We start from the raw sequence: 114,302 nt of genomic DNA, 5'->3' as shown, positions 1-114,302 counted from the left end.
CGCCGCGCAATTGACGGGCCCGCTTATGCTTGCAGCGCTGGCGACACTCACCGGCGCGCTGGACCTGCACTTGCCGTTTTGGCTGATCGCCACAGCGCAATTGGTGATCGGCACCAGCCTCGGGATGCGTTTCCAGGGCATCGACGCGGCCTTGCTGCGCCGCTCGATCGCCCTGTCATTGGTGTCTGTGTCAGCGATGCTGCTGATTGGCGGCACGTTTGCGCTGATCTTGCACGCCGCGACCGGGATCGAGGCCCTGCACCTGCTGATCGCCTACGCCCCCGGCGGCGTGGCCGAGATGTCGCTGGTGGCCCTATCTCTCGCCGCCAGCCCGGCCTTGGTCAGCCTGCACCATGTGACGCGCATTCTCATCACTGTGGTGGAGATGCCGTTGGCGGCGCGACTCCTGAGGCTTCGCGCCGGCGACCAGTGATCAGGCCTCGTCTTTTTCCATCAACGCCATCCATTCCTCTTCGGCATCGGACAGCATGTTGTGGCGCTCCACCAACGCATCGGTCGCCTTCTGAAACTTCAGCGGCTCGGCGGTAAACAGATCCGGCGCGGCGAGGAACTCTTCCAGCTTGGTGATTTCCGCGTTCAGGCGGTCAATCTCCGCTGGCAGCGTTTCCAGGCGATGCCGTTCGGTAAAGGACAGCCCCTTGGAGGCACTGGCCGTCTCCGGCGCGGCCTTGCCGCCGGATTTCTTCGACCCGGACGACGCCTTGCCCTTTGCCGGGGCGGACCCGCCCTCGGCCTCGCGCTTTTGGGTCTGGTAGTCGGTCCAGCCACCGGCATAGACCACGGCGCTTCCGTGCCCTTCCATCGCGACGGTCGTCGTCGCCACGCGGTCGAGGAAGTCCCGGTCGTGCGAGATCAGCAGCACGGTGCCATCGTAGTCGTCCAAAAGCTCCTGCAACAGATCGAGCGTTTCGACGTCCAGATCGTTTGTCGGTTCGTCGAGCACCAGAAGGTTCGATTCCCGTGCCATGATCCGCGCCAACAGCAGACGCGCCTTCTCGCCGCCCGACAACGCCCGCACAGGCGCCCGCGCCTGCCGTTCGTCGAACAGGAATTCCTTGAGGTAGCCAATGACGTGCTTGGGTTCGCCCCGCACCATCACCTGATCGGACTGCCCGGACACCCGCATGTCCTTGTCCGTGGTCAGCGCATCCCAAAGCGTCATTTCGGGGTCAAGCTGCGCGCGCGTCTGGTCGAAAATCGCCGGAACAAGGTTCGTGCCCAGCTTCACCGTACCGGAATCAGGCGTGATTTCCCCCATCAGGATGCGGATCAGCGTGGTCTTGCCCACACCGTTCGGCCCGACAAAGGCCACGCGGTCGCCGCGCTGCACCTTCAGGTCAAGGTTGGTCACGATCGGCTTGTCGCCAAAGGCGTGGGTCAGCCCTTCGACCTCCACCACCTTGCGGCCCGATTTCGGCCCAGACGCCAGGTCCATCGCTGCCGTGCCCTGCCGCCGGATCTGACCGCCGCGCTCGGACTTCATGTCTTGCAGGCGGCGCACCCGGCCCTGGTTGCGCTTGCGTCGGGCACTGATGCCCTCGACGGCCCAACGCGCCTCCGCCTTGATCTTGCGATCCAGCTTGTGGCGGGCGGTGTCTTCTTCTTCCCAGATCTTGTCGCGCCAGGCCTCGAAGTGCTTGAACCCTTCCTCGGACCGGCGCACCTGCCCGCGATCCACCCAAAGGGTCGCGCGGGTCAGCACGTCAAGGAACCGCCGGTCGTGCGAGATCAGCACAAAGGCCGTGCGCGTGGTCTTCAGCTCATCCTCAAGCCATTGAATCGCTTCGATGTCGAGGTGGTTGGTCGGCTCGTCGAGCAGCATCAGCTCAGGCGCCTCAGCCATCAGCTTGGCCAGCGCCGCGCGCCGCCGTTCCCCACCAGACGCCGTCGCCACCGGACGGTCGGGGTCGAATTTCAACCCTTCCGAGGCGCGCTCCACCCGGTACATCTCGGACTCTTCCAGCCCGCTGGAGGCAAATTCGCCCAGCGTTTCAAAGCCGGACAAATCCGGGTCCTGTTCCATGTAGCCAACGGTGACACCCGTGGGCACGACGTGGTCGCCTTTGTCGGCCTCCACCAGCCCTGCCATGATTTTCATCAGGGTCGACTTGCCAGAGCCATTGCGTCCCACCAGCGCGATCCGGTCGCCGGGTTGGACGTTCATCGACAAGTTGTCGAACACGGGATCGCCGCCAAAGGTGAGCGAGATTTCGGAGAGTTGTAGAAGAGGTGCTGCCATATCTCGCCAGCTATGGGGCCGCGCCGCCAAGGTCAAGCACCATGCGCATCCACATCAGAGCGGTGATCAGCCCACCACAGCCCGCAGCAGCCGTTTGCGGGCCTCGGGGATCGAAGAAATCTCAACGCCGACAAAGACATGCAGGGTGTTCATCTCGTGATCCACAACTGCGTGATCGCTCACCCAGCCGCCCATCGTCAAATAGGTGCGCAGCAAAGGCGGCATCTGGCGCAGGGCCGCGCCGGGGTCCTTCGCGGACAGGGCGTCAAAGCGGTGGACCTCTGCCGCCTTCGGCCGTGGCGCGCGGTCCGCAGGCGCAAGATGTCTCTCCCTCAGGCGGTCAAACGCCGCCGCATAGCGGCCCGGATCGGTTCCCGCAAAAGAGGCACAGCCAAACAACAACGCCACGCCGCCCGCATCCACCAGGGTTGTCATCGCCGCCCAGGCAAGCCGCAGGATATCCGGGTCCCGATGATCGGGATGCAGGCAAAACCGCCCCAGTTCCAGCATCGGCCCGTCCATTTGCGCGACCAACGACAGATCATAGACCTGCGCCGCATAAGAGCGTCCGATGTCCGCGCCGCTTGCCAAAGGCAACAGCCGGCAGCAGCAGACGACACACTCCAGCGTCAGGTCCTCAACCAGCACATGCGTGCACAGGGCGTCAAAGGGCTCGGCGTCCACGTCCCGGCCAAAGGCACGCGCGCGCAATTCCAGCGCCGCGGCCATATCTTCGGCACTCACCGCATAGCGCGCCCGATACCGGCCACGCACCAATGGCAAAGCGGCCTGCTCTGTCCCGGAAAATCCGATGGTGCCCGGAACGCAGCCCGCTCCGGTCATGACTTACTCGCCCAGCAACTGGCCGACGTTCAGACCACCGATGTTGCCGAACAGCTTGCGAATAAAGGAAATGTCGCCGTCCGAGGTGCGCGTCACGCGGCGCGACAATGGCACGACCTTGCCGTCGTCCAACCCGTAGGATTCGATGTTCTCCACCACGCCCGCCGGATCAAAGGTGATCGCGACAATCTGGCGATCCGTCACCGTCGGCTTCTGCCAGGCGAAATGCTTCACCTCGGACTGTATATAATAGTAGCCGGAATTGTTCAGCACGCCCGACGCATTGGGCACGCCGATCACATCCTCCACCGTCGCACGGGTGTCGATTCCCGGCACGATCTGTTGCAGGTCTTCTTCCGGCGGAACGTATCCGTGGTTGCGATAGCTGGTCTCGCACCCGGCCAGCCCGACGCACGCAACAGCGACGAGGGTGTATTTCAGCGTGGTCTTCATGCCGATCATTCTCCGGCCCCTCTTGTCTTGACGTGCCTTGGCTCGTATCTCGATTACTGAACTTTATCGCCGCAAGCAAGAACAGGAAACCCTTCCCCACATGTCAGCCTCCGAGCCGTCCTCTTCCGCCCCGCAAGCCCGCCTGCGCGTGGCCTCGCTGCGCCAGACCGGCGAAACGCCCTTCTCTCTGGAACCCAAAGCCTCCGCACGCGACGATCTGGCCCGCGCGCTTGGCATCGAAGGCATTCGCAAACTGCGCTTTACCGGGACAGTCTCCCCGCGCGGTCGCGACAGCTGGGAGCTGAAGGGAAAACTGGGCGCCACCGTGGTGCAGGCCTGCATTGTAACGCTGGACCCGGTCAGCACGCGCCTCGATGTGGATGTGGAGCGGCGCTACATGCCCGGTCACCGTTTCGAATCCCCCGATGCCGGGACCGAAATCGAGATGCCCGAGGATGACAGCCTTGAACCTCTGGGCGAGGTGATCGACCTCGAAGCGCTGATGGCCGAAGAGCTGACCCTGTCGCTGCCGCCCTACCCGCGCAAGGACGGCGTCGGGCTGGAATCCGCTCAGTTTGCCGAAGACGGTGTGGCCCCCATGACAGATGAAGACGTCAAACCATTTGCAGGGCTTGCAGCGCTCAAGGAAAAAATGGACAAGGGCGACACTGAGAGCTGAGAAACCACTTGCGATTCCTCGCATCATGCGTATTTTCGCGCGCTCATGAACATGACTGGCCGACCGGGTCGGAACAGGTGCTTTGCACCGCCACCGTCGGGACCAGATCATAAAGAGACACAGGCAGGCTTCGACCCTGCAATTCGAGAAAGGTTGAGACATGGCTGTCCAACAGAACAAGGTTTCGAAGTCGCGCCGCAACAATCGCCGCGCCCATGACTCCCTCACGGCTGCAAACCCGAACGAGTGCGACAACTGCGGTGAGCTGAAGCGCCCGCACCACGTCTGCCCGTCTTGCGGCCATTACGCAGAGCGCGAAGTCATCGCACAGGCGAATGACGTCGATCTGGACGAAGACGCAGCATAATCGCTGAAGTGCGGGGCCCCGCGGCATGACTTCCGAACAGGATCGACAGCCTATGGGCACTGTACAACACGTGGTAATTTCGGTCGACGCCATGGGCGGAGACCGTGGGCCGGCGACTGTTGTCGCCGGCATTGCCGATTCCGCCCGCAAGAACCCCGAGATCGCCTTTATCCTGCACGGCCCCAAGGCCGAGCTGGAACCGCTGGTGGCGAAGCGCAAGGAACTCGCCGGGCGCGTGACGCTTCGCGATGCCACTGGCGTCGTCTCCATGGCGGACAAACCCAGCCAGGTCATGCGCAACGGCAAGGGCACCTCCATGTGGTCGGCGCTCGAATCGGTGCGCGACAAGGAGGCGACGGTTGCGGTCTCCTGCGGCAACACGGGTGCGCTCATGGCGCTCTCCATGATCCGGCTGCGCAAACTGCCCGGTGTCGACCGCCCCGCCATCGCGATCCTTTGGCCCTCCCGCAATCCGCAGGGCTTCAACGTGATGCTGGACGTGGGTGCGGACATCAAGGCCAACGCCCGCGACCTGCTGCAATACGCCCTCATGGGCTCCAGCTACGCGCGCAACGGTCTGGAACTGGAACGACCGCGCGTCGGTCTGCTGAATGTCGGCACCGAAGAACAAAAAGGCGGCGCCGAGCTGAAAGAAGCGCATGACCTGATGAAGGCGCAGGCCGATGCCGATGGCTATGACTTCGTTGGCTTTGTCGAAGGCGGCGACATCCCCGGCAAGCGCTGCGATGTGATCGTTACGGACGGGTTTACCGGCAACGTTGCCCTGAAGACCGGCGAAGGCACAGCCTCGCTGATCGGCGACCTGCTCAAAGAGGCTTTTGCCTATTCACCGCTGTCGCGCATCTCCTCTCTCTTGGCGCTGTCGTCCCTGACTCGCCTGAAAAAGCGCATAGATCCCCGTCGCGTGAACGGCGGTGTGTTCCTCGGGCTGAACGGCACCGTGGTCAAATCGCATGGATCTGCGGATGAAACCGGTGTCTCGGCGGCGGTGAAACTGGCATTTCAACTGGCCCGCTCGGGCTTCAGTGAGCGCCTTGCCGCGCGGGTCGCGGCTAGGCTGGAAGAATCCGACGCGTCAGCTGTTGCCACTGACGCCCCGTCACCGCAGGATGCGGCCGGGAAGAAGGACGCGAAATAAAATGACCACACGTGCCACCGTTATCGGAGTGGGCCACTATCTCCCCGACCGTGTTGTGGAGAACAGCGAATTCACCACCGGCCTCGAAGGGATGACCGACCACCCCATCGTGCTTGAAACGTCAGACGAGTGGATCAGGGCGCGCTCCGGCATTGAACGGCGCCACTTTGCGGCGCCCGGGCAGATGACCTCTGACCTTGCCACCCGGGCCGCCCGCGCCGCCCTCGCGGATGCGGGGATAGAGCCTGACGATCTGGACGCGATCGTGCTGGCGACCTCGACCGCCGATCTGACCTTCCCGTCTGCGGCCACCATGGTTCAGGCGGAACTGGGCATGACGCGCGGTTTCGCCTTTGATGTTCAAGCGGTCTGCGCGGGATTCGTCTACGCGCTCAGCAATGCCAACGCGCTGATCCTGTCGGGTCAGGCAAAGCGTGTGCTTGTCATCGGGGCCGAAACCTTCAGCCGGATCATGGACTGGACCGACCGCGGCACATGCGTGCTGTTCGGTGATGGCGCTGGCGCCCTGATCCTTGAGGCACGCGACGGCGACGGCACCGTTGATGACCGAGGGATCCTTTCGTGCGATTTGAATTCCGATGGTCGCTTCCGCGATATCCTTTACGTAGATGGCGGCACCTCGACCGGAGACACCGGTTTTCTGCGCATGGAGGGGAAGGAAGTCTTCCGCCACGCCGTGGAAAAGCTCGCCTCCACAGCCACCAAGTCGATGGAAAAGGCCGGAATCACCTCTGACCAGATCGACTGGGTCGTGCCGCATCAAGCCAACATCCGTATCATCGCCGGCACCGCTAAAAAGCTCGGCCTGCCGATGGACCGCGTGGTGACCACGGTTCAGGATCACGGAAACACCTCTGCCGCGTCGATTCCGCTCGCCTTGTCGGTGGGCAAGGCGCGTGGGCAGATCAAACCCGGCGATGTCGTCGTGACCGAGGCCATCGGCGGTGGCTTGGCCTGGGGCTCCGTTCTTCTGCGTTGGTGATCCGTCTTCATCGCTGGCCCGGCTCCGCTCTGGCCCGATAAGCTTGCACTGCAAAGCTTAACTTATTCTTAATGTGCATCATCCAAGCCATTGATATTGACTTGTGATTTGACGCGGGCATAAGCTGCGACCAAGCTGCTGGGAGGGAATGACTTATGGGCGACAAAACCCTGACGCGTATGGACCTGAGCGAGGCGGTTTTCCGCGAAGTCGGTCTGTCGCGCAACGAGAGTGCGGAACTGGTCGAAGCGGTGCTGACGCATATGTCTGACGCCCTCGTCGAAGGCGAGCAGGTCAAGATATCTTCGTTCGGAACGTTCTCTGTCCGGGACAAGGCGGCCCGCGTCGGCCGCAATCCCAAGACCGGCCAAGAGGTTCCAATTCAACCTCGTCGTGTGCTGACCTTCCGGCCATCGCACCTGATGAAGGACCGTGTGGCCGACGGCAACAAAGCCTGAGCTGCCTGACCGATGCCCAAATCACCTGACGCGTTTCGCACCATTTCGGAAGTGTCCGAATGGCTTGAGACCCCGGCGCATGTCCTGCGATTCTGGGAGAGTAAGTTCACGCAGGTGAAGCCGGTCAAACGCGCCGGTGGACGGCGGTACTACCGCCCGGGCGACATGGAATTGCTGGGCGGAATCAAGAAGTTGCTTCACGACGACGGGATGACCATCAAGGGCGTCCAAAAAGTCTTGCGCGAACAGGGTGTGCGCCACGTCGCGTCCCTGTCCTCCCCCGTCGACCCCGAGGAAGAGATCGCCGACGCGCCCTTCATCGAGGCCGTAGAAGACCCGCGTGATTCCGTGGTTGCCTTCCGCCGCGAACCCGACGTGGCGCCGCAGAACGATACCGATCTGTCCCCGGATGATGCCGAGGTGGCGGAGGATGACACCGCCCCAGATGATCAGCACAGCGCGCAGCCCGAGGTCGCAGCAGACGCAGATGTTCAGCCCATCGCGCCGGACATGTCTGATCCGTCGCCCAAAGCGTTCGACGCGGATGTCGCCCCTGCGCCCGTCGATGAGGATAAAGAAGCGATGGCTGACACTGACCAAACGATCTTTGCTTTCGACATGCCGGAAGCCGCCGCCAGCGACGACGACGCCGTTCTCGACGATATGACAGACTGGGACGACGGCGAATCGCATCCGGAAACGGTCGAGCCGCTCGGCGCGCTGGCCGACGATCCCGACGAGACGATTCTTGCGCCTCTTCCGGAAATTCTCGCACAGGATACCGGTGACACGCCAGAGATCGAAGACGTGGTGGTCCATGACAGCGATCCAGTTTCGGAACCTGACCCGGTCGAGACCCTGCACGACGACACGCCCGAGCCTGAACCACTGCTTGCCGACGCACCCGAGTCCGAGCCGCCGCATGTGGAAGACCCCGAACCTGCGCCACGGCTTGCGGACGCACCGGCGCCAGTCGACCTCGATGACGCGTCGGAGCAGGAGCCATTCGAAACCCTTGATGCTGCGGCCCCGGTCCAGCCGGAGCCTGCTCGGGCCACCGCATCACAAAGCCTGCACCTGCCTGATTTCTCCCGATCAGAGGAAGAAGGCCCCGAATCCGTCTTCCCCGGTTTGCTTGCCTACGCAGCCCGGATCACCTCTCTTACACCGGCGCAGGCGGAAGCCATCGCCGCACATCTCCCCAAATTGAAGGCCCGCGCGGACCGCCGCGACACCGACAGTCTTTAGGCCCTGACGCCCCGTCACGCCCCCGCGATTTTTTGTCGATTAATGGGTTGCGCGCGCCGGATAATCGGGTAAATACGCCGGACAAGTCGGGCTATGGCGCAGTCTGGTAGCGCGTCCGTCTGGGGGACGGAAGGTCGCAGGTTCGAGTCCTGCTAGCCCGACCAAAACTACCCCAATACGGTCTTCGGACCCACGCAACCCCGGCCTCGTGCCGGGGTTGCGCGTTTCTGGCCTCCAGCCCGTCAAAATCCCCTTTCCTTCCCGCTTGTCATTGGTATCACGGCGCAAACGGAGGACAGCCCATGACCGGCGTATTGGCCAGCCAGCAGATCGAAACCCTGATCTCCAGCGGTGCCCTGCACAGCGACACCCCTTTCGCCGATGGGCAGGTGCAACCTGCCAGTCTGGACCTGCGTCTGGGGACCACCGCCTATCGCGTGCGCGCGTCGTTCCTCGCCGGTCAGGGCCGCACGGTGAAATCCCGCATCGCGGAATTCGAAATGCATCGGGTCGATCTGTCCCAGGGCGCCGTGCTGGAAAAGGGCTGCGTCTACCTCGTGCCCTTGATGGAACAGCTGACGCTGCCCGGCGACATCACCGCCATCGCCAATGCCAAAAGCTCCACCGGGCGGCTCGATCTGCTGACCCGTGTCATCACCGATGGCGGCGTGGAGTTCGACAGGATCCCGCAAGGCTACGCAGGGCCGCTCTATGCCGAGATCTGCCCACGCAGCTTCTCCGTGCTTGTGCGCCCCGGCATGCGGCTGAACCAGATCCGATTTCGGCGCGGTCAGGCCGTGCTGAGCGACGCACAACTGCACGATCTGCACGACCGCGTGCAACTGGTGAACGGCGGCAAGGCGGTGATCGACAACGGCCTGGGCTTTTCCGTCGATCTGGAACCGGGTGACGCCGGCATCGTCGGCTACCGGGCAAAGCCACACACCGGCGTTATCGACCTCGACCGCATCGGGCAGTACGACCCGCTGGAATTCTGGGAACGCCTGCGGACCGACAAGAAGCAGCTGATCCTCGACCCCGGTGCGTTCTACATCCTCGTCAGCCGCGAGGCCGTGCACATCCCCCCCGGCTTCGCCGCAGAGATGGCCCCCTATCTCGCGATGGTCGGTGAGTTCCGCGTGCATTACGCCGGTTTTTTCGATCCCGGTTTCGGCCATGCCGAAGCAGGCGGCGCAGGTGCGCGCGGTGTGCTGGAGGTCCGCTGTCATGAGGCCCCCTTCGTGTTGGAGCATGGTCAAACCGTCGGACGTCTGGTCTACGAACACATGTCAGAGATCCCCGAACAACTTTACGGCCAGGGCATCGCTTCGAACTACCAGGGCCAGGGACTGAAGCTTTCAAAGCACTTTCGCACCTGACCTAGCGTGAGCCTGTGGAACGCGCGCTTTGTTGCGCATTCCGCCGTGGCAAAGGCGGAATTCCGCAAAGGTTTGCGGGCCATTTTCCCTTTGCATGGAACGACTTGGCGGCCTGTCTGGTTTGGTCTGTATCGGCAGCGGCTGAAAACACCGCTCGCCAAGACAGTCTAGAAAGGACAGCTGATGTACAAGAACTTGACCCTCGCCACCGCCCTGACCGCAGTTTCCGCCATGCCGCTCATGGCCGCTGTGACCGCCGCCACCACCACGGAACTGAACCTCCGCGCCGCTCCCGGCCCGCAGGCAGAAGTTGTCGCCGTGATGCCGCAGGACGCCACCGTCGATATCGCCGGCTGCACCAGCACCGATTGGTGTAAGGTCAGCTTTGACGGCACAGAGGGTTGGGCCTACAGCCCCTATCTGATCAACACCACCATGCCCGAGCCGACCGTGATCTATCAGAACACCGGCACCATGGAGATTGAGACGATCGAAGTGGACAACAACGCAGCTGACGCGACGGCCGGTGCTGCGATCGGCGCTGGCGCAGCCGCGCTGCTCGTCGGTGGGCCCGCTGCCGTCGCAGCAGGCGCGATTCTCGGTGCCGCCGGTGGTGCCGCTGCCCCCGCAGATGAGACCGTGACCTACGTCACCCAGAACCCGGTTGAGCCTGTCTACCTGAACGGTGAGGCGGTCGTCGGCGCAGGCCTGCCGCAGGAAGTGGAAATCTACACCGTGCCTGAGTCCGAGTATTCCTACGCCTACATCAACGACGCGCCGGTTCTGGTGAACCCAGAAGATCGCCGCATCGTGTACGTGGTGCGCTGACCTTCAGACCTAGACAAAAGGCCCCGCCATTCGGTGGGGCCTTTTTTCGTGGCTTTGTCAGCCCGCCAGAACCTTGGCCGTTTCCTGGATTCGGTCGATCATGGCCCGAAGCCCGTTGGACCGCTGCGCCGACAGGTGATCGTTCAGCCCCAGGCGCCCCAGCTCTGCTTTTGCATCCACGCCGGTAACCTCGTCCATGGGCATTCCGTCGTACAGACGATGCAGCAGCGCGATCAAACCCTTGACGATCATCGCATCGGAATCGCCCTGAAAGTGGAACGTCCCGGCCTCCGGCGCGATGTGCAGCCAGACCTGACTGGCGCAGCCTTCGACCTTGGTGGCGGGCACTTTCAGCGCCTCGTCCATCTCGGGCATGTCCTTGCCCATTTCGATCACCATGCGGTAGCGGTCTTCCCAGTCCTCGAGGAACTCGAAATCTTCCACCACCTCTTCGAATACCGCCTGTGCCATAAACGCCTCCTTGTTGCGGCAGAGGTAGGGGCGCAATGGCCAAAGGTCCAGCCCTACAGGCTTTTCAACTCCCGCTGTTTACGGTAATCCGGTGCCAATCAGGCAAGGGTCGTACAATGCTTAAACCGATTTCCGTTCTCGTTCTTTCGACTCTGGTCTTGACCAGCTGCGGCACAATTCGCGAGTCGCGGGTCAATCCGATAAACTGGTTTGGCAGCAGCACCTCCCAGCCAAGCACGGTGCGTTCCGACACGGGTGGCGCCAACTCTCTGATTCCGCCGCAACGCCGCAGCATCTTTCGCGCCAAGAAAGAGGCTTACGCAGGCACCGATGTGGATCAGATCACAGAGCTGCACGTGGAACGACGCCCCGGCGGCGCCATTGTCCGCGCCGTGGGTGTGACCCAATATCAGGGGCCCTACGACGTCAGACTGGTAAAGCTCGACGATCAAAGCACCGGCGGCGTTCTGACATATGCCCTGCGGGCGGAGCAATATCGCGCGGGGTCCGGTGCAGCCGCTTCGCGGTCCGTGCAGGCGGCTGTCTGGGTGACGGATAACGATCTCAACGGCGTGTCCGACATCCGTGTCGTGGGCCGCAGCAATCAACGCACGGCGCGCCGCTGACACAATCGCACAGGATGATCGGACAAGGGCCCCGGTTCAGACGGTGGGGCCCGTTGTCAGACTATGGCTAAGTCAAACTATGGCTATATCAGATCGCGTCTTTCAAAGCCTGTCAAAGATGCTCTGACCGAAGCGGTCAGAGCTCGATAACCTCGACGTTCTTGCCTTTCGCGGCGAGCGCAATCTGCCCGTCGCACAGCCGAAGCGCATCCAACCCGAACACTTCGCGCCGCCACCCCGACAACGCGGGCACATCGCGCATTCCGGCGGCAATGGCATCCAGATCGCTTGCGGGCGCAATCAGCTTGGACGCTACGCCGGATTTCTCGGTCTTGGCTTTCAACAAGACGCGCAGCAGGTCGGCCAGGGCCGGGTTCACCTGCAATTTGTCCCGCAGATCGTCTGCCTTGGGAAGCTGGTCTTTGGGCATGTTCAGCCCCTCCTGAACCGCAGCGAGGATACCGTCCGCAATCGGGCCCTTGCGCGCCTCGCGCAAAAGCAGCCGCGAACGTCCCAGATCTTGCGCATTGGCTGGCTTTGTAGAGGCCAGCTCCACCAGCGCGTCGTCCTTGAACACGCGGTTGCGCGGGATGTTGCGTTCTTGCGCATAGGATTCGCGGAAAGCGGCCAAACGGCTGACAATGGCCAGGAATCGCGGGCTGGCGGAGCGCGTCTTCACCCGTTTCCAAGCATCCTCGGGCTTGGTCACATAGGTTTCCGGTGCCGTCAGAACCGCCAGTTCCTCGTTCACCCAGCGCGCGCGCCCGGTCTCTTCGAGCTTCGCGGAAAGGTATTCGTAAATGTCGCGCAAGTGGGTCACATCCGCCAGGGCGTAGGTCTTTTGCGCATCGGTCAGCGGACGCCGCGACCAGTCGGTAAAACGGCTGGACTTGTCGAGCTGCTGCTTGGCGATTTTCTTCACCAGCGTCTCATAGCCAACCTGCTCGCCAAAGCCACAGACCATGGCCGCGACCTGCGTGTCGAACAGCGGCGTCGGAATCACCCCGTTGTCGATATAGAAGATCTCCAGATCCTGACGCGCGGCGTGGAACACCTTCACGATGCTCTCGTCGCGGAACAGATCCATCAAAGGGTCAAGCGACAGCCCGTCCACAAGCGGGTCCAGCAGAACCGCCTCGCCATCCGCGCCCGGCAGCGCCAGTTGCACGAGGCACAGCTTGGAATAATACGTGCGTTCCCGCAGAAACTCGGTGTCGACCGTGATATAAGGCTTGCCCTTGGCGCGTTCGCAAAACTGGGCGAGTTCGTCGGTGGTATAGAGTGTCTGCATTCGCGGGTTTTTCCGTTCTCATGTGCGTCGCGCGGCGGTCAGCCCGTCATAGCGCATTTGTGGCCGGAGGCAAACGGCCCACGCGTCACGGCAGGAAAACCGTGTCCCGCTTGCCCTCGATAAAGCGTCTCAACACAAGCGGATACAGCTGATGCTCCATGCCCAGCACGCGCGCGGCCAGCGTGTCCGGCGTATCATCGGGCGCAACCGTCACCCGCGCCTGCCCCAGGATCGGGCCGTCATCCAGGGCTGGCGTGACCTCGTGCACGGTGCATCCCGCCTCCCCGTCGCCCGCCTCCAAAGCGCGCGCATGGGTGTGCAACCCTTTGTATTTGGGCAACAAAGAGGGGTGAATGTTCAGCATCTTCCCCTGCCAGGGCGACACGAATCCGGCGGTCAGAACCCGCATGAACCCTGCCAGACAGATCATGTCCGGCTCGAACGGCACCAGCGCCGTCTGCAGCGCGTCCTCAAAACTCTGGCGATCCTTGCCAAAGGGGCGGTGATCCACGGCCAGCGTCGGCACGCCCATATCTGCGGCTTTTTTCAACCCTCCGGCGTCAGGCTGGTTCGACAGCACGACGCAGGCGCGGCCCGGATGGTCGCCGGTCATGCTTTCGACCAGCTTCACCATGTTCGAGCCTCCGCCCGAGACGAAAATTGCCACGCGTGTCATCGCTGGTCCTTTATCCTGTGCAGCGGGGCGCGAGCGCCCCTGCCCGGCTCAGAGCAGCGCGCCGGTGTAGCGCACGCCCTCACCAGCCGTGATCTTGCCGATCTCATGCACGTCATGGCCGGCCTCGGTCAGCGCAGCGCGGGCCTCGGCGGCCTTTTCCGGCGTGACCACGGCGATCATGCCGATGCCGCAGTTGAACGTCTTGAGCATTTCCGACGCGTCGATGTTCCCAGTCGCCGCCAGCCATTTGAAGATCGGCAGAAGCTCCCAGGCATCAAGGTCGATATCCGCGCCCATGCCTTCGGGCAGAACACGCGGCAGGTTTTCGGTCAGACCGCCACCGGTGATATGCGCCAGCGCGTGCACCGCCCCGGCCTTCACCGCCGCGAGGCTGCCTTTGACGTACAAGGTGGTCGGCGCCAGCAGTGCCTCGCCCAGCGTGCCCTCGCCCCACGGGCAGGCGCTGTCCCAGGTCAGGCCCGACACCTCCACCAGCTTGCGCACCAGCGAATAGCCGTTGGAGTGCACCCCGTTGGATGCCACGCCAAGCAGGATGTCGCCCTCGGCCACACCCTTTGGCAGATCCGCGCCGCGCTCCATCGCGCCCACGGCAAAGCCCGCAAGGTCGAAGTCACCCGCCGGATACATGCCCGGCATTTCCGCCGTCTCGCCGCCGATCAGCGCACAACCGGACCGCACGCAGCCCTCTGCGATGCCTTCGACCACGCGCGCCGCAGTGTCGGTGTCCAGCTTGCCGGTGGCGAAATAATCGAGAAAGAACAGCGGCTCCGCGCCTTGGCACACGAGGTCGTTCACGCACATGGCCACAAGGTCGATGCCCACGCCGTCCACCAGCCCGGTGTCGATGGCGATGCGCAGCTTGGTGCCCACGCCGTCGGTCGCGCCCACAAGGATCGGATCGCTATAGCCTGCGTCTTTCAGGTCGAACAGAGCGCCAAACCCGCCAAGGCCGGACATCACGCCGGAGCGGTTGGTGCGCTTTGCGGCGGGTTTGATCCGCTCCACCAGCGCGTTGCCCGCATCAATGTCCACGCCCGCCTGGGCATAAGTGAGACCGTTCTTACCGTCGCTCATGGTGTTCTCCGCAGGGCTGAGGGCGCTGTCACGCAAATGTTGCGCCGCGCTTACCGCAAAGGCACGCAGGCTGCAACGGGCTGGGACCGGGTTGACGCCAATGATCCGTTTACCATGATGGCGGTAGGAGAACGTGGGGTGACGGGTGAAAATGGACGAAATTCTTGAATGGCTGGCGCCACTCACACCGATCTTAGCCCTGTCGTCTTTGATGATTGCCATTTTGAGTCTGACTTGGAACATCAGATCAAAAGTCATCGGGGAACGAAGAACGGAACTTAAAGAGCGCATCGCCTCTCCCGCCTACCGTCACGCCGAGATCGCCGCCCACATCTGCACACGTTCGGAACGCTATCGCAACGGCCAGCGCCGTCTGTTGGGCTGGTTGGCGCGCCGGGTGGGCGGCATCTGGAGCGCCAAGAGTTTTGCCACCTGCATGACCCTCGCATACCTGTACCCTATCGCCGGCGCATTCCTTGGTTGGATCATCAGCGGTCAAACCACGCTGGGCGGACTGGAGCTTTTTCGAGACGTCGAGAGCTTCACGGGCCGATTGTCTCGGGCCGCTCTGGTACTTGCGGCAATGGCATTCTTCGCTTGGTTCTGGCCATTTTCGATAAAAACGTCGGAACATTGGGGCCTGCTCGCTGAACAACGACTTGACAGGCTTCCCCACCGGACCGGTTTTCTTTCGAAGGCGGTCCGGTGGGGAATTGGACTGTCAGGTGCCGTTGCCGTTGTCGTTGCCGTTGTCGGTGCCGTTGTCGGTGCCGTTGTCGTTGTCGGTGCCGGTTTCGGTTTCAGTGCCGTTGTCGTTGCCGTTGTAGTTGCCTTTGCCGGTGCCGGTTTCAGTGCCGTTGTCGGTGCCGGTGCCGGTTTCAGTGCCGTTGCCTTTGCCGGTGCCGTTGCCGTTGTCGTTGTCGTTGTGGGTGTCGGTTTCGGTTTCGGTGCCGTTGACGGTGATCTACAACAAGCCGCGCTCATCCCATTTGTCTGGCTCCTTCTTCCCCTCCTCAATGCTTTCGCGGACTACCTTTCATTCAACGTCACGCGCGGCTTCCTGACCGCCGCCAGCCGCCAGGTCCGCTCGGCTTGGTGGCTGGTGTCCCGCGTCGTCCTTGACCTGATCTTCGGCCTCATCTGCCTCGCTCTGCTTCTCTTCACCCTGCGTTACAGCCTTGACCTCTGGGCCAACCTCTCGCCCGAAACCCTGCCGCTCGACTGGCGCGCCTATTGGGCCGACGCCCGGCAGGATTGGTCCCAAGGCATGGCGCTCTGGATCATGTGCGCCACGACCCTCGTGCCGACCTTCGTTCATGTCATATGGGGCTTTGTGCATTGGCAGACCGCCGCCTCGCAGCACACGCAGGACGCGGTCGCCCTCATGGCGGCGCAGCCGACCGAGGCGCATATCACGGACAATGCCGTTCTCAGCCACATAGCCCGTGACCTGCGCCGTGGTCAGATCAACGCCGCCCTCCGGGTCACAGCTGGCGTCACGGCCTTTGTTTTCGTCAGTGCGGCACTTCTCCTCTCCGCACAGCGCATCTTCGGGTAAAGAATTCCTTTCCCCACCGTGCGACAGAAATTGTCAGCTGACAATTTCACGCCTTCTTCAACTCGCTGCCCTTCTTGAGCACCTCGTCCCCGTCCTCCTGCTCGATCCGGTAGGCGGGATTGTCGTCATCGGCGTCGCGCGTCACCTCACTGCCCTTGATCTTCAGCGTGATTTTCCGAGTGTATTTTTTCTGAATGGTTCCGGTACCTTCGCCGTCTCCCCAGTCCCACTTGACCTTGTCGCCCTCATCAAAGTCTTTCATCTTGTGCCTCCTGTTGATGAAAAGACAATGCGCGGACCGCTCAAGGCGTTCCCGATCTTGACGTCGCCGCCGCAGCGACTTAGTCAAAGCGGCACGGTGGGCCTGTAGCTCAACTGGTTAGAGCAGGGCGCTCATAACGCCTTGGTTGGGGGTTCGAGTCCCTCCGGGCCTACCAAAACCGCCGCATATCCCATGCCCAAGGTTCCCGCACGTCCGAAAGTGGCAACGCATTCCGCGTGCGCCCCAGCCTTTCCGCCGGAACCTCGACAATGTTGGCGGCGCTGCGCGAGATGGAAGAAATTCAAAGCGCATTCACGCCTAAGCGTCTTCTCGCTCTCGGTATTTTAATGCCGCAGAACGGCCAAAGAGGGATGATCGACCCGAGGGGTGACCGAGCCACCGGAAGGATACGCCGCGGCAAAGGGTTAAGACAAAGATCGGCTCTGGTGCACAAATCGGCTGATGGCTGTGCTACCTTTTTCCCGGACGGAATTTTCCTACTGGCGCGGTGACGGGAAGGCCGATCGCGGTACAGCCAGTCATGACGGCGATGCGGACGTGGCGTTCCGCGACCTGGCGGTCGACGTTTCATGCCATGCATTGTCCACCAGTGATGTGTCTTCAACCCTTGAGAGGGTTCGTCGCGACGCGGCTTCGGCAACGGTATCCGCGCCAGTTTCGCCAGATGGCACAACAGAGGTCTGTTTGCGCGCGTCTGCGCCTGCTGCGTCCGGGCCTTGGCGTTCCTGCGAGACGGGAGGATGCCGGCATGCGCACCGCGAACGGCCTCTTTCGTGCAAGTAACTATGCACTGCCGGCACGTGGTTGATATCGTGGCGGTGGCGCGTATCGCAGGCGCCGTCAACTGCCCGACAGGAGAGTGCGAAGCACCCTTCCACGAGGGCGTGGTGACGCTGCCGATCTGGTCATCCGGCGGGATCTGATCTGGCCGATCTGGCCACGCAGTTCGGCCAAGACGTGCGCGACGCGCCGGGACCGAATGCACTGCGTAACCCACCGTCGGTGATAGGGTTCCCGGTGATGCCCCTCCCGGTAGATTTAGAATGCAAATCGCGCGTAGGGAAATGAACGGCTCGGACTTCAAGTGTTTGATCGTTGATCGCGAGATGGATCTTGGACCGGGCTTGCCGCTTGCCGCCGTCATGCTTGCGGGCGTGCTACTCGCCGTCGGCCTCAACCTTGGTCCCGGGGCCCTCCGCTGCGCGGTCCCGATAGGGATCAGAACGTGCAGTGGCCTCTTGGAGCTGCGATACGGAACAGGCACCGCGAGGGTCTTTTGACGACGGGACAGCGTGCTGAAGTCCGGCACCTGCCAGTTCAGACAGAGCAGAGGCAGCAGACTCTCGACGAAATCGTTCGTTTGCCGCAAAGCCATGTCGCACGTACACGGAGGCAGCCATGCCGGGCGCTTGTGGCAAACCTCTTCGGCTCGGGAACCTGTAATATCAAATCATGGCCGCGCCACCATGCTGGCGTGGGTGCACAAAATTCCCAAAGGTCTGTTACCACTGCGGACCAACAGCGGCTTTCAAAGGTGTTCGAGACGTCGGGACTGTGTCGAACCCGCGAAGGGCGCAGGAAAGCACAGGGTCGCCTCTGCCTGTCTCAACAGGACAGGCAGCGCAGGAAACCGCGCCCACCGGATGCATAGTGTTTTCAGACACGCCATGTTTATCGGGAAGCTTGCGAAGGCGGATTTCGGGATCAAGGCGAAAAGCTGGCCCGGATCCGGGCGGCATGTGCGCGCAGAAACCCCTGATCGGACATGGTGAGAAACCCGGTGGCGCCCCGCGCGCGAAAATGCTCTGCTTCGGCGGGATCAGAGGCCATGATCAAGGCGGGCAGACCAGCATCGCGCGCTGCTTTCAGGATAACATCCACCGCGTGATCAAGCCCTCCCTCCCGGGCCGCCGCGCCCATGCTGGCAGCGAGGTCCGCGCGACCAACGAAAATCGCATCAAGCCCTTCGGTGAAAACGATATCTTCGATGTTGTCGACGGCCTCCGCGTCTTCGATCATAGCGATGACGGCGCTGCGGGCATCCTGCGTGGCCATGTGTTCGGCAACGCTCGTCGCGCCAAACTGCCCAGCGCGTGTCGTGGGCGACAGACCACGCACACCGCTGTAGCGCGCCAGAGAGACGATCTCGTGCGCAACGTCGGCAGAGGTGACATGCGGCACAAGCACGCCATCCGCACCACAGTCCAGCACCCGCAGGATATCGGCGGGCTGACGCACCCGCACCAGCCCGGCCATGGCATGCGCCCGACAGGCCAGCAGAATGGCATCCGTTGTCTCGGGGTTCAGGGGGGCGTGTTCCTCGTCGATCACCACGAAGTCGAAGCCCAGCGCCCCGAGGATCTCGGCGGGCTGGGTCGACGGGATCTTGAGGAAGGTGCCGAGCAGCGCCTTTGGGTGCCTGAGGCGTGCACGAAATTCCATTTTGTCCTGCGTCATCAAAAAGCCACCTCTTTCGCGCCCTTGGTCCCGAGCATCTCGCGCGCCTCGTCCGGCGTGGCAATCTCGTGGCCAAGCTCTTCGAGGATACGGCGCACCTTGGCGACCATTTGTGCGTTGCTTTCGGCCAACTGCCCCCTGGCAATGTAAAGGTTGTCCTCAAGCCCGACGCGCACGTGCCCGCCAAGGATCGCACCCATGGTGACCAGCGGGAACTGCGACCGCCCTGCCCCCAGCACCGACAACAGGTAATCGTCACCAAACAGCCGGTCAGCGGTGGCGCGCATATGCATGAGGTTCTCCGGGTCTGTGCCTTGCGCGCCCGTCACCCCGAAAATCGCCTGAACGAAAAACGGCGGCTTCACCAACCCCCGGTCCGCGAAATGCGCGAGGTTGTAAAGATGGCCGGTGTCGTAGCACTCGTACTCGAAACGGGTGCCCAGCGCGTTCAGCTCGGTCAGCACCGCTTCGATCTGGGTGAAGGTGTTCGACATGATCAGGTCGCGGGTGCTGCGCAGGTAATCGACCTCCCACGGTTGCGGATCGTGACAGCCCTTTTCCGCGGCGGAGATGTTGAAGTTGAACGACCCCATGTTGAGCGAGGCCAGCTCTGGCGCGGCCTGAAGCGCCGGGGCGATGCGCGCCTCCATCGACATGCCGAGGCCACCGCCGGTGGTGATGTTGACGATGGCGTCGGTCTCCTCGCGGATGCGCGGCAGGAAGGCAGCGTAATGGGCGGGGTCCTGACTGGGTGCGCCGGTCTCGGGCCTGCGGGCGTGCAGATGCAAAACGGCGGCCCCAGCCTCTGCTGCGCCAATCGCGCTTTCGGCGATCTGATCGGCGGTGACCGGCAAGTGAGGCGACATGGACGGCGTGTGGATGGAGCCAGTCACGGCGCAGGAGATGATGGTCTTCTTCGAGGGGCGCGGCACGGCGGGTCCTTTCAGGTCAGGTCCGGCCCGGAGATGCCCCCGGGCCGGCGTGGATCAGAACACCTTGACGAGGCGGATCTGGGTTACGCTATCGTATTCAAAGCCGCCTTCGACATTGAAATCCTTGCCGATCATGCCTTGGATCTGCGTTGTCGGGTTCAGGAAATGCGTGCCGTACAGGCGTACCTGGTCGCGGTGCGTTTTCAGGCCGGTCTTGACGCCGCCGACGCTTTGGTCGCCGCCGCGCTGTCCGGAATAGCCGATGGTCATGGACGTGCCCGGACCCCACTGCTTGCGCAGCATGGTCTGCAACTGCCACGACGGGTCGCGTTCGTGGGTCACGCCGTTCTCGTCGTGGTCCTGCTGAAACGCAACGTCCAGTGCTCCGTCGAAGTAAAAGCCATTGCCCAGCCCCTGGATCACGCCGACTTGCGGGGTGATGGTAAACGTCCCCTCGCCGATCCCAAGCCGTGCCGGATCATAGTCGCCGGTCGGCAAGGTCGCGAAAAGCGAAAAGCCAAGCGTGGTCCCGGTGTCGGGGGTGTCGGGCTGAACCGGCCAGAGCGTCAAGCCCAGCGTGGTATCCCCCAGCCCGTCGGTGGTCTTTTGGCCAAAGCCGCCGATGTCGGCGTCGATGCTGGCAAACGGCGCGACGACGTGAAACGCCGCAGGCATGTCGCCCAGCGTGAAGTAATTCAGGCTGCGCATAATCGCGACGTCGGCCTCGAAGCTGGAGCCGGGCACATCCGAGCCGTCCACGCGCAACGTGTCAGAGCTGAGATGCTGCCAATACAGCATCCCCAGCGTGGTCCCCCCCGGCAGGATCGTGTAATCTGCGGGGCCGACGTCAATGGCCTGCGCGGGTGCGGCGAGGCTTAACGCGACGGCTGTCGCGCCAAGGGTTTGGGTCATCTTCATTCAGGTCTCCTCCCTGTTTTGATGTCAGTTTCAGGATCAGCCGGCGGCGACCTGCGGATGTGGCCGGGCCATGGAATAGCCGCCCCGGTGATACAAAAGCGGCGCGTGCTCGGACGCGGCAAAGTCGGTAACCCGCCCGATCAGGATCCAGTGATCACCGCCATCGAGAATGTTCTCGCGGCTGCATTGGATCGTGGCGCAGGTGTCGGACAGCAGCAGGCAGCGGCCGTGTCCTTCGGCCACGTCGAGCCCGGCGAACTTGTCGTCACTGCGGCACGCGAACTGGTTCGACAGGTCGATTTGGTCATGAGCGAGGATGTTGACCGCGAAGTGGCTGGCCGCTGCAAACGTCGGGTAGCTCGACGACGTTTTCACAAGGCTCCACAGGATCAACGGGGGGTCGAGTGACAGGGAGTTGAAGCTGTTGGCGGTGACGCCGACGCGTTTGCCGTCTGCCTGCGCGGTGATGACGGTAACGCCGGTGGCAAAGCAGCCAAGCGCTGCCCGGAAGGCACGGGGATCGAACCCGTCGGCGGCGGGGAAATCTTCGGTCATCGGGACCTCTGCGGTTTGTGTGGACTTTGGGGATGTGGCCTGCCCCGGTGGGCGGGACAGGCCGGGGCGGGGTCAGAACAGGGAGGGATCCGGTTCCAGCCCCATCAATGCGCGCCCGAGGATCTGCGCGCAAATGTCATAGTCGGTATAAGCATGGGCAGCGGTCATATGGGCATCGCGGAACAGGCGCTGGCCTTCGGCATCGTCGAACCATGACGATCCGCCCGACGCCTCGAACAAGCGATCCACTGCCGCAACGAACATCTTGACCGCATAGGCCTGATTGGTGCGCCAGAAGGCCATCTTGGTCTCATCGGGGAAAACGCGGCGCTCGGCGTGATCGCGCATGTCTTCCCACGTCTTTTCAAGGAACGCCCGGCCCGCAGCCACCTGATGTGTGCTTTCGGCGAGGCGCATGCAGGCGGGGATCGATTGCCCGACCTTTGCCCCGGTATAGGCGCGCACACGGTTCTGCGTCCGCTCGATGTACAACTGGATCATGCGCTCTGCGACACCAAGCGAGACCGCCGAAAAGCAGCTGGCAAAGACGTAGATGAACGGCACGTGATAGGTCGTGCTGTCGGGGTAAAGGTCCCCTCCCGCCGAGGTCAGCGTCATCAGCGCAGGCACGCTTTCGATGCGGTGCTCGGGGACAAAGGCGTCCTTGACCACGATGGTCTTGGACCCGGTGCCGCGCATCCCGGCGGTGTACCAGGTATCCTTGATCTCGTAATCCGCGCGCGGAACGATGGCAAAGCTGTAGACCTTGCCCATCTCGGCGTCGTCGCGCAGGAAGCCGAGGATCGCCCATTGGCCATGATCACATCCCGACGACCAGCCGAACTCCCCCGAGAAACGGATGCCGCCTTCGACCTCTTGGGACTTGCCGTAGGGCGCGATGGAGGAGGAGACCACCGTATCGGGATCGTCGCCCCAGATCTCTTCCTGCATCTGCTTTGAATAAAGCGCGATCTGGTGCGCGTGTTCGGCCAGCAACGAGAAGGCCCATGCGGTGGACCCGCAGGCCGTGGCAATCAGCGCGATGCAGTTCTCGAAATCGGGCACCGCCATCTCGAGGCCGCCGTAGTCTTTGGGCTGAAACGCCCGGTGCAGGCCGGTGCCCTTGAGCAGGTCGATGTTCTCCTGCGGCACCTGCCGCATTTCCTCTGCCTTGGATGCATTCGCCGCGATCTGCGGCAGGACCGCGCGCACGCGCTCGATCATCGGGGTGGTATCGTCGAACATGGGTCTTCTCCTCCCTTGGTGTATCAATCAGTCAGGAATGCGATGGCCGCCTCGCAAAAGCGGGCATCGGATGTGAGCGCCACGTGGCCGGGGCCGTCGATCAGCTGGTGGCTGGCTTGCGGCAGCGCCGCGCGCAGCCGGTCATCGGGTTGCGCCACAGCGTCGTCGCGGCTGTTGAAGATCAGGATCGGCGCTTTGGCCGCGCTCAGTCGATCTTCGGTCAGGACCGGGTTGGCGGGCCGCTCCAGCACGGCGGCCAGACAGGCTGGGTCACTGCCGCTTTTCTCGGCGTAGGCCAGCAGGGCTGCGACCTGTGGCGGGTGATCGGTCGTCTCTGCGCGCAGGGCCGCGACGATGGCCGGGCCAGCGGCTTCCGGCGCAAAGAGGTTGTCGCCAATGCCGCCCAGAACAAGCCGGCCGTTGGCACCGGGGGTGCGGGCTTCGAGTTCCAGCATCAGCTTGGTGCCGAGGGAAAAGCCGATGGCGCCGTGCAGCCCCTTGGGCAGCTTCCCCGCCAGGTCGCTGGCAAGATCGGCGTAGTCGGTCGGCTCGTGCGATCCGCCCCCTGCCCCGTGACCGGCAATGTTCACGCCGACAGGCTCGAACCCTGCGCCGCGAAGAGCCTCGGCCCAGCCGTCTGCCTCCCAGGTCGCGGCATACGACCCGCCCCAGCCGTGGATCAAGGCCACCTGTTTCATGACGGGTCTCCCTTGGCTGCAGCGGCGGCTTTTTTCAGGTCTGGCGTGTCGCTGCCCGCAAAGACCAGGGCGCCGTACACCGCGCGAAAACGCCAACCGTCCGACGTTTCGACGCACTCAAAAGTGAAATCCGCGAGTGAGGACGGCGCTTCCAACGGCAACGGACGTGCGCCGGTGCCTGAAAAGACCGTCACGGTGGCCGCCATACGCACAGCTTCTCCGGGCAAGAACCGGAGGTTGCTGCACAGGTGCCGGGTGCCGCGCTGGCGTTCGACGGACAAGGCCCGGCGGGCGGTGAAGTAGCGGGTCAGCTCCTCCGTGCCGGTGGCGCGAAAGCTCTCGATGCCGAGCGTGCCGTCGGCGGTGAAAAGCGACGCCCCGGGCGTGTCATCCACCTCATCCACCACGGCCCAGAAGCGCAGGGCAAGATCCTGCACCTCCAGATATGTTTGTGCCGACAGGCTCATGAGCCGACCGTCATGAAGGTTTCGGCCATCTCGTATCCCCAACCGTTCATCACGTCGGTCAGCTGCTCCGGCGCGATGTTGCAATCGAGCGGTGCCGCATCGTCCGCGAACTGCTCCATGCCGGAGGAGAACTCGTTGCGGTTGCCGAACGGGTCAAAGACATATGCGTAATTGTTAGTGCCAAAGCCGGTGGATTTGCCAAGGCCCGCGTTGTGGCGGCCCGGACCGAATTCCCAGCGGTGGCCGGTTTCCATCAGGCGGTCCGAGAGGCGGAAGTAGTGGTTGCCGTCCTCGACCGCGAAGGCCACGTGGTGCAGGCGATCGGCTGGGCGCACGGCCTTCATGTAGGCGATATCGTGATCGTAGGCCGAGCCGCGCAGCCAGATCCCCGCGAGCTGACCGCCCACAGAGATGTTGAGCGAGGACTTGAAGCCGATCATCATCAGGAAGTCGCGCATCACCGCAGGATCGACTTCGCCCAGCAGGTTGATGTGGTCCATATCGGTCGGAATGTGCGACCCCTTCGCATCGAAGTCACAGATGCCCGCGCGGCGCTCCGCACCGCCGGTACACAGCCGCAGCTCGTGGCCTGACGGCAGGTGGAATTTCAGCGCCGCACCTTCGCCCGGACGGCTGTCACCGGTCAGACGCTCAGAGGCGACGCCTTCCTTGGTCAGGATGCTCTCGACGCGGTCAAGATCGTCCTGATCGTCCACGCCGAAAGTGAAGTTCTCCAGCGATTGCGTGCCCTTCACCAGCGTGATGTCCGCCGCCGTGCCACGGCAGGCAAGGTGAACGGTGGTGTCGTCACGGGACAGGACGGTCAGGCCCAGCACGTCTTCGTACCAGGTCAGCGCCTTGCCCAAGTCGCCGACTTGGATTGCGGCGTGGTCGATGCGGTTGATCCCCATGGTGTGATCCCTTTCTTCAGACAATGATGTTTCGGGCGGCGACCGACGCGGGTCGCCACAGGTGCACGCCCGCAGTTCCGGGCGACGGGTGTCGGACACGACCAGGCCGGTCGGACAAAGGTCCGCTGCCGGGTGGCGTCGCGACATTTGATGGGTCAGGTCAGGGCGCGCTCATGGCGGCGCCGCACCGGTCAAACCGGTGGTTGTCGTCTTGTCATTTTGCAATCCTCCCTGTGGGCTCTCCCAAGCCCGAATTGAAAGCAGCCCTCCTGCCGCCTTGACCAAACACTACGCCAAATTTCAATTTGAACAAATAGTCATTTTAGCAATTTCATTTGGTGGAATTCGCACAGCTACACGTTGTGGGGTGGCACTTGCTTCGCAGCTGCGGCATATTTTGAGCGTTCCGCACCCGAGGACACGATAGAAGGCCCCGCCCCGCTGATGGCAGACAATATAGAGAACGCAGACGACGCCATTGCACGGATGGGCTATCGCACCTCCCACTCTGGCAGGCGTGCGGAAATAGGCGCGGCGCGACGGGCGAAGTCGCGCAACACCATATTGACGGCTGCGTTTGAATGTTACGGGCGCGAAGACGGACGCATCGTGCGGATCGAAGATGTCTGCAAGGCAGCCGGTGTGGCGCGCGGCACCTTCTACAACCACTTCGACGACCTCGAACAGCTTCGATATCATTTGCTTGAAGAGATGACCGGGGAATTCGACCGCGCCGTTCACCACATGTTCAGCGCACTGGAAAACGCAGCCGAACAAAGCGCGGTCGCCATTCGCTACTACCTGCACGCTGCCGAAAAGAACCCCGCCTGGGGCTGGGCCATGATTCACTCAAGCGCGCCGGGGCACACCTTTGGCGAAATGGTCTGGCACAATTCACTAGTCACGATCCGGCGCGGCGTGGACGAGGGTCTGTTCACGATCCCCACCGCCGAGATCGGGCGCGACATCCTGATGGGGTCGGTCACCGCGGCGATGGTGTCGATCACGCGGGGCACCACGCCCGCAGACTACCCCGAGCTGATCTCGACGCATGTGTTGATGGGGTTCGGCATGTCGGCCCAGGCCGCACGAGAGTTGTCCTATCGGCCCCTGCCCGCCCTGCCCGCCATCGCCCATGACACCATCGTCATCGCCTCCATGCCTGCGCTGGGCGACATCGGCGATTGATCACTCGATAGAGGTCTGCGCGCGCGGATAGTCGGCGGCGTTCAGAACCCAGTCGTCCTTCAACGAAAAGTCCATGCGCGGCGGAGAGAAGATGTCCACGATCTGCGTCTCCTCCGACACCCAGAGCGTCGTGTGGATGGCCGGGGGCGGCAGCACGGCCATGGACGGGCTGGCGCAGCGCAGATGCATGTCCTCGCGCCAGTCAGACATGTTCGGCGTCCAGGGCCAGCGCAGGAAATGCTCAAAATCGCCGTCCAGCGTCAGGCTGATCTGTTCAAAGCTGGCGTGGTAATGCGGAGAGACTTTGGCCGTATCGCGCGGCTTCGTGAATCGCGGCAACACGTTCACCATCATCGTGGTGCAGCGGAAGATGCGGCCGAAACGTCCCGGCGTGTCCGGCACATCCAGATCGTAAACCCTCAATCTGTACCCGCCCACCGGGTCAGGCCATTGCTGAAACGGCGGAATCACAGGATTGATCGGAACCTCGGGATTGCTGCATCGCGCGACAAGATCCGCAGACCGGGTCGTGAACAGGAAGGTGACGGAACCCTTGCCGGAGATCCGGACGCGGCTGTCACCGGGCGGGATGATGAACAGATGGTTGCCGGGATGGTCCACGACCTCGCCCGCTTCGGTTTTAACAGAGAAACGCAGGTCCGGGTCGGACGAAAATACGACGTATTCATCCCGCTGACCGTGCCGCGCAAACTCTGCCACGCCATCCAGGGCGACCAGCCGCACGACAAGGTTCGTGGACCGCATCATCCAAGCGCGCCAGCCGTCCCCGCGTTCCTGGGGGTCAGTCTGCGAAAAATGGCCGACCTCGGGACCGCAAAATGGGCCGGAGAATGCCTCAGAGGCGCTCTGATCCGGTTTGCGGGAAAGGGACTTGCGCGGGTCACTGTCGTCGAACATTGGCCATCTCCTTCGTCATTGGTGCGTCGGACGTCGCACGCCGGGACCCGCCGCGCACGTGATACGCGCACCGATTTCGCACCGTGAAATTGGCAAATGCCTTGCTTGTGGCGCGGTCGAGGAATGCGTCACCTTTGCGCGCAGGAGGACATCATGACCAAAACCCTCGTCATTGCGGCGCATCCCGACATGGCCCACAGCCGGGTCAACGCACTTTGGAGCCAGACGGTGCGCGACAGCGGCACGATCACGCTTTGCGATCTCTATGCAACTTATCCGGACGGGCGTATCGACGGCGCCGCCGAACGCGCCCTGCTGGAGACGCATGACCGGATCATCCTGCAATTCCCGCTGACCTGGTATTCTTGCCCGCCGTTATTGTCACAGTGGCAGATCGCCATTCTGAAACGCGGTTGGGCCTACGGTCCGGGCGGGCGGGCGCTGCGGCTCAAGACCTTTGGCATCGCGTTCAGCACCGGGTCAAACGGGGCCGATTACCAGCCGGACGGCCGCTATGGGCGCACTCTCGAAGAGGTGACGATCCCCTTTGAGCTGTTGGCCAAACACACCGGGATGCACTACCTGCCACCATTCACGCTGACCGGCGTGCGCGCGCTGGACGACAGCGCCGTGGCGGCCTCTGCGCAGGACTATTTGCACCATCTCAGGCACGCGGAGCCGATCATCGTCGCGTCTGGCACCGACGACAATCGCGCCACGACCGTTTATCCCACAGGCTGATAGGCGCTGCCTGCCGCGCAGGCCTGTGCGGCGGCGCTGAGCTCTGTCTTGAGGGTGTTCACGTTGACCTGCGCTTTCGCGAAATAGGTTATCCCCAATGTGCCAACCAGTTTGGCGCCCATCCGCAGGGGCGCAGCTATGGAATGCGTTTCCGGCTGGATGTTGCCGGTGCGCTCCCCGAAGCCGCTTGCGCGTGTCAGGGCAACGACCGCCTCGGCGCGTTGCGCGATGGCGACAGCCTCTTCGTTGGTTTCCGCCGATTGCTGAAGCAAATTCACCAGATGTTGTCGCTCTTCCTCCGGGCAAAACCCGAGATACGCGCGGCCATGGGCGTAGTCCAGCAGCGTCATGCGCCGGTTGATTGTCGACTGGTAGTGCGACAGCGGGCTCATCGGGATCGTACTGAACCGAATGACCAGCGCATCCACGTCCAGCGTTGCCACCGCCGTCGGCCAGAGTGTGTGCGTGGTCAGCGCCTCGGCTGCCTGACGTGCCACGTCGAAGACCTGAGGCAAACCGTGATGCCCCGCGCCCAGCGATGCGACCTTTTCGGTCACGCAATAGCCCGCCTGCCGCCCAATCTTGCGCACGTAGCCAGCGGCCATCAGCGTCTCCAACAGGCGCACCACGGTGGGGGCCGGCAGATCGGTCTGAGCGGCGAGATACTGCACCCGAACGACTGGCGCCCGGTTCATCAACTCGAGGATTTGCAGCGTGCGCTCCACTGAACGAACGGTTTTGGGGAGGTTGGTCATGTGGCCTGTAAACATGGAAGCGTGATGGCCCATCTGACACTGGTGCACAGGCAGGATCAAGCCATCAAGCGTCCGAGGCCATCCCATGCGCGTTTTGTCCGATATTTCAGAAACCTGTCATCGGTTCATGTCTGTGGGGGCGAATAAGTCCGGCTTGCCGATCTAGCCGGTGTGAAGACATTGCTCCACGGCGTTTTATCAATCCGGGCTTCTCTGCGCGCGGCTTTGACATTGGCTGCGCACTCAAAGCGGACCCGCGCCATCGCGGACGCCACAGGTGCAGAGCGATGGACGCCCGAGGCGGCGGCCGGAGTGACTGAACGCCTGGCCGGTTTTGTTGGGAACGCTCTGACTTGGCGAGACAGGTCTTCATAAGACCTTCCGGCGAATGCGCTCCTTTGCACCTAAGGTCGACCATCTGGTCTGAAGCGCGAGCTGCGCAACCCAAGGTCCGAGGCGATTTCGTTCGAAGTACAGGCTCCAATACGCCAGCCTGACGTGTACCCACAGCCCGTTGTTAAGAGCTGTCAAACCGGGCCTTCGCCGCGCGAAGAATGCAGCTCTGCTCCGCGAGACCAGTCCAAGGGCTTTTCTGGGAGGCAGCTTCATCTGCTTGGCATGCGTGACCTGTGATCCCGATCAACCAGATGTCGTCAATAAACTCTTTGAGAGGGAGTTTTCGAAACAACGCGCAGGTTGCGGCCTGTTGTGCAAAGCCTTAGCCATCTCTGGATGTCAGGGGCGGCAGTGCTGCGCATGAATGCCCCCGCAGGGGAATCCAATACATTTGCAGGTGGCATTGTTTTTTCGTGCCGCTCTACGCGGCCGCACTTTCAGAAGCGTGATAAGTGTTGGCTCGGTCGTCATCTATCTTGAACCGTCGAATGAGCGCCGCCAGTTTCGCGGCCTCCTCTTCCAGCAGCTGCGTCGAGGCCGAGGTTTCTTCCATTACCGCGGCATTCTGCTGTGTATTTTTATCGAGTTGGTTCATCGCGACGTTCACCTCGCTTATGCTGTCAGCTTGCTCGACTGTTGCACTGGTCACCTCATCGACGACGGTTACCATCCGATCCATGCTGCCGACGATCTGTGCAAGCGCGGCCGAACTGCGACCAACCTGCTCAACGCCGCTGGAAACCTCTATTTCATTGTGTTTTATCAGCTCGTTGATGTCGACGGTGACGTCTGCGGACTGTTTGGCCAAGGTCCGAACCTCTGATGCCACCACGGCAAAGCCCGCGCCCGCCTCTCCGCTGCGAGCGGCCTCGACCCCGGCATTGAGCGCGAGCAGCTGGGTCTGGAAAGAAATATCCTCGATGACGCGCATTGCCTTGGCGATCTTGTCTGACACCACCTTGATACGCATGATGGAGCTGGTGGTTTCGTCGCCAACGGTGATTGCCGAACGACCGGTCGCTTGCGCGCTCTTGACCAGTGCATCGGCGCTCTTTGCGTTGGCAGAGGTTTGCTTGACCTGGTCGCTCAGCATCTGGAGCGCCGCTGTCGTCTCTTCGAGCGACGCGGCGTTAGACTCGCCGCGGCGGGACGCATCCATCGAGGCCGCGGCAATCTCGCGTGAGGTATTCTCGAGCATCGAGCTGCTTTCCGCGAGTTGGCGGATGATCCCTGCCAAGGTGTCGGCCAGTTCGTCGGCGGCCTGCGCGATGTCTGCAAAAACCCCCTTGTGGCCGCCGTTCATACGCTCGGTCAGGTCACCTGTTGCCAGCGCCGCCATTGTCAGGCGCACGTCGGACAGGCCCGTTTCCACGATTTCAGCGATTTGGTTGATCCCTTGTGTCATCTTCGCGGAATCGTTTTCTGTTTCGGACACATGGATGCGGCTCGAGAAATCGCCTTCGGCGAATGCGTCGATGACAACGGCCATCTCGGCATTCAGGCGCTCGCGCTCTTGCTGGCTTTGCCGTGAGACATCGACGGCCTGGCTGATTGCGGCCACCTCGCTGATGCGCGATTTCGGCAGGAGCGCGTCGAAACGACCATCGGCCATGTCCCTGAGCGCCGATCCGATTTGCCTCATGGGGCCTGAGATCAGGTGGCTTAGGTAAAAGGCGATGACCATAAAGGCGACAATACCTGTCGTGCTGGCCACGATCGAGCGGCGCTCGGTCAGGGCTTTTTGCTGTTCGCTCTCGGTTACGAAGGCGTCTGTAAACTCCCCCACCGAGGCGACCAGCGCTTCGAGGATCGGTTCTGCGGCAGCGAACCGGTCGGACAAATCGGTGGTCAGGTCATTCACTTGAAGCGTGCGCTCAACAAAGGCGGCGAAAGACGACTGGTAGGTCTCCATCAGAGCCTGAATTGTCGCGCGCTGCTCCTCGTCCCTGTACCAATAGGCCGGGAACGCCTCGAACTCCTCGACCCGCGCGTTCAGCCGATCGAGGTACTTGGTGTCCTCACGCATAATGAAATCCTTTTCATGTCTGCGCATCATCAGCATCTTCACTTGCATTTCCGGTCGCGCGAGTTCGTTGAGGGCTTCTTCGACCTCTTGCACGGCGCTGCGCAAAGTTCCTTCAAGGCCGAGTGTCTCATCGAGACCCAGATCAACCTTGGCCGCGACCAATTCGGCAAAAATGCCGGTGTAGGCGTCGATTTCACTCTCGATCCTGTCAATCTCGGAGCTGGCGGCTGCGAGGCCATCAACGGCCATCACCCGCCCGCGAAGTGTTTCGAGCAGAGCCGTCAGGTCGGTGCTGATGGCGGCGTGGCGTGCGATATATTTCTCGTCCTCGCGCAGCAGGAAATCCTTTTCCGCGCGCCGTGCGCGCAGAAATTGGTTCTCGACGTCTTTCAATGTGGCCTGCAGATCAGCCATTTCGGAAAGCGCGGCCTGATTGGCATCACGCACATCGCTTGTATAGACAGAAAGCCCGATCAGCGCGCCCATGCCGAGCGTGGCCAGAGCAACGAGCGATAGCACCGCAAAGCGAATGGAAATCTTAAATGGCATTGGCCTGCACTCCGAACCCCGCAATCTGTCCATCCGAGATCTGGCATGTGAGTATGAAAGAACCCCTAAATGCGTTGCTTGGTTTGGCGCGTTGCTTGCTTAAAAATGTAAGCGTCTACTGGGACGTCGCTGACGCGACGGTTTCGCACGCGGGCACTGCTGATCGTACGAAAGCCGAGTTTTGCCCGGTATCATGTGCGGGTTTGGAGTGGCAGCGTCGTAGAAAGTGTGGATTTCTCCAGAGCTTGCGACACCCGCTTTCACGCAGAGGCGCCGGCTGCATTCTGCGCAATCCGTCCAAAAGCGCCGTCGTGATCGATCACAAAGCCGAGGTGTGGAGCCGGCGCAGAAAACACTCGCCTTCGCCCCGGACTGTGGACTTGGCGCACGCAGATTTTCAGGAATGGCCTCTGTTGGCGCACAGGTTGGTCGAAGTCGGGGGAGCAGGGATGCGGGAGGACCGCACAGCAGGCCGGTCTGTGTCGGCCTGCTCAAAGTCGTGCAGCCCCGCCGAAACAGGGCTGCACCGTCCTGAAGGTCAGGACCAGGGCGTAACGAGGTATTTTTCGCCCGTTTTCATGGCGCTGTAATCCATCAAGGCGTCTTTGGTCAGCATCTCTTCGAGGTTCACCCGCTCTTTGTAATGGCTGGCGAAGGTCGTTGTGAGGTTGTCGCGAACGCGCTGACGCATCCGGCCCATGACGTCTTGTCCGACCGATTGCAGGAACGGAAACAGCAGCCAGCCCGACAGCGTCCACCCGAACCCGTAGCCGGGCGTCAGAATGGTCGCGCCGGTGTCCAGCCGACCGTAAATGAACATCCGCTTGGGCTGGTTGGAGCCATAGCGCGAATAGTCGGTCATTCGCGAGACGGCGACGCGCTCCATCGCCTGGAAGGCGGTGTCCACAAGCTTGCCACCGCCCACGGGATCATAGCCGTAAAACGCGCCCGTCGCGTCGATGGCGGAGGTCAACTGATCCATGAAGTCGTCATCGGAAGAGTTGACCACATGGGTCGCACCGATGTCTTTCAACAGGTCCACCTGATCGCTTTTGCGCACGATGTTGACGAGACCGATCCCGTCCTCTTGGCAGATGCGCGTCAGCATCTGACCGAGGTTGGAGGCGCCAACCGTGTGAAGGATCGCTTCCTGCCCGTCCATTTTCGCGTTTTCGACGAAGCCGAGCGCGGTCATCGGATTGACGAAGGCGCTGGCGCCCTCTTCGGCAGAGTGATCGCCGAGCGGCAGACACATGCCCGCATCGGCGATGCAGTACTGGCTGTAGGCATTGCCCGGAACGCAGGACACGCGCTGCCCCATCAAGGCCTGCGCCTCCGCGTCGTCCCCGGCGGCAATCACCGTGCCGGCGCCTTCGTTGCCGGCGGGCAGTTTCATGCCGTGACGCGCCTTGGACCCCTTGTTGACCTGCTCGGGCATCTTGGCCACGAACTTGCCCTCGGAGTATTCGGCGTTTTCCAGATCCGCTCCGCCCACGAGGATCGCCAGATCAGAGGGGTTGATCGGCGCGGCTTCCATCTTGACCAGCACCTGCTTGCCGGTGGGGTCCGGAAAGGACACCTCCTCGATTGCGACGGTCAGGGTGCCGTCCTCTTCCAATGTGGTGAAAAGCTGCTTGCCTGTGGTGGCCATGTCAGGTGGTCCTTTCTTGAAGATCATCTTGAGCCGTCAGGTAGGACGAAGTGCGCCGATGTCCCACCGCGAAAGCGACCGGGACGGGCGACGGGCGAACACGTCTCGGTGAACAGCGGTGGCAGCGGCCGCCGGGACAGGAACCCAATCGCATCGACCGTGTTGTTACCGGAATGCAAGGAGCGAATATGTCCACGATCACGACGACCAACCCGGCAACGGGTGAGACCATCAAAACCTATCCCATGATGACCCGCGACGAAGCCGAGACGAAACTGAAAGCGGCGCATGAAGCCTTTCTGGATTGGCGCAGCCTGAGCCACGCCCAGCGCGCGCCCTACCTGACAAAGATCGCCAAGACGCTGCGCGATCATACCGATGAGCTGGCCGAGCTGATGACCCGCGAAACCGGCAAACTGCTCAAGGACGGCAAGACCGAAGTCGAGCTTTGTGCAGCAATCTTTGAATACTCGGCGGAGCACGGACCCGACGTCCTGGCGGACGAGGAGCGCACCCACGGTCAAAAAGGGTCGCGCGGTGTCGTGAGCCACCAGCCGATCGGTGTGATCTACTCCATCCAGCCGTGGAACTTTCCACTGTATCAGCCGGTCCGCGTGCTGGCGGCCAACCTCATGGCGGGGAACGCCTGTGTTCTGAAACACGCCAGCATCTGCACCGGGTCGGGCCTGCGTCTGCGGGAGCTGTGCATCGAGGCTGGTCTGCCGGAGGATCTGTTCCAGGTTATCCTGATCGATCACGACACCAGCGATGCGCTGATCGAGCACCCCCTCGTGCGTGGCGTGACCATGACAGGCAGCGATGGCGCGGGTCGCCACATCGGCAGCGTGGCTGCCAAGGCGTTGAAGAAAACCGTGCTGGAGCTGGGGTCCAACGATGCCTACCTCGTGCTGGAAGACGCCGACATTGAAACGGCCGTAAAGTTTTCGGTCATGGGCCGGATCTACAACAACGGCGAGACCTGTGTATCTGCCAAGCGGTTCGTCGTGGCGGACAAGGTGTATGACGCCTTCGTCTCTGCCTTCACCGATCAGATGAAGGCGATCGAGATGGGTGATCCCATGGACAAGGCCACCAAGCTTGGTCCTCTGTCCAGCAACGATCAGTTCGAAACCGTCCGCGATCAGGTGAAGGACAGCGTTGCCAAGGGGGCCAAGGCGCTCTGCGGTGGCACGGTGCCGGACCGCACCGGCGCCTACTACCCCGCCACCGTCCTGGTGGACGTGACCCCCGGGATGCCGGCCTATGACGACGAAATCTTTGGCCCGGTCGCAGCGGTGATCCGCGCCAAGGACGACGAGGACGCCATGCGCATCGCCAACGACAGCCGGTATGGTCTGGGTGGCGGGATCTTTTGCAAGGACGAAGAGCGCGCTCTGAAACTTGCGCGGGACCATTTCGACACCGGGATGGTGCGCATCAACTCCTTTGGTGCGGCAGATCCGAACATGCCCTTCGGCGGCGTCAAGGACTCCGGATATGGCCGTGAACATGGCGGCTTTGGGATGAAAGAATTCACCAACGCAAAGGCGATCTTCCTGCCATGATTACATTGCATGCTCTGAAGTATTCCCGCGCGACCCGCGTGCTGTGGTTGCTGGCCGATCTCGGCCAGCCCTGCAACCGGGTGGATTACGACCGGACCGAAGCCTTTCGCGCGCCGGACGCGCTGGCGCAGGTTCACCCCTTGGGGAAATCCCCGGTGATCGAGGATGACGGTGAGCTGATCGCGGAATCTGCCACGATCCTGCGCTATCTCGCGGCCAAGTATGACGACACCAGCCATACACCGCCGAAAGGCACCCCCGCCTATTGGCAGCATGAGGCGCTGCTCGATTACGTCGAAGCGTCTTTCGCAGAGGTCGCGCTGCGGGTGATCATGCCCGCTTTTCGCGGCAAACCTGTGCCGGAGGATGCGCGCGACGCTTTGAACCGACACCTCGACTACATCGCGCAAGCCATCGGCGACGGGCCTTTGTTGTTCGGAGAGCGCGCGACGCTTGCAGACATCCAGCTGTCCTACATCATCGCCCTGTTGGCACGGCTCGACCTGCTGAGCGACCACCCCAAGGTTGCGGCCTATTGGAGCGCTCTGCAACAGCAGCCCGGCTACATCGCCGCCACGCAGGCCGCAGGCCCCATGGCCCCGCCAGCCTGAGATTTTAGGAAAGACGACGAATATGACCAAGACTATCCTCATCGCCGGTGCCACGGGCAAGACCGGCCGCATCCTGACGCAAAACCTGTTGGATCAGGGGCATAATGTGACGGCTCTGGTTCGCGATGGCTCGGACACCAGTGTCCTGCCCGAGGCGACGACGCTGCGAAATGGCGACCTGACCGACCTGCAACCGGGCGTCTGCGACGGCGCTGATGTCGTTGTCTTCGCCGCAGGCTCCGGCGGGTCGACCGGTCCGGAGATGACAGAGAAAGTTGACCGCGAGGGCGCAATGCGTCTGGTGGATCTGGCGAAAGACGCCGGGGCGGAGCGGTTTGTCATGCTCAGCTCCATCGGCGCGGATCAATCCGATCCCTCCGGTGATTTGGCGCATTACCTGAAGGCCAAGCATGACGCGGACGAGCACCTGAAGGCCTCCGGGCTGACCTATGCCATCCTGCGCCCCGTGGCGCTCACCGACGACGGCCAAAGCGCCGACGTTGTGCTCGGGGATGATGTGGACAAAACAGCCAAGGCAAGCCGTGCGGATGTCGCTGACGTGCTCGGCAAAGCTGCCACGACTGGACGTTTCGACGGCATGGCCCTGAACATGCAATCTGCCTGACGCGGGGCGCTTTGGCCTCCTCCCGTGTGGCGGGCGTATCTGCCACACGGACCCACGCGGGATGAGTTCGCATCGAGGTGCATCGCTAAGATAGTGCGTAGACGCACCCGCAGACGAAGACCGCGCCGGACGAGCTGCGATGACACGGCCCTGATGTCACTGCAACGGACATTGGCGGATCACACCAGCGGCGCAGGATACTGTTTCCCGATTTTCGCTGGGCGTTGACGCCTGCCGCCTCCGATTGCGTGAGGCGCCCCCCCCTAAGGGCCAGCGCGGGACCAAATGGCGGCTTGATGGACTTTAACATCATCGGACCACCCGCTGTCTGCGCCGATGTCATTTCCTTGAGTGTGCAGGATCCGGTCCCGCCATTCTATCGTTTGGACGCCTGCCCAAACAGCGGTCCACGCAGATTTGCAAGTTCAGTGGACTGGACGACTTTGGATGGCGCGAGACCTCGAAGAGGTTCCGCGCCACTTTCTCAATCACTGCGCGGTGGCGTTCTTTCCCCGGACCGAATGCCAGATCGGCGCGATGATCTTTGTCGCGATGGGGATCAGGATCAGGCCGATCACGAAACCAAGCACGAAGTCCACAGCTGCCGTCACGCTCCATTCCAGCGCGGCGTTTTCGCCCGCAACCGAGACCGCAAGATCATGGATGATGTGTTCCGGCGTATCCACGCCCATCTCCGCCAGGGAGTGCACGATGATCGACCCGCCGACCCAGAGCATGGCCGCCGTGCCGACCACGGTCAGCGCCTTCAACAGCCACGGCATGAAGCGCACGATCCCACGGCCGAAGGAGCGCGTTGCCCCGAGATTGGCGTTCTGTGACAGCCAAAGACCGATGTCGTCCATTTTCACGATCAGCGCGACGGAGCCGTAGACAGCCGCCGTGATCAAAACAGCCGCGATGGCCAGCGCGCCCGCCTGCATCCAGAAATTCGGCAGGTCACCGAGGTTGGACAGCAGGATCACCATGATTTCAGCGGACAGGATGAAGTCTGTCTTGATCGCACCCTTGATCTTCTTTTCCTCGAGGCGGGCGGGATCTTTGACATCGTGACTGCCGTCAGGCCCGCCACTGTGTTCGTCATGCGGCATCAGCACGTGCACGATCTTCTCTGCCCCCTCGAAGGCCAAGTAACACCCGCCGAGGATCAGCAGAGGCCAGACCATCCACGGCGCGAAGGCAGCCATCAGAAGCGCCGCTGGCATCAGGAACACCAGTTTGTTGATGACCGACCCCCGCGCAATGCGCCAGATGATCGGCAGTTCGCGTGCGGGCGCGAAGCCGTGCACATACTTGGGCGTCACTGCCGCGTCGTCGATCACGACGCCGGCGGTTTTCGATCCCGCCTTGATCGCCGCCACGCTTATGTCGTCGACAGAGGCCGCCGCCACCTTTGCAATGGCCGCCACGTCGTCGAGTAGCGCTAGAAGTCCGCTCATACCTGTTCCCCGTTCCTTGTTGGATTGGAGGTTAGCGCGCGGCTTTGAAACCTCAAGCGCCAAGGGCCGGCCCCGTGCACGGCAAGCATCAGACATCCGCCCGCGATGGCCCAGTTCTTGACGAAAATGGTCATCTGCCAAGGGTCATCGGGCAGCAAGTGAAAGAAGGAGGTGAGCGCACAGTAGCCCGCCAGCGACAGCGCCACGGGCCGCACCGCAACGCCGGCCACCAGCGCAAGCCCCGCGAGGAGGTTGTAGACCATGGCCCCCCAGATCAGAGCGCCGGGCAACCCCCACCCCATCAGCAAAGCTATCGCAGGCGCGGGGTCCGATAACTTTTGCACGGCTCCCCCGAGGAACAGGGCGGCAATCAGACAGCGCCCGGTGAGCGCGCAGAGGGCATCGAACGTGGCCAAGTGATTCCCCTTTCTGGAGGATGCAGAAAACCCATGCGGCAGCGCAGCATCATGTTTGCGCAAACCTTTGCAAAAGGTTAGCGCCACCATGCCCCAAAGCGAGATGTTTAACGCTAACACACTGATGAAATTGACCTTTTCTCCTAGCCGCGAAGGGGATGCCTTCGTATACGAAGGGCGAACATATATTTTCAGGAGAGTTTCAATGACCGTCACCGTGGGCATCAATGGCTTTGGGCGCATCGGCCGCTGTACTCTGGCACATATCGCGGAATCCGCGCGCAACGACGTGCAGGTGGTCAAGATCAACGCCCCCGGCCCGCTGGAAACTCACGCGCACCTGCTGCGCTACGACAGCGTGCATGGTCGCTTTCCCGGCAATGTGACGGTGAAGGACAACGCCATCGATCTGGGACGCGGCCCGATCGACGTCATGTCGTCCTACGAACTGAGCGCGCTGGACTGGGAGGGCTGCGACGTGGTCCTGGAGTGCACCGGCCAGTTCAACGACGGCGACAAGGCAAACGCTCATCTGGCGCGGGGTGCGAAGTCGGTGCTGATTTCTGCGCCCGCGAAAAACGTACAGCGCACCGTGGTCTACGGCGTGAACCACCGGGACCTTGTGCCCGGCGATGTGATGGTCTCCAACGGGTCGTGCACCACGAACTGCCTTGCGCCGCTGGCGAAGGTGCTGGACGAGGCATTCGGCATCGAAAGTGGCATCATGACCACGATCCACAGCTACACCGGCGACCAGCCGACACTGGACCGCCGTCACAAGGACCTCTACCGCGCACGCGCTGCGGCCATGGCGATGATCCCCACATCCACCGGCGCCGCCGCGGCCCTGGGGGAAGTGTTGCCAAGCATGAAAGGCAAGCTGGACGGGTCCTCCGTGCGGGTGCCGACGCCCAATGTCTCCGCCGTGGACCTGACGTTCTACGCCTCCAAGGACGTGACCGTAGACGACGTGAACGAAGCGATGGCAGAGGCTGCCGCCGGTCGCATGGGCGCCGTGCTGTCGTATGATCCGGAGCCCAAGGTCTCTGTCGATTTCAACCACACCACGCATTCGTCGATCTTCGCACCCGACCAGACCAAGGTCGTGGGCAAGCGCATGGTGCGCGTGATGGCGTGGTACGACAACGAATGGGGCTTCTCGGCGCGCATGGCCGATGTGGCCGGTGCCATGGGCCGTTTGCTGCACTGACCACCGGTTGAGCGGGACATGAAAGGCGCGGCGCAGCAATGCCCCGCGCCTTTTTCGTCAGAGGTCAGCAGCGACGGCTGCACAGGTTTTCGCAGGGAATACCGTCGTGGTCGCCATCCCGAACGCTTTGGCCGCATTGCAGCAGCTTGAAACAGGCCTCTTCGCAAGAGCGCAGGCGTTTACAGCTGACATTGCGACAGTCGAAGGCCTGCGCCGTGCGGTAGCTGTCCAGCGTATCGCGCAAGGAGGATGATGTTGGGTCCGCCGAGACAAAGCTCGCCTGAACAAGCAGGGCACAAACCAGGAAAACACGCATAATCGAGTCCGTTCATAATTATGAACAAACTCTTAACGTTCCTGCGCGTTACGGCAAGCGCATAGATTTTCAGCGTTTCTTGCGCTTGGCCGTGAATGTGCTTGTGGGCTTTGGCTTGACCGGGGCTTTGGCTGGCGCAGGCTTGTCGGGCTTCTTTTCCGGCGTCCGCTTCTTGATCGCGCCGGCCTGTTCCGCCAGATCGCGCGCAATGGCAAAGGCCCCCTGGATCTTGTCCTTGTCGCTGTTCCAGTCACGCAGCACGACGATCTTGTTGTCCTTGATCTTGGCCATGCCTTTCTGGTCGGCGATGAACTGCATCAGGCCCTCGGGCGAGGCAAACTTGTCGTTGTGGAACTGGATGGTGGCCCCCTTCGGCCCGCCATCGAGCTTGGAGATCCCGGCGCGTTTGCACATCGCCTTGATCCGCACCACCAACATCAGCGTGTTGACCTCGCGCGGCAGCTTGCCAAAGCGGTCGATCAGCTCGGCGGCAAAGCCTTCGAGCTCAACCTTGGTGGTCAGGCTGGACAGACGACGATAGAGGCCAAGGCGCACGTCGAGATCGGGCACGTAGTCCTCGGGGATCAGCACCGGCACGCCGAGGTTGATCTGCGGTGCCCATTGGCCGTCATCCTCGGTCAGACCTTCCATGTCGCCAGATCTGATCTTGGCGATCGCCTCTTCGAGCATGGATTGATACAACTCGTAGCCCACGTCGCGCATCTGGCCGGACTGTTCTTCGCCCAGCAGGTTGCCGGCGCCGCGAATGTCCAGGTCCTGGCTGGCCAGTGCAAAACCGGCGCCCAGCGTGTCGATGCTGCCCAAGACGCGCAGACGTTTTTCGGCGGTGGCGGTCAGCTTGGCACGTGGTTTGGTCGTCAGGTAGCAGTAAGCGCGGGTTTTGGACCGGCCCACCCTGCCCCGGATCTGGTAAAGCTGGCTCAGGCCGAACTGATCGGCGCGGTGCACGATCATGGTGTTGGCGGTGGGGATATCGAGACCGCTTTCCACGATGGTCGTCGCCAGAAGCACGTCGTATTTGCCGTCGTAGAACGCGTTCATGCGCTCATCCAGCTCGCCCGCTGCCATCTGACCGTGGGCCACGACATAGGTGCACTCCGGCATCTGTTCCTTCATGAACTCCTCGATCTCCGGCAGATCAGAGATCTTGGGCACCACGTAGAAGGATTGTCCGCCGCGATAGTGTTCGCGCAGCAGCGCCTCGCGGATGGTCACGGGATCGAATTCACTGACGTAAGTGCGGATCGACAGGCGGTCCACCGGCGGCGTGCCGATGATCGACAGGTCGCGCACCCCGGTGAGAGACAGTTGCAGCGTCCTCGGGATCGGCGTCGCCGTCAGGGTGAGCACGTGAATGTCGGAGCGCAGCTGTTTCAGGCGTTCCTTGTGCTGCACGCCAAAGCGCTGCTCCTCGTCGATGATGAGCAGGCCAAGGTTCTGGAAGCGAATGTTCTTGGCCAGCAGCGCGTGGGTGCCGACGGCAATGTCCACGGTGCCTTTGGTCAACCCCTCGCGGGTGAGCGCGGCCTGTTTGGTGCCAACGAACCGAGACAGCGGCGCGACGTTCAGCGGAAAGCCACGGAAGCGTTCGGCGAAACTGTTGTAGTGCTGGCGTGCGAGCAGCGTCGTCGGGGCGATCACTGCCACCTGCTGCCCCGACATGGCCGCCACAAAGGCCGCGCGCATGGCGACCTCGGTCTTGCCAAAGCCCACGTCGCCGCAGATCAGCCGGTCCATCGGCTGCCCGCTGTGCAGATCGTCCATCGTGTCATCGATGGCGCTGAGCTGGTCGTCGGTTTCTGTATAGGGAAAGCGCGCGGCGAAGCTGTCATAGGATCCGGGCGGCGGGTCCATGATGGGTGCCTTGCGCAGCGCCCGTTCCGCGGCAATGCGGATGAGCCGGTCGGCCATCTCGCGGATGCGTTCCTTGAGCTTGGCCTTCTTGGCCTGCCACGCGCCACCGCCCAGCTTGTCGAGCAAGCCTTCCTCATGGCCATATTTCGAGAGCAGTTCGATGTTCTCGACCGGCAGGTAGAGCTTTGCGTCCTCGGCATATTGCAGCGTCAGGCATTCGTGGGGCGAGCCTGCGGCGGTGATCACCTCCATCCCGAGGAAACGGCCGATGCCGAAATCCACGTGGACGACCAGATCGCCGGGGCTCAGCGATTGGTGTTCGGTCAGGAAATTCTCGGCCTTGCGGCGCTTGGCCGGTTTGCGGATCAGCCGGTCGCCCAGAACGTCCTGTTCGGAGATCACGGTCAGCTTCTGGTCGTTCCACGGCGCTTCGAAGCCCGCCTCCAGCGACCAGACGGCCAGATGCAGCCCGGATTTTCCGACCCGCGTGCCGTTCTGGATCGGGATGGCCTCGGCCACGCCCTCGTCTTCGATCAGGCCGGTGAGACGTTCGCGTGCGCCTTCGGAATAGGAGGCGATGACCACCGGACCTTCGGCCATGCGGGCCTTGATGTGGCTGGCGAGGCTGCCGAACAGGCTGATGCTTTCCTGCTGACGTTCAGGGGCAAAGCTGCGTCCGATGCGCCCGCCCGCATCCACCACACCCGGACCGGGAGCCTGCGACAGCGGGTGGAACTGGACGCGCCGACGGTCGCCGACGGCGGCTTCCCAATCGGTGTCGTCAAGGTAGAGAAGTTTGGGCGGGATCGGTTTGTACACCGAGCTGCCCAAGGTCTGTTTCTGGCTCAGCGCGTGTTTGCGCGTGCCGTATTGGTCGTCGATCTGCTCCCACCGCGACAGGCGCGAAGGTGTCAGCTGATCGTCCATCAAGACCGGGGCATCCGGCAGGTAATCGAACAGCGTTTCCAGAGTGTCATGAAAGAACGGCAGCCAATGTTCGATCCCGGCGTGTTTGCGGCCCGCGCTCACCGCCTCGTAGAGCGGGTCATCCGTCCCGGCCGCCCCGAATTCGATGCGGTAGTTCTGGCGGAACCGCAAAATGGCGGAGTCGTCCAGAATGACCTCGGACACAGGGGCCAGTTCGACAAGGTTGAGCTTTTCCGTGGTACGCTGAGTGGCCGCGTCAAAACGGCGCGCGCCGTCCAGCGTGTCGCCGAAGAAGTCGAGGCGCACCGGACCGCCATCGCCGGGCGGGAAAATGTCGATGATGCCGCCACGAATGGCGTAATCGCCGGGTTCCGTGACCGTGGGGGCCTGGCTGAAACCCATGCGCACAAGGAAATTGCGCAAGGCTTCCTCGTCGACGCGGTCGCCGACCTGGGCGCTGAAGGCCGCTTCGCGGAGCGTGCTGCGCGGCGGGATACGCTGCATGGAGGCGCTGAGCGTGGTCAGCAGAACGTAGCGTTCCGGCATTCCATGGACGAGGCCTGCCAGCGTCGCCATGCGCGCCGCAGAGATATCCGCATTCGGTGACACGCGGTCGTAGGGCACGCAGTCCCACGCCGGGAAAATGACGACCGGCATGTCCGGGGCAAAAAATGCCAGCGCCTCGCGCATGGCCGCCAGCCGCTTGTCGTCGCGGGCGATGTGCACCACCGGCCCTTTTGCGCGCGCCACTTCCCGCAGCACGAGTTGCGCGTCATACCCCTCTGGGGCGCCACCGATCGTTACTTTGTCCGCCATGGCTGCTCACATGGCGCGCGACGCGTCCGGCGTCAAGCGCAGGAGACGTCCGTCTGCCAGATCACAGGATCCCGGTGGAGAGGTTGTAGAACATGCCCCACAGCGCAGTGACAAAGATCGAGATCATCCCGATGACCTGCGTGGCCAGGCGATGATTGCGCAAGCGGCGCCACAACGGCTCCCCCGCGTTTTCGCCTGCTTGGACGCGGCGCGAGGTGTAGACCGTCAAAAGCGCCACAAGCGTCATGGGAAACGTCAGCAAAAACAACGCCTGAGCGGTTTCCACGTTGTAGACGAACCCCAACAGGCAAACGCAGGTCAGAAAGGCCGCAACCAGCCCGGACAAAAACAGCCCGGATTCGTCGACGATGAACAGCAAGCGGTTGGAGTTGATGCGGACCAGATCCTCCAGGTCCTGCTCTGCCTGACCGCCGTCGCGGCGGGCGCGGGCAACCATATCGAAGGGCACCCCCAGCACCCAGTGAGAGACCGAGGACCACAGGACCGCCAGCACGATCCAGAACCACAGGTTGGAGAAGGACCGCATGTCGATCACTTCGAAGACAGTTCCGTACCAGCCCAAATCCATGCTCTTTTCGATTGTTGCCTCTGCGCCTTATGACAAGGGCAAGCCGGGATGCGCAATGGGGGACTTGTGAAAGCGCTTCAATCCGTGCCACCCAAAGGTGAACGATTTTAGAGGCACGCCCATGCAACCGACCCTGGCACCCTACCCTTCGCTCCGCCTGCGCCGCCTGCGCCGCACCCCGGCCATCCGCGCGCTGGTGGCAGAAACCACCTTGTCGCCACAGGATTTCATCTGGCCGGTGTTCGTGCGCGACGGCGAAGGCGTGTCAGAGCCGATTGCCTCCATGCCCGGCGTCAACCGCCTGTCCGTGGACAAGGTGGTCGAGGCGGCCAAGGAGGCGCACGCGCTGGGGATCCCGTCGATCTGCCTGTTCCCCTACACGGATCCGTCGAAAAAGACCGAGGACTGCGCCGAGGCCTGGAACCCCGACAACCTGTCGAACCGCGCCACACGCGCCATCAAGGACGCGGTTCCCGATATGGCGGTGATGACGGATGTTGCGCTTGATCCCTACAATATCAACGGCCACGACGGCTTTGTCGAAGACGGCGTGATCGTCAATGACCGCACCGTCGAGGCGCTGGCCAAGCAGGCTTTGAGCCAAGCGCGCGCCGGCGCCGACATCATCGGACCGTCGGACATGATGGACGGGCGCATCGGCGCGCTGCGTAACACGTTGGAAAGCGAAGGTTTTCAGGACGTGCTGTTGCTGTCCTATGCGGCGAAATACGCCAGCGCCTTTTACGGGCCGTTCCGCGACGCGGTTGGCGCGTCGGGCGCCCTTCAGGGCGACAAGAAAACCTATCAGCAAGATCCCGGCAACTCTGACGAAGCGATGCGGCTGATTGCGCGCGACTTGTCCGAAGGCGCGGATATGGTGATGGTGAAACCGGGGATGCCCTACCTCGACATCTGTCACCGGGCCAAGGAGATGTTCGGCGCGCCGACCTTCGCCTACCAGGTGTCCGGCGAATACGCGATGCTCGCAGGCGCCGGAGAGCGCGGCTGGGTCGATGGCGACAAGGTCATGCTGGAAAGCCTGATGAGCTTCAAGCGGGCGGGCTGTGATGGGGTGCTGACCTATTTTGCGCCGGCCGCGGCCAAGATCCTCAACGGATGATTGCATTTCGGGAACGGCGGCGGGGTGCCTTGCGCGTCCATGTGATCGCCGTTTCCGCCGTCAGCCGCGCGCTGCATGCCTGAAAACATCGCTATCTGTCGCGATGACTTGCCTATTTGCCACAAGGGAAGGTGACAACTGTTTCTCTTGCGCGTATAAAAATGGCAACCGGCGGAACAGCCGGACGTACGAGGCAACCCCGATCACAAAAACCGATCGACAGAAAAGAGCAGTGATATGACATTTACCCGACGTGAGGCCCTGCTGGGCCTGGGCGCGACCTCCCTTACGGCCGCTTGCGCAAATGGTGTGGGTGGAGCCGGTCCGCAGACCATTGACGCCCGCGTGAACCAGACCCTGGCACGACTTTACGCGGATTATCCGGGCACTCAGACCCTGGCCGGAAAATCGGTGGGTATGCTGGTCATGCCGCTGGTCAGCGAAGTCGGTCTGGGTTTCGGCGGCGGCTACGGAAATGGCGCGCTGCGCATCGGCGGCGCAACCGTGGATTACTACTCGATGGTCAAAGCGTCCGGTGGTTTGCAAATCGGGGCGCAGCAATACAGCCACGTCCTGTTCTTCATGACCAACAACGCTCTGGAAAATTTCCGCCGGTCCGGCGGCTATGCGGCGGGCGCAAACATCCTGTACGCCACACCGGGCAAGGGCGAGACGCTGTCGGCTGAGACGACCACATCGCTCGCCCCGATCATCGCCGTGGTCTTTGGCCAGTCCGGCCTGCGCGTCGGTGCGACCCTGGAAGGCGTGAAATACACCCGCATCATTCCCTGACGCCAAGGTGGTCTGCCGGGGCCCAATTGCGCCGCGCAGCCGAGGTGACCAAGGACTATCGCTTGAAGGGCGAACCGCCGTCTATCACGGTGGCTCGCCCTTTTTAGTATCGACGCGGAATGGGGGCGTCTTGACATTCGGCGGGTTGGTGTCGGGTTGGCGCATCACGCGCTGCGTTCAGGACCAGCGTTCAAAGCGTTCTCATATTTGGTTTTATTTCAATAACTTATAGAAATAAGTTAACGTGTCACGCGAGCAGCGTCCTGTCGAAAGATCGGTGCTGCGTAGAAGCTGAATCCTACCGGCAAGAATTTTCAAAAACGTATGCCTAAACAACGTGACGTTTTTACGTTAGCGCCCCCCTTTCCTCAAAGCGGTTGGTGCGCTATATGCCAATCATGTCCTCGCACAGGGGACCTTGCCCCAGCAATTGGAACGGCCACAGGCACGACCAATCGGCGCTGGGGAACACCACTACAGATTGGAGACCTACCATGGCAGCTTTTGCAGGCGGCAATGCCGCACCGACAGTCGTCCCCAACAAACCGGCCAACACTGCTCTGAAGCCGAAAGACTCAGCGGCGTAACGCCACCCGTCGGAGCGCGCACCCAATCAGGGTGGCGCGCTTCGTTGCGATATCCTCCCCCCACCAAGGTCGGATTTGCGCGTTTCAACTACGGTTCTAACGTCGCGACATGGGAGTGTTTTTCTTGCGCACCGCGTGGCTTTGTCTCACGCTCGCGCTCACCGCATCATCATCGCTGGCAAAGACCATTTCGGACGCCGAGATGGGGGAGCGCATCCGTGCGCCCATGTCGCTGGGCGCGCAGATTTCAGACGACGGCGTCTTTGAGCTGTTGAACTCTGGCGGCGCGCAGGCCGGCTACGTGTTTCAAACCGAACCATTGGCCGCCCTGCCCGGCTTTTCCGGCGCACCGATCAACATGCTGGTGGTGCTCGACCTCGAAGGTCGCTTCATCGACGTGCAACTGCTCGATCATAACGAGCCGATCTTTGTCTCCGGCTTGGGTCAAGCGCCGTTCCACGCCTTCATGGAACAATATGGCGGCCTGAGCATTTCGGACAATATCGTCGTCGGTTCACCTTACGGCGGGTCCTCTGACGGCACCGGGCTGGTCTATCTTGACGGTGTGACCAAAGCGACGGCTTCTGTCCGGATTGCGCATGAATCGATCCTTGCGGCGACACTTCAGGTCGCGCGCGAGAAGATGGGCGGGATCAGTGCCGGGCCACCGGCCGCCCCAAATCCAGAGATCGACGAAAACCTGAGTTGGCAGGATTTGCTGGATCAAGGGTTGGTGACGCGGCTGCGCGTCAGCAACGCCGAGGTCGATGCGATGTTCGCCGGAACCCTCTGGGCCGATGACGATCCCGACGCCCAGGATGATCCGGAGGCGTCCTATCTGGATCTGTGGGTGGCGGACCTTGGTCCCGACAGCATCGCGAAGGCGTTGCTGTCCGCGGACACATTGGAGGAACTGGCGCGTTTCAAGGAGATCTCCACCTTCGACGAGCCTGTCTTGATGATCGAAACGGCACGGCACGGTTTGGTGTCCGATGATTTCGTCCGCAACACCACGCCGGATTGGATCGGGGCGGAACAGTCGGGGTTTCCAGTCGCCGTGCGCGACGCGGATTTGTTTGTCGAGCTGTCCGATCACGTTCCTGAGGCGCTTCACGATGGCACAGCCATGATTCTGCGCACGGATCGACGGCTGGGATTCGATCCCGCAAGCCCTTGGACGTTGAATATAAAAGCTGTTCGCAAACATGGGATGTTCCAGCCTGAAACGGGTTCGGTCACCTTGAGCACGGAAATCCGCACGGACGACCGGTTCTTTACCCGTCCCAGTCAGGTCACACGGATGTCGCCCTTCGAAGAGGCCATTCGCAACCGTCTTCCTGACCTAATCGTGCTTGCGGCGTTTCTTGCGCTGCTGATCCCGACGCTGCTGTTTGCGCAATCGCGGCTTGCAGGGCTGCGCGCCTATACGCCCGTCCGCCTGACGATCCTTGCCGTCGTCACAGGTTTTATCGGATGGTGGGGTCAGGGGCAGCTGTCCATTGTTACGCCGTTGGCCACAATGCAGGCGGCGTTGACCACACAGCATTTCGCCTTCCTGCTGTATGATCCGTTTTCACTGCTGATCTGGGCCGTGGTTCTTGTGGGGTTCGTGCTTTGGGGCCGCGGGCTGTTTTGCGGCTGGCTTTGCCCCTTTGGGGCTTTGCAAGAGTTTGCGCACCACATGGGGCGGCTGCTGCGCCTGCCGACGTGGGAGCCATCGCGCCCCTGGGATCAACGTCTGAAATGGGTGAAATACGTGGCGTTGGCCGGGCTGGTTCTGGTGACGCTCTTTGTGCCGTCCTACATGGACAAGGCCGCCGAAATCGAACCATTCAAAACCGCGATCACCACATTTTTCGTGCGGGAATGGTATTACGTCGCCTACGCGCTGTTCTGGCTGGGATTGGGACTGTTCACCTTCAAGGGGTTCTGCCGGTACGCCTGCCCGCTCGGGGCACTCATGGCGATTGGCGGGTTTCTTCGGTTGCGGCGCTGGATACCCCGGCGGGCAGAGTGCGGCACCCCGTGCCAGCTATGTGCGGTCAAGTGCAACTACGGCGCCATCCGAAAATCCGGAGAGATCCAATATGACGAGTGTTTCCAGTGTCTTGACTGCGTAACGATCCACGATGACGACGCGCAGTGCGTGCCACTGATCCTGAAGGCACGCGCTACGAAACGCGCGCCGCGTGCCACTGGGCACCCCAACATGACGGCCCCCGCAGAATGATGAAACGACGCCGCTTTTTGTGCCTCACTGCCGCTTTCGCAACGGCACCTGCCCTGGCCCATGCGGGCACGTGGCGCGGACGCGCTTTGGGGGCGGAGGCTTCCGTCACCCTGACCGGTCCGCGCAGCGCGGTCGATCGCGCTTTGACCGCCCTGCCAAAACGGCTGGAACAGATCGAGGCGGCCTTCAGCCTGTACCGCGCCGATAGCGCGCTGGTGCAGTTGAACACAAGGGGCAGGCTCCGCCCATCGTCGGACTTTCACGCCTTGATGACACTGGCCGCGCAGGCCCACGATCTGACGGATGGCCTGTTCGATCCGACGGTGCAGCCGCTCTGGCACGCACTGGCGCGAGGCACCGACATCGAAGCGGCCCGGCGCCTGATTGGGTTTGACCGTGTTCGGATCGCGCCAGACGTCATCACACTGGGCCGGGGTCAGGCCCTCACCTTGAACGGCATCGCCCAAGGCTACGCGACAGACCTGATCAAGGATGATCTGGCGCGGCAGGGCTTCACCAAGGCACTGGTGGATATGGGCGAAGCAGCCGCCCTTGGGGGGCCGTTCCGCCTGACGTTGAACGATCCGCAGCACGGCGCGCTGGGGCATGTAACGCTGGAGAACGCGGCGCGGGCCACTTCCAGCCCCGGTGCGCTGCGACTTGGAGCAGAGGCGCATATCCTCGGGCCGCGCGGACAGGAACCGCTTTGGTCCACTGTCAGCCTCGAAGGGCCGTCCGCAACATTGGCAGATGCGCTCTCGACCGCGGCGGTGTTCATGGATCACCCTGCCTTGAGACAGCTCAAGATCCGCGCGGGCCTGTCCAGCATCACCACCATTGACGCGGACGGCGCTCTCAGAACGCTCTAGCGGCGCGCAAACGAAAAAACCCCCGACCCTGTGGATCGGGGGCTTCTTTCCTTGGTGACGATGCGCTCAGCCGTTGGCTTTGGCCACGGCGCGTTTGGTCATCACCTTCACCAGATGGGCGCGGTAGTCGCCCGAGCCATGCAGATCAGAGATCATGTCAGCGCCCGACGGGGCCGACAGTGCCTCAACCGCGTCAGCGGCAAAGTTGCCGTTCAGCGCCTCCTCGGCCTCGGACCAGCGGAACACGCCGTCGTTCGAGGCCCCGGTCACCGCCACACGCACGCCGTCCGCGCCCTTTGAGACGAACACACCGACAAGCGCAAACCGAGACGCGGGTTGCTGGAACTTGATGTAGGCGGCTTTCTCCGGGATGGGGAATTTCACCGCGGTGACAATCTCGTTCTCCTCCAGAGCGGTGGCAAACATGCCCTGGAAGTAGTCGTCCGCAGCGACCTCACGGGTGTTGGTCACGATGGTCGCCCCAGAGCCAAGCGCCGCCGCCGGATAACATGCCGACGGGTCGTTGTTCGCCAGCGAGCCGCCAATGGTGCCACGGTTGCGCACCGCCGGATCACCGATCTGACCGGCCAGCGCGGCGAGCCCCGGATAGGCGCCAGCCTCGGCTGCGACTTCGGCATGGGTGGTGCCACCGCCGATGGTCAGCGTGTTGCCGTCGACAGACACGCCCTTCAGCTCGGCGATGGCCGAGAGGCTTACAAGCGTTGACGGCATGGCGAGGCGCTGCTTCAGCGTCGGGATCAGCGTCTGGCCACCGGACAGCGGCTGCGAATCCTCCTGCCCCAGCGCCGCGACCGCATCTTCCATGGATGTTGGACGCACTAGATCAAATGAATACATTCTCTTTCCTCCTCGAACAGGCGCAGACCTCTTGGTTTCTCCGCTGTTCAAATACCCTTGGGGGTCCGGGGGGGCGAGCCCCCCGGCGCTCTCCACTTATGCCTGCATGGCAGCCCAGACACGCGACGGCGTCACGGGCATGTCGATGTGCTCGACCTTGTGTCCGCCCGAATGCAGCGCGTCGATCACGGCGTTCACCACCGTCGGCGGGGAGCCGATGGCACCGGCCTCACCGCAGCCCTTCACACCCAGCGGGTTGTGCGTGCACGGTGTCTGGCAGGAGTGGTCCACCACGTAGTTCGCCATCATCGGCAGGTCATCGGCGCGCGGCATTGCGTAATCCATGTAGGACGCGCTCAGCAGCTGGCCGTTCTCGTCGTAAGACGCGTTTTCCAGCAGCGCCTGACCGATGCCCTGAGCGATGCCGCCGTGGACCTGACCTTCGACGATCATGGGGTTGATGACATTGCCGAAGTCGTCGGATGACACGAACTTTTCGATCTTCACTTCGCCGGTTTCGGGGTCAAGCTCCACTTCGCAGGCGTAGGCCCCTGCCGGATAGGTGAAGTTGGCCGGATCGTAGAACGCCGTCTCCTCCAGGCCCGGCTCGATGTCCTCAAGGGGATAGTTGTGCGGCACGTAGGCGGCGAGCGTCACATCCCCCCAAGCCACGGACTTGTCCGTTCCTGCCACCGAGAACTGACCATCCTTCAGCTCGATGTCGGCCTCGGAGGCCTCAAGCAGGTGGGCGGCGATCTTCTTGGCCTTGTTGATGATCTTCTCGGTCGCGCGGACCATCGCGGAGCCACAGACCGCCAGCGAGCGCGAGCCATACGTGCCCATGCCGAACGGGATCTTCGAGGTGTCGCCGTGCACGATGTCGATCAGGCTGTCGTCAATGCCGAGCATCTCTGCGACGACCTGCGGGAACACGGTTTCGTGGCCCTGGCCGTGGGAGTGCGCCCCCACCATAACGGAGATGGAGCCAGTGGCGTTCACACGGACCGTGGCCGCGTCATACAGACCGGCGCGTGCGCCAAGCTGACCCACGAGGTTCGACGGCGCGATGCCGCAGGCCTCGATGAAGCAGTTGATGCCAAGGCCGCGCAGCTTGCCCTTCGCTTCGCTTTCCTTGCGGCGCGCGTCGAAGTTGCCGAGGTCCATCAGCTCTTCCATCTTGTCCATCGTGGCGACGTAATCGCCGGTGTCGTACTCGACAGCCACCGGGGTCGCGTAGGGGAACTGAGTGATGAAGTTCTGACGGCGCAGCTTGATCGGGTCGACGCCCAGCTCGCGGGCCGCCTTGTCGATGACACGCTCCAGCGAATAGGTCGCCTCGGGGCGTCCTGCACCACGGTAGGCGTCCACCGGCACGGTGTTGGTGAAGACGGCCTTCACGTTCACCTGCACGGCGGGCGTGCGGTAGTTGCCGGCCATCAGCGTGCCATGCAGCCAAGTCGGCACCGAGGTCGAAAAGGTCGACAGATAGGCGCCCATGTTGGCGTAGGTATCGGTACGCAACGCGGTGAAGTTGTTGTCCGCGTCGAGCGCCAGCTCGATCTTGGTCACGTGGTCACGGCCATGCGCGTCGGACATGAAGGCCTCGGAGCGGGTCGAGGTCCATTTGACGGCGCGGTTGATCTGGCGTGCGGCGAAGGTGCAGAAGGCTTCCTCGGCGTAGTGGAAGATCTTCGTGCCGAAACCGCCGCCCACATCGGGGGCCACAACGCGCAGCTTGTGCTCGGGAATGCCAAGGACAAAGGCGCCCATCAGCAGCCGGATCACGTGCGGGTTCTGCGAGGTGGTATAAAGCGTGCTTTCGTCATTGGCGCGGGCATAATCCCCCACCGCCACGCGAGGCTCCATCGGGTTGGCAATCAGACGGTTGTTCACCAGCTCCAGCGTGGTGACATGCGCGGCCTCGGAGAATGCCTTTTCGACAACCTCCGTGTCGGAGCCGAACTGCCAGTCATAGCAGAGGTTGTCGCTCAGATCGTCATGCACAAGGGCGGAGTCGGATGTGAGCGCGGCCTTCATGTTGACCACGGCGGGCAGATCTTCGATGTCGACCACGATGGCTTCGGCAGCGTTGCGCGCCTCTTCCAGGCTGTCCGCGACAACGGCGGCGATCGGATCGCCCACGTGACGGACCTTGCCCTGCGCCAGAACCGGGTGCGCCGGCTCCTTCATCGGGTCGCCGTTCTTGTCGGTGATTTCCCAGCCGCACGGCAGGCCGCCAATGCCTTCGAAGTCCGCGCCGGTGAAGATGCGGACCACGCCCGGCATCTCTGCCGCCTCGGTGGTGTCGATGTTGGTGATCTTGCCGTGCGCCACGTCCGAGCGCAGGAAGTGCACGTAAGCCTGGTTATGAATGTTGATGTCGTCGGTGTACTGACCGGCCCCGGTCAGGAAGCGGGCGTCCTCACGCCGCTTCGGGCTTGCGCCAATGCCATGATCCTTCGGCATAGTATTCCTCCCTTGGATGGTGGGACAAACCCACCCTACGCAATGTTTTGGACGGGTCGCCCCGTCATGAAAGTCTTACTCGGCCGCGACTGCGGGCACGTCCTGACCGGAGGCCGCCAGAATGGCACGGACGATGTTGTGGTAGCCGGTGCAGCGGCAAATGTTGCCTTCGAGGTGGTGGCGCACCTCGGCCTCGGTGGGCTTGGGGTTGTCCTTCAGCAGCGAAGAGGCCGCCATCACCATTCCGGGAGTGCAAAAGCCGCATTGCAGCCCGTGGTATTCCTTGAACGCAGCCTGGATCGCGTTCAGCGTGCCGTCAGGGGCCGCCTGCCCTTCGATGGTGCCGATCTCTGCGCCGTCACATTCCCCCGCGAACATGGTGCACGCTTTGACCTGCTTGCCGTTCACATGAATGGTGCAGGCACCGCATTGCGAGGTGTCGCAGCCTACGTGGGTGCCGGTCAGCCGCAGCTCGTCGCGCAGGAACTCGGTCATCAGGGTGTTGCCCTTGACCGACTTGGTGACGGACTTGCCGTTCACCTTCATCGTTACTTCTGCCATCGTTTCCCTCCCTGGAAATCTCGTATCTGGGTAAAGGCGTCCCGCGACAGCGGCGTGACGCCCGGATCTGGGGTCAGCCGGTGATCTTTTTCAGCCAGCTTTTCTTTTCTTCGGGCTCGGCCTCGGTCACGTCGCCGGGGCCTTCGACCGCGTTCTGGAAGTTCTCAAAGAACTGATCGGCCATCTTCTTGGCAAAGCCGTCGATGATGCGGGAGCCAAGCTGCGCCAGCTTGCCGCCGACGTTGGCTTCGACATCGTAGTGCAGCTCTGTGCCGTCCTCGACCTCGGCCAGGGTCACGACCGCGCCGCCCTTGGCAAAGCCCGCCGCGCCGCCCTTGCCCTCACCGGACAGCTTCAGGGCTTCGGGGGCGGTCATGTCGGTCATTGCGACCTGCCCTTTGAAGGTGGCCTTCACCGGGCCGACCTTCTGGACGACGGTTGCCTCGTAGCCCTCCTCGGGGGAGCCGGACATCTCGGTGCAGCCGGGCACGCAGGCCTTGAGCACTTCGGGGTCCTGGATTGCCGCCCAGACCTGCTCGCGCGGGGCCTTGATGATACGGGAATCGCTCATTTTCATGGGTGTGTCCTCTCTCTTGTGCGTCAGCCTAGGCGTGTGGCCCGCGACGTCATATTAGACCAATGGATGATTTCACCATTCGGGCGGAATGTGTGTCAGCCCGTAGGTGTCAAAGATTTCTGCGATGCGCCCGTCGTCAAGTGCTTCTGTCACCGCGTCACCCACGGTGTAGGACAGCCCGCGATAGGCAAAGTGTACGGCGGTCCCGATGGGCCATTTCGATTTGGCCAACCCGGCAAGCGGCGGCTGGTGGATCGCCACCCCCTCGCCCGCAAAGAACTCCAGCTGTGCCAGCGGACCCATCGCGGCCATCGTCTCCCCCGCGTTCAGCGCCTCCATCGCCAGTTGCATGGATGGATAGCGTCGCACGCCTTGGGCAGTCTGACCACCGGCAAAGCTGGTGAGATAGAAATCCGCGATGGAGTCGTTTTCCACGGCGACGGTGTCAAAGCGGAAATAGGCGGGCACCGGACCGCCGTCGGGATAGTCCGCCTCGCGGTAGGCGATGGCCACGTGTTCCTCGTGGTACTGCCCGGGAAAGACCACCTGCTCCACCCGGCACTTGAAGGCAGAGTCGTAAGGCACGCGCATCATGACGTTGGAGACAGCCCCACCGACGATGCCACCCTGCCAGATGTTGAAGCGCAAATCGGCGTCCAGGTTTTCCGCAGCCGCAACGAATTTGAAACTGGGTTTTACACCGATGTAGCTGGCGATCAGCCGGGCGACGTCCACGTCAATGCCGCGGGGTGTGCCGCCCTCCTGAAAGGAATAGGGCGGATAGTCGTCATAGAGCGCGAAGGTCATGCTGCCACGCTCCATGATGGTGTCGAGGTCCTGGCCGACGATATCGCGGCCGGCGTTCTGGGGCTTCGGCTGTGGCACGTAATCGGCGCACGGATCTGCTGCACGGGCTGCGCCCGCAGGCAGGGAGGCGGCCAGAGCGGCCAGCAAACACGCGCTGGCCGCCCGGCCCAGCCAAGTCACGAAACCTGTCGAAATCATGCGCAGCTCTCCTCCCCCGAAACCTGTCAGATCAATCAGTGCGCTGCCGACAGGCCGATGGTCAAGGCTTCGGCCGCCTTCTGTGCGCCGTGTTCCGTGCCGTCGAGCAAGGCCGCCGCGCGCGAGGCCGCGCTGTCGGCCACCGGGGCGCCTGACATGGTCTCGATGTTCTCGGCGATCTCGGTGAGGCGCTCCTTGGTCGCGTCATCGGCGGTGCCCTCTTCCACGATCTGGTCGCGGATGGCCTTCAGCTCGTCGGCATATTCAGCGGCGCTGTCGTCGTCGGGACGCGTCTCGATGTAGGTGCGGATCGCCCAAGCCGCCTCCTGGCCAAGCAGCTCCCCGAAGGCGGGCATCTTGGTCGTGCCGTTCTGCGTGTAGCCGGTGCGGAACCGTTCGATGAACCACTCGTCGCCATATTCTTCGGCCTCCAGAAAGCGCAGGTCGGGGGCGAGGCCACCAGAGATCACTTCGAGCCCGTGGCACCGCGCGCAGTTCTGGTTGTAGCCAGAGGAGCCGATCTCTACCGCCTTGGCCCAGACCTCCTCCCCCGCTTCCTCGACACGATAGGGGTTTTCGGTCAACCACTCTTCGCCCACGGCGGGCAAGCCTGCGGTGTCCACCGCCTGCGGGGCCACGTTACCATGCGCCAAGGCAACAACCGGCAGCGCCAAAACAAGGGCACCAAGGGTAAACGTCTTCATATTGTCCTCCTCCCATTCAGGGTGTTCGCGTTGCCGAGACCCTAAGCGGAGAGCCGCAGACGCCACCATTGGACTTTCGTGGCGCGCAGCCCCCCGTCCCGCGCGACGAAGGTCGTATTGAGGCGGAACGGCGCATGGTTAGCCTGCCACCGAGGGAGGATTATTCATGCGTTCCATCGCCAAAACGTTGGCCTGCGCCGTGCTGTGCGTGGGAGGCATGTCCGCGCCTTCCGAGGCCGCAGACATCCGTTTGCATTACCTGCGACAGGAGGTTGAGCAGCCTCCCACCCTGTCGAATCTGGAGCCTGTTCCCACGGATGAAGGTCGCGCCGGTGCCGAGCTTGCCCTTGAAGACAATGCCACCACCGGCACCTTCATGGGGCAGACATGGACGCTCCAAAGCACGCACGTTGCCGTGGACGGAGATTTCACCGCCGCTGTACGGGAGGCTCTGAAAACCACGGACCTCTTGGTGCTGGATGCGCCTGTGGATGACGTACTTGCCGCGGCGGACCTGCCAGAAGCGCAAGACGCACTGCTGTTCAACACGGCTGCACCGGAACGCGCGTTGCGAGACGAGGCCTGTCGCGCCAACGTGCTGCATACGCTGCCCTCCCGCGCGATGCTGACAGACGCGCTGATGCAGTTCTTTGTTGCGCGCCGCTGGACGGCCATCGTGATGATTGAAGGCACCAAGCCCGGTGATCTTGCGCTTGGGGAAAGCTATCGGGACTCTGCCGCGAAATTTGGACAAAGCGTCCGGCGCACGCAAAGCTGGGAGGACTCAGGCGATTTGCGCCGTAATGCGTCCCAGGAGGTGCCGATTTTCACCCAAGGGTTGGGCAAATACGATGTGCTGGTGGTGGCCGACGAGCTGAACGACTTTGCCCGGTACATCCCCTACAACACCTGGATGCCCCGCCCTGTCGCGGGCAGCGAAGGCCTGCGTCCCTCGGCGTGGTCCCCCGTGGTGGAACAATGGGGCGCGGCCCAGTTGCAAAGCCGGTTCGAGGACGCGGCCGGGCGCCAGATGCGCGACCGCGACTACGCCGCCTGGGCCGCTGTGCGCGCCGTGGGCGAGGCCGTCACACGGACCGGCGCGTCCTCCGCCCCGGAGCTGCGCGCCTACATGCTTGGTGACAGCTTTGAGCTGGCAGGCTTCAAGGGGCGGCCCCTGACCTTTCGCCCCTGGAACGGGCAATTGCGGCAGACAATTCCGCTGACACACCGTGGCTCGGTGGTGGCCAATGCACCGATTGAAGGCTTTCTGCATCCGAAGACGGAACTGGACACCCTTGGCCTCGACGCGCCCGAAAGCCGTTGCACCGCTTTCGGCAAATAACCGAAGACCCCATTTTATCGCCCCGCATCCTTTGGGGACCGTGGCAGCGCCCGATCCCGCCGTTTAATGCATAGGACACACCATGAAATATACGCCGCTTCTCGCCGCCCTTTTGCTGGCCCAGCCTGTGAAGGCCGATGAAATCTGGGTCACCAACGAAAAGGACAACACCGTCAGCGTGATAGATGTCGACACGCAGGAGGTTACGCACACCTACGAGACAGGCGAACGCCCCCGTGGCATCATATTCAGCCATGATTATTCGGTGGTCTATATCTGCGCCTCTGACAGTGACTCCGTGCAGGTGATGGACCCGGACACCGGTGAGATCCTGCACGATCTGCCGTCTGGTGAAGATCCGGAGCAATTCGCCCTGCACCCGGACGACCGTCACCTTTATATCGCCAATGAGGACGACGCGATTACGACCGTTGTGGACACGCAAACACGCACCGTGGTCGCGCAAATCAATGTGGGGATCGAGCCGGAGGGGATGGCCGTCTCACCCGACGGCGCCATCGCGATCACCACGTCGGAAACGACCAACATGGCGCATTGGATCGACACCGAAACGCAAGAGTTGTTTGCCAACACTCTGGTGGATTCGCGCCCACGTCATGCGGAGTTCGTAAAGGACGGCAGCGAGCTCTGGGTGAGTTCTGAAATCGGCGGAACGATTTCTGTGTTTGATGTGGCGACGCAGGCCGAAAAGGCAAAGCTGGAGTTCAAGATCAAGGGCGTGCACCCCGACAAAGTGCAGCCCGTGGGGTTTGAACTGACCGCGGATGACACTCATGCCTTTGTTGCGCTTGGGCCGGCGAACCACCTGGCCGTGGTCAATGCCGAGACTTACGAGGTTGAGGATTACATCCTGGTGGGACGACGCGTCTGGCATATGGCCTTCAACGCTGACAAATCGTTGCTGTTCACAACCAATGGCGTGTCCGGCGACGTGACGGTGGTGGATGTCGCCGATCGCAAAGCCGTGAAAACCATCAAGGTTGGGCGATTTCCCTGGGGTGCAGCCTTCAGACCGACCGAATGAGGGCGGACACCCGGCATTAGTTGATCGACCGGCAATGCCTGTGGGATTGGCGACAACAGGAGTTCGGTGGGTCAGGCTGTGCGTTGCTTGCCCGGCGACACTGGCTGGGACGTGTCGACACGTCAGAAAATCGCCATGTCAGGAATTGAGACTTGGGTCGCGCTTGCGCACAAAGCGGTTTCGGATGCAGGGTCTCAGATATGCTAAGTGTATCTGACCTTTCGTTTTCCTATGACACCAAGCAGGCGTTGAAAGATGTGTCCTTTCGCGCCGAGCCGGGACGCTTTACCGCGTTGCTCGGCCCCAATGGCGCGGGCAAATCGACGCTTTTTGCTTTGCTGACCCGGTTGTTTACGACCCGCGATGGACAGATAGAGATCGCGGGACATGATCTGGCGAAAGCCCCAAGAGAGGCCTTGGCGGTGATGGGAGTGGTGTTCCAGCAGCCTACTCTGGATCTGGAGCTGACCATTCGCCAGAACCTGTCCTACTTTGCCGCGCTGCACGGATTGTCTGGCAAAGACGCTGCGATGCGCATAGACGCGGCCCTCGACCGGCTGGATATCCGCGCCCGTGCCGGTGAAAAAGCACGGTCCTTGAATGGCGGGCACCGACGCCGCACCGAGTTGGCACGTGCGTTGATCCATCAGCCGAAGGTCTTGCTGTGTGATGAACCGACCGTGGGACTGGATGCGCAGGCGCGTGCGGCCATCACGGCGCATGTTCATGATCTGGCAGAGGACGGCTTGACCGTGCTTTGGGCGACCCATTTGACCGATGAGGTGCGCGAAAGCGATGATGTGCTGCTCTTGCACCAAGGCGTGTTGCGGGCGTCTGGGACGGCCCGTGATCTGACCGGTGCGCAAGCATTGAACGACTGGTTTCTGGAACAGACAGGCACACCCGTATGACCCGCCGGTTTCCCGCCTTCAAAGCCATCGTGCTGCGCGAAGTGCTGCGTTTCATCCATCAACGCGAGCGGTTCCTGGCGGCGTTGGTGCGGCCCCTGATCTGGCTTTTGGTCTTTGCCGCGGGGTTTCGCGCGGCGCTGGGCCTGTCGATCATCCCGCCTTATCAGACCTACATCACCTACGAGACCTACATCGTTCCCGGCCTGTGCGGCATGATCCTGCTGTTCAACGGGATGCAGACGTCGCTGAGCCTTGTCTACGACCGGGAGATGGGGTCCATGCGACTGCTTTTGACCGCGCCGCAGCCTCGATGGTTTCTTTTGTTTTCAAAGCTTTGCGGCGCGACCTTCATCGGAATCCTTCAGTGTTACGCGTTCCTGATCATCGCCCGTCTGTTCGGTGTGGAACATCCACTGCTTGGGCATCTCACGGTTTTGCCGGCGTTGATCCTGGCCGGGTTGATGCTGGGGGCGCTGGGACTGGCGATTTCGAGCTTCATCAAGCAGTTGGAGAATTTCGCCGGGGTCATGAACTTCGTCATCTTCCCAATGTTCTTCCTTAGCTCCGCGCTCTATCCCCTTTGGAAGATGCAAGAATCTTCGGAAACACTTTACTGGATCTGTCGCCTGAACCCCTTCACCCATGCGGTCGAACTGATCCGGTTCGCGCTGCATGTCAGCCTGTCGCCCTGGGCCCTTCTCTGGACGGTACTGGCGGGCGCGGCATTCACCGTATTGGCGCTTTGGGGCTATGACCCGGCCCGTGGTATGATCCGCAAGCGTCGTTAAAAGGAGAACCGCCATGTATCGCATCATCGCCGCATTGCTGATCCCAACCGCCGTGATGGCCGAGGGGGACGCACTTGGCACGCTCAACCCCGAAGAGATGACCTGGGGCAGCATGCTGGACCGCGCCGAAGAGGGTGAGACCTCCATGACGCTCTGCGCCTCTGGCTACATGCTGACGAAGTCCGGCCGCCACGCGGCGGCGCGCACCCTGTTCGAGAATTGCGCCGAGGCCGGGTACACCGGCGCGATGACCTGGATGAGCCAAATGGACAACAACGGTCTGGGCGGCGACTACAACCCCGATGCCGCAGCCGAGTGGGACCGGCGGGCAGCGGATCTGGGCGACCCGGTGGGCAAGTTCAACCACGGTTTGAACCTGATGCGCGGCCATGGCGTCGCACGGGACGAGGTGCAGGGGCGCGCGTTCGTCGATGCGGCAGCAGCGGAGGGTCTGGAGGTGGCGCGTCGTTTGCAAGGTGCAGGATACGATCTGGATGAGGTCACACCAGACGCGGACAACTGGAAATACGCACCGGCGTTCTGAGCAAAATACGGCGGGTCCTTCCCGGATCTGTTGGTCCAGGGCTGCACACCCTCAGGGTCGTACGACCAAAGCACAAGAGACCCAGTTGACGTGAATCAAGTCCCTGCCGTTCCGCCCCTCCTAGGCTGGTGCGAGACATCACACAGGAGACCCGAAATGTCCCGCTTCCCCCTCGTCGCCGTCGCGCTTGTCCTTGCAGGACCTGCCGTTTCCGATACCTTTGAAGAGGTGAAAGTGTCCGCCGGGCAGACGTTGTTCGAAGGTGAATGCAAACGCTGTCATGCCGTCAACAGCGACGATCCCTCCTACGGGCCTCCGTTGGAAAACGTGTTGAACCGCGCTGCCGGGGCCTACCCAGACTATGACTATTCCATCGCACTGGAGGCCTCTGGCATCGTGTGGACGCCCGCGGCTTTGCGCGCCTGGATGGAAGATAATGACGGCTTCATGCCCGGCACCAAGATGCGCCATGTGGGGATTGAGGACCGGACAGTGCAGGATTTCATCCTTGCCTATCTGACCGCGATCAGCCCGCAGGACAACACCGCCATTGATGGAGAGTAGATCTTTGGGAGGGGCGCCTCGGTGCCCCTCCGCGCCAAGGGTGCGCGTCGCTTGCTTGATGTGTCGGAAGTGTCGTTGTTTCGCCGGGGACCAGAGCATTCCGACATTTTCGTTTCTCGGCCAACGCAAGATTTTTCTTCAGGCTTGGAAAGAAACCTTCCGGCTTAAGACTGTGATCCTGTGCCGGATCATGACGCCAGATGTCTTCTTGGCGTAAGGCGCTGTTGTGGGCAGCGACGCGCCTGCGTCCATGTAAGCGGGCGCTATAAAGCACGCGCACCCCTCCCGCATCCCCTTGGCGCAGACTGAATGGCTCGAATCGCGACCAACCCCCGCGGGCATTAGGTCAAGTGCCAAAGGGTCGTACGACTTTGGCCGTCTATGACCCTGACGCGCGTCTCTTATAGTTCTCTTAGAAATGCCGTGAAGCCGCTGGAGGAGCCGACCTGTGCCAAGGTCCGGTCAGCGCGCCCCACCCGCATGGATAGAACGACCAAACTTATGTTCATGGGAGGAACTGATGAACAAATTTGTTGCAGCCGTCACGCTCGCGCTGCTCGCCACCGGCGCGCAGGCAGAAGTGACCGAAGACATGCTGGCCAACGACGCCACGATGACCAATCAGGTTGTCACCAACGGCATGGGCCGCCACCTGCAGCGCTACTCGCCACTGGAGACGCTGAACAAGGACAACGTCAAGAACCTCGTTCCGGCCTGGGCCTTCTCGCTGGGCGGGGAAAAGCAACGTGGGCAGGAAACCCAGCCGATCATCTATGACGGCATCATGTATATCACCGGCTCCTACTCGCGCCTCTACGCTATCGACGTGGCGACCGGCAAGGAGCTGTGGCAGTACGATGCGCGTTTGCCCGAAGGCATTTTGCCCTGCTGTGACGTGATCAACCGTGGCGCGGCGATCCACGGCGACAAGGTCATCTTCGGCACGCTCGACGCGCGCCTCGTCGCACTGGACCGCAAGACAGGCGACGTGATCTGGCGCGACAAGATTGCCGATTACAAGGCAGGCTACTCCTACACCGCCGCCCCTCTGGTGGTGGGCGATCTGGTCGTGACCGGCAACTCCGGCGGTGAATTCGGCATCGTCGGCGAAGTGCAGGCGCGCAATGTCGAGAACGGCGATCTCGTCTGGACCCGCCCAGTGATCGAAGGCCACATGGGCACGCTGAACGGCGAAGAAAGCACCATGACCGGTGAACTGAACGCCACTTGGCCCGGCGACATGTGGAAGACCGGCGGCGGCGCGACGTGGCTTGGTGGTTCCTACGACGAACGCACCGACACGCTGATCTTTGGCGCGGGCAACCCGGCGCCGTGGAATTCCTGGCTGCGCAACGCAGGCGACAAGAACGATGGCTCCGGTGACAATCTGTACGCCGCCAGCCGCATCGGCATCGACCCGTCCAATGGCGAGATCAAGTGGCATTACCAGACCACACCGCGCGAAGGCTGGGACTATGACGGCGTGAACGAAGTCGTCGCCTATGATGACCGTGAGGGCAACCAGCGCCTTGCGACCGCCGACCGGAATGGCTTCTTCTATGTTCTGGATGCGGCCGACGGAGGTTTCATTTCCGCTGATCCCTTCGTCAAGGACATCACCTGGGCTGAGGGCATCGACGACACCGGCCGCCCGATCTTCAACGAGGACGGTCGCCCCGGCAACCCTGCCGAAGCCGCAGACGGCAACAAGGGCGATGTGGTTTTCGCCTCTCCGTCCTTCCTTGGCGGGAAGAACTGGATGCCGATGGCGTTCAGCCAGAAGACCGGCAACTTCTACGTGCCGTCCAACGAATGGGGCATGGACATCTGGAATGAGCCGATCACCTACAAGAAGGGCGCGGCCTACCTCGGCTCCGGCTTCACCATCAAGCCGAACTACGAGGACCACATCGGCTCGCTGAAGGCGATCGACCCCGACACCGGCGAATGGGTCTGGGAATACAAGAACGATGCGCCGCTTTGGGGGGGCGTCATGACCACCGCGGGCGGCCTGGTGTTCTTTGGCACGCCCGAGGGTGAGTTCATCGCGCTCGACGACGAGACAGGTGAGAAGCTTTGGTCCTTCCAGACCGGCTCCGGCATCGTCGGCCAGCCCGTCACATGGGAACAGGATGGCGAGCAATATGTCTCCATCATCTCCGGCTGGGGTGGCGCGGTTCCGCTTTGGGGTGGTGAGGTTGCCAAGAAGGTGAACTACCTCAACCAGGGTGGTCTGCTCTGGACCTTCCGTCTGCCCAAAGAGATGGCTTCGGCCAACTGATCTGCCCTCCCGGATCAGGCGTGACGCCCGGTGCCATGTGCACCGGGCGTTTTGCGTGAGAGGGTCTTGTGCCTGTTAGCGATAAACTCCAGCGTCTGCGCCATGTGGAATCACTCCCCCCGTCTGGCTGTTTCGGCCGCCTTTGCCTTGAATGGCACGCTGTTTGGCACATGGGCCGCCCGCGTGCCTGCCGTCGTTGACCGCTTCAACCTGAGCGAGGGCGCCCTGGGCCTGCTGCTGTTGGCCATGGGGATCGGTGCACTGGTGTCCTTTCCACTGGCCGGCGGCCTGGCCGACCGGCGTGGCGCCTATCAGATGAGCTGTGCGCTGGCGGTGATGTATCTGGCCAGCGTGGTTGCCATAGGTCTGGCACCGGGTGTCTATTGGTTGGCGGCGGCACTGTTTGTCTTTGGCGCGGGACACGGGGCCATGGACGTGACCATGAACAGCTGGGCATCCGAGGTGGAACGCGCCTCCGGCAAATCCATCATGTCACGTTTTCACGCCATGTGGAGCCTTGGCGCAGGCATTGGGGCTGCGGGTGGGTGGCTGGCCACCGGCCTGTCGGTGTCATTGGAGGCGCACTTCGTAATGTCTGCCCTGTTTTCCGCGTTGATCTACGGCCCGCTGATGCGGGTCACCTGGGCCTCGCGTCGCAGTACACCGGGACAGTCCACGCCCCTGTTCGCCCTGCCCCGCGGCGCACTTGTTCTGGTGGGACTGGTGGCCATGTGCGCGGGCCTCGGCGAAGGTGCTGCCGCGGACTGGAGCGCGGTGTACCTGCGCGACGTGATAGGCACATCAGAGAGCCAGGCAGCCCTCGCCTACGCCACGTTCTCTGTCACGATGGTGGCGATGCGCATCTGCGTTGATCCCTTGATCACCCGCTTTGGCGCGGCGCGCGTTGCGCGGATCAGTGGCTTGTTCGCGGCCACCGGCTATTTGATCGCGCTTGGACTTCCCAGCCTCGGCTTCGCCCTCACGGGATATGTTCTGATGGGCATCGGCTACGCCGCCATCATTCCGCTGGCCTTCTCCCGCGCCGCTTCTGATCCGGACGTTTCGGCGGGCAAAGCCATCGCCTCTGTCGCGACACTTGGATATGGCGCGATGCTGCTGGGCCCCCCTGCCATCGGCTTTATCGCCGAGATTTCCAACCTGCGCGTTTCGCTTGCGATGATCGGCGTGATGGCGCTCCTGATCGCCGCCCTGTCCGGCCACCTGCGCCGGCCGTAAGCTTTTGCTTTGGTGGATTCCCGAGCTGCTCCTGCACCGCTCTGGACATCCCTGAATTCCCGTTTTTTCAACGCGCCTTGAACAGCCCGCCAAGGATACCGCGCACAATCCGTCGCCCTGTGGTTCCAGTGAGTTCCTTCATCACCATCTTGCCCATGGCCTCGCCAAAGCTATCGCCTTTTCGATCCCGCCGCGTCGACGCCCCAGAGGTGGATCGGCTGACGCGTTTTCCAGTGTAGCGCCGTGCGGAGCGATATTCGCGCTCCTGCGCTGCCAGTTCCTCTTCCTCGCGCTCGGCCTCTGCGGCGTCCTCCGCCGCGCTCTTTGCACGTTCTGCCAGAATCTCATGAGCGGAGCGCCGGTCCACCGCCGTTTCGTATTTGCCCTTCAGATCCGACGCGCTGATCACGCGGTCGCGTTCCTCTGGCGTGATTGGACCAAGCTGCGAGGACGGCGGTCGGATCAGGGTCCGTTTAGCCATGCCGGGCACGCCCTTGCGTTCCAGAAACGATGTCACGGCCTCCCCGACACCCACGTCTCGGATGGCTTGCGCCACGTCGAAGGCGGGGTTTTCGCGATAGGTTTCGGCCGCCAGTTTGAGCGCCTTGCGGTCGCGCGCGGTGAAGGCCCGCAGCGCGTGTTGGACCCGATTGCCCAGCTGGCCGAGAATATCCTCGGGAATGTCATCCGGGGACTGCGTCACGAAATAGACACCAACCCCTTTGGAACGGATGAGGCGGGCCACCTGTTCGACCTTGTCGACCAAGGCATCCGGCGCGCCGTCAAACAGCAAATGCGCCTCGTCAAAGAAGAACACGAACCTGGGTTTTTCGGGGTCGCCGACTTCGGGCAATGTCTCGAACAGCTCGGAGAGCAACCATAGAAGGAACGTGGCGTAAAGCCGCGGCGACGACATCAGCACGTCGGCGGCAAGAATGTTGACCTGGCCACGCCCCTGTGCATCGATGCGCATCATGTCCGACAGAGCCAGCGCGGGTTCGCCAAAAAAGTTCGCGCCGCCCTGGTTTTCCAGCACAAGCAGCCGCCGTTGGATCGCCCCTATGGAGGCAGTGGACACATTGCCGTAGCGCAGCGACAGATCTTTGCGGTTCTCGCCCATCCACACCAGCATGGAGCGCATATCGTCGAGATCGAGCAGCGCCATGCCCTCCTCGTCAGCAAGCCGGAACGCAATGTTCAGAATGCCTTCCTGTGCCTCTGACAGTTCCAGCAGACGAGACAACAACAGCGGCCCCATCTCGGCCATCGTGCTGCGCACCGGATGGCCCTGATCGCCGAACAGATCCCAAAAGGTGACAGGAAAGCCCTGATAGCCAAAGTCGTCGAACCCGATGGTCTGCGCCCTCTCGGTGAAGGACGCGTGCAGCTTGTGTTCGGGGGTGCCCGCCTTGACCATTCCAGACAGGTCCCCCTTCACATCCGCCATGAAAACCGGGACGCCCGCGTTGGAAAACCCTTCCGCGAGGATTTGCAGCGTCACCGTCTTGCCCGTGCCGGTCGCCCCTGCGATCAGACCGTGCCGGTTGGCATAGCCCAGCGAGAGATGCTGTTTTTCGCCGTAGCCCGCGCCGCCGCCCCCGACAAAGAGATCTTTCGTCATGTGTCCGCCCTTTTTCTGCGCGGTGACCATACATCCTTAACCTATGGATGCCATAGTCACTCTCGGTCCGGGGCGTCATGTCCTCTCCTGCCCCGGCCAGACTTCCTCCCTGTCAGACTTGCCGCACCTTCGGGTGCGGCTTTTTTCCGGGGACTCACCACACCGGAATCCATGCGTTTCACATCCATCTGCGCGCCCTGAAAACATGCGGTCAGCATGCGCTTTCGGGTGCGAAGGGGGGTTGGATCTGACCGCCAGTCTCAGAGCAGAATTTCCAGTCAAAAAGCCTGTTGACCAACGCATCGGCTTCTCGTAGCGTCCCACCCAATGACAAAGTCGGCCAGTCCGACAGGGAGCGAAATTGAAAGGGGCCGTGCGGCCCCTTTCGTCAATTTCAGGCCCCACCGTGGCTTTGCGGCAAACCGCTCATGCGAGGAAAAGGGCAGGTATTTCCGTCCTGACACTTCGCGGCACGCGTGGTAACCAGCACCAACGCTACTGATTTCAGAGGATTTCCATGACACACCCCAGGCTTCTCCTGTCCCTGATCGCGGCTCTCGCGGCGACGCCCGTCTTTGCTCAAGACGCGGAAACGCCCGCCGCCGACGCTCCGGCCGCGGAAGCACCTGCCGAAGCGCCTGCCGAAGCACCTGCCGAAGCCCCTTCCGTCGGTGGCGATCTCGACCTCGGGCAATCCGACGCGCCGGCACAAGATCAGAGTCCCCAGCCCTATATCCGCGAGACTTTCGAAGATTGGTCGCTGCAATGCGTCGCTGTGCCGAACAATGAAGAAGAAGTCTGTCAGATGTACCAGCTTCTGAAAGATTCCGAAGGTTCGCCAGTGGCTGAGACAAGCATCTTCAAGCTGCAGGATGGCGGGCGCGCCGTAGCAGGCGGCACCTTCATCGTACCGTTGGAGACGCTGCTGACGCAAAAGCTGACCGTGGCTGTGGATGGCAGTCAGGGCAAAAAATACGACTATTCATTCTGCGCGCAGATCGGTTGCTATGCCCGTGTCGGTTTCACCGCCGAAGACATCGCGCAGTTCAAGGCTGGCAAGAAAGCTGACGTGACCATCGTTCCCGCCTTGGCCCCGGACCAAAAGGTCACCGTATCCATGTCGCTGTCGGGTTTCACTGCCGCGTTCGATGCGGCCTCTGCCCTGCAGCCGTAAGAATTGTGAACGAGCATGGAAGGCGCGTCCGAGTGGCGCGCCTTTTGGCATCCTGACGAGACCGCCTTTCAAAAGCTACGGAGTCCACGCGAGAGATACGCGGACATATTGGATTGATTGCCAAGCCAGGGTCTGGCTGACCAAGATCAGCGCAGATTTTCGTCAATGGTAGGTGAATTCGCCAACAACGTTGCGCCACTCGCCGGGCGAGATCATCTTGCGGTGCGTAAATCGGACCGAATGCAAGGGACCCTCGATTTTCTCCTGCCAGAATTCAATGAAGCCAAAGAGTTTCGGATGATCCGGCGCGAGGTCGTATTCCTGCCAGACAAAAGTGTTCAGCACATTCTTATAGTCGGGCATCCGGTAAAAGACTTCGGCTGTGGTCAGCCCGTAGCCCCGAAGCATCATTTCCGTTTCACTCATCTGCATCTTGAGACCTCGCTTTTTCTTGTAGAATGAATGCTGCGCCCAGATTTCTTACTTTTCAATGAAAACAATGTGTTATCAAGCCATACAGGCGGCTGCCAAGTTAACCCTCCCCCCTGCCATTGCACCCCATATCCTGTCTCTGATATACCTGTCCGCAACTAGATATGGCACAATGACGGACAGGCACACAACGTGAGCGATACGCCGGAAACCCCTGAAAACGAAGAACAAAATCCGCCGACCTATGGTGGCCCTTCGATTTCCATCGAAAATGAGATGAAGGCGAGCTATCTCGATTACGCGATGAGCGTGATCGTCTCCCGTGCGATTCCCGATCTGCGAGATGGCCTCAAACCTGTGCATCGGCGTATTCTTTACGCAATGTACGAGGGCGGTTACACGCCCGACAAGTCTTACCGCAAGTCGGCGAAGTCTGTTGGCGAGGTGATGGGCAACTACCACCCGCACGGCGACTCTGCGATTTACGACGCTCTTGTTCGGATGGCGCAGGACTTCTCCATGTCGCTGCCGCTGATCGACGGCCAGGGCAACTTTGGGTCCATGGACGGCGACAGTCCGGCTGCGATGCGCTACACCGAAAGCCGTCTTGCGAAAACCGCGCTGGCCCTTTTGGTGGACATCGACAAGGATACGGTGGATTTTCAGGACAACTATGACGGCAAGGAACGCGAACCCACGGTTCTTCCCGCGCGTTACCCGAACGTGCTGGTCAACGGTGCCGAAGGCATCGCGGTCGGCATGGCGACCCGCATTCCTCCGCATAACCTTGGCGAAGTCATCGATGCCACGCTGGCTCTGATTGAAAACCCCGATCTGTCCAGCGAGCAGCTGATTGAGTACATTCCTGCGCCGGACTTTCCGACAGGTGGCGTGATCCTGGGCCGCTCGGGCGCGCGCAAGGCTTATCTCGAGGGGCGCGGCTCCGTCGTGATCCGGGCCAAGACCTTTGTCGAAGAGATCCGAAAGGACCGCTGGGCCATCGTCATCTCGGAGATCCCCTATCAGGTGAACAAGGCCACCATGATCGAGCGCATCGCCGAGGCGGCGCGGGACAAAAAGATCGAAGGCATTGCCCACGTTCAGGACGAATCTGACCGCGATGGTGTTCGCGTGGTGGTGGAGCTGAAGCGCGACGCCACCGCCGAGGTCGTGCTGAACCAACTGTACCGCTTCACCCCGATGCAGACGTCCTTTGGCTGCAACATGCTGGCGCTGAACGGCGGCCGGCCCGAGCAGTTGACGCTGCGCGCGTTCCTGACCGCCTTTGTCGATTTCCGCGAAGATGTGGTGGCGCGCCGGACGGCCTACCTGTTGCGCAAGGCGCGTGAACGGTCGCATGTGTTGTGCGGTCTTGCGGTTGCCGTCAGCAACGTGGACGAAGTGGTCGCCACAATCCGCTCCTCCGCCGATGCACAGGAGGCCCGCCGCCGCCTGATGGAGCGCCGGTGGCCGGCCGAAGAGATCCTGCCGTTTATCAGGCTGATCGACGATCCGACCCACACCGCGAATGAAGACGGCACTTATAACCTGTCTGAAACCCAGGCGCGTGCGATCCTTGACCTGCGGCTGCAGCGTCTGACACAGCTTGGTGTGAAAGAGGTGACTGACGAGCTCGAAGACCTCGCAGCCAAGATCAAAGACTATCTCGAAATCCTGTCGTCGCGCGAACGCATCATGGCCATCATCACCGATGAGATGATCGCGATTCGCGATGAATTCGCCGTGCCTCGCCGGACAGAGATCGTCGATTGGGCCGGGGATATGGACGATGAAGACCTCATCGAACAAGAGGACATGGTCGTCACAGTCACGTCGGGTGGTTATATCAAGCGTACCGCCCTGGCCGACTTCAGAGCGCAAAAGCGCGGCGGCAAAGGTGTCTCTGGCGGTGGGTTGAAGGACGATGATGCGGTCACCACGCTGTTCGTCGCGAACACCCACACGCAGTTGCTGTTCTTTACCACCGATGGGATGGCCTACAAACTGAAGACGTGGCGCTTGCCCCTGGGCAGCCGTGCCTCGCGTGGGAAGGCCATTGTTAACATTCTGCCCATCCCTCAAGGCGTTTCGGTTGCCGCGATCATGCCGGTCGACCGCGACGAGGATGATTGGGACGACTTGCAGATCGTCTTTGCCACCAACACCGGTCGTGTGCGGCGAAACCGTCTGTCGGATTTCACCAGCGTTCGGTCCAACGGCAAGATCGCTATGAAGTTCGAAGGTGAGCCCGAGGGCACCCGTCTGATCAATGCGCGTATCTGTTCCGAGGATGACGACGTGATGTTGGTGACGAACTCTGGCCGGGCGATCCGCTTTCCAGTGCCGGATGTCCGCGTGTTCAACTCGCGCAACTCCACCGGCGTGCGCGGCGTGAAACTGGCGGGCGACGACGAGGTCGTGTCCATGTCCATCATCCGCCACTTCGACGCGGAGTCCGACGAGCGTGCCAGCTACCTCAAGATGCGTCGCCTGATGGCGGGCGTCACCGAGGACGAGACTGCCGACGAAGACGGCGATGCCGACACGCCTCTGCCGCAGGAGCGTTATGCGGAAATGTCGGCAGCAGAAAACCTGCTTTTGACCATTACGGCCAAGGGATTGGGCAAGCTGTCCTCCTCGCACGATTACCCGGTGCGTGGACGCGGCGGTATGGGCGTGACTGCGTGGGAAAAATCCATGCGCGGTGGTGAGATCGTGGCCTCCTTCCCGGTGGAAGACGGTGATCAGATCATGCTGGCCACGTCGAAGGGGCAATCAATCCGTGTGCCGGTGAACGGGATTTCTTTCCGTTCTCGCAGCGCTGGAGGTGTTAAAGTTTTCAACACTGGTGCCGACGAAACTGTTGTCTCTGTGGCTTGGATTGCAGAATCCGAAGAGGACGAGGCAGACGCGCCGGACGACAATTCCGAAGACTGACACCGGCCAACAAGGTGACATTCGGCCCGGTGATCCCCGCCGGGCCGATTACGTTTAGCCTTTTGGCCGCTCCCTTACGCCACCTCAGATAGCGTCAAGAGAGCGGAACTAGATCCACAGCTTAATCCTATACTTCCGTATAGGTTAAACTATGTAAATACGACTTTATGTGGACTTAACCTCCCGTTTAATTGACTAATGTAACGTACTTGTGCGGTTCGCGCATCTCGCGGCCTTTTTTTTGTTTCCACCCAGTTTCAGAGCGTCACGACCAGATCAGAGGACCTGGCATAATGGATAATTGGGATGATCTGCGTTTCCTCGCGGCTTTGGCCCGAACAGGAACGATGAAGCTCGCGGCCCAAAAACTTGGTACCAATACAGCGACTGTGTCACGTCGCATTGATCGCCTGTCAGAGCGTTTGGGGGAACCTGCCTTCATCAAAACGCCAGATGGCTGGAAGCCGTCTAAAGCGGTCGAAGCGTTGATCCAGGTTGCACAGAGCTTTGACGGACAAATCCAATCCGCCCTGCACTCTAGAGCAGCGCCCCCTGAGGCGCCCGTGCAAGTAAAACTGGGCTGTACCCCCTTCGTCTTGCGCAACCTTTTGATCCCCGGCATGGAACGCCATGCCGGTTTGTTGGACGGAATAGGCCTACTTTTTGCGGACCGCCTTATGAAGGATGGCCTGGGCGACAATGATATCGTCGTGCAGGCAGAGCGTCCCGAACAAGGTCGCGTCATCACCCGCAAAGTTGGCTCTTTGGGATTTCGGTATTACCGCCCACGCGAGGTCAAATGCGATAAAAATTGGGTCGGCTTCAGCGATGCGCTGGATGACAATCCTCTGCAACGCATCGGGTTTGACCATTTTGGGCGCCCGCCGCGGATGCGTGTCGACAGCATGGATGCTTTGAAATCCGTGATCAAGTCAATGGGGATCGCAGGGCCGTTGCCCGATGTCATAGCTGCGGGCGACCCCGAGCTTGAGCTGCTTGACAGCAATGCCGAGCCAATCGTTTCGGAATTCTGGCTGCTTTACCACGAATCCCGTCGCAGCGATCCAGTGATCCGGGCCACGGCAAATTTCGTTCTGCGATGCTTCGAGGATGAGGCGTTGGCCGGTCGCCGTTTGGCAGCTGAGTAAGCACAATAATGCAACCCTCGTGTTGTGCTCATCGCCGTTGCAAACACTCTTAACGTGCATCAGCATTGCGTTGATAGAAAACGATAATGCCTGAGCAGGTTACTTACATGATACAGTCCTCTGATGGGCGTCACTATGACCGCCTGATGCCGGTCTGGCCTCTTTCGCCACGGCGCACATTTAGATGATCGCTCGCATCGGGCGTGCACTATTGTTCGTCGACCCGGTTCAATCGACCGGTGGCTGCATCATCGGCTCCCTGCCTAGGGTCAACGCAGTTGCGCTGGCATTCGGGTCTCGCACCCGTGTCATCGCCGCGCTGGCTTTCTCGTTGTTTTCTGCATTTCTTCTACTGCCTGGACTGCACCAAATGTCCATGCGGTCCCTGATTGCCATTGCGACTGTTGGCGTGCTGGCGGCTACCCTGATTGACGCGCACGGTGTGCGGCTCAAGCTTTGGCGAAGACGGCTGCGCATCTCACATCAGGCGTTTGTGATGTAACGATTACTTTAAGCTCTAACCTGACTGGCGGCCCCTCGTGGGCCGCCCTTTTTCATTTCAGCCGCGTTTACAGGCTGTACAGCGCAGAGAATTTCTCTTCGAGATAGGCAAGCAACGGCTCTTCTGTCGGCGCCTCGCCAGCCGCTTGGGTGATCAACTCGCGTGGGGCACGGAGGGAGCCATGCTGCTGTAAACTGTCGCGCAGCCACCCCACGGCCTGCGTCGCATCCCCTTTGGCAAGTTGGTCATCCAATTGCGGCACTGCACTGCGCAGCGCTTTGTACAGACAGCCGGCGTACACGTTGCCCAGAGAATAGGTCGGGAAGTAGCCAAAGAGCCCTGCCGACCAATGAACATCCTGCAAGACGCCGTTCGACGCCTTGTCCACGCCAAAGCCAAAGTCAGCCTCGAACCGGTCATTCCAAGCGCTTTCCAGATCTGCCACGGGCAGATCGCCGGAGACCAGCGCCCGCTCCAGATCAAAGCGTAAAAGAACGTGCAGGTTGTACTGCAACTCGTCGGCCTCGGTCCGGATATAGCCGTTCTTCACCCGGTTCACCGCGCCGTAGAAAGTATCCTCGTCCGCGATGCCAAAATCACCAAACGTGTCGCGCATCTGCCCGTAAAGCCAGCCTGTGAAAGCACGCGAGCGGCCAAGCTGATTTTCATAAATCCGGCTTTGAGATTCGTGAACACCCATGGACGCGCCCTGCCCGATCGGTGTCAGACGGTACACTGGATCGACATTCTGCTCGTAGGTTGCGTGACCGACCTCGTGGACCGTGGAATACAGGCAGTTGAATGGATCGAGCGGCACAGTGCGCGTGGTAATGCGCACATCGTCGCCAGAGCCGGAACTGAAGGGATGCACAGCCTTGTCGACCCGGCCGCGTTTGAAATCGTAACCAAAAGTCTTGGCGAGCAGCCGCGCCAGCTTCATCTGACCTTGTTCATCGAAGGACTGGGTCAAGCCGGGCAGTTCCGGCTGCCCCAGAACGGCTTCGCGCAGCGCCACCAGGCGGGGCCGCAATGCGCCGAACATCTCGTCCAGCCTGGCGGCCTTTGCCCCCGGTTCGTATTTGTCGAGAAGCGCGTCGTAGGGATCGCCCCCAGCGGCCAAAGCCGCAGCCTCCTGCTGGCGCAGGTCGAGGATCTCGCGCAGGATTGGCGCAAAGGACGCGAAATCATCATCTGCGCGCGCTTCGGCCCAGATCACATGCCCGCGCGAAACCGTGCGTGCAATCGCCGTTGCGAGATCTGCCGGGATCTTGGCTGCGCGGTCGAAATCACGCCGTATCAAACCCACCTGAGCTTGGGAAACCTCGTCGAGCGCGCCCATGTCCAAGGCTGACAACCACTCTGCAATGCGTGGATCCGTCCGGCGCTGGTGCAACGTGCTTTCCATTGCGGCGCTTTCGTCACTGCGCTGGTCGGCGGCCCCACGCGGCATCATGGTTTCCTGATCCCAGCCCAATCGACCTGCCACCTGGGCCAATGCCTCTGTGTCGCGCTGAAAGCGCATCAGGTCATCGAAAGCCTGTACCATTGGTATTATCCTCTCACCGATTGCGGTGCCGGATACCGTGCGGCAAATCGCGCCCGCAGGATCAGCGCCCACAACAGAACGGCGCCCAGCTGGTGCACAATCGCGATGTGTACCGCAGCAGACGACACAACCGTAACGATACCAAGCCCCATCTGGAGGAACAACACAGCAAAGACAGCATTGAACCGAAAAGCCGTATCCCGGTTGGCGGATCGTCGCCCACGAAGCCAGACCACCACGCCAAACGCGAACAGAATGTAGCCCATCATGCGATGCATGAATTGTACAAGCCCCGGATTCTCAAAGAAGTTTCTCCAAAGGGGTTCCAGCGCAAACATGTCGGAGGGCCAAAGACCGCCTTCCATCAGCGGCCAGCTGGGGTAATTGCGACCGGCATCGATCCCCGCCACCAGTGCGCCAAGCAGTATCTGCAGGAACGACGCGTGCAACAACCCCGTGGAGAGCGAGAAGAGCTTTGGCTCGGCGCTGCGGCGGGCCTGCATAAGCTCTCGTTCCGGTCGTTTCAGCGCATAGGTGTACCACGCGATGAAGCCCAGAATGACGAAGGCCAGCCCGAGGTGCGTTGCCAGACGATAGGAGGCGACGGACACCATTTCACCGCCCAGACCAGAGGACACCATCCACCATCCGATTGCCCCTTGAACGCCACCAAGAGCGCCTATGAGCACCAAGCGGCCCGTCCAACCGGTCGGAATTTTGCGTGTCACAAGGAAGCCAAGGAAACCAAGAGCCCAGACCAGTCCGATCACACGACCAAGCTGCCGATGCCCCCATTCCCACCAGTAGATTGCCTTGAACTCTGACAGGGTCATCCCCTCGTTCAGCAATTCATATTGCGGAATTTGTTGATATTTCTCGAACTCGGAGTTCCAGGTCGCGGCATCCATCGGAGGGAAAGCGCCCGTGATCGGCTTCCACTCCGTGATCGACAGGCCGCTTTCCGTCAACCGGGTCAGCCCGCCCACGACGATCATCGCCATCACCAGAGCGAACAGCACCATAAGCCAGATCCGGATGGCGCCCCGAGCACCGCGGCTGGCGGAATCTATCATTCCGCCGGTGGGCACCTGTCGCGGCGTTTCACTGCCAACCTCTTCGAACAGCTTACGTTTCTGGGCCATCTCGCTCTCCTCTGGTCTCGCGCCAACATAGACGGCTGGCGGGTGGCTTCAAGGCTCAGCCGCCGGCTGTCTCTGGGCAGGTCGGCCGTTGCGGGGGATCGGCCAAGGCAATTGATCCCACTGGGGTCTTTTGAGCAAATTTTCCAAGGAACGGTCGCTATGAATACGGCTGCGATACAGGATCAAAAACGCCCGGTAGGTCATTGAAATTTAATGAACAAACAGTCGATACACATCAGATGTGGCTGGCAGGTCAGATATCAACAGGCATGCACCCCGGTGCTTCCAGCCGTGAAGCACTAGCCGATCTGGGACCGAGTGCCGCAGCACGCAATCACCGCGACGGATATCAAGGCCGCGTCCAAGGACCACATCCGGTTTCCCGCTCCCTCGCCCCTGGGTGACCACGCAACGACACGACAGGTCCTTGGTCAACGCTTCACTTGTCTGACGGGTTGCGCGCCCAGCGAGCCATCTGGCGCATCATGCCGTGCATCATCTGAACGTCAGCACGGGTGAGCGGCATCCGCGACCACATGTTGCGCAAATTTGTCTTCATGCCTTGGGCCTTGGTTTCCGGAAAGAAAAAGCCTGCTTCGTCCAGGCGGTCCTCGTAATGGCGCGCAAGATGCTCGACCTCGTGCCCTTCAGCCCAGTCGGTTCCGGCCAGCGTCTCCACCTTTCCGGCGACCTCGCCCTGCGCACGTTGCCATTCATAGGACATCAACAGCACGCATTGTGCGAGGTTCAGCGAGTAGAACTCAGGATTCACAGGGACGGTGACAATGGCATTGGCATGGGCCACGTCCTCATTTTCCAATCCGGCGCGTTCCGGTCCGAACATCACAGCGACCTTCTGGCCTTCGGCGATGCGGCGCGCGGCCTCGTTCATGGCTTCGCGTGGCTCATACACGGTTTTGGTCAGGTCGCGGGAACGCGCGGTCGTCGCCAGAACAAAGTGACAGTCGGACAGGGCTTCGGGCAGCGTGTCCACATGCTGCGCCTCGTCGAGCAAGCGCCCCGCGCCGGAGGCCATGGCCACCGCCTTGGGGTTTGGCCAACCGTCGCGCGGCCCCACGACACGCATCCGGTCGAGGCCAAAGTTCCACATCGCTCGCGCCGCCGCGCCGATGTTTTCGCCCATCTGCGGGCGCACCAGCACGATGGCCGGTTGCGGTGTCCCTGTCGGCATTACGCTCTCCTGTTCAATTTGGCTTCCGCCTAATCTGCAAGGCGTCCGGCCTCAAGCCCTTGTGCCCCGACGCGTCACTTTCTTATCGAAATGCATACCGCGGAGGGACCACGTCACATGCGCTTACAGCCGTCGACCCCATGGTCAAACCAAATTGCCTGAGCTATGAGACCTTCCGTCAGGAGGACCAACATGACCGACCAGATTGAGACCCCTCAGATTTACCTTGTGACCCCGCCAGAGTTCGAATTGTCGAGCTTTCCCAACACCCTCAAGCGCGTGCTTGACGGTGTCGAGACCGCTTGCCTGCGTCTCAGCCTCGCCACCCATGACGAGGACCGCCTGATGCGTGCGACCGACGTGATCCGCGAGGTGGCCAATTCGGTGGATGTTGCGATGGTGATCGACACCCATGTGCTGTTGGCAGAGCGCCTTGGTCTGGATGGCGTGCACCTGCCGGATGGTGCCCGCACGGTACGCTTTGCCCGCAAGACGCTCGGCCCAGACGCCATCGTTGGAACCGGTAACGGCACATCGCGGCACGATGGCATGAACGCTGGCGAGGCTGGGGCGGATTACGTCAGCTTTGGTCCGATCGGCGGCGCATTGGGCGACGGCGAGCTGGCGGAGCTTGACCTGTTTCGCTGGTGGTCTGAGGTCATCGAGGTGCCCGTTGTGGCCGAAGGCGGCCTGACCGAGGACAACGTGCGTTCGTTGTCACCTTTCACCGATTTCTTTGCCATCGGAGAGGAAATCTGGCGCGAGGAAGATCCGTTGGCGGCCCTGAAACGCCTGACAGCGGCGATGTCGTAATTCACGCCTTGGACAAAGCACGCGCGTGCCCTTCGCGCACTTGCTGTTCAAGATGACGCGCAAGGCTCTTGCGGTTGGCGAAATCGTCGACCGCAACAGCCGGGTGATATATCAGATCAACAGAGCCTTGCCGACGTTGCGCCAGTAGACGCAACATCGACGGGGCAAATTCCATGTCGCCCCACCACCCATAGAACCTGCGATCCCGCCCTTCCGGCGCATGATAGACGACACTAAGCGCCTGAATGCTCACTTCATGCAGGAGTTTCGCGTCAAAAAATGCTTCGAACAGTGTTGTCTTGAACGGCAGGACCCGCAGCCCGTCGGTTGACGTGCCTTCGGGGAAGAACATCAGTCGATGTCCTTGCATGAGGCGATCCTGGAACACCTTGGTCTGTTGCGCCGCCTCACGCCGGTTGCGGTTGATAAACACGGTTCCTGTGGCCCGCGCCAACAGGCCAATGCCCGGCCAGCCCGCGACCTCTGATTTCGAGACGAAATACACCGTTTTGCGGCTGTTCAGGACAAAAATATCGAGCCACGAGCTGTGATTGGCCACCACGGCGCCGCGCCGTTCGGACGGCCTGCCCTCGACGCGGACACGCAGCCCCATGATCCGCAGAACCGTGCGGCAAACGGCTTTGGTGATCTCAGGCGTCCATGGGCGGGCAATCCCGAACAGTGGCCGCTCGATCAGACGCAGCAGCAGCGACAGCGTAAGCCCGCACAGCAGAACAAGCACAATAGGAACACCTCGGAGCACGATACGAAGCCAGTCCGAGGCTGCGAATTTCCGATGCTGCGGCGGTGGGTCGCCTTTCCAGGTCGGGCTCACGCGCCGCGCCCACGGGTATACAGGCTGCGCTGGCGGTCGGTCATCCGCGCCGTGTCCATCACGAGGCAGACATCGGTTGTATTAAAAGCGTGGTCGACATAGGCGCCCTCGCCCACACAACCGCCAAGCCGCAGGTAAGCCTTGATCAAGGCGGGCACCTCCAGCATGGCTTTGCGGCGATCGATCTCGGCTTCTGGAACGAGGTTCATATCCTGAAACTGTCGCGCCCGGACGCGCAGCGGCGCCGGCGCGAGGTGCCGGTGATGCAAAAGGGACAAAGGTTGTGCCAGCCGCTCGACGTCCGTGCCGTGAAAGCTCGCCGTGCCAAAGAGCACTTCGATCTGATGCCGCAGCACGTAATCCGCAAGACCTTGCCACAACAGGAACATGGCAGCCCCGCCGCGATAGTCTGGATGCAAGCAGGACCGCCCGAGTTCCAGCAGCCGTCGACCGGAGGCACGCAAAGGCGCAAGATCGTATTCATCCTCTGAGTAGAACTGCCCTGCATCCCGGGCGCGGCTGTCGCGCAGCAGACGGTAGACGCCCACAACCATGTCACCGCGCGCAGGGTCGCGTACCAAGAGGTGATCATAGAATGGATCAAACGAATCTTTTTCCAGCCGGTTGACGTGATCCACCAGGGGGCCATCGCCTCCCAGCTCGGCCACAAAAACGTCGTAGCGCAAGCGCTGCGCTGCCAATACGTCTGCCTCATCCTCCGCGAGGTGAACGCGCAGCCCGGTGTCCGTCGGCTGCGCCCGGTCCAATGTCGTGGTGTCGATCATGACGTTTGCCCGCGCGTCTGTTCCGTCCTGTCTCGCTCCTTTTATCTGCCGACCGCGCCCCACGCAACGTCAGCCTTATTGGAAAAACTGCAACCATAACGAGAGCTTGACATAAAGCACGCACACAGGCCTACTGCCGTGGTTAACGATTTCTCAACTGTCGGCCAACTAGGTTAGTTTTCGAAAACAGGGATCAAGGTGACCACGCGACCGTCAAGGACGACCTTTCCCTCTTCACGAAAATTGACGGTGACGCGACCGTCTATGTTGGACTGCACCTGGCCCAAACCCCAATCGGGTTGGTCCGGATGCTTTACCAGCATACCAGGTTCGAGAAAGGCATTGAGATGATCCATGTGACGGGTCCCGAGTTGGAGAACGTGATGCAGAAGGCCAGCGTAGATCTGGCGGCATTGGTTGGCTCACGCCTGTGCCATGACCTGATCAGCCCGATCGGCGCCATTCAGAACGGTTTGGAGCTGATGGCCCTGACCGGTGGTGGAAAGGATAGTCCGGAACTTACCCTGATCCAGGACAGTTGTGAAAGCGCCGCGGCGCGCATTCGGTTCTTTCGCGTGGCCTTTGGTCATGCTTCAGGCACACAATCCATGTCGCGGCGCGAGATCGCCGGAACACTGGCTGCCGTGACACACGACGGACGCCTGAAAGCGCATTGGAGCGAGGAAAACGATCATCTGCGCGAAGAGGTTCAGATGTGCTTTCTGGCCTTTCTGTGCTGTGAAAGCGCGCTGCCCATGGGCGGCACTGTGCAATTCGATCATGATGCGGCGGGTTGGACTGTGCGCGCCAAGGGCCCACGCCTGAATGTGCAACAGCCGCTCTGGGATCATCTGAACGGCGTGGGTGAGATGGACCTGCCCGGCGCGGACAAGGTGCAGTTCGCCCTATTGCCTATGATCTCGGAGACGCTTGGCAAACAGCTTTTGGCCACTACAGATGCGGATTCGCTGACCATAAAGATCGCGGCCTGACGCGGGCGGGCAGAGGCGCATATCCCCTGCCCGTTTGATGCTCAGTTCCGGATCGTTCCGTCGCCGTCTACCAGATATTTAAAGCTCGTCAGCTGTTCAACGCCCACCGGGCCGCGTGCGTGCATCTTGCCCGTGGCGATGCCAATCTCCGCTCCCATACCGAATTCGCCGCCATCCGCAAATTGCGTCGAGGCATTGCGCATCAAAATCGCGGAATCAAGACGCTGGAAGAAGCGCGCGGCTGCTTCGTCGTCCTCTGTGATGATGCAATCAGTGTGTTGCGAGCCGTACTGGCGAATGTGCGCGATGGCACCGTCTACGTCGTCGACCACCTTTGCCGCGATCATCATGTCGAGGTATTCTTTCCCCCAATCGTCCTGCGTCGCCGGCGTGGTGCCTTCGATGCTTTGCAGCGTCTCGTCGGCATTTACGGCCACGCCTGCGTCGATCAGAGCCTTCACCAGTCCCTGGCCGATCGTGTCCACCACGTCGCGATGGATCAGCAGGCACTCGGCCGCGCCGCAAATCCCCGTGCGACGTGTCTTGGCGTTCATGACGATAGCGAGTGCCTTTACCGGATCGGCGTCTACGTCGACGTAGATGTGCACGATGCCTTCGAGGTGAGCAAACACGGGCACGCGGGCTTCGCGCTGAACGAGGCCAACCAGCCCTTTGCCCCCACGCGGCACGATCACGTCGATATAGTCGACCATGCTCAGCATCTCGGACACGGCGGCGCGGTCGCGCGTCGGCACCATCTGAATGGCGTCCTCAGGCAAACCGGCGATGGACAGACCATGCACGAGGCTGGCGTGGATCGCCTGCGAGCTGTGCAGCGACTCGGAACCGCCGCGCAGGATCACCGCATTCCCGGCCTTCAGGCACAGAGCCCCCGCATCGGCGGTCACATTGGGCCGGGACTCGTAGATCACGCCGATCACGCCAAGCGGTGTGCGCACGCGTTTGATGTGCAGACCGGAGGGGCGGTCCCATTCCGTGATGATTTCGCCCACGGGATCAGTCTGCGCAGCAACAGCTGTCAGGCTGTCCCGCATGCCGGCGATGCGGTCTTCGGTCAGTTTCAACCGATCCATCATTGCCGGGCTCAGACCCTTTTCCTCACCAAAGGCAAGGTCCTTTGCGTTTGCCTCGATGACAGCATCGCGATTGTCCCAAAGGTGCTTCGCGGCCGCTTCGAGCGCTTGCCGTTTTGCATCCGCTGGAGCGTAGGCCAGCTCCGCTGAGGCCGCGCGTGCGCGGCGACCGATGTCTTGCATCAAGGCGGGGATGTCGGAGTGATCCAGCATGGGTCTGGCCTTCGTTTGAATTGGATTGTGTATTTTAACAATAAAGAGCCGGGGCGCAAAGATGCGTCACAGCGCCATGTCATCACGATGAATCAAGACGGCGCGGCCAGGATAGCCCAGCAAAGCCTCGATTTCATGACTGCGATGCCCGGCAATCTGGCGCGCTTCGTCGGAGGTATACCGCGCAAGGCCCTGCCCCAAGGTGCTGCCGTCATGCGCCCGCAGCGTCACCGGGTCGCCACGGCCAAAGTCGCCTTCAATCAGCGCCAAACCCGCTGGCAACAGGCTTTTGCCGTTCTTCAACGCCACGGTGGCACCGGCATCGACGTGCAGGACGCCCTGTGGTTTCATTGCTGCGATCCAGCGCTTGCGCGCCATGTGTGGATCAAGCTTGGCGGTGAAGGTCGTGTGTCGCGCACCGGTGGCCAGACGCGTCAGCGGATGGTTCTCAGCCCCGTGCATGATGATCATGGTACAGCCGGAAGCGGTGGCCGTCTGGGCCGCCATCACCTTTGTCTTCATGCCCCCTTTGGACAGGCCCGACCCCGCATCCCCTGCCATGGCTTCGATCTGGGGTGTAATCTCGTCGATCTGCGGCAAATGTAACGCATCGGGATCGCTGTTGGGATTGCCCGTGTACAGACCGTCCACATCAGAAAGCAGGATCAGCAGATCAGCGCCCGTGGTCACCGCGATCTGCGCGGCAAGGCGATCATTGTCACCATAGCGAATTTCGTCCGTGGCGACCGTATCGTTCTCGTTCACGATGGGCACTGCGCCATAGGACAAGAGCGTCGCCATGGTTGCGCGCGTGTTCAGATAACGCCGGCGGTCGGCACTGTCTTCGAGCGTCACCAGCACCTGCGCGGTGGTCAACCCATGCTGCGCGAGCGCCTCTGACCACGCTTGCGCAAGGCGAATTTGGCCCACCGCCGCTGCGGCCTGCGACTGTTCGAGCGGAAGGGACGTGGCGGGAAGCCCAAGCAGCCCGCGGCCCAATGCGATGGAGCCGGAGGAGACAAGAATGACATCCTTGCCCGCCTGCTTTTGCACGGAAATGTCTTGGGCTATGGCGGCAAGCCAATCCGCTCTGAGATCACCAGTGGTGCGATCTACCAGCAGCGCGGACCCAATCTTGATGACAACGCGCTGCGCGCCGGTCAGGGCGTCCAAGGCGCGTCTCCCTCCGCCTCGGCCTCCGGATCGACTGGCTTGTCAGCCTCGCGGCGCGCTTCGACGTGAGGCCGCAAGGCGCGGAGCACCTCGGTCACGCCGTCTTTGGTGACGCCAGACATAAGCATGACGTTCTCCGCACCGGCGTCCTCAAGTTCGTCTTTCAGGAAAGCGCGTTCTTCATCGTCCAGCGCGTCGATCTTGTTCAGAACCGTTACACGCGGCTTGTCTGCCAGACCTTCGCCATAGGCGTCGAGTTCGTCGCATATCGTCTGCCAGTCCTCGATCAACGTGCCAGATGTGCCGTCAATCAGATGCAGCAGAACGGCGCTGCGTTCCACGTGCCCCAGAAAGATATCACCCAAGCCGCGTCCTTCGTGGGCACCTTCGATCAGGCCGGGAATGTCGGCCACGACAAATTCAGTGTTGTCCACCTTCACCACACCCAGATTGGGGTGGAGCGTCGTAAACGGATAATCAGCAATCTTGGGCCGCGCGTTCGAGGTCGCCGCGAGGAAGGTCGACTTGCCCGCGTTCGGCAGCCCCACAAGACCAACGTCGGCGATCAGTTTCAGCCGCAGCCAAAGCGTGCGCTCGATCCCCTCCTGACCGGGATTGGCACGACGCGGTGCTTGGTTCGTCGAGGTCTTGAAGTGCAGGTTGCCCCAGCCGCCGTTGCCGCCCTTGGCCAACAGAACCCGGTCGCCCAGCTTTGACAGATCCGCAACGACGGTTTCTTCGTCCTCTTCGAGGATCTCCGTGCCGACCGGCACTTTCAGAACGATATCTTCGCCGGTTTTGCCAGTGCGGACCTGGCCCATGCCGCCCTGCCCGTTTTGTGCAAACCAGTGCTGTTGATAACGGAAGTCGATCAGCGTGTTCAGCCCGTCAACAGCCTCGGCCCAGACAGAGCCACCTTTGCCGCCATCGCCACCGTCCGGGCCACCATATTCAATGAACTTCTCGCGGCGGAATGAAATGGACCCATTTCCGCCAGAGCCGGAGCGAATGTGAACCTTGGAGAGATCGAGGAATTTCATGGCATCAGGGCTTTCGGACAGGTTTGAGCGGGGTTTAGACCGGTTTGAGCGGCGTCACAAGCGGCCCGCTGCGTTGGTCGGGGACACTATCCCCGCCTACGTCAGCAGACCGCTATCAGAAAGGACACCGCGCTGTGCCTGCCGGTCGAAGTCCGCGAATGATTGGTGCCCGACCCAAAGCGCGGATCAGGTCAGCTTGTTGAGATAGGTCCAGGTCGGGACCGTGGCATTGCGCGCGATCGAGAAGCTCTCTGCATCGCCTATGTATTCGAAGCCGCAGTTCACAAGAACCTTGGCGGAGGCCGGGTTGTCCTGAAACACCGAGGCGAACATGGTTTCGTTGGACATCGGATTCGCGTCCACCAGAGCACGCACCGCCTCCGACGCCAAACCGGTGTTCCAGAATGGCGGAGCCACCCAATAGCGCACTTCGGACTGGTTCCGGTCCATCCGGAGCAGCTTGATCACACCCATGAACTCTGAATTGCCGGACTTCGTGCCGTCCATGGTCCAGAAATCTATTTCGCGGTCTGTAGACATCGCCAGCGTGACAAAGTTTTCTGCCGTGCCGGGTGGAAGCGGGTGCGGTATCGTTGGCGTCATGGTCGCAACGCGAGCATCGGACGCGTACATTTCCCACAGCCCCATATCGGCGCGGCGTACAGGGCGCAGGTCGAACCGTTCGGTTTCCACCGTTGGCTGCGTCATTGTTGTATCAAGGCCCATCTGCACTCTCCTCCGTGCGCCCCTCGCATCGAAGGGATTGGGTGACGAACGTTTCCGTCCGATCTGTGGCCGCACTCCCCATCGGCCACCAACGGCAAAGGGGACCGGCCGGCTGGCCGATCCCCTGTCTGTATGTCTTCAGACGTGAAGAACGGCTTACTCCGCAGCCTCGGCCTTTGGCATCACCGAAATAAACGTGCGACCCTTCAAACCTTTGTTGAAGGTCACTGCGCCCTGAACAGTGGCGAAGATCGTGTGATCCTTGCCCATGCCAACGCCCTCGCCCGGCCAAAACTTCGTGCCGCGCTGGCGGACGATGATGTTGCCGGGAATGGCTGCCTGACCGCCGTACAGCTTGACGCCAAGACGGCGTCCAGCGGAGTCGCGACCGTTGCGGGAGGAACCGCCTGCCTTTTTATGTGCCATGTGTCTCTCTCCTTATAACAGCGGCTTACGCCAGCTCTTTTGCCTGCTCGACCCACTCCGCCTTCACCTTTGTGGCCTCGAACGTGTCGGGGTTCACAGCAGCGAGGTCGGCGTAGGTGTTGATGCCGGCTTCGTTCAGTTTCTTGGCAGCGGCAGGGCCGACACCGGTAATCTTCGTCAGATCGTCGCCTGCGGCGGCAGGCGCTGCGGAACGCGAAGACGCTTTCGGGACAGAACCTGCGCCAGCAGCGGCCTTTACGCCGGATTTGTCAGCGCCTTCGGCCAGGATCTCTGTGATCTTGACGAGGGTCAGTTTTTGACGGTGACCTTTGGTACGCTGCGAGCTGTGCTTACGGCGACGCTTGACGAAGTGAATGACTTTTTCGCCTTTGATCTGGTCAACGACTTCTGCCTGAACACCGGCGCCAGCCACGAGGGGCGCACCAACGGTCACAGAATCGCCACCGATCATGAGGATTTCGTTGAACTGGACGGTTTCGCCCGCATCAGCCGCAAGCTTCTCCACGCGGAGGATATCCCCTGCCTGAACTTTGTACTGCTTGCCGCCGGTTTTCATCACCGCGAACATACGCGTATCCTTTTCTTTGCCGCGTTCTGTGGCCCCTGAATGCCCCGGTTGATCCGGATGTGTCAGGTGTTGAGCGGGACGGATGTCCCTGCCTCGAACGGCGCGTCTTCTCAAGACGTGATGTGAGTTGCCCACATGGGGCGGGTGTAAAAAACAAAAGGCGGGGCCTGAGCCCCGTCCAATGGTAGGCTGCTGTTACGCCAGCCTCCCTGCCCTGTCAAGCCTGCACACGCAGCATGCAGGCTGGGTTTTATAGCTCCTGCGACTGCATCTGACGCGCCGCTGCCAACCCCAGGGCATAGCTGATCTCATCGTACATCGCGTTGAACCCGGCAAAGAGCGCGCGGTTCAAAACCCGACCTTCCGGCGTGCCGGATATCTCGATGTACTCGTCGAGCGTATCGTCGGACAGCGGTTCATACGCCAGCATCAGGAAGCCATACAACCATTCGCGCGTGTCAGCGCGGGTCTCCGCCTCTTGCGCCCAAACATCCGAGAGAATTTCGCCTTCACTCATTTCAAGGCCGCCACCGTCCACGAGACCGCTGTAAAACTTGAAGGAGGCATTGAGCGCGCCTGCCACATTAGCCTCCAGAAGGTCATTGGTTTCGATGAACTGCGTGATCTGCTGCAGTCGAGCGCTTTCAGTATCCGCGGATTGGTAGGCACTCCGCGCCGCCTCTTCGACCCCATCATCGATCATGGCGCGCCGTGCGCTCAGCTCGAGCTCTACGATCTCCGCCCCGGTTTCCGAGTCGAAGAAGGCAACGAGAGGCTTCATGTCTGCCTGATCGAGCATGTCATCGAAATAGCGGCGCATGATGATCTGCATCTTGTCGGGATCATAGATCTCGGCCAGAAGCTCTTGCCAGCGTGGGTTCGAGCCATCCATGAACATGTCATTTCCAAGGTCGCGACCGTAAGCGATCCCCTCTTCACGCATGATACCAAGCATCGCGTCGATCTGAAGCGCGTCCAAAAGATCATCTACCGGCTCAGCCCGCGCAGGTCCGAGGCAGGTCATAAAAAGCAGGCCTATCACCACGAGGCGGCGCAGCACGCAGGCGATGGGGGTCAATGATGCCATGAGATCCTCTGTCGGTTTGCTTCGCACCAGAGGTAGCTTGCTGCGGAGGCGGCAACAAGTTCACAGCGGCGCCAGTCGTGAACATTGGCGAAAAACTGTCAAAATCACGGTTGCGCCCGCGAACCGTATTGTCTAAACGCCCCCTACCCAGACCGCGGAGAGGTGCCGGAGTGGTCGAACGGGGCGGTCTCGAAAACCGTTGACCCTTCACGGGGTCCCAGGGTTCGAATCCCTGTCTCTCCGCCATTACTGCCCTACAGGCTTGATTTCGCCGCCTGATCAAGGTTGCGAAGAAGCTGGCGCAACATTGAGCCGACATTTCAGTTTTCAGAATTCCCGCTTGCGCGTAGCTGTTGATTGTCTCTGAGACCTGTCCCCGTAGCCTGATAAATTGTCACTGAGAATTGACTCATGCGACCCCACAGCCCCGATGGTTTTGGTTCGCGGGATTTGACGTGGTCTACGTGGGATGTTTGAGTGTTGTTCAACGCTGGGTATTGCGTGGCAAAATGCCATTGTGGGAGATTGCCCTTCGAATGGGTTTGTCTCGCAACACATTCTAAAGGACCTGCGTGGAGCCTAAGTTCAAGCCACCCAAGCGTCCAAGCAAGTTGGGCCCGTATAGGGATCGGCAGTCAGCTTGGCGTTTGATCCCGTCACACACGTCGCGCAAAGAGCACCAGAAGCAAACGCAGATCGCTATGAAAGACTGAGACAGGCCGAGGAGAAGCGCGATCGGCGTTCACCACGAGTTCCAAGACAGGGCCGCCTCAGCGCCCAGCTGGCGACTTTCCAGCAAGGCGCGTTTCGTGTTCAGAACTTCGAAACGGTATTCTGCCACAGCCTGCACAACCCCGTCTTCGCAACGGGCCACAACTTTTTCTGCGCCGGCGATACGCAAGTTGATCTCGGCAGTATCGACCGTGGAATCGGCATCCAGGGATCAAGCCGGAACCGTCATGGTCCCTCCGACAACCGCCGCGACAAAATTTGCTCTTTTCACGGGGGCTGCTTCAGTCCGGCGCGGAGTCGTCCAAAGCAGGCTTATCCTGCACATGCCCCAGTTGTGCGGCAAGCTGGGCAATGTCCGACCGGAAGGATTGTGTGACACGCCCGTAGCCAAGCACATGCGCAACAGCTTCCGCCAGATCGACGGGCTCTTGGTCCTGCGTTTCGCGGATAAGGCCCAGTTTCTCCGGCAAAGGAACCTCTTTCCAGTGCCGCAAACGTCCGGCAATTTCGAGGCCGCGGAACGGCAGGACGTCGGTCGGTTCCATCGTTTCTGGCCAGAAGATCAAATGCTCATCCGTTGAAAGCGTTCGCGCGGAAACCCTCTCGACGGCATGCCAGATGGTTAAAGAAATCCGTTTCCCGGTCTTCTGGAACCCGTGGTCCCTTGCGATCAGATCGCTCAACCGTTTGAAAGTGATCGGAGCTTCTTCCTGGACATATCGCGCGGCCAGCCGCTTCAAGGTCTCGGCATAGCCCAGCGCGTGAAACGAATCAGCGTCGAGGTCGAGATCAGGCTGTTCCGTGTCCACGAGATCCAGTTCCGGCGCGCTCTGGGTGTCCTCTACCGCCATGCGCGCGGCCAATTGGCGATCCGGTTCGTCCGCAGGGTGGTCGGGCACAACAGGCAAGGGATGCGGCACGGGCAACGCCGAGAACGCGGCATCATCGGTTGCGGCTTCGTCTTCGTGCCCCGATGGCTCCGTCTGTTCACCAGCCTGGTCGGCTTTCTCGAGGTCTTCGACAGCGAGGACCGCAGCCTCTTCGGCAAGCCGATCCGCTTCTCGAACCTTTTCCAGCATGGCGTCAAGATCGTGATGCAGCTGCTCGAGTCGCGTATCCGGGTCGATGAACCAATCCGTCGACCAGACCCGCAATAGCCGCCACCCAAGTCGTTCGAGGATGATGTGACGCACGCGATCCCGGTCACGGGCCGAGGCAGAAGAATGATAGGCCGCCCCGTCGCATTCGATCCCGGCAAGGAATTCGCCGGGCTTGTCGGGATGCACCACGCCGAGGTCGATGCGGAATTTCGACACGCCGATCTGAGTCCGGATCGTCCAGCCCTTGGCCCGCAGGCGTTCAGCCACGGCCATCTCGAAATCGGAATCGTAGTCGCTGTGAGCATGCGACCGGACCGCCCGACCGAGCGCCGCCGGCCCTTGGGCCGCGAATTCGAGGTAGTGCTTGAGATCCCTCACCGCCTCGGATTGCGTGCGCGTCAGGTCGATCATCGCGGGATCGAAGCTGCAGAAAATGACCACCTCACTTGTGGCGCGGGTGATCGCTACGTTCAGCCGCCGCTCGCCCCCCTTCTGGTTCAGGGGACCGAAGTTTATCGAGATGGTCTGAGCGCCCGGTTCCGTTGGGCCGTAGCAGATGGAAATCAGGATGACGTCACGCTGGTCCCCCTGCACCGTCTCCAGGTTCTTGACGAAGACCGGCTCGGACACGTTTGGGCCAAAGAACTCCTCCAGCGATGGATCGGAGCGCCGCGCCTCGTCCAGCAGGTTTTCCACCAGACGCTGCTGTTCGGTGTTCAGGGTGACAACACCGATGGACAGATGCCGCCGCGCAGGATCCTTCAGATGCGCAACCAGTTCGGCCACGACAGCCTGCGCTTCCTGCGGATTGTTGCGCCCCTTGCCCCGGGCATATACGCCGTCGACCCGTTCTAGACGCACCGCCGTGTCCCGCGTGTCGGCCGAGGGGTAAGTGACAAGCTGCCCGTCGTAATAAGCATGGTTCGAGAAGGCGATCAGGCTTTCATGACGGCTGCGATAATGCCCGGTCAGGCGGTGGAGCGGCACGCGCGCGGCCAATGCTTCGTCGAGGATGCTTTCGAGATCGGCCATGATCATGCCGTCGCCGTCATCATCCCCGGCATCACGGGAAAAGAAATTGGTGGGCGGCATCTGTTTCGGGTCGCCGACGATAATGCTGCGCTGCCCGCGCGCGATGGCGCCGATCGCGTCGGGCACGGTGATCTGACTCGCCTCGTCGAAGACCACCAGGTCGAAGAGCTCTGACTCTGCTGGCAGGAACTGCGCCACCGACAGGGGACTCATCATCAGGCAGGGCGTCAAACGGGTGAGCGAGGTTCCCATCTCCTTGACCAGCTGGCGTACCGGCGCCGCCCGCGCACCGCGCTGCAATTGCCGCGCCAGCACGCCAAGCCCGGGATCCGCCGTGGTCTGGCGATCCGGTATCTCGCCGGACAAACGCGCCCGCACATAGGCAGCCGTCAACCCCGCAAACGCCGCGTCGAGCCTGCGAAAATCCGAGATGTCGGCGGCGTGGGTCGTTGCCGAAAACCGGCGCAAGAGAGGGCTTGCGTCGATCAACTCGGGCGCGGCCCAGCGGCAATAGGCGGTGCGAAAGACCTCAACCGTCTCTTCATGCGCCAGCGTGCCAGTTTCCAACGCGCGGGCGAGCGCCCCGAGCCCCTTTTCGTCTGCATCGCGGCGGACCGAGATCCAGCCGCACCAGGCATTGAGCCGCCGCGCCCTCTCGGCGACTGCCGCCGTAGATGCAATGACCTTTTCCAGCGGCTGCGGTTCCGGTGTCTGCCCGGCGGGCACGGTCAAACCATGCCAGTCCGCCTCTGCGGCACTGAAACTGTCCAGCCCAGCCCGCAGATCGGCACCGGCACGGTCCGTCGCACCTCCCGGTTCCAGCAGGTCGCGCCCCTCACACAGGCGCAACCGCAGCGCCGCGCGCAGGGTCACGATATCATGCCCGGCATCGCCAAGGCGCAACATCGAGGCGCGCAAGGCTTCACCGCCCGTGATCGCAGCCTGCAGCGTCTGAACCGAGGTGCCGAGTCCCTTCCAAGGCGTGCCTTCGGGCAAGTCACGTGCAATGTCCGCCATCTGCCGGTGCAGCGATGCCAGTTCCGCCAGCTTCTCCAGATCGCTCTCCGGGCTCTCGCCACCCTGTCCAATCTGGCTTGTGATGGCCGCGCGAAGTCTTTTCAGGGCCCCGCCCCGGGTCAGGAAGCTGCGGCTTTGCGCTTCGGACCGCTCCGCAATCCAAGCGGCGATCGGGGCCATGGCTATGGCCTCGTCGCGATAGCTTTGCGGCAGGGTGCTGCGTGCCTTCTGCCAGCGTTCGAGCAGGGGAAGCAGTGCCGCGAGACCTTGGACCGCGCTCCGCCCCTCAGGCGTCAGGGCAAATCCGAGGTCGGTCGCGAGGCACTGCGGGAAACACAGGGAAAGATCAGCCAACGCCGCGGCGTCTTCTCGCGACGCCGTTCCGGTCAGGTACAGTTGTTGTGCCAGCGCATCTCGGGCGGCAAGCAATGTCTGCGTCGCCTGCCCCAACCGACGCGCGACATCGACGACCTGCGACTGCCAGGCAAAGTTCCACTCTTCCGTCGCGATCCCTGCAAAGCTTTCGAAGTCCTCGGGTTCCGTTTCGCTGAACCTCTGGCCAAGCCTGCGGGCCGCCGTGCAAAGGGCGTCGAAAGCCTCCGGTGTGGGCGCGCAGCCGACAGGCCCCTGCCGTGTCGGCCAATCGAGCGCGACGCGGTGCAAGTCGCCGTAGCGCAGGGTGCGCCCCATGGCATCGCGCGCACTGATCCCCGCCGGTCCCGGCGAATGCAGCGCGTCGACCAACCCGTTCAACCGATCGCGCAACTCTGAGAGCCGCTCCGCCTCCCGGACCCACTCCGCTTGATCGAGCGTGTCATGACTGGACCAGGCGCTGTCGAGTTGATCCAGAACGGCCTTCTTGTTCGCCTTGTTCGAATGCAACTCGAGGCAGAAATCGCCAAGGCCCACTTCTTTCAGCCGCCGATAGACCACGTCCAGCGCGGCCATCTTTTCGGAAACGAACAGCACCCGGTTCCCCAGTGCCAGGTTGTGCGCGATGATGTTGCCGATGGTCTCGGACTTGCCCGTGCCCGGCGGCCCTTCCAGCACGAAATCTCCGTCCTGCCCCGAGGCATGTACGGCAACCAGCTGGCTGCTGTCGGCATTGAGCGGCGCAAAAACATCCGACGGCGCGATCCGGCGGTCGATCTCGCGCGGGTCGATGAAGGTGGACGGCGTGGCGAAAGGCGCGCGCGGCGTGTCGATCAGGTGACGTACCAGCGGCGCCTCCTTCAGGCGCTCGGTACGGTCGGCGAGATCCTTCCACATCAGGTACTTGGCAAAGGAGAAGGTCCCGAGGATCACGTCCTCGGTCACTTCGAACCCCGGAACGTTGCGCACCCGATGTCGCACCAAGTCCCATATCCGGGCCACGTCGACCCCGCTGTCATCACGCGGCAGTTCGCCCGCCAAATCCTGCATGTCTATGCCGAAATCCTGCTTCAGCATCTGCAACAGGGTCAGGTTGAACACCGTGTCATCGTCATGCCGCACCAGCACCGGCTTCGACCGGGCACTGGCCCGTTCCAGCCGAACCGGGACAAGGATCATCGGCGCACGGCTGTCGCTGCTGGTGCCCGTGGGCGTCCAGCGCAGCATGCCGAGGGCCAGGAACAGCGTGTTGCTGCCGCCTTCCTCGATGTCTGCCCGCGCCTTGCGATAGAGGTCGATCCCGGCCTTCTCCAATGTCTTGGGATCCGTATTGGCTATGACTTCCTTGCGCTCCAGCGCATCCAGCGCGTGGTTGCGCGCCCAGTCGTCTCCGGTGCGCAGGGTGAATTGGGCACGGTCGCTGTCGCTGCCCTTGGGACCCTTTTCCGGCGGCGGGGTAAGTCGCAGGCGGGCACCACCGGCCAATAGGTCTTCCAACCGCCCCGGGTCCGGGCAAAAGATCGGCAGTGCCGTGGACGAAGGTTTGACATTCAGCAGGCGGTTACGGCGCGACAGGTCCAGCAGACTGCGCTTCCAGGTGGCCAGCCGTTCCTCTGGTGTTTTCTCAGACAGGTCGAGGTCGTCGGCCTGCTCGAACGCAGGCAGGTCCTCGGGTGGTGTGTCGAGAGGCGGTGCCGCGGTCGGCGCGGTGGCATCCCCTATCCCAACCTCGGCCAGCGATGACAGGGGCTGAATGCCCCGCTTGCGCGCTTGGTGGATGTCGAGCGCATAGACAAAATCCGCGTCGTGCTCCTCGGCGATCTGCCGGTTGGCCTCGTTGATCGCCTTGGTGAACGGCAGCGGATGTCCGGCCGTGGCCAGCGTCGTCTCCAACAGGACAAGCTCGCGCAGGTCCTTGGCCTTTCGAACCACCAGCGGATCATCGACCGTCATTGTCGGAAACCACGCCGGTTGCAGCCAGGCTCCGGCAAAGGCATGCCCCTTGGTGAACACCACGACAGGGTGCAGCCCCGCCTGCTCGAAGGCGGCTGCAAAGAGCAACGCGGTATCGAGGCAGGTGGACAGGCCGGTGTGGCGGATATCGGAGGGTAGACGGACCTTCTGCCCGGTTGTCTCGAAGCTGGCGGGCGGCACAGCATATGTCAGGCCCTGCGCACTGACGGCCGCCCAGATGGCCGACATCAGCTCCCATGACCGCTGCGTCGATTTCGACTGGTAGCCGTTGATCGAACCAACGCGCCCGCCCTCGATCAGGATTCTCGACGCATCCTTCAGGACCTTCTGCACGAATCCATCGTTCGGCGTTGCGAAAGCCGCGAGGAGCTCCGGCATATACCGCGCCCCGCCCCACTCGTTGCGGGCCAGCGCCTCTACAGAATCCGTTGTTTCTGCAAGAATTTCATCGCCCTGCCGAAGGACAATCCGGACATCGGCGCGAAGCCGGTCCGTAAGCTTGTCCAGCAGTCCCCCGGCCAAAGGCAGACGCCGATCCGTGATCCGCAATTTAGCCCCTGCATCCAGGCGGTCGATGGTCCAATCCCGAGCGCCAAAGATCACCGGGTCGGCCGAGACAGACAGGCACAAGTTCTCAAGCGGCACCTCGGTCGGGTTCTCGAGGGTCAACTCAAGCAGGACGGGCACGTCATTCTGGTGCGAGGCGAAGGTGATCTTGCGCGAGAATTCAGCGCTCAGGATTGGCGCGGGTGGTGTGGCCGCTTCTTCGACCGTTCCCTCGACTGCAATCAGATCCGACATAAAATACCCTCGCGACAAAACAGCCTTCAACTGCGAGAGTACCGCTGTGCAACCTTTCCGCAAGCATGAAGGATGGTGACGGCATGTATCTGTGTTCGTCCACACGCGGTAATGCTGCGTGGTGGACGAATGGCTGGTCCGTTGAAGTTGCACTGCGGCGTTGCATCCAAGATGCACCAGGCCGAGAGCGTCGCCGCGCGAGGGGCGGCCAGACGCTTGCCCCCACCGCGCAGCGAAGGTCCGGAACGAGGCTTTTGCCGATGAATCCTTTATAGGCTAAGGCACCCCCATGCAGTGGAAAAATGCCGAGCAACCCAAACGGGTCTCATTCATCTACAGAACTTTCGGCTCGCCGCAGTCGTCCTTGGAAATGGTCATTCGAGGTTTGCCGCCTCGCGCTCACGATTCATTTCGCGTGAGGGTATCACATGTGCCGGTTAACCCGTCTGATCTGATACCGATCACGGGAGCTTATGCACACCGGATATCGCTGCCCGCCGTGACGGGTTACGAAGGCGTCGGGCGTGTCGTCGAAGCACCGGAATGCCTGTCTCACATGGTCGGTCGCCGCGTTCTGCCCCTGCGCGGGGAAGGCACCTGGCAGACCCATGTCGATTGCCCCGTCCATCATGCCGTGGAGGTTCCGGACTCGGTGCCCGACCTTGTTGCGGCACGGGCATATATCAATCCTCTGGCCGCGGCCACGATGCTTCAGCTCTGGCCCGTCCGTGACAAGGTGGTGCTGCTCAGTGGAGCGGGATCAAGCTGTGCCGAACACTTGGGACGCTGGGCGATCCGCCACGGAGCCAAGCGCGTGCTGGGAATCTATCGCTCAGAGTGTCGGAAAGACAGGTTGCACCAGGTGGGTATCGAGCCGATCTCGACATTCGATCTACGTGCCGTTTCGAAGGCCTCCTCCCTGGCCGACATTGTCTTTGACTCCCTCGGCGGCGACGTCGCGAGAAGCGTTCTGGAATTGATGCGAGGAGAGACGGATTTTATTGCCTACGGCCTTTTGACGGGCAAGCCGGTGATGGTCGGAGCAGGGATCAAGGCGAAATACCATCGGTTTCATATGCGTGATCATTTCTCGGTTTTGGCGGGCCAAGGCATGCAAAGCGCATTCTCCCATATCTGGCCGATGCTGATAGAAACACCGCCGTCGACCCCAACGGTCTTCCCCGCCCAAGAGTGGCGGCAGGCTCTTGCGGGGATTGAGAAACCTGGCGGTCAGAAGCCGATACTCGATCTGTCTGGTCTCAACTGAAACATGACACTTTCATCTGCAGCGGCCATTCAACTGCCGTCCTGCTTCGCAAGCGCGGCGAAAGGCGGATTAGCCGGGCGCGCTGCAGCGTGTTGGGCCCTGTTGAAGGTCGGATTTCGCGCCCAAATCGCCAAGAACCGGTAGCGCTCACTCTGCAAAAGCAATCGTCCGTGACTAGACAGACACGGTGTCCGCCCGCACAAATCTGGACGGCGATCCGCTTCGCTGGCGTCGCGGCTTCAAAATGCACAATGAAATCGTCTTTGATCACATCAAGTGTGTTGATGGATAAGATAATGCTCCGAAGCTTAATCGGCCGATATCGGAGACGTGGCGCCTTTGTTAAACGTTTGTAGCTGGGCCTGATGAAACGCTTGTGAAACGAGCGAGATCAGTACTTTGACAGTTGCGTCTCAGCCACGACGTGATCCGCCCATTCTTGCATCATGGGGCAACGTCGCTCCAGCTGGTCGGTCCTTTGATAGGCGGCTTCCGTCGCGTTTTTGATGGTGCGGGCCTATGCGCGCTCAGCAAGGTCGCGGACGTGTTGTTTTCAAAGGCCCAATCGCTGATGCGAGATTGAAACCATGTGCTGCGACGATGCCCCCCTGTACTTCGCTCTGTGTTTTTCGGTCCCCCAACAGCTTGGTCAGCGCCATGTCACTTAAAAGTCGATCTCCTCGGTGGCTAAAGACCATCGCACCAGCTTGTTTTGCGGCGGGCGATGGCTCCGACGGCCTGCGAGCAGAGCGGAACGTGATGTTGGCGCTTGGATTTCATCCGCGCGCCCGGAATCTTCCAGACGCGACCCTCAAGGCCGAATTCCTCCCATGATGCGCCCCGCACCTCGCTGGATCGCCCCGCGGATAGGATCAGAAACAGACGCGCATCAAGGAACAACTTTGTTATAACCGCGGGCAGTTCGCATCACGGCACCGCAGGCTGATGCACAACACCGTTCGCCTTGTTCGGTTGTTTAGAAACTGTGCTGCGCAAACGGCGTGACGAGCGCCTGGCCCCTTTCCCCAGACGCACTTATTCAACGAACTCTGTGATTGGGCTTCCGAGCTCAGTGCAGCCGTTCAGCAGCGCGGCGCGGACTTGGCGTTCGGCGACCTGCCGATCGAAGTCGTGCGCCATGCGCCCCGGAAGGGAATTTCCGAACGAAATGTCCCGAGAGGTTTCGGCGCGGCTTCGGCGGTGGCATCCGCTCCACTTTGGTCAAATGGCACGGTCGAGGTGTTTCGACGCGCGCAGGGCCTCGTTCCGCGCGATTCCACGAGTAGTCGATGCTTCCACAGCGTCGCGTTCTCGCGCGGCGGAATGACTGCGTGTGCGCCTCTCTTCGCGGGATTTGCGGGGTGAAGGGCGTTCCGGTCGTGATCCCGTGGATGAATTCAACCCTGAACGTGCGAAGCCCCGGGTGGTCGGCTTCGTCCGCGGTGGCCGAGCCGATAACGACATCAACGCGGGGGGCCGGCTGAGCCGTTCAGGTAACATGGCGCATCGCCGACGCTGCTCCCGGTGATCTCCCATCTTGGGATATTTGCGATGCAAATCGCCTGCCGGGCAGTGCTCAGACACGTCTGGATCTCGGCATCTCTATACTGTGGCTGCTGGCCTCGCATACTGATCGGCGTCGGCACCCAAGCCATGTCCGGATCGAACCAACCTCTCGTGACATTTCGTACCGAAATGCTCTGCCGGTCAGAGGATCGTTAGCGAGCCACGCTGCTTCAACCCTCCGTTACAGGCCAATGGCAGCTATCCGGAGGGAGGCGCGCTCAGTATCGGCTGGTTGGCGGCGGCACCTGTCTGATTGATGCGCCTCTGACGTGCAAAGGAGATATTTCGATAACCTAGACTGCGATCTCCCTCGCATCGTCTTGAGCTTTGGGCAAAAGCTTCACTCAGCCGGAGAGCGCCATTAATCAGGACACTGGAGAACAACGCGATACCGAGACCAAAGGTATCCAGTCCGATGTCGCCGCCCGTTGGCACCGGTCCTGAAAGTGGGCCAGGCGCGTGATCCCGGAGAGCTCTATAGTTGAAACATGAGAGAATTCAGACCGTTTCCACTCCACGCCTTCGGCGACTGACCCACGATCTTCGGGATTGCGTCGGCCTGACGTGTGGCGGCATATACTGCGCCCTTTTCGCAAACACTTTGGGCAAAGAACCATCACTGCTGCGCGACCATGGCGCTTTACCCTTGCAAAACACTCGGATGATAGGTCTCTGCATTGCGAAATGTGCGTCAGAACACCGTCCCGTGTGCACCAGTGCGCGACGGAATCCCGGGTGTTTTACGTTACTTAATAGCAAACCTACCATTTTACTCGAGAGTATCCATGTCGCCACGCCTTCGCCCTGCCCTCTGCGCCATCCTTTTAGCTTGCGCAAGCTCCGCTGCCGCTCAACCAATGCCCGGCGCAGGCGGTCCAAAGGAGGTGGGCGTGGTCACCTTGGACGAAGCGCATGTTCCGTTTTCTGTCACCCTGCCCGGTCGCGCCGTGGCCAGCGCTCAGACCGACATACGCCCCCGTGTGTCTGGAATGATCGAAGAAATTCCGTATTCGCCCGGATCGAGGGTTTCCGTTGGTGACGTGTTGTTCCGGTTGGAGGCGAATACCTATGAGACGGCCCTGGCCGCTGCCGAGGCCCAGGTCAGAGGGGCGGAAGTCGCGGTGCAAACGGCCGAGGCCACAGTGTCGCGGTATGCGCGGCTTGAAGGTACGGGCGTCACAACTGGGGATGTGGACACTGCGCGCTCCTCGCTGGCACAGGCACAGGCCACGCTTTCGGCGGCCAAGGCGGATCTGCAAAGCGCACAGCTTGACCTGGAACGGGTGGAGATCCGCAGCCCTATCGACGGGATTGTGGCGGTAAGCAACGTGTCCGTCGGCGCGATCGTTACCGCCAACCAGACCGACGCGCTGACGACGGTTACCACGATGGACCCGATTTATGTCGATGTGGCCGAAAGCAGCGCGCGCATCACACGCGTGCGATCGCAATTCGACAACGGCACGCTGCAACCCGGCGACCGTCTGGATGCGGCGCTGACACTCGAAGACGGACGCAGCTACGAGGACACAGGCTCGTTGGTCACGCCGGGGTTGGTGGTCTCTACCTCCACCGGATCCGTCGACATGCGTTTTGAATTCGAAAACCCGGCCCGCATGATCCTGCCCGGTCAATTCTTGCGCGTTGGCATCAATGTCGGCTCGCGTCAGGCGATCCTCGTCCCGCAACGCGCCTCCCAACGACAGGCAGATGGCACCCTCACCGTGTTTCTGGCCAAAGATGGTGTCGCCAACGAAGTCTCTCTCACGACATCTGGCACCTATCAGAATGCATGGATCGTGACCGAAGGCGTTGATGTTGGCGATCAGGTCATTGTGGACGGGCTGTCAAATCTGAGCGATGGCGCAAAGGTGTCGCCTGTCCCGGTGACGATCAACGACATCGGGGTTGTCCAGGACGTCGCCCCCGATGACGCACAAGACGCCGAGCAGGATCAATAAAATATGGCACAGTTTTTCATTCACCGCCCGGTCTTTGCCTGGGTGCTGGCGATCGTCACGATGCTGGCAGGCGCTTTTTCATTCTTGCAACTGCCCGTGTCGCAATATCCTGACATCGCGCCCACGACGATCCGTATCAGCGCGACCTATTCCGGTGCGACGGCCACGGCGGTCGAAAACTCGGTCACGGCGGTTATCGAAGATTCCATGACCGGGATGGACGGGGTGCTCTATATGGAGGGCACCTCGCGCGAGGGGTCTTCTTCGATCTCGCTGACTTTCGACGAAAGCATCGACCCGATCGACGCGCAAAACAACGTTCAGTCAAAGGTCAGCCAGATCGAGGGTCAGTTGCCCCAGACCGTGCGGGACCGTGGCGTCAGCGTGTCGCGCTCGACCTCGTCCATCCTTCTCGTCGGTGCCATCATTTCAAGCGACGGTCGCTATTCGACGCTGGAGCTGGGTGATTTGCTGGACAACCAGATCTCCGGTCCTGTGCGCCGGACAGAAGGTGTGGGCGGCCTGAATGTCTTTGGGTCGGGCTATGCGCTGCGGGTTTGGCTCGATCCGCTGTCCTTGTATGAATATCAGCTGACTGCGTCCGATGTCACCAGCGCAATCGCTGCGCAGAACACTACGGTGTCTGTCGGCTCTCTTGGTGACCTGCCAGTTGTCGAAGGCCAGCAGTTCACCGCCACCATTACCGCCCAAAGCCAGCTGACCGGCGTCGAGGATTTTGAAAACATCCTTTTGAAATCTGCCGAAGATGGTGGTCAGGTCACGCTGGGCGATGTGGCCCGTATTGAAATCGGCCAGGAAAGCTACGGCGGTGCGGCCAAGTTCAACGGCGCGAATGCGGCGGGCTTTGGTGTTAACTTGGCCACCGGCGCAAATGCCGTGGATACGGCAGAGGCCGTTCGTGAAACGCTGTCCGAGCTGGAAGCCTCGCTCCCCGAGGGGGTCGAGATCGCCTATGCCTACGACACCTCACCCTTTGTCGAACTCTCCATCGAGAAGGTCTACCACACGCTGGCGGAGGCCGTCGGCCTCGTCTTCATCGTGATCCTGATCTTCTTGCAGAAATGGCGCGCGACACTGATCCCGATTATTGCCGTTCCCGTGGTTCTGGCGGGAACATTCGCAACGCTGGGTGGCTTGGGCTATTCCATCAACACGCTCACCATGTTCGCCATGGTGCTCGCCATCGGCCTTTTGGTGGATGACGCCATTGTCGTGGTGGAAAACGTCGAAAGAGTGATGGAGGAAGACCGCCTCGGCCCCGTGGAGGCCACCGAGACAGGCATGAAGCAGATCACAGGCGCAGTCATCGGCATTGCGCTCGTGCTGTCTGCGGTGTTCCTGCCGATGGCGTTTTTCGGCGGGTCTACCGGCGTGATCTACCGGCAGTTCTCGGTCACCATCATTTCGGCCATGGTTTTGTCCGCTCTTGTGGCCTTGATCCTCACGCCTGCCCTGACCGCATCCATGTTGACGTCAGGCCATAGCACCCCCATCGCCCCGGCGCGCTGGTTCAACACCGGGTTCCAAAAGGTCACGAACGGCTACGTCGCTGTGGTCAAGGTTCTTGCCCGCACGCCGCTGTTGGCCCTCGCCATCATTGTCGGCATGGCCGGCGCCTCCTGGGTGATGGTGCAGCGGTTGCCATCCTCATTCCTCCCTCAAGAAGATCAAGGCGTGATGTTCGCGATGGTCAACCTGTCGGAAGGCACGACCACAGCGCAAACCGCACAGGTCGTTGATGAGATCGAAACCTACCTGACCAACGAAGAGCCCAGCGTTGAGTCGACGTTTTCTTCGCTTGGCTTCAGTTTCATGGGATCCGGCCAAAACGCCGCCATGGTGTTCATCAAGCTCAAAGACTTCGGAGATCGTGACGCGCAGGCAGAAGCGGCATCAGCCATCCTCGGACGTGCCATGGGCCGCTTTTACGGCCACCGCGCCGGCCAAATCCTGTTTCTTCAGCCTCCCTCGATCCAGGGGCTTGGCAACACGTCCGGGTTCAGCATGTATCTGGCGGATTACGCGAACAATGGCACCGAGGCGTTGCGTGAAGCGGCAAAAGAGTTGGAGGCCAAGGCGAATGCCGACGGACGGTTTGGCAACCTGCGCACCCAAGGGACCGATACAGAGGCCGTTCTGCGGATCGACATCGACAGCCAGAAAGCCGAAAGTTTTGGCGTCTCGGTGTCATCGGTGAACAGCATTTTGTCGACGATTTTCTCCGGATCGAACGTCAACGACTTTGATATGAATGGCAATTTGCGCCCTGTCATTGTTCAGGCCGAAGCAGCCCACCGCATGCAGCCAGAGGATATCGAGGACTGGTATGCCATCAACAACAGTGGGGAGATGGTGAGCTTTGCCAGCTTCCTGGAAACGCGCTGGGTCTCCAATACGCCGTCTCTGGCGCGTATTGATGGCGTAAGTGCGATCTCCATCTCTGGCAGCCCCGCCGAGGGGACCAGCTCAGGTGAAGCCATGGAGGTGATTGCAGAACTCGCCAGAGAGCTGGACGGCGGGTATGGCGTGGCGTGGACAGGCCTGAGCTTCCAGGAGCAGCAATCCGGAAACCAGGCGCCCTACCTCTATGCGCTGTCGGCGCTGGTGGTCTTTCTGTCGTTGGCCGCATTGTACGAAAGCTGGACCATCCCCATCGCGGTGATGATGTCTGTGCCGGTCGGCATTGCAGGGGCACTTTTGTTTGCCTTGATATTCGGTCAGTCCAACGATGTGTACTTCAAGGTGGGGATCCTGACGACCATCGGCCTGGCTGCCAAAAACGCCATTCTGATCGTGGAATTCGCCCGCGATCTGGAGGTTGCTGGACGCACCGCCTTTGAGGCCGCAATTCAGGCTGCACGGATGCGCTTGCGTCCCATCCTGATGACCTCCTTGGCGTTCATGTTTGGCGTGCTGCCGCTGGCCATCGCCGCTGGTGCAGGCGCTCAGGCGCAGAATGCCATCGGCATCGCTGTGCTGGGCGGCATGACGGCTGCGACGCTGGTGGGCATCTTTGTGGTGCCGGCCTGCTATGTCCTGGTGCGCCGCGTCTCCGGCGGTCAGCTCAGCTGATCAGAGATGCGCGCCGCGGCCACCTGCGGCGCGCATCTGACTGCAATTGCAAGAAACCTGGGAACCTTCCCTTGCGGAAGTTGTTTTCCTTTGGAAACAAAGGATACTCCCATGCGAATTACCAGATATCCCGGGCTGTCGGCTTTCACGCTGTCAGCCTTATTGGCGCTTGCCGTCATGCTTTGGAACTACGTGGCTGACGTCGGCATTGCTGGTACGGGTGGGGCGGCGCTCGCCCTGTTTGGCACGTTCGCTTTGACAGCCGCAGGTATTTTGCTGGTGATGACCCGACTGCCAGGGTGGGCGCGCGTGACCTTCAAGGTGCTGATTGCCTTAGGCTTGATCGGCACCTCACTGGCGGCCTTTTTCCTGCACGCATGGATCGTCCTGGCCCTGTTGATCGTGGCCACAGTGGCCTTTGTCATCTCTCTGATCCTGTGAGGTCTTCGATGCCCCTGCTCCGCACTCTCCTGCTGACCGCCGCTCTGCCCCTGTCTGCTGCGGCTCAAACCTCCACTGACTGGACCGGCTTTCACGGCAACTTGGCCGCGCAGAAATTCTCCCCCCTTACGCAGATTACGCCGGAGAACGTGACCTCGCTGGAGCGTGCCTGGGAGCTTCACACAGGTGATCTGTCGCTTGGCGACGGGGACCTGCCAAAGACCATTTGGTCTGCCACGCCAATCTACGCAAATGAGACACTCTACCTCGGCACACCCTTTTATCGCATTTTGGCCATCGATCCCTCTACCGGTGAGGAAAAGTGGTCCTTTGACACTGACAGCACACTCGAAGCGCTCACCCAGCCAGGGTTGAAAAACCGCGGCGTCACCTATTGGGAAGCCGAAGAGCAGACCGGCCGGATCTGTGACAAGGCTGTTTACATCGGCACGATGGACGCGCGCCTGTTCGCGGTGGATGCCAACAATGGTGTGCCGTGCGAAGAGTTTGCCGACGGTGGCCAACTGGACGTGAACCAGTGGAACACCACCAACGACAAATGGCCGCTGTCCCTGCTGCAACCGCCCACCGCTTACGGCGATCAGCTTTTCGTTGGCTGGGCTGGCAAGGATTGGGAATACGCAGAAGCGCCCGCAGGCACGGTGTTTTCCATCGACGCCCGCACGGGCGAATTGCAATGGACCGTGGAGTTCATCCCCTCCGAAATTCGCGCAAAGACTGGCACCGCAAATATATGGACCGCCATGACCGTGGATGAAGAGCGAGGGATCTTGTACCTGCCTGTTTCCTCCCCATCACCCAACTATTGGGGCGGGAACCGCACGCAGGACATTCCGCTGGCCACCTCCGTCACCGCGGTGGACACCGAAACCGGTGAGATCATCTGGTCCCGACAGCTCGTCCATCATGATATCTGGGACTATGACACCAATGCCGCGCCGACGCTGGTGGATCTGACCGTAGAGGGTGAAAAGGTGCCCGCGCTTGTGCAGACCTCGAAGCAAGGGATGCTTTATGTTCTGAACCGTGAAACTGGCGAGCCCATCTTTGACTGGGAGGAACGCGTAGTGCCGGCCTCAACCGCCATGGGTGAGAAGGCATCGCCGACACAGCCCTTTGTCACCACGCCGGAGCCTCCGAATGCGTCGATGGAATGGCCGGGGGTCTGGGGGTTTGCCGATCTGATGAGCTTTGGCTACTGCTCACGCAAAGCTGCCGAGCTGGACTATCAGGGCCTCTTCACGCCCCCGTCCGAGCAGGGCTCGCTGATCTGGCCCGGCACAGCTGGTGGTATGCAATGGGGCGGCGGCGCCGTGAACCCGGAAACCGGCATTTACTACGTCAACACCAGCCATGTTGTTCAGATTCTCGAGCTTTTCCCGCGCGAGGAATACGATAAAGCCGCAGGCGGGTCAGCCAATGAGAGTGGCTTTTACCCGCAAACCGGATCTCCTTATGGGTTTGAGTTGACGCAGTTTGTCACGCCGACGCTTGGCATCCCCTGCTGGAAACCGCCGTTTGGCGCGCTGTTGGCCTATGACATGAACACTGGCGAAAAACTGTGGGAAGAGCCCTTTGGCGCGGTGCAGCAATGGGGCTTCTACATGCCCGAAAGCTGGGGGTCCCCGACCATCGGTGGTCCTGCTTTGACCGCCTCCGGCCTGCTGTTCATCGGTGCCTCCATGGATGATCGTGTGCGCGCAATCGACGCTGAGACCGGCAAAGTGCTTTGGTCCGACCTGCTCGAAGCACCCGTGGTCGCGAACCCGGCTGTGTTTGAACATGAAGGCGAGCAATACGTGGTCTTCGTTTCCGGCGGCAACACGATCCTGAAACCGGAAGTGTCCGACCAAGTGGTTGCCTACCGCCTGCCCCGCTAAAATAAGACCGAACAGGCGTTCGAAAAGCAGGCCGATTGACGAAAGTGTCTTCCCAAATCGGCCTGCACTCGGACGTCGTCGATGCAACGACCCTTGCGGATGGCAGTGCCAAAGCTGAAGTGGCGCTTAGCCGGAAACTGTCTGCGGCGATCATGCGCTTATTGCAGGTGGTTTCCTACTGATGATCACAACCTCGGACCCGCTGAGATCTTCGAGACATCCCTTATGAGGCTTGCCTGTGCGGGAAAGGACCGCCGCACAGGCAAGCCGAATAAGATCAGGCCGCTTGTGCCTTGCGCGCAGCGGCGTCTTCCTTCCGGGCGCCCGGAAAGAAGCTGTAGTAGAACACAGGCGCTGCGATCAGCGTCAGAACGGATGCAAAGCCCAAGCCCCCCATGATCGTTACCGCCATCGAGGCAAAGAACGCATCCGAAAGGAGCGGGATCATCCCGAGAATCGTCGTCGCTGCCGCCAGAACCACTGGCCGCAAACGCGAGGTTGAGGCGTCAAGCACTGCTTGACGAAACGGTACGCCCTCCGCCCGCACAAGGTCGATCTCTTCGACAAGAACGATGCCGTTCTTGATCAACATGCCCGACAAGCTGAGCAATCCCAAAAGCGCGGTGAAGGAAAATGGCAATCCGGTCCCGAGAAGCCCCAAGGCCACGCCATTCACGCTCATGGGCACCAGAAGCCAGATGATCACTGGCTGGCGGATCGTTCCAAACAGCAGCACGGAGATCAGCACCATGATAATCAGGGACAGTGGCAACTGCTTGCCCAATGAAGCCTGCGCCTCAGTCGAGTTTTCATACTCGCCGCCCCACTCCAGCACATATCCCTCTGGCAACTCGATCGCTTCGATCGCGCCGCGCACCTCGGCGAACACAGCAGAGGCGTTTACGCCAGCGGGCACGCCCGCAAGGACCGTGATCGTTGGCACCCGGTCTCGCCGGACAAGGAACGTGTTCTGCGCCTCCCAAGTGAAACCATTCACGATCTGCGCCACGGGAATGTATGTTTCCGCAGCGTCCGAATAGACCGGAAGGTCCGCGAGATGCGCAGCCCCTTCATCTCTGGCGCTCGATGAGCGCAAGATGATCGGTATCAGACGGTCCTCTTCGCGATAGTAGCCAACCTGAATTCCGTCGGTCCCGATCTCCAACGCTTGTGCAAGATCCTCACGCGTAACGCCGGCCGCCTTGGCACGTTCGTCAGCAAAGCGCGGGACAATGGCCAGTTCACGTTCGCGCCAGTCGGTGCGCAAATCCTGCAACTGGTCGGACGTCGCAACAAACGCCGTTTTGGCTTGCTCCGCCAATTCGCGCAGGACGACCGGATCAGGACCGGAGAAGCGCGCTGCGATGGGCGCCCCACCGCCAGGTCCAAAGGCCAGCCGCTCTGTGCGGAATTCACCCTCGGTCAATGTGCTACGGCCAAAAGCCTCCAGATCTGCGCGCAGCGGCGGGATCTCTTCCAGGCTGTTGGCCCGAATGATCAGGTGCCCATAGGTTGGCAGAGCCTCCTCCGGCGCATAGGTCAGCATGAACCTCGTCGCCCCGCCACCGATAAAGGTCGACACGCTGTCCACTTCGTCACGTTCCGCCAACCAGTCTTCGACCAGGCGCATGTCATCGGACGCACGGTGGATGCTGGCGCCCTGCGGCAGTTTGTAATGGACATAGAAAATCGGCGTGTTGCTGTCTGGGAAGAACTGCTGCTTCACTTGGCCAAAGCCGATGTAGCAAACAACCGTAATTCCGATAAGTGCGAGGATCACCAGATAGCGTAGCTTCAGAGCAACCGAGAGCGTCGCGCGATACGCACGGAAGAGCGGGCCACCGTAATGATCCCCTCCCTCTCCGGATCCTACCTTGAAAAAGTAATGCCCAAGCAAAGGCGTCGCGGTGATCGCCAGAATCCATGACAACAAAAGCGAAATGCCGATAACCGCAAATAGCGAGAACAGAAATTCCCCCGTCGCATCTGGCGACAGACCAATCCCGGCAAACGCCATGATGCCGATGACCGTCGCACCAAGCAGCGGCGTTTGTGTTTTATTGGCGACGTCTTCGGCGGCGTCACGGGCCGATTTGCCCTGCGCCATATCGCCTTGCATGCCTTCCGCCACCACGATCGCGTTGTCGACCAACATCCCCATTGCGATGATGAGCGCACCAAGAGAGATCCGTTCCATCTCGATACTAAAGATCGACATCAGGAAAACTGTGCCAACCACTGTCAGCAGCAGTGTTGCCCCAACGACGACGGCCGCACGCCAGCCCATGAACAGCGCCAAAACAATGACCACGATTGCAACCGACATGGCGAGGTTCATCAAAAAGTCGTTGGAGGCTTCGTCCACGACCACGTGCTGCTGGTAAATCGGGTGAAGTTGGACACCCGCAGGCACGTCAAGCATGATCTCGTCAAGACGCGCATCGACGCGATTGCCGACATCAACAATATTCAAAGAGCCCTTGCCAGCGACCCCGAGCGTGAAGGCTTCCTGCCCTTGGAAGCGAATGATCTCAGTAGGTTCTGTCACGCGCGCCCGTTCCACGGTCGCGAGGTCCAACAGGTCGATGACCTCTCCGCCAACCCCAATGGTCAGGTTGGCGATTTCATCAACTGTGTCTGACCCCTCCGGTGCCTGGATGCGAATGTCCTGCCCGTTCTGCGACACGCTGCCCGCCGTTGTGCGGGAGTCCGTGTTGGACAATGCCGCGCCGATCGCTGACGGGCCAATCCCGAGATTTGTTATGATCGAGGTCCGCGTATCGACATAGATGGCTTCCGACGGAAGGCCCGCCACGGCCACGTCCGCGACGCCATCTACAGCCAGCATTTCGCGGCGCATATATTCGGAAATTTCATGAACTTCCGCGTCGCTGAAGCCCGGCGCTGTAACCGCATAAAAAACGCCATACACGTCACCGAAGTTATCGTTGACGATGGGCGTCATGGCCTCCGGTGGCAGGTGTCTGCGCGCATCATTCACGCGGTTGCGCAGCTTCGTCCAGATGGCGGGCAGTTCGGTGCCGTCGTAAATGGACTCGATATTCACTGAAATTCGGCTGATTCCAGGCTTGTTGGACGAGGTGATGAAGTCAATTTCGCCCATCTTCTGAATCTCGGATTCGATGGGTTCAGAGACCTCTCTTGCCACCTGTTCCGCGCTGGCACCGGGGTACTGCGTGATAATGATGGCGTTCTTGATGGTGAATGCAGGGTCTTCGAGGCGACCAATCGTGGCAAATCCCCAGATGCCGCCCAAAAGGCAGGCCAGCATCAGAAGCCACGTGATCAACGCCTTGTCGATGGAGGCGCGCGCAATAGACATGAGCTTACTCCCCGATACGGGTGAAGGGGCGCGCGCGCTGACCGTCGCGCAACTGAGACGCGCCGGTCTTCACGATCTGCGTGCCTTCGGCCGGGCCGTCGATCATGTAAAGCCGCCCGTCTTCTCGAAGCTCGACCTCCACCGGGGCTTCTCGGACCGTACCATCCTCAAAAATCATGACGGAGGGTGCTCCGGCCGGGTCATAGATCAAGGCAGTCTCGGGCAGGATGATGGCATCGGGCGCCCTGCCCTCCGCCGTTGCGAAGACACTGACAGAGGCACCGGGGAAAACGAAATTGCCGGGGTTCTCCGTGAAAGCCAAAGTGATCGAATACGTTTGGCCAATGCTGGCTGTCTCCGTTTCGAACTCGCGCAATGCGAGCGGAAAGCGTGTCTCATCACCCGGCAACTCAGCGTCAAAGCTGACGCCGTCGCCAGCGCCCGCCTGCCGGAAAAGCACTTCGGGCACCTGAATGTCGACGCGCAGTTCGGAAATGTCATGCAGCCGCACCACCGGCGTTCCCGCGGAAACCGTTTGGTAGTTTGACACCAGTCGCCGCGCGACAAGTGCATCGAAAGGCGCCCGCAAGGTCGCGTGACCCAAATCGTCCTGCGCGTTTTCAAGTGCGATTTCAGCCAATTGAAGCTGGGTTTCGGCATCGCGCACGGAAACGGCTGAGACCGCTTGTCCGCGCAAGGATGCCAACCGCTCTGCATCGCGCTTGGCCTTGTCGTAGTTTGCTTGCGCCTGCGACACTGCGCGCTGGTAGCCGGACAGATCCAACCGCGCGATCAGTGACCCTTTCGCTTTGGCGCTCCCCTCCTCGGCATTGAGCGTCTCCAACTGACCGCTCACCTGAAACGCCAGATCAACGGTCTGCTTGGCAATCACCTGACCAAAGAACTGCCGTTGCAACGACACGGGCTTCATCGACAGCGTCATCAGTTTGACTGGCTTTGCAAGCTCAGGCGCGGGATCAGCCGCTTCCTGTGCAGAGGCCAGGACTGGCAGAATGAGAAAAACAAGAGCGGTCATGGCTCGACGCATAGAGTTACCTTCCGTCACGCGCGGGAATGATTTTGCGCACATCTAGGCATATTCCGGGGAAAAGCAAACCGCTTAGTTCAGTTTTTCCATGCATGCTGCATGTTTCCGTAGGGTTTCGCCCAAGTGTTCACCACGCGATACATGGATTTCCCCAAACATGGCTGAACGCTTGGACCGGAAGGTATCTAAAATCGCGGATTTTTATCTAACCTGAAGCGCATAACAGAGACTGCGAATTGGCAAGAAGATCGGCCCTCTCAGTCACATGTCAGGGAAAAAGGCGCTGCATGGAGACATTCCAGATAGTACGCAACTATATCCTCCCCCAAAACGGACAAACCGAGCGGCCCGGCGCAGCGAAAAACCTGAGAATACCGACGCTGAGGAACCATCACCTTCCTGGGGTAAAAATCCATGCAAGGCCTGGTCCGTTTGAGATTGGAAAGCGGCTCGATTGCCGCTTTCTCTGAATCGTTTCGACAGATCACTCCGGCGCTTCGACCAGGATTTTGACGTGGGATTTCTCAGCGACCAGCGCCTCGAACCCTTCTGAGACGATGTCGTCGATGGAAATGCGCTTGGTGACCAGCTTGTCGGCGGCAAAGTAGCCTTGGGTCATCAGTTCCATGACCGCCGGATAGATGTTGCGGTAGGCGATGGTGCCTTGCAACTGACGCTCCTTCAAAACGGCCGTGTTGGGCTGGAAGCTGGCATCGCTTTCCCAGATCGATACGATCAGCGTCTGCCCTTCGTGACGGGTGCTGTCGATGCATTGCGGCAAAACCTGCGGCACGCCTGTCACCTCAAACGCCACATGCACACCGCCGGTGGCCGCACGAATGGCCTCTACCGCGTTTTCCGACGTGGGGTCGATGGCGGAGGTTGCGCCAAGGTCGAGCGCCTTTTGGCGGCGGACCTCGGACGGTTCGACCACATGGATCTGGGCGCAGCCCGCGACCTTGAGTGATTCGACCACCAGCAGGCCGATGGGCCCCGCGCCGAACACCGCAGCCGTGTCACCTGCCTTGATTCTGGACATCCGAACAGCGTGAAGCGCAACGGCGGCGGGCTCTACCAGCGCGCCTTGTTCCATCGACAGCGCATCAGGCATTTTATGCACCATTCGCGCCGGGATAACCGAGGAGGCGGCAAAGCCACCATGCCCGCCGGACAGGCCGACAAACCCCAAGCTGTCGCACAGGTTGTACTTGCCTTCGAGACAGGCGGCGCAGGTGCCGCAGGAAAAGATCGGTTCAATGGCCACGCGGTCGCCGACCGACAGGCCGGTAACACCCTCGCCCAATTCGCTGATCGTGCCGCAGTATTCATGGCCCATGGTGATGGGGGCCTTGTCGTGGCTCAGGGGGTGCTCCTCTTCCACGGGGACAAAAATCGGCCCGGCAAGATATTCATGCAGGTCCGAGCCGCAGATGCCGGTCCAGGCAACTTTGACTTTCACCTCTCCGGCGCCTGGAGCGGGTTCTGAGATGTCTTCGACGCGAATGTCTTTCACGCCATGCCAGCGAGCTGCTTTCATGGTATTTCCTTTGAGTTGAATGGAGTTGCGTCTGGTCAGCGGTAGACCATGCCGCCGTCGATCAGAATCGCCTGACCCGTCATGTAATCGCTGTCGGGGCCTGCGAGGTAGGAGACGAGGCTTGCCACATCGTCTGGTGTCTGGGCGCGGCCCAAGGCGATGGAGCCAACAAATTCGTCGAAGGTGGCCCCTTTTTTAGCGCCTGTGAGTTCCGAGAAGCGTTCGTCTATCTCGACCCACATGTCGGTGCCCACGACACCGGGGCAGTAGGCGTTTACGGTGATGCCGTCCGCCGCGAATTCCTTGGCGGCGACCTGCGTCAGCGCGCGAACCGCGAATTTTGTCGAACAATAGGCCCCCAGCATGGGAAAGCCCTCGTGACCGGCGATTGAGGCCGCAGAGATGATCTTGCCCTTGGTGCCGTCCTTTTTGAACCGCGCCGCGGCCGCCTGAATGCCCCAAAGCACACCTTTGACGTTCACCGCGTGGACCTTGTCCATCTCGGCCTCGGTGATTTCTGCAATGGGCTGGACCTGCGCGATACCTGCGTTGTTGATCATGATGTCAAAGCTGCCAAGTTGATCGGCAGCACTGTCGATGGCGTCGATGACCTGCTGGCGGTTGGTCACATCGGCGGTCAGCGTGATGACCTTTGCGCCATTGGCCGTCAGTTGGCTGGCGGCGTCGGCCAGTTGATCAGCGTTGAGGTCGACCAGCGCAATCGCCGCCCCATCTGAGGCCAGTCTTTGCGCAATGCCAAGACCAATGCCGCGCGCCCCGCCCGTGATCAGTGCGGTTTTTCCCTTTAGAGACATGTTGAACTCCTTGCGTATGATTAAGGTGCGCCCGGCGGAGGAGACGCCGGGCGCGGGGTGCGTCACGTCGTTTGACGCACCTTGGGAGGACTTCAGGAGAGGTGATGGACCTCTTGCTGGCCGTAAACAGGGGTGTCCAAGCCCTCCATCCGGGCCTTCAGTTGCAGGGCAAGATACAGGGAGTAATGGCGTGACTGGTGCAGGTTGCCACCGTGGAACCAAAGGTTTTCCTGCTGGGTCGGCTTCCACATATTGCGCTGCTCGCCTTCCCATGGTCCAGGGTCTTTGGTCGTGTCAGAGCCGAGGCCCCAGACCTTGCCCACCTTGTCAGCAACCTCTTGGGAAATCAGGTCGGCAGCCCAGCCGTTCATGCTGCCGTAGCCGGTGGCCATGACCACAAGATCGGCGTCCAGATGCGTGCCGTCCGACAGCACCACACCGGTTTCGTCGAAGTGATCGACCTGACCTTTGACCAGCTTGACCTCACGGTCGATGATAAGCTGGCTGGCCCCCACGTCGATGTAATAGCCAGAGCCACGGCGCAGGTACTTCATGAACAGACCGGAGCCATCGTCGCCCCAATCAAGGTCGAAGCCGGCGTCTTCGAGACCTTTGTAGAAGTCAGCGTCACGTTCCTTCATCTGATCGTACAGAGGGATCTGGAACTCGTGCATGATCTTGTAGGGCAGCGAGGCAAAGACCATGTCGGCTTTCTCGGTGGTCATGCCGGAGGCGACCGCGTCCTCGGAATACAGCGCGCCGAGGCCGATATCCATCAAGCTGTCGGATTTGACGATGTGCGTGCTGCTGCGCTGCACCATGGTCACGTCGGCATCGGCTTCCCAAAGCGCGGCACAGATATCGTGCGCGGAGTTGTTGGAGCCGACCACGACCACCTTTTTTCCGGTCCAGTCATCCGGGCCCTGATGCTGCGAGGAATGCTGGATCGTGCCTTTGAAGCTGTCCATGCCGGGGAACGTCGGCATGTTTGCCTTGCCGGACATGCCGGTGGCCAGAACCAGTTGCGTCGGGCGCAGCGTGACCTGCTCGCCGTCGCGGTTGACCTTGACCTCCCATGTGCCGGTGCTCTCGTCGTATTTGGCCGACTGCACCTCGGAGCGGGTCCAATAGTTGATCTCCATCACCTTGGTGTACATTTCCAGCCAATCGCCAACCTTGTCCTTGGGCGTGAAGACGGGCCAGTTGTCGGGGAATTTGATGTAAGGCAGATGGTCATACCAAATCGGGTCATGCAGGCAGAGCGACTTGTAGCGCGAACGCCACTGGTCACCTGGGCGGTCGTGCTTGTCGAGCACGATGGTGGGGACGCCAAGCTGGCGCAGCCGGGCACCGAGGGCGATGCCCCCCTGACCGCCGCCAATGACAAGCGTATAGGGCTGATCAGTGTAGCCAAGGTTGGCCTCTTCGGCCTCACGTGCCTCTTTCCAGCTGGTGCGGTTTTTCTTGGCACCGTGCTCCGCGCCCATGGGGCGGCGTTTGCCACGACTTTCCTCAAAGCCCTTGAGCTCTTGCAGCGCGGTGAGCAGCGTCCAGATGCGGTCGTCCTTCAGACGCATCAGCCCCCAGCCGCGACCGGCCTTGGTCTCAAAGGTGATCCAGGCTGTGGTGACGCCGCCCTCCTCTGCCGGCACCTCCCCCGACTGAAGTTGAAAATTGCCGGGGCGGGTGTGTTCAAGCTGACGGCCCAGCATGTCGGCCACACCCTCTGGCCCTTCGACGGTTTTGAGATTCCATGTGACGGACACCAGATCACGCCAATAGCTGTCTGTGGCGAACAATTGGCTGGCACGTTCTGCATCGCCGCTCTCCAGCGCGGCGTTGAGCGTGTCGAGCACCTCTTGGGTGCGGGTCGTGGCGGTTGAATCAAGCATCGCGTTTCCTCCTCTGCGCGTGGCTTGGGAGGGAGTATCGAGGCAAAAAGGCGCGCCGATAAATGAAAGGTTTACGGATTGTCAGGATTTTTGGGACGCTGCGATGCGGCATGTTGCGTGTGCAACAGAGACGCAACAAGGCGCGTTGCGCGCCTTTACTCCGGTGGTGTCAGCCCGGCCTTGCGCAGCCGACGGAGAACCGTTGAGCGGTTCACACCCAGCCGACGCGCGGCCCGGGACATATTCCAACCGCATGCCTCCATCACCTGTTCCAAGGGTTCTTCGGCCTTGATGGTTTGAGTGGCTTGCGGCGCGTCAGGCAGGTCCGGCGCGTCGATCACGCGTGCTTCGCACAGCGCCACCGCCACGTCGATGACCTGCTCCAACTCGCGTAGATTGCCCGGCCAGTCCCGTCCCAGCAGTTCGGCACGGGCGGAGGGCGACAGCCGCATGTCCTCGGGCGCGCGCCGTTGCAGTACGCGGTCCAAAAGCCAGCCAAGATCTCGACGGGCACGCAGTGGCGGCAGACGCAGCGTGGCCCCGGCCAGCCGATGAAAAAGAGCGGCAGACATGGGCAGCTCAGTGAGATCAGCGCAAGTCGTGGACAGCGGGCGCAGACACGGCCGCGCATCAAGCAAGGCCGCAAGCGCGATAGCGGTGTTCGCGGACAAATCCTCGATCCGGCGCAGCAGAAGCGTGGTCGGGCCGGTGCTGTTCACGCACGCTGCGTGCAGAGCGTCGGGCGTCAAACCACCGCAATCCACGGCGATAAATCCGGCAGAGGCGCCCGTCATGTGGATGGCACGGGCGAGCTTGGTCTTCCCGGTGCCTGTTTCCCCGGTAAGAAGAAGCGGCACGTTGGTGTGCGCCAGCTTGGCGGCTTGGGTCAACAGGTGCCCCATTGCCGGGTCGTCACCCGCCAAACCGGCCAGAGGACCACCCCGTCGCGTGCTGCGCAGGGCGGTGCGCGGCGCCTGCGGAGCGATGGCATGACCAAACAGTGCGCCCCCGCCCTGCATTTCGATGATGCGGTCCTCGGTCGGACGATCACGCATGAGATCGGGCAAATCATCAACGGTCACCCCCAGCACCTCGTCGATGCGTCGGCCAAGGATCTGTCCTCCATCAGCGAACAATCGGCGCGCCGAGCGCGTGTAGCCAAGCACGCGGCCAGCGCCGTCCAGTCGCACGGCGGCCTCTGGATCGACGTCGAGAAATTCAGGACTGTCAGAGATGCGCAGCACCCAGTCACGGCGGCTTTCGGCCATGAGGTTAGCCATTTCCACCCGACGGGCGGCGCTGGTGACAAGGCTCATGGCGAGGTTCTGGCTGCGCTTTGGCGTGGGAGAGCGGAGCAAGGATATATCGAGCACCGCAGCCAATCCGCCGAGGCTGTCAAAAATCGGCGCGGCGGTGCAACTAAGGCGTGTATGAGCATTGCCGAAATGATCATCCTGATGCACGGTCACCGGTTCTTGGGTAACGATGCAGGCGCCGACACCGCAAGTTCCTGCGAGGTCTTCGGACCAGTTGGAGCCGAGATACAGCCCGGCGCTGCGCAGATTATCCGCGAAAAGATCATCGCCAAAATAGTCAACGCAGACGCCCTTGGCATCGGTGAGAAGAAGCACGTAGTTCTGTCCCGACACCTGACGAAACAAGCTTTGCAGGCTGGTCCGGGCGGCTCCGATCAGCCACTCGGCCTGCGCGCGATGGTCGCGCAGTTCGCTGTCCGTGACGATATGCGCCGGTTCCGCGCGGGTCGGGTCCATGCCGTATTGTTCAACACAGCGCCGCCAAGAGGCCGCCACGAAACCGTCTCTTCCGGTCTGCGTACCCTCCAGAACCTGTTCAATTTCCTCAACGTGTTGGCGTTCCTGCATCGCACTCCCCTCCCACTGCGGAAGGCTACCATAGGCTTTGGGTGTAGCGGGTGCGACTTTGGTCGTGATGTGATGGCTGGACTGCCCCCAAGGGCACCCCGGACGCCTTCGCAGTCGCGACTGATTGGTCACTGGGCAAATGCCCTTCAAATTCAGCGCGGCGGGGTTTTGGGCGCAGTCCAACAGCGCGCCAATCGATGGATTTGACAGGAGTTGAGGGTCGATTTCGCGCCCCTGAGGTCACTGTCCGGCCTTCCGACGAGCAACTCTCTTTGATCGGTCGCCCGGTGGAAGCCGCGTTGTCGTTCGCGCGAAGACAATCAGTCTCGCTCAAAAGGCCGGCCATGCCCTCACTTTTAGGTAATTTCGCATCCCCCCGAAGGACGATTTGCCCACCTGCCGACCGGTCCCTCTATCATGATGGGCCACCGTTGGTCGGCTATATGATCGCATTGATCGGCATTATTCGCGCTAACCGTGACCGAAGGTTCGAGATAAGGCTCATCAGGAAAGAAGCGTTCACATCGACACGAGGTTAGCCGATGGTCTGTTCAGGAAGCCTCATCCATCGCAGAACTACCTGCTGTTAAAGCTGGGATGTGCAGCCTAGTGGTGCCAGATTCCATGCCACTCAAACCGCTGAGAACAGGACACCCATTCGGAAGCCTGTTTCATATTTTGCAAGACGGTTTGGTGGGTGATGAGAGGCTCGAACTCCCGACATCTTCGGTGTAAACGAAGCGCTCTACCAACTGAGCTAATCACCCGGTAGCGCGTGGAATAGACAAACGCGCCGCCCCTTTCAAGACGAAAATAGCAGCTTTGCGAAATTTTCGGCCTTTCCCGACGACGCCTACAATGGGCACGTACGGGTCCAGTTCCGCGCCAATAAATTGTTCAGACCGCTTTAACTTCGCAGCACCCTGAGCCCTTTCGAACCAAGCAAAGTGGCCGCGCCGTGGATGTAGCGATCCTGATTTACACTTATATTTTGTGACCTGCCCCCCGCGAGATCCCTCACCGTGATGTAGAGTCTGCGCCAACACTGAAGGAGCAGACACTTGCGAAAGAGCCGTTTCACCGAGGCGC

Annotated in this window: 94 protein-coding genes, 4 tRNA genes and 2 pseudogenes (1 of these 100 running past the window's edge); 44 read left to right on the top strand and 56 right to left on the bottom strand. The window is 61.4% G+C overall.

Features of this window, described 5'->3' with window-relative positions:
• On the top strand, nucleotides 1-433 hold the final stretch of the coding sequence (locus GGQ68_RS19370) for an AbrB family transcriptional regulator (protein ID WP_183968928.1). 653 nt of this gene lie to the left of the window's left edge; only the last 433 of its 1,086 coding nucleotides appear in the window; its start codon lies off the left edge, out of view; its stop codon occupies nucleotides 431-433.
• Here GGQ68_RS19370 and GGQ68_RS19365 read toward each other — a convergent pair whose 3' ends face one another.
• From GGQ68_RS19365 to GGQ68_RS19355, 3 genes are all read right to left on the bottom strand, one after another.
• Nucleotides 434-2,260 carry an ABC-F family ATP-binding cassette domain-containing protein gene (locus tag GGQ68_RS19365; protein WP_183968926.1) on the bottom strand — a complete coding sequence of 609 codons (1,827 nt, stop codon included), beginning with the start codon at nucleotides 2,258-2,260 and terminating at the stop codon, nucleotides 434-436. It lies immediately after the preceding gene.
• 66 nt (nucleotides 2,261-2,326) lie between these two features.
• Complete coding sequence (locus GGQ68_RS19360; RefSeq protein WP_183968924.1) at nucleotides 2,327-3,103, bottom strand: GNAT family N-acetyltransferase; 777 nt, start codon at nucleotides 3,101-3,103, stop codon at nucleotides 2,327-2,329.
• Nucleotides 3,104-3,106: 3 nt separating this feature from the next.
• Nucleotides 3,107-3,565, bottom strand: coding sequence for an outer membrane protein assembly factor BamE (locus GGQ68_RS19355; RefSeq protein WP_183968922.1), 459 nt, complete (start codon nucleotides 3,563-3,565; stop codon nucleotides 3,107-3,109).
• A 91-nt stretch (nucleotides 3,566-3,656) separates the two neighbouring features.
• On the opposite strand from GGQ68_RS19355, the gene GGQ68_RS19350 reads away from it, so the two are divergent.
• The 9 genes from GGQ68_RS19350 to GGQ68_RS19310 all read left to right on the top strand — a co-directional run bounded on the left by GGQ68_RS19350 (nucleotide 3,657) and on the right by GGQ68_RS19310 (nucleotide 10,677).
• Nucleotides 3,657-4,235, top strand: a complete 579-nt coding sequence (locus GGQ68_RS19350) for a YceD family protein (RefSeq protein ID WP_183968920.1) — start codon at nucleotides 3,657-3,659, stop codon at nucleotides 4,233-4,235.
• A 160-nt stretch (nucleotides 4,236-4,395) separates the two neighbouring features.
• A complete protein-coding gene (rpmF, locus tag GGQ68_RS19345) occupies nucleotides 4,396-4,602 on the top strand; it encodes a 50S ribosomal protein L32 (RefSeq protein WP_183968918.1) in 207 nt (68 codons plus the stop codon).
• A gap of 25 nt (nucleotides 4,603-4,627) precedes the next feature.
• Nucleotides 4,628-5,761 carry a phosphate acyltransferase PlsX gene (gene plsX / locus GGQ68_RS19340; RefSeq protein WP_183968916.1) on the top strand — a complete coding sequence of 378 codons (1,134 nt, stop codon included), beginning with the start codon at nucleotides 4,628-4,630 and terminating at the stop codon, nucleotides 5,759-5,761.
• Between the two features lies 1 nt (nucleotide 5,762).
• Nucleotides 5,763-6,764 (top strand): beta-ketoacyl-ACP synthase III, encoded by a 1,002-nt coding sequence (locus GGQ68_RS19335; protein WP_183968914.1) that lies wholly within the window; start codon nucleotides 5,763-5,765, stop codon nucleotides 6,762-6,764.
• A 155-nt stretch (nucleotides 6,765-6,919) separates the two neighbouring features.
• The gene (gene ihfA, locus GGQ68_RS19330; protein ID WP_183968912.1) at nucleotides 6,920-7,222 is read left to right on the top strand and encodes an integration host factor subunit alpha; all 303 of its coding nucleotides are present in this window, start codon (nucleotides 6,920-6,922) and stop codon (nucleotides 7,220-7,222) included.
• A gap of 12 nt (nucleotides 7,223-7,234) precedes the next feature.
• Complete coding sequence (locus GGQ68_RS24420; RefSeq protein WP_246429451.1) at nucleotides 7,235-8,470, top strand: MerR family transcriptional regulator; 1,236 nt, start codon at nucleotides 7,235-7,237, stop codon at nucleotides 8,468-8,470.
• 87 nt (nucleotides 8,471-8,557) lie between these two features.
• Nucleotides 8,558-8,634: transfer RNA gene (locus tag GGQ68_RS19320), tRNA-Pro, on the top strand.
• Nucleotides 8,635-8,772: 138 nt separating this feature from the next.
• Nucleotides 8,773-9,849 (top strand): 2'-deoxycytidine 5'-triphosphate deaminase, encoded by a 1,077-nt coding sequence (locus tag GGQ68_RS19315; protein ID WP_183968911.1) that lies wholly within the window; start codon nucleotides 8,773-8,775, stop codon nucleotides 9,847-9,849.
• A 183-nt stretch (nucleotides 9,850-10,032) separates the two neighbouring features.
• Nucleotides 10,033-10,677 carry a DUF1236 domain-containing protein gene (locus GGQ68_RS19310; RefSeq protein ID WP_183968909.1) on the top strand — a complete coding sequence of 215 codons (645 nt, stop codon included), beginning with the start codon at nucleotides 10,033-10,035 and terminating at the stop codon, nucleotides 10,675-10,677.
• Between the two features lie 57 nt (nucleotides 10,678-10,734).
• On the opposite strand, the gene GGQ68_RS19305 is transcribed toward GGQ68_RS19310, so the two are convergent.
• A complete protein-coding gene (locus GGQ68_RS19305) occupies nucleotides 10,735-11,148 on the bottom strand; it encodes a SufE family protein (RefSeq protein ID WP_183968907.1) in 414 nt (137 codons plus the stop codon).
• Between the two features lie 116 nt (nucleotides 11,149-11,264).
• On the opposite strand from GGQ68_RS19305, the gene GGQ68_RS19300 reads away from it, so the two are divergent.
• Entirely contained in the window at nucleotides 11,265-11,774 is a 510-nt protein-coding gene (locus GGQ68_RS19300) for a hypothetical protein (RefSeq protein WP_183968905.1), read from the top strand.
• A gap of 136 nt (nucleotides 11,775-11,910) precedes the next feature.
• Here the strand turns inward: GGQ68_RS19300 and rnd are convergent, their stop codons facing one another.
• The 3 genes from rnd to purM form a co-directional block, all read right to left on the bottom strand.
• Nucleotides 11,911-13,065: a ribonuclease D gene (gene rnd / locus GGQ68_RS19295; RefSeq protein ID WP_183968903.1), complete on the bottom strand. Its 1,155-nt coding sequence runs from the start codon at nucleotides 13,063-13,065 to the stop codon at nucleotides 11,911-11,913.
• A gap of 85 nt (nucleotides 13,066-13,150) precedes the next feature.
• Nucleotides 13,151-13,741, bottom strand: coding sequence for a phosphoribosylglycinamide formyltransferase (gene purN / locus GGQ68_RS19290; RefSeq protein ID WP_183968901.1), 591 nt, complete (start codon nucleotides 13,739-13,741; stop codon nucleotides 13,151-13,153).
• A 48-nt stretch (nucleotides 13,742-13,789) separates the two neighbouring features.
• Entirely contained in the window at nucleotides 13,790-14,836 is a 1,047-nt protein-coding gene (purM, locus tag GGQ68_RS19285) for a phosphoribosylformylglycinamidine cyclo-ligase (protein ID WP_183968899.1), read from the bottom strand.
• 151 nt (nucleotides 14,837-14,987) lie between these two features.
• Between purM and GGQ68_RS19280 the strand changes: the two genes are divergently transcribed.
• A complete protein-coding gene (locus GGQ68_RS19280) occupies nucleotides 14,988-16,394 on the top strand; it encodes a hypothetical protein (protein ID WP_183968897.1) in 1,407 nt (468 codons plus the stop codon).
• 46 nt (nucleotides 16,395-16,440) lie between these two features.
• Here the strand turns inward: GGQ68_RS19280 and GGQ68_RS19275 are convergent, their stop codons facing one another.
• Nucleotides 16,441-16,656, bottom strand: a complete 216-nt coding sequence (locus tag GGQ68_RS19275) for a hypervirulence associated TUDOR domain-containing protein (RefSeq protein ID WP_183968895.1) — start codon at nucleotides 16,654-16,656, stop codon at nucleotides 16,441-16,443.
• Nucleotides 16,657-16,754: 98 nt separating this feature from the next.
• Here GGQ68_RS19275 and GGQ68_RS19270 point away from each other — a divergent pair.
• Nucleotides 16,755-16,831: transfer RNA gene (locus GGQ68_RS19270), tRNA-Ile, on the top strand.
• A 913-nt stretch (nucleotides 16,832-17,744) separates the two neighbouring features.
• On the opposite strand, the pseudogene GGQ68_RS19265 reads toward GGQ68_RS19270, so the two are convergent.
• The 9 genes and pseudogenes from GGQ68_RS19265 to GGQ68_RS19225 all read right to left on the bottom strand — a co-directional run.
• Nucleotides 17,745-18,052, bottom strand: a pseudogene (locus GGQ68_RS19265) (transposase); the annotation flags it as partial.
• A gap of 329 nt (nucleotides 18,053-18,381) precedes the next feature.
• On the bottom strand, nucleotides 18,382-19,134 hold the full coding sequence (locus GGQ68_RS19260; protein WP_183968893.1) for an HpcH/HpaI aldolase family protein: 753 nt from the start codon (nucleotides 19,132-19,134) through the stop codon (nucleotides 18,382-18,384).
• Nucleotides 19,134-20,066 carry a 3,5-dioxohexanoate:acetyl-CoA acetone transferase gene (gene kce / locus GGQ68_RS19255; protein ID WP_183968891.1) on the bottom strand — a complete coding sequence of 311 codons (933 nt, stop codon included), beginning with the start codon at nucleotides 20,064-20,066 and terminating at the stop codon, nucleotides 19,134-19,136. Before kce ends, GGQ68_RS19260 begins: the two co-directional genes overlap by 1 nt.
• A gap of 54 nt (nucleotides 20,067-20,120) precedes the next feature.
• Nucleotides 20,121-20,984 carry a transporter gene (locus GGQ68_RS19250; RefSeq protein WP_183968889.1) on the bottom strand — a complete coding sequence of 288 codons (864 nt, stop codon included), beginning with the start codon at nucleotides 20,982-20,984 and terminating at the stop codon, nucleotides 20,121-20,123.
• A 36-nt stretch (nucleotides 20,985-21,020) separates the two neighbouring features.
• Nucleotides 21,021-21,539 carry a flavin reductase family protein gene (locus GGQ68_RS19245; RefSeq protein WP_183968888.1) on the bottom strand — a complete coding sequence of 173 codons (519 nt, stop codon included), beginning with the start codon at nucleotides 21,537-21,539 and terminating at the stop codon, nucleotides 21,021-21,023.
• A 72-nt stretch (nucleotides 21,540-21,611) separates the two neighbouring features.
• Nucleotides 21,612-22,784: a p-hydroxyphenylacetate 3-hydroxylase oxygenase component gene (locus GGQ68_RS19240; protein WP_183968886.1), complete on the bottom strand. Its 1,173-nt coding sequence runs from the start codon at nucleotides 22,782-22,784 to the stop codon at nucleotides 21,612-21,614.
• Nucleotides 22,785-22,807: 23 nt separating this feature from the next.
• The gene (locus GGQ68_RS19235) at nucleotides 22,808-23,482 is read right to left on the bottom strand and encodes an alpha/beta fold hydrolase (protein WP_183968884.1); all 675 of its coding nucleotides are present in this window, start codon (nucleotides 23,480-23,482) and stop codon (nucleotides 22,808-22,810) included.
• The gene (locus GGQ68_RS19230) at nucleotides 23,479-23,949 is read right to left on the bottom strand and encodes a nuclear transport factor 2 family protein (RefSeq protein WP_183968882.1); all 471 of its coding nucleotides are present in this window, start codon (nucleotides 23,947-23,949) and stop codon (nucleotides 23,479-23,481) included. The genes GGQ68_RS19235 and GGQ68_RS19230 overlap by 4 nt, the downstream gene beginning before the upstream one ends.
• Nucleotides 23,946-24,860 (bottom strand): VOC family protein, encoded by a 915-nt coding sequence (locus tag GGQ68_RS19225; protein WP_183968879.1) that lies wholly within the window; start codon nucleotides 24,858-24,860, stop codon nucleotides 23,946-23,948. Before GGQ68_RS19225 ends, GGQ68_RS19230 begins: the two co-directional genes overlap by 4 nt.
• Nucleotides 24,861-25,304: 444 nt before the next feature.
• Here GGQ68_RS19225 and GGQ68_RS19220 point away from each other — a divergent pair, with 444 nt between their 5' ends.
• Nucleotides 25,305-26,048, top strand: a complete 744-nt coding sequence (locus GGQ68_RS19220) for a TetR/AcrR family transcriptional regulator (RefSeq protein WP_183968877.1) — start codon at nucleotides 25,305-25,307, stop codon at nucleotides 26,046-26,048.
• Here GGQ68_RS19220 and GGQ68_RS19215 read toward each other — a convergent pair whose 3' ends face one another.
• Nucleotides 26,049-26,966 (bottom strand): cupin domain-containing protein, encoded by a 918-nt coding sequence (locus tag GGQ68_RS19215; protein WP_183968875.1) that lies wholly within the window; start codon nucleotides 26,964-26,966, stop codon nucleotides 26,049-26,051. It lies immediately after the preceding gene.
• Between the two features lie 153 nt (nucleotides 26,967-27,119).
• Here GGQ68_RS19215 and GGQ68_RS19210 point away from each other — a divergent pair, with 153 nt between their 5' ends.
• Nucleotides 27,120-27,707, top strand: a complete 588-nt coding sequence (locus tag GGQ68_RS19210; RefSeq protein WP_183968873.1) for an NAD(P)H-dependent oxidoreductase — start codon at nucleotides 27,120-27,122, stop codon at nucleotides 27,705-27,707.
• On the opposite strand, the gene GGQ68_RS19205 is transcribed toward GGQ68_RS19210, so the two are convergent.
• On the bottom strand, nucleotides 27,692-28,462 hold the full coding sequence (locus GGQ68_RS19205; RefSeq protein ID WP_183968959.1) for a DNA-binding transcriptional regulator: 771 nt from the start codon (nucleotides 28,460-28,462) through the stop codon (nucleotides 27,692-27,694). The two genes, GGQ68_RS19210 and GGQ68_RS19205, sit on opposite strands and share 16 nt — an antisense overlap.
• An 817-nt stretch (nucleotides 28,463-29,279) precedes the next feature.
• Nucleotides 29,280-30,920 carry a methyl-accepting chemotaxis protein gene (locus GGQ68_RS19200; RefSeq protein WP_246429454.1) on the bottom strand — a complete coding sequence of 547 codons (1,641 nt, stop codon included), beginning with the start codon at nucleotides 30,918-30,920 and terminating at the stop codon, nucleotides 29,280-29,282.
• Between GGQ68_RS19200 and GGQ68_RS19195 the strand changes: the two genes are divergently transcribed.
• A complete protein-coding gene (locus GGQ68_RS19195) occupies nucleotides 30,900-31,400 on the top strand; it encodes a hypothetical protein (protein ID WP_183968870.1) in 501 nt (166 codons plus the stop codon). The two genes, GGQ68_RS19200 and GGQ68_RS19195, sit on opposite strands and share 21 nt — an antisense overlap.
• Before the next feature lie 571 nt (nucleotides 31,401-31,971).
• Here the strand turns inward: GGQ68_RS19195 and GGQ68_RS19190 are convergent.
• Complete coding sequence (locus GGQ68_RS19190) at nucleotides 31,972-33,084, bottom strand: zinc-binding dehydrogenase (RefSeq protein WP_183968868.1); 1,113 nt, start codon at nucleotides 33,082-33,084, stop codon at nucleotides 31,972-31,974.
• Nucleotides 33,085-33,272: 188 nt separating this feature from the next.
• Here GGQ68_RS19190 and GGQ68_RS19185 point away from each other — a divergent pair, with 188 nt between their 5' ends.
• The 3 genes from GGQ68_RS19185 to GGQ68_RS19175 are packed head-to-tail and all read left to right on the top strand — an operon-like array spanning nucleotide 33,273 to nucleotide 35,885.
• Nucleotides 33,273-34,649 (top strand): NAD-dependent succinate-semialdehyde dehydrogenase, encoded by a 1,377-nt coding sequence (locus tag GGQ68_RS19185; protein WP_183968866.1) that lies wholly within the window; start codon nucleotides 33,273-33,275, stop codon nucleotides 34,647-34,649.
• The gene (locus tag GGQ68_RS19180; protein ID WP_183968864.1) at nucleotides 34,646-35,260 is read left to right on the top strand and encodes a glutathione S-transferase family protein; all 615 of its coding nucleotides are present in this window, start codon (nucleotides 34,646-34,648) and stop codon (nucleotides 35,258-35,260) included. The genes GGQ68_RS19185 and GGQ68_RS19180 overlap by 4 nt, the downstream gene beginning before the upstream one ends.
• A gap of 22 nt (nucleotides 35,261-35,282) precedes the next feature.
• Nucleotides 35,283-35,885, top strand: coding sequence for an SDR family oxidoreductase (locus GGQ68_RS19175; protein WP_183968863.1), 603 nt, complete (start codon nucleotides 35,283-35,285; stop codon nucleotides 35,883-35,885).
• Between the two features lie 488 nt (nucleotides 35,886-36,373).
• Here GGQ68_RS19175 and GGQ68_RS19170 read toward each other — a convergent pair whose 3' ends face one another.
• Complete coding sequence (locus tag GGQ68_RS19170) at nucleotides 36,374-37,342, bottom strand: DUF808 domain-containing protein (protein WP_183968861.1); 969 nt, start codon at nucleotides 37,340-37,342, stop codon at nucleotides 36,374-36,376.
• The gene (locus tag GGQ68_RS19165; protein WP_246429449.1) at nucleotides 37,339-37,758 is read right to left on the bottom strand and encodes a DoxX family protein; all 420 of its coding nucleotides are present in this window, start codon (nucleotides 37,756-37,758) and stop codon (nucleotides 37,339-37,341) included. The genes GGQ68_RS19170 and GGQ68_RS19165 overlap by 4 nt, the downstream gene beginning before the upstream one ends.
• 205 nt (nucleotides 37,759-37,963) lie before the next feature.
• Here GGQ68_RS19165 and gap point away from each other — a divergent pair, with 205 nt between their 5' ends.
• Nucleotides 37,964-38,968: a type I glyceraldehyde-3-phosphate dehydrogenase gene (gap, locus tag GGQ68_RS19160; RefSeq protein WP_183968859.1), complete on the top strand. Its 1,005-nt coding sequence runs from the start codon at nucleotides 37,964-37,966 to the stop codon at nucleotides 38,966-38,968.
• A gap of 64 nt (nucleotides 38,969-39,032) precedes the next feature.
• Here the strand turns inward: gap and GGQ68_RS19155 are convergent, their stop codons facing one another.
• From GGQ68_RS19155 to GGQ68_RS19145, 3 genes are all read right to left on the bottom strand, one after another.
• Nucleotides 39,033-39,284 carry an excalibur calcium-binding domain-containing protein gene (locus GGQ68_RS19155; RefSeq protein ID WP_183968858.1) on the bottom strand — a complete coding sequence of 84 codons (252 nt, stop codon included), beginning with the start codon at nucleotides 39,282-39,284 and terminating at the stop codon, nucleotides 39,033-39,035.
• Nucleotides 39,285-39,353: 69 nt separating this feature from the next.
• Nucleotides 39,354-42,902, bottom strand: coding sequence for a transcription-repair coupling factor (gene mfd / locus GGQ68_RS19150; RefSeq protein WP_183968857.1), 3,549 nt, complete (start codon nucleotides 42,900-42,902; stop codon nucleotides 39,354-39,356).
• Between the two features lie 61 nt (nucleotides 42,903-42,963).
• The gene (locus GGQ68_RS19145; protein ID WP_183968856.1) at nucleotides 42,964-43,491 is read right to left on the bottom strand and encodes a component of SufBCD complex; all 528 of its coding nucleotides are present in this window, start codon (nucleotides 43,489-43,491) and stop codon (nucleotides 42,964-42,966) included.
• A gap of 121 nt (nucleotides 43,492-43,612) precedes the next feature.
• Between GGQ68_RS19145 and hemB the strand changes: the two genes are divergently transcribed.
• From hemB to GGQ68_RS19125, 4 genes are all read left to right on the top strand, one after another.
• On the top strand, nucleotides 43,613-44,611 hold the full coding sequence (gene hemB, locus GGQ68_RS19140) for a porphobilinogen synthase (RefSeq protein ID WP_183968855.1): 999 nt from the start codon (nucleotides 43,613-43,615) through the stop codon (nucleotides 44,609-44,611).
• 237 nt (nucleotides 44,612-44,848) lie between these two features.
• On the top strand, nucleotides 44,849-45,403 hold the full coding sequence (locus GGQ68_RS19135) for a lipid-binding SYLF domain-containing protein (RefSeq protein WP_183968854.1): 555 nt from the start codon (nucleotides 44,849-44,851) through the stop codon (nucleotides 45,401-45,403).
• Between the two features lie 696 nt (nucleotides 45,404-46,099).
• On the top strand, nucleotides 46,100-48,220 hold the full coding sequence (locus tag GGQ68_RS19130) for a 4Fe-4S binding protein (RefSeq protein WP_183968852.1): 2,121 nt from the start codon (nucleotides 46,100-46,102) through the stop codon (nucleotides 48,218-48,220).
• On the top strand, nucleotides 48,217-49,089 hold the full coding sequence (locus GGQ68_RS19125; RefSeq protein WP_183968850.1) for an FAD:protein FMN transferase: 873 nt from the start codon (nucleotides 48,217-48,219) through the stop codon (nucleotides 49,087-49,089). The genes GGQ68_RS19130 and GGQ68_RS19125 overlap by 4 nt, the downstream gene beginning before the upstream one ends.
• A 66-nt stretch (nucleotides 49,090-49,155) precedes the next feature.
• On the opposite strand, the gene GGQ68_RS19120 is transcribed toward GGQ68_RS19125, so the two are convergent.
• The 6 genes from GGQ68_RS19120 to pedF all read right to left on the bottom strand — a co-directional run bounded on the left by GGQ68_RS19120 (nucleotide 49,156) and on the right by pedF (nucleotide 55,260).
• The gene (locus tag GGQ68_RS19120; RefSeq protein WP_183968848.1) at nucleotides 49,156-49,947 is read right to left on the bottom strand and encodes an FAD binding domain-containing protein; all 792 of its coding nucleotides are present in this window, start codon (nucleotides 49,945-49,947) and stop codon (nucleotides 49,156-49,158) included.
• Nucleotides 49,948-50,043: 96 nt separating this feature from the next.
• A complete protein-coding gene (locus tag GGQ68_RS19115) occupies nucleotides 50,044-52,413 on the bottom strand; it encodes a xanthine dehydrogenase family protein molybdopterin-binding subunit (RefSeq protein ID WP_183968846.1) in 2,370 nt (789 codons plus the stop codon).
• A gap of 75 nt (nucleotides 52,414-52,488) precedes the next feature.
• Nucleotides 52,489-52,974 carry a (2Fe-2S)-binding protein gene (locus tag GGQ68_RS19110; RefSeq protein ID WP_183968844.1) on the bottom strand — a complete coding sequence of 162 codons (486 nt, stop codon included), beginning with the start codon at nucleotides 52,972-52,974 and terminating at the stop codon, nucleotides 52,489-52,491.
• Nucleotides 52,975-53,047: 73 nt separating this feature from the next.
• Nucleotides 53,048-53,551 carry an SRPBCC family protein gene (locus GGQ68_RS19105; protein ID WP_183968843.1) on the bottom strand — a complete coding sequence of 168 codons (504 nt, stop codon included), beginning with the start codon at nucleotides 53,549-53,551 and terminating at the stop codon, nucleotides 53,048-53,050.
• A 72-nt stretch (nucleotides 53,552-53,623) separates the two neighbouring features.
• Nucleotides 53,624-54,556, bottom strand: a complete 933-nt coding sequence (locus GGQ68_RS19100) for a substrate-binding periplasmic protein (protein WP_183968841.1) — start codon at nucleotides 54,554-54,556, stop codon at nucleotides 53,624-53,626.
• A gap of 35 nt (nucleotides 54,557-54,591) precedes the next feature.
• Nucleotides 54,592-55,260, bottom strand: a complete 669-nt coding sequence (gene pedF, locus GGQ68_RS19095) for a cytochrome c-550 PedF (RefSeq protein WP_183968839.1) — start codon at nucleotides 55,258-55,260, stop codon at nucleotides 54,592-54,594.
• Between the two features lie 166 nt (nucleotides 55,261-55,426).
• Here pedF and GGQ68_RS19090 point away from each other — a divergent pair, with 166 nt between their 5' ends.
• The 8 genes from GGQ68_RS19090 (at nucleotide 55,427) to GGQ68_RS19055 (ending at nucleotide 63,971) form a co-directional block, all read left to right on the top strand.
• Nucleotides 55,427-56,602, top strand: a complete 1,176-nt coding sequence (locus tag GGQ68_RS19090; protein WP_183968837.1) for an ABC transporter substrate-binding protein — start codon at nucleotides 55,427-55,429, stop codon at nucleotides 56,600-56,602.
• An 82-nt stretch (nucleotides 56,603-56,684) separates the two neighbouring features.
• Nucleotides 56,685-57,647 (top strand): YVTN family beta-propeller repeat protein, encoded by a 963-nt coding sequence (locus GGQ68_RS19085; RefSeq protein WP_183968835.1) that lies wholly within the window; start codon nucleotides 56,685-56,687, stop codon nucleotides 57,645-57,647.
• Between the two features lie 200 nt (nucleotides 57,648-57,847).
• Complete coding sequence (locus GGQ68_RS19080) at nucleotides 57,848-58,558, top strand: ABC transporter ATP-binding protein (RefSeq protein WP_183968833.1); 711 nt, start codon at nucleotides 57,848-57,850, stop codon at nucleotides 58,556-58,558.
• The gene (locus tag GGQ68_RS19075) at nucleotides 58,555-59,346 is read left to right on the top strand and encodes an ABC transporter permease (RefSeq protein ID WP_183968831.1); all 792 of its coding nucleotides are present in this window, start codon (nucleotides 58,555-58,557) and stop codon (nucleotides 59,344-59,346) included. Before GGQ68_RS19080 ends, GGQ68_RS19075 begins: the two co-directional genes overlap by 4 nt.
• A gap of 13 nt (nucleotides 59,347-59,359) precedes the next feature.
• Nucleotides 59,360-59,890, top strand: coding sequence for a tetratricopeptide repeat protein (locus GGQ68_RS19070; RefSeq protein ID WP_183968829.1), 531 nt, complete (start codon nucleotides 59,360-59,362; stop codon nucleotides 59,888-59,890).
• A 156-nt stretch (nucleotides 59,891-60,046) separates the two neighbouring features.
• Entirely contained in the window at nucleotides 60,047-60,454 is a 408-nt protein-coding gene (locus GGQ68_RS19065) for a c-type cytochrome (protein ID WP_183968826.1), read from the top strand.
• A 520-nt stretch (nucleotides 60,455-60,974) separates the two neighbouring features.
• Nucleotides 60,975-62,735, top strand: a complete 1,761-nt coding sequence (locus GGQ68_RS19060; RefSeq protein ID WP_183968824.1) for a PQQ-dependent methanol/ethanol family dehydrogenase — start codon at nucleotides 60,975-60,977, stop codon at nucleotides 62,733-62,735.
• Between the two features lie 102 nt (nucleotides 62,736-62,837).
• Nucleotides 62,838-63,971: an MFS transporter gene (locus GGQ68_RS19055; RefSeq protein ID WP_183968822.1), complete on the top strand. Its 1,134-nt coding sequence runs from the start codon at nucleotides 62,838-62,840 to the stop codon at nucleotides 63,969-63,971.
• Nucleotides 63,972-64,038: 67 nt separating this feature from the next.
• Here the strand turns inward: GGQ68_RS19055 and GGQ68_RS19050 are convergent, their stop codons facing one another.
• Nucleotides 64,039-65,592 carry a helicase HerA-like domain-containing protein gene (locus GGQ68_RS19050; protein WP_183968820.1) on the bottom strand — a complete coding sequence of 518 codons (1,554 nt, stop codon included), beginning with the start codon at nucleotides 65,590-65,592 and terminating at the stop codon, nucleotides 64,039-64,041.
• Nucleotides 65,593-66,109: 517 nt separating this feature from the next.
• Here GGQ68_RS19050 and GGQ68_RS19045 point away from each other — a divergent pair.
• Nucleotides 66,110-66,766 carry an invasion associated locus B family protein gene (locus GGQ68_RS19045; protein WP_183968818.1) on the top strand — a complete coding sequence of 219 codons (657 nt, stop codon included), beginning with the start codon at nucleotides 66,110-66,112 and terminating at the stop codon, nucleotides 66,764-66,766.
• A gap of 162 nt (nucleotides 66,767-66,928) precedes the next feature.
• Here GGQ68_RS19045 and GGQ68_RS19040 read toward each other — a convergent pair whose 3' ends face one another.
• A complete protein-coding gene (locus GGQ68_RS19040; protein ID WP_183968816.1) occupies nucleotides 66,929-67,198 on the bottom strand; it encodes an usg protein in 270 nt (89 codons plus the stop codon).
• Nucleotides 67,199-67,390: 192 nt separating this feature from the next.
• On the opposite strand from GGQ68_RS19040, the gene gyrA reads away from it, so the two are divergent.
• The 3 genes from gyrA to GGQ68_RS19025 all read left to right on the top strand — a co-directional run bounded on the left by gyrA (nucleotide 67,391) and on the right by GGQ68_RS19025 (nucleotide 71,785).
• Nucleotides 67,391-70,135 (top strand): DNA gyrase subunit A, encoded by a 2,745-nt coding sequence (gene gyrA, locus GGQ68_RS19035; protein ID WP_183968814.1) that lies wholly within the window; start codon nucleotides 67,391-67,393, stop codon nucleotides 70,133-70,135.
• 293 nt (nucleotides 70,136-70,428) lie between these two features.
• The gene (locus GGQ68_RS19030; RefSeq protein WP_183968812.1) at nucleotides 70,429-71,283 is read left to right on the top strand and encodes a LysR family transcriptional regulator; all 855 of its coding nucleotides are present in this window, start codon (nucleotides 70,429-70,431) and stop codon (nucleotides 71,281-71,283) included.
• 184 nt (nucleotides 71,284-71,467) lie between these two features.
• On the top strand, nucleotides 71,468-71,785 hold the full coding sequence (locus tag GGQ68_RS19025) for a hypothetical protein (RefSeq protein WP_183968810.1): 318 nt from the start codon (nucleotides 71,468-71,470) through the stop codon (nucleotides 71,783-71,785).
• 67 nt (nucleotides 71,786-71,852) lie between these two features.
• Here the strand turns inward: GGQ68_RS19025 and GGQ68_RS19020 are convergent, their stop codons facing one another.
• The 3 genes from GGQ68_RS19020 to GGQ68_RS19010 all read right to left on the bottom strand — a co-directional run bounded on the left by GGQ68_RS19020 (nucleotide 71,853) and on the right by GGQ68_RS19010 (nucleotide 75,665).
• Nucleotides 71,853-73,331, bottom strand: a complete 1,479-nt coding sequence (locus GGQ68_RS19020) for a carboxypeptidase M32 (RefSeq protein ID WP_183968808.1) — start codon at nucleotides 73,329-73,331, stop codon at nucleotides 71,853-71,855.
• Nucleotides 73,332-73,336: 5 nt separating this feature from the next.
• On the bottom strand, nucleotides 73,337-74,473 hold the full coding sequence (gene ctaA, locus GGQ68_RS19015; RefSeq protein ID WP_183968806.1) for a heme A synthase: 1,137 nt from the start codon (nucleotides 74,471-74,473) through the stop codon (nucleotides 73,337-73,339).
• 439 nt (nucleotides 74,474-74,912) lie between these two features.
• Entirely contained in the window at nucleotides 74,913-75,665 is a 753-nt protein-coding gene (locus GGQ68_RS19010; RefSeq protein ID WP_183968804.1) for an RNA methyltransferase, read from the bottom strand.
• Between the two features lie 192 nt (nucleotides 75,666-75,857).
• Between GGQ68_RS19010 and GGQ68_RS19005 the strand changes: the two genes are divergently transcribed.
• Nucleotides 75,858-76,478 (top strand): thiamine phosphate synthase, encoded by a 621-nt coding sequence (locus GGQ68_RS19005; protein ID WP_183968801.1) that lies wholly within the window; start codon nucleotides 75,858-75,860, stop codon nucleotides 76,476-76,478.
• Nucleotide 76,479: 1 nt separating this feature from the next.
• Here the strand turns inward: GGQ68_RS19005 and olsA are convergent, their stop codons facing one another.
• From olsA to GGQ68_RS18990, 3 genes are all read right to left on the bottom strand, one after another.
• Entirely contained in the window at nucleotides 76,480-77,313 is an 834-nt protein-coding gene (gene olsA, locus GGQ68_RS19000) for a lyso-ornithine lipid O-acyltransferase (protein WP_183968799.1), read from the bottom strand.
• Complete coding sequence (gene olsB / locus GGQ68_RS18995) at nucleotides 77,310-78,098, bottom strand: L-ornithine N(alpha)-acyltransferase (RefSeq protein ID WP_183968797.1); 789 nt, start codon at nucleotides 78,096-78,098, stop codon at nucleotides 77,310-77,312. Before olsB ends, olsA begins: the two co-directional genes overlap by 4 nt.
• 173 nt (nucleotides 78,099-78,271) lie before the next feature.
• Nucleotides 78,272-78,454: a DUF3553 domain-containing protein gene (locus GGQ68_RS18990; protein ID WP_183968795.1), complete on the bottom strand. Its 183-nt coding sequence runs from the start codon at nucleotides 78,452-78,454 to the stop codon at nucleotides 78,272-78,274.
• Between GGQ68_RS18990 and GGQ68_RS18985 the strand changes: the two genes are divergently transcribed.
• A complete protein-coding gene (locus GGQ68_RS18985) occupies nucleotides 78,446-79,090 on the top strand; it encodes a histidine phosphotransferase family protein (RefSeq protein ID WP_183968793.1) in 645 nt (214 codons plus the stop codon). The two genes, GGQ68_RS18990 and GGQ68_RS18985, sit on opposite strands and share 9 nt — an antisense overlap.
• 41 nt (nucleotides 79,091-79,131) lie before the next feature.
• On the opposite strand, the gene GGQ68_RS18980 is transcribed toward GGQ68_RS18985, so the two are convergent.
• The 7 genes from GGQ68_RS18980 to GGQ68_RS18950 form a co-directional block, all read right to left on the bottom strand.
• Nucleotides 79,132-80,397, bottom strand: coding sequence for a glutamate-5-semialdehyde dehydrogenase (locus GGQ68_RS18980; protein ID WP_183968791.1), 1,266 nt, complete (start codon nucleotides 80,395-80,397; stop codon nucleotides 79,132-79,134).
• Nucleotides 80,398-80,463: 66 nt separating this feature from the next.
• The gene (gene proB, locus GGQ68_RS18975; protein ID WP_183968789.1) at nucleotides 80,464-81,570 is read right to left on the bottom strand and encodes a glutamate 5-kinase; all 1,107 of its coding nucleotides are present in this window, start codon (nucleotides 81,568-81,570) and stop codon (nucleotides 80,464-80,466) included.
• The gene (gene obgE, locus GGQ68_RS18970; protein ID WP_183968787.1) at nucleotides 81,558-82,610 is read right to left on the bottom strand and encodes a GTPase ObgE; all 1,053 of its coding nucleotides are present in this window, start codon (nucleotides 82,608-82,610) and stop codon (nucleotides 81,558-81,560) included. The genes proB and obgE overlap by 13 nt, the downstream gene beginning before the upstream one ends.
• A gap of 186 nt (nucleotides 82,611-82,796) precedes the next feature.
• Nucleotides 82,797-83,336, bottom strand: coding sequence for a GNAT family N-acetyltransferase (locus GGQ68_RS18965; RefSeq protein ID WP_183968785.1), 540 nt, complete (start codon nucleotides 83,334-83,336; stop codon nucleotides 82,797-82,799).
• 156 nt (nucleotides 83,337-83,492) lie between these two features.
• On the bottom strand, nucleotides 83,493-83,762 hold the full coding sequence (gene rpmA, locus GGQ68_RS18960; protein WP_183968784.1) for a 50S ribosomal protein L27: 270 nt from the start codon (nucleotides 83,760-83,762) through the stop codon (nucleotides 83,493-83,495).
• 25 nt (nucleotides 83,763-83,787) lie between these two features.
• Nucleotides 83,788-84,351, bottom strand: coding sequence for a 50S ribosomal protein L21 (locus tag GGQ68_RS18955; RefSeq protein WP_183968783.1), 564 nt, complete (start codon nucleotides 84,349-84,351; stop codon nucleotides 83,788-83,790).
• 250 nt (nucleotides 84,352-84,601) lie between these two features.
• On the bottom strand, nucleotides 84,602-85,438 hold the full coding sequence (locus GGQ68_RS18950; RefSeq protein WP_246429448.1) for a DUF2059 domain-containing protein: 837 nt from the start codon (nucleotides 85,436-85,438) through the stop codon (nucleotides 84,602-84,604).
• Nucleotides 85,439-85,594: 156 nt separating this feature from the next.
• Between GGQ68_RS18950 and GGQ68_RS18945 the strand changes: the two genes are divergently transcribed.
• A tRNA-Ser gene (locus tag GGQ68_RS18945) sits at nucleotides 85,595-85,684 on the top strand.
• 767 nt (nucleotides 85,685-86,451) lie between these two features.
• Here GGQ68_RS18945 and GGQ68_RS18940 read toward each other — a convergent pair.
• Complete coding sequence (locus GGQ68_RS18940) at nucleotides 86,452-92,466, bottom strand: DUF3320 domain-containing protein (RefSeq protein WP_183968782.1); 6,015 nt, start codon at nucleotides 92,464-92,466, stop codon at nucleotides 86,452-86,454.
• 289 nt (nucleotides 92,467-92,755) lie between these two features.
• On the opposite strand from GGQ68_RS18940, the gene GGQ68_RS18935 reads away from it, so the two are divergent.
• Complete coding sequence (locus GGQ68_RS18935) at nucleotides 92,756-93,733, top strand: alcohol dehydrogenase catalytic domain-containing protein (protein ID WP_246429447.1); 978 nt, start codon at nucleotides 92,756-92,758, stop codon at nucleotides 93,731-93,733.
• Between the two features lie 1,035 nt (nucleotides 93,734-94,768).
• On the opposite strand, the pseudogene GGQ68_RS24920 reads toward GGQ68_RS18935, so the two are convergent.
• Nucleotides 94,769-95,403: pseudogene (locus GGQ68_RS24920) on the bottom strand (transposase); the annotation flags it as partial.
• 786 nt (nucleotides 95,404-96,189) lie between these two features.
• Here GGQ68_RS24920 and GGQ68_RS18920 point away from each other — a divergent pair.
• From GGQ68_RS18920 to GGQ68_RS18905, 4 genes are all read left to right on the top strand, one after another.
• Nucleotides 96,190-97,260 carry an efflux RND transporter periplasmic adaptor subunit gene (locus GGQ68_RS18920; RefSeq protein ID WP_343055998.1) on the top strand — a complete coding sequence of 357 codons (1,071 nt, stop codon included), beginning with the start codon at nucleotides 96,190-96,192 and terminating at the stop codon, nucleotides 97,258-97,260.
• Between the two features lie 3 nt (nucleotides 97,261-97,263).
• Complete coding sequence (locus tag GGQ68_RS18915) at nucleotides 97,264-100,353, top strand: efflux RND transporter permease subunit (protein ID WP_183968780.1); 3,090 nt, start codon at nucleotides 97,264-97,266, stop codon at nucleotides 100,351-100,353.
• Between the two features lie 111 nt (nucleotides 100,354-100,464).
• Entirely contained in the window at nucleotides 100,465-100,794 is a 330-nt protein-coding gene (locus tag GGQ68_RS18910) for a hypothetical protein (protein ID WP_183968779.1), read from the top strand.
• An 8-nt stretch (nucleotides 100,795-100,802) separates the two neighbouring features.
• Nucleotides 100,803-102,695 (top strand): pyrroloquinoline quinone-dependent dehydrogenase, encoded by a 1,893-nt coding sequence (locus GGQ68_RS18905; RefSeq protein ID WP_246429446.1) that lies wholly within the window; start codon nucleotides 100,803-100,805, stop codon nucleotides 102,693-102,695.
• A gap of 277 nt (nucleotides 102,696-102,972) precedes the next feature.
• Here the strand turns inward: GGQ68_RS18905 and GGQ68_RS18900 are convergent, their stop codons facing one another.
• From GGQ68_RS18900 to GGQ68_RS18870, 7 genes are all read right to left on the bottom strand, one after another.
• A complete protein-coding gene (locus GGQ68_RS18900) occupies nucleotides 102,973-106,038 on the bottom strand; it encodes an efflux RND transporter permease subunit (protein ID WP_183968775.1) in 3,066 nt (1,021 codons plus the stop codon).
• A 4-nt stretch (nucleotides 106,039-106,042) separates the two neighbouring features.
• Complete coding sequence (locus GGQ68_RS18895; protein WP_183968773.1) at nucleotides 106,043-107,074, bottom strand: efflux RND transporter periplasmic adaptor subunit; 1,032 nt, start codon at nucleotides 107,072-107,074, stop codon at nucleotides 106,043-106,045.
• A gap of 496 nt (nucleotides 107,075-107,570) precedes the next feature.
• Nucleotides 107,571-108,623: a 2,3-butanediol dehydrogenase gene (locus GGQ68_RS18890; protein WP_183968771.1), complete on the bottom strand. Its 1,053-nt coding sequence runs from the start codon at nucleotides 108,621-108,623 to the stop codon at nucleotides 107,571-107,573.
• 35 nt (nucleotides 108,624-108,658) lie between these two features.
• A complete protein-coding gene (locus tag GGQ68_RS18885) occupies nucleotides 108,659-109,438 on the bottom strand; it encodes an acetoin reductase (RefSeq protein ID WP_183968769.1) in 780 nt (259 codons plus the stop codon).
• 92 nt (nucleotides 109,439-109,530) lie between these two features.
• Entirely contained in the window at nucleotides 109,531-111,330 is a 1,800-nt protein-coding gene (locus tag GGQ68_RS18880) for an NAD(P)/FAD-dependent oxidoreductase (protein WP_183968767.1), read from the bottom strand.
• A 155-nt stretch (nucleotides 111,331-111,485) separates the two neighbouring features.
• On the bottom strand, nucleotides 111,486-113,213 hold the full coding sequence (locus tag GGQ68_RS18875; protein WP_183968765.1) for a sigma-54-dependent Fis family transcriptional regulator: 1,728 nt from the start codon (nucleotides 113,211-113,213) through the stop codon (nucleotides 111,486-111,488).
• Nucleotides 113,214-113,904: 691 nt separating this feature from the next.
• Nucleotides 113,905-113,980 (bottom strand) — tRNA-Val (locus tag GGQ68_RS18870).
• Nucleotides 113,981-114,302: the final 322 nt, after the last annotated feature.

The organism is Sagittula marina (assembly GCF_014196795.1).
In the GTDB taxonomy this organism is placed as follows: Bacteria; Pseudomonadota; Alphaproteobacteria; order Rhodobacterales; family Rhodobacteraceae; genus Sagittula; species Sagittula marina.
This window is presented reverse-complemented; position numbering and strand designations above follow the sequence as displayed.

What these genes read in the sequence shown, in the direction of transcription:
- GGQ68_RS19275 (WP_183968895.1), bottom strand. Translation starts at nt 16,656, where the DNA reads ATGAAAGACTTTGATGAGGGCGACAAGGTCAAGTGGGACTGGGGAGAC.
- GGQ68_RS18905 (WP_246429446.1), top strand. Translation starts at nt 100,803, where the DNA reads ATGCCCCTGCTCCGCACTCTCCTGCTGACCGCCGCTCTGCCCCTGTCT.
- GGQ68_RS18965 (WP_183968785.1), bottom strand. Translation starts at nt 83,336, where the DNA reads ATGGGCCTTGATACAACAATGACGCAGCCAACGGTGGAAACCGAACGG.
- GGQ68_RS19310 (WP_183968909.1), top strand. Translation starts at nt 10,033, where the DNA reads ATGTACAAGAACTTGACCCTCGCCACCGCCCTGACCGCAGTTTCCGCC.
- GGQ68_RS19125 (WP_183968850.1), top strand. Translation starts at nt 48,217, where the DNA reads ATGATGAAACGACGCCGCTTTTTGTGCCTCACTGCCGCTTTCGCAACG.
- GGQ68_RS19360 (WP_183968924.1), bottom strand. Translation starts at nt 3,103, where the DNA reads ATGACCGGAGCGGGCTGCGTTCCGGGCACCATCGGATTTTCCGGGACA.
- GGQ68_RS18915 (WP_183968780.1), top strand. Translation starts at nt 97,264, where the DNA reads ATGGCACAGTTTTTCATTCACCGCCCGGTCTTTGCCTGGGTGCTGGCG.
- GGQ68_RS19115 (WP_183968846.1), bottom strand. Translation starts at nt 52,413, where the DNA reads ATGCCGAAGGATCATGGCATTGGCGCAAGCCCGAAGCGGCGTGAGGAC.
- GGQ68_RS19365 (WP_183968926.1), bottom strand. Translation starts at nt 2,260, where the DNA reads ATGGCAGCACCTCTTCTACAACTCTCCGAAATCTCGCTCACCTTTGGC.
- olsB (WP_183968797.1), bottom strand. Translation starts at nt 78,098, where the DNA reads ATGATCGACACCACGACATTGGACCGGGCGCAGCCGACGGACACCGGG.
- GGQ68_RS18875 (WP_183968765.1), bottom strand. Translation starts at nt 113,213, where the DNA reads ATGCAGGAACGCCAACACGTTGAGGAAATTGAACAGGTTCTGGAGGGT.
- ihfA (WP_183968912.1), top strand. Translation starts at nt 6,920, where the DNA reads ATGGGCGACAAAACCCTGACGCGTATGGACCTGAGCGAGGCGGTTTTC.
- GGQ68_RS19210 (WP_183968873.1), top strand. Translation starts at nt 27,120, where the DNA reads ATGACCAAAACCCTCGTCATTGCGGCGCATCCCGACATGGCCCACAGC.
- GGQ68_RS19145 (WP_183968856.1), bottom strand. Translation starts at nt 43,491, where the DNA reads ATGGATTTGGGCTGGTACGGAACTGTCTTCGAAGTGATCGACATGCGG.
- GGQ68_RS19100 (WP_183968841.1), bottom strand. Translation starts at nt 54,556, where the DNA reads ATGATTTCGACAGGTTTCGTGACTTGGCTGGGCCGGGCGGCCAGCGCG.
- GGQ68_RS24420 (WP_246429451.1), top strand. Translation starts at nt 7,235, where the DNA reads ATGCCCAAATCACCTGACGCGTTTCGCACCATTTCGGAAGTGTCCGAA.
- mfd (WP_183968857.1), bottom strand. Translation starts at nt 42,902, where the DNA reads ATGGCGGACAAAGTAACGATCGGTGGCGCCCCAGAGGGGTATGACGCG.
- GGQ68_RS19105 (WP_183968843.1), bottom strand. Translation starts at nt 53,551, where the DNA reads ATGAAAATGAGCGATTCCCGTATCATCAAGGCCCCGCGCGAGCAGGTC.
- ctaA (WP_183968806.1), bottom strand. Translation starts at nt 74,473, where the DNA reads ATGGCCCAGAAACGTAAGCTGTTCGAAGAGGTTGGCAGTGAAACGCCG.
- GGQ68_RS19350 (WP_183968920.1), top strand. Translation starts at nt 3,657, where the DNA reads ATGTCAGCCTCCGAGCCGTCCTCTTCCGCCCCGCAAGCCCGCCTGCGC.
- GGQ68_RS19110 (WP_183968844.1), bottom strand. Translation starts at nt 52,974, where the DNA reads ATGGCAGAAGTAACGATGAAGGTGAACGGCAAGTCCGTCACCAAGTCG.
- GGQ68_RS18885 (WP_183968769.1), bottom strand. Translation starts at nt 109,438, where the DNA reads ATGTCTCTAAAGGGAAAAACCGCACTGATCACGGGCGGGGCGCGCGGC.
- GGQ68_RS19225 (WP_183968879.1), bottom strand. Translation starts at nt 24,860, where the DNA reads ATGGGGATCAACCGCATCGACCACGCCGCAATCCAAGTCGGCGACTTG.
- rnd (WP_183968903.1), bottom strand. Translation starts at nt 13,065, where the DNA reads ATGCAGACACTCTATACCACCGACGAACTCGCCCAGTTTTGCGAACGC.
- GGQ68_RS19040 (WP_183968816.1), bottom strand. Translation starts at nt 67,198, where the DNA reads ATGCAGATGAGTGAAACGGAAATGATGCTTCGGGGCTACGGGCTGACC.
- GGQ68_RS19135 (WP_183968854.1), top strand. Translation starts at nt 44,849, where the DNA reads ATGACATTTACCCGACGTGAGGCCCTGCTGGGCCTGGGCGCGACCTCC.
- GGQ68_RS18985 (WP_183968793.1), top strand. Translation starts at nt 78,446, where the DNA reads ATGATCCATGTGACGGGTCCCGAGTTGGAGAACGTGATGCAGAAGGCC.
- GGQ68_RS19185 (WP_183968866.1), top strand. Translation starts at nt 33,273, where the DNA reads ATGTCCACGATCACGACGACCAACCCGGCAACGGGTGAGACCATCAAA.
- GGQ68_RS18955 (WP_183968783.1), bottom strand. Translation starts at nt 84,351, where the DNA reads ATGTTCGCGGTGATGAAAACCGGCGGCAAGCAGTACAAAGTTCAGGCA.
- GGQ68_RS18895 (WP_183968773.1), bottom strand. Translation starts at nt 107,074, where the DNA reads ATGACCGCTCTTGTTTTTCTCATTCTGCCAGTCCTGGCCTCTGCACAG.
- GGQ68_RS19050 (WP_183968820.1), bottom strand. Translation starts at nt 65,592, where the DNA reads ATGACGAAAGATCTCTTTGTCGGGGGCGGCGGCGCGGGCTACGGCGAA.
- GGQ68_RS19065 (WP_183968826.1), top strand. Translation starts at nt 60,047, where the DNA reads ATGTCCCGCTTCCCCCTCGTCGCCGTCGCGCTTGTCCTTGCAGGACCT.
- obgE (WP_183968787.1), bottom strand. Translation starts at nt 82,610, where the DNA reads ATGAAATTCCTCGATCTCTCCAAGGTTCACATTCGCTCCGGCTCTGGC.
- GGQ68_RS19180 (WP_183968864.1), top strand. Translation starts at nt 34,646, where the DNA reads ATGATTACATTGCATGCTCTGAAGTATTCCCGCGCGACCCGCGTGCTG.
- GGQ68_RS19130 (WP_183968852.1), top strand. Translation starts at nt 46,100, where the DNA reads ATGGGAGTGTTTTTCTTGCGCACCGCGTGGCTTTGTCTCACGCTCGCG.
- GGQ68_RS19045 (WP_183968818.1), top strand. Translation starts at nt 66,110, where the DNA reads ATGACACACCCCAGGCTTCTCCTGTCCCTGATCGCGGCTCTCGCGGCG.
- GGQ68_RS19155 (WP_183968858.1), bottom strand. Translation starts at nt 39,284, where the DNA reads ATGCGTGTTTTCCTGGTTTGTGCCCTGCTTGTTCAGGCGAGCTTTGTC.
- GGQ68_RS18990 (WP_183968795.1), bottom strand. Translation starts at nt 78,454, where the DNA reads ATGGATCATCTCAATGCCTTTCTCGAACCTGGTATGCTGGTAAAGCAT.
- GGQ68_RS19010 (WP_183968804.1), bottom strand. Translation starts at nt 75,665, where the DNA reads ATGCCGACAGGGACACCGCAACCGGCCATCGTGCTGGTGCGCCCGCAG.
- GGQ68_RS19195 (WP_183968870.1), top strand. Translation starts at nt 30,900, where the DNA reads ATGTCTGCGCATCATCAGCATCTTCACTTGCATTTCCGGTCGCGCGAG.
- GGQ68_RS19250 (WP_183968889.1), bottom strand. Translation starts at nt 20,984, where the DNA reads ATGAAGATGACCCAAACCCTTGGCGCGACAGCCGTCGCGTTAAGCCTC.
- GGQ68_RS19075 (WP_183968831.1), top strand. Translation starts at nt 58,555, where the DNA reads ATGACCCGCCGGTTTCCCGCCTTCAAAGCCATCGTGCTGCGCGAAGTG.
- rpmF (WP_183968918.1), top strand. Translation starts at nt 4,396, where the DNA reads ATGGCTGTCCAACAGAACAAGGTTTCGAAGTCGCGCCGCAACAATCGC.
- GGQ68_RS19305 (WP_183968907.1), bottom strand. Translation starts at nt 11,148, where the DNA reads ATGGCACAGGCGGTATTCGAAGAGGTGGTGGAAGATTTCGAGTTCCTC.
- GGQ68_RS19175 (WP_183968863.1), top strand. Translation starts at nt 35,283, where the DNA reads ATGACCAAGACTATCCTCATCGCCGGTGCCACGGGCAAGACCGGCCGC.
- GGQ68_RS19120 (WP_183968848.1), bottom strand. Translation starts at nt 49,947, where the DNA reads ATGTATTCATTTGATCTAGTGCGTCCAACATCCATGGAAGATGCGGTC.
- GGQ68_RS19235 (WP_183968884.1), bottom strand. Translation starts at nt 23,482, where the DNA reads ATGAAACAGGTGGCCTTGATCCACGGCTGGGGCGGGTCGTATGCCGCG.
- GGQ68_RS19020 (WP_183968808.1), bottom strand. Translation starts at nt 73,331, where the DNA reads ATGGTACAGGCTTTCGATGACCTGATGCGCTTTCAGCGCGACACAGAG.
- pedF (WP_183968839.1), bottom strand. Translation starts at nt 55,260, where the DNA reads ATGAAGACGTTTACCCTTGGTGCCCTTGTTTTGGCGCTGCCGGTTGTT.
- GGQ68_RS19200 (WP_246429454.1), bottom strand. Translation starts at nt 30,920, where the DNA reads ATGCTGATGATGCGCAGACATGAAAAGGATTTCATTATGCGTGAGGAC.
- GGQ68_RS18890 (WP_183968771.1), bottom strand. Translation starts at nt 108,623, where the DNA reads ATGAAAGCAGCTCGCTGGCATGGCGTGAAAGACATTCGCGTCGAAGAC.
- GGQ68_RS18940 (WP_183968782.1), bottom strand. Translation starts at nt 92,466, where the DNA reads ATGTCGGATCTGATTGCAGTCGAGGGAACGGTCGAAGAAGCGGCCACA.
- GGQ68_RS19025 (WP_183968810.1), top strand. Translation starts at nt 71,468, where the DNA reads ATGATCGCTCGCATCGGGCGTGCACTATTGTTCGTCGACCCGGTTCAA.
- GGQ68_RS19085 (WP_183968835.1), top strand. Translation starts at nt 56,685, where the DNA reads ATGAAATATACGCCGCTTCTCGCCGCCCTTTTGCTGGCCCAGCCTGTG.
- GGQ68_RS19245 (WP_183968888.1), bottom strand. Translation starts at nt 21,539, where the DNA reads ATGACCGAAGATTTCCCCGCCGCCGACGGGTTCGATCCCCGTGCCTTC.
- GGQ68_RS19220 (WP_183968877.1), top strand. Translation starts at nt 25,305, where the DNA reads ATGGCAGACAATATAGAGAACGCAGACGACGCCATTGCACGGATGGGC.
- GGQ68_RS18900 (WP_183968775.1), bottom strand. Translation starts at nt 106,038, where the DNA reads ATGTCTATTGCGCGCGCCTCCATCGACAAGGCGTTGATCACGTGGCTT.
- GGQ68_RS19055 (WP_183968822.1), top strand. Translation starts at nt 62,838, where the DNA reads ATGTGGAATCACTCCCCCCGTCTGGCTGTTTCGGCCGCCTTTGCCTTG.
- gap (WP_183968859.1), top strand. Translation starts at nt 37,964, where the DNA reads ATGACCGTCACCGTGGGCATCAATGGCTTTGGGCGCATCGGCCGCTGT.
- GGQ68_RS18880 (WP_183968767.1), bottom strand. Translation starts at nt 111,330, where the DNA reads ATGCTTGATTCAACCGCCACGACCCGCACCCAAGAGGTGCTCGACACG.
- GGQ68_RS19335 (WP_183968914.1), top strand. Translation starts at nt 5,763, where the DNA reads ATGACCACACGTGCCACCGTTATCGGAGTGGGCCACTATCTCCCCGAC.
- plsX (WP_183968916.1), top strand. Translation starts at nt 4,628, where the DNA reads ATGACTTCCGAACAGGATCGACAGCCTATGGGCACTGTACAACACGTG.
- GGQ68_RS19300 (WP_183968905.1), top strand. Translation starts at nt 11,265, where the DNA reads ATGCTTAAACCGATTTCCGTTCTCGTTCTTTCGACTCTGGTCTTGACC.
- purN (WP_183968901.1), bottom strand. Translation starts at nt 13,741, where the DNA reads ATGACACGCGTGGCAATTTTCGTCTCGGGCGGAGGCTCGAACATGGTG.
- GGQ68_RS19030 (WP_183968812.1), top strand. Translation starts at nt 70,429, where the DNA reads ATGGATAATTGGGATGATCTGCGTTTCCTCGCGGCTTTGGCCCGAACA.
- GGQ68_RS18980 (WP_183968791.1), bottom strand. Translation starts at nt 80,397, where the DNA reads ATGCTGGATCACTCCGACATCCCCGCCTTGATGCAAGACATCGGTCGC.
- GGQ68_RS19005 (WP_183968801.1), top strand. Translation starts at nt 75,858, where the DNA reads ATGACCGACCAGATTGAGACCCCTCAGATTTACCTTGTGACCCCGCCA.
- GGQ68_RS18950 (WP_246429448.1), bottom strand. Translation starts at nt 85,438, where the DNA reads ATGGCATCATTGACCCCCATCGCCTGCGTGCTGCGCCGCCTCGTGGTG.
- GGQ68_RS19060 (WP_183968824.1), top strand. Translation starts at nt 60,975, where the DNA reads ATGAACAAATTTGTTGCAGCCGTCACGCTCGCGCTGCTCGCCACCGGC.
- GGQ68_RS19260 (WP_183968893.1), bottom strand. Translation starts at nt 19,134, where the DNA reads ATGACGCAGGACAAAATGGAATTTCGTGCACGCCTCAGGCACCCAAAG.
- GGQ68_RS19315 (WP_183968911.1), top strand. Translation starts at nt 8,773, where the DNA reads ATGACCGGCGTATTGGCCAGCCAGCAGATCGAAACCCTGATCTCCAGC.
- GGQ68_RS19355 (WP_183968922.1), bottom strand. Translation starts at nt 3,565, where the DNA reads ATGATCGGCATGAAGACCACGCTGAAATACACCCTCGTCGCTGTTGCG.
- GGQ68_RS19230 (WP_183968882.1), bottom strand. Translation starts at nt 23,949, where the DNA reads ATGAGCCTGTCGGCACAAACATATCTGGAGGTGCAGGATCTTGCCCTG.
- GGQ68_RS19170 (WP_183968861.1), bottom strand. Translation starts at nt 37,342, where the DNA reads ATGAGCGGACTTCTAGCGCTACTCGACGACGTGGCGGCCATTGCAAAG.
- GGQ68_RS19280 (WP_183968897.1), top strand. Translation starts at nt 14,988, where the DNA reads ATGGACGAAATTCTTGAATGGCTGGCGCCACTCACACCGATCTTAGCC.
- GGQ68_RS18910 (WP_183968779.1), top strand. Translation starts at nt 100,465, where the DNA reads ATGCGAATTACCAGATATCCCGGGCTGTCGGCTTTCACGCTGTCAGCC.
- GGQ68_RS19205 (WP_183968959.1), bottom strand. Translation starts at nt 28,462, where the DNA reads ATGACCAACCTCCCCAAAACCGTTCGTTCAGTGGAGCGCACGCTGCAA.
- GGQ68_RS19190 (WP_183968868.1), bottom strand. Translation starts at nt 33,084, where the DNA reads ATGGCCACCACAGGCAAGCAGCTTTTCACCACATTGGAAGAGGACGGC.
- GGQ68_RS19070 (WP_183968829.1), top strand. Translation starts at nt 59,360, where the DNA reads ATGTATCGCATCATCGCCGCATTGCTGATCCCAACCGCCGTGATGGCC.
- GGQ68_RS19090 (WP_183968837.1), top strand. Translation starts at nt 55,427, where the DNA reads ATGCGTTCCATCGCCAAAACGTTGGCCTGCGCCGTGCTGTGCGTGGGA.
- GGQ68_RS19215 (WP_183968875.1), bottom strand. Translation starts at nt 26,966, where the DNA reads ATGTTCGACGACAGTGACCCGCGCAAGTCCCTTTCCCGCAAACCGGAT.
- GGQ68_RS19240 (WP_183968886.1), bottom strand. Translation starts at nt 22,784, where the DNA reads ATGTTCGACGATACCACCCCGATGATCGAGCGCGTGCGCGCGGTCCTG.
- GGQ68_RS19080 (WP_183968833.1), top strand. Translation starts at nt 57,848, where the DNA reads ATGCTAAGTGTATCTGACCTTTCGTTTTCCTATGACACCAAGCAGGCG.
- GGQ68_RS18935 (WP_246429447.1), top strand. Translation starts at nt 92,756, where the DNA reads ATGCAGTGGAAAAATGCCGAGCAACCCAAACGGGTCTCATTCATCTAC.
- rpmA (WP_183968784.1), bottom strand. Translation starts at nt 83,762, where the DNA reads ATGGCACATAAAAAGGCAGGCGGTTCCTCCCGCAACGGTCGCGACTCC.
- hemB (WP_183968855.1), top strand. Translation starts at nt 43,613, where the DNA reads ATGCAACCGACCCTGGCACCCTACCCTTCGCTCCGCCTGCGCCGCCTG.
- purM (WP_183968899.1), bottom strand. Translation starts at nt 14,836, where the DNA reads ATGAGCGACGGTAAGAACGGTCTCACTTATGCCCAGGCGGGCGTGGAC.